Genomic DNA, 112,621 nt, shown 5'->3' on the forward strand with positions numbered 1-112,621 from the left:
TGACGGTGAAGGTGACGTTCGGGTCGGCCTCGATCATCTCCCAGATGGGGTTGGGGCGGGCGAGGTGGACCAGCAGGGTTTGGCCGCCGACGGTGAAGTGGGTGGGCACGACGATCGGCGCCTGGCCGGGCAGGCCGTTGACGCTGAGGAGGCCGAAGTCGTGGCCGTCGGCGATCCAGTTCTGCCATTCGGTGTCGTCCAGGGCGGCGTCCCAGGGCTGGATGAACATACGCGGGGGTCCTTCCGGAGGGGAGCGGGGGTCAGGTGAGGGCGAGGAGGCTGACGGCGACGGCGGCGGTGCCCAGGCCGATGAGCTGGGTGCGATAAATCCGTTCGGCGAGCACGGTGCGGGCGAGCAGGACGGTGCCGGCCGGGTACAGGGCGGTGATCACGGCGACGACGGCCAGGTCGCCGCTGCGGGCCGCGAGCAGGAACAGCAGGTTGGCCACCGAGTCCAGCACGCCTGCCGCCGCCGACATCGTGTAGGCGGGCTTCTCCGAGCCCAGCCTCCGGAACATCAGCCCGGCCGCGGCCAGCGTGACCACGGAAGACACAGCCCGGCCGACAATCAACGGGCCCACCCCGCTGTCGGAGGGGGCCTGGTGCAGGAAGATCAGCTGCAGGGCGATGGCGGCCCCGGCGCCGAAGGCCATCAGCAGCGCGGCGCGCGTCGGGCGCGCACTACCGGCACCGTGTCCGGCGCTGACCAGCACCACCGCTGCCAGCGCCAGGGGCAGGCCGATCAGCCCGGCCAGGCCCAGGTGCTCGCCCTGCAGCAGTCCGACACCGACCGGCAGCATCGCCGAGATGAGCGCGGTTACGGGCGAGAGCACGTTCATCGGGCCGATCGCGAGCGTGCGGTAGAGCAGGGCGAAGGCAGCGGCCGACGCGACACCTGAGGCGGCGCCCCACGCGAGGGTGGCCGGGGCGAAGGAGGCGCCGAGGAAGGGCCACAGCAGCAGCTCCACGGTGAGCGAGGCCGGAGCGGCAATCATCACGGTGCGCAGGACGTGGGCCTTGCGGGCACCGAGGCCGCCAAGGAAGTCGGCACATCCGTAGGCCAGGGAACTGCCCAGGGCCAACAGCAGAGCGATCACGGGTACATCCCTTACTATCAATGGAACGACTACACCGTACAACGCACCGACCGAAGGTCGTCAACCGAACGACCGCGTGGTGCAGTGCAGTGATCCACCTGCCTGGAGGGATGACAGCGATGGCCGAGACCGAAGCGGCACTGCGGACGCTCGCGCACAACGTCCGCGCGGCCCGTACCCGCGCCGGACTGTCCCTGGACGAACTCGGCCGCCGCGCCAAGGTCAGCAAGGGCGCCCTGGTCGCCCTGGAAAAGGCCCAGGGCAATCCCAACTTCGCCACCCTGGTCCGCCTCGCCGACACCCTCGGCGCCTCCGTTTCCGCCCTGATGGAGGGACGGTCCGAGGAACGCGTCCGGGTGGTCAGCGCCGCCACCGTCATGCCCCTGTGGAAGGGCGAGCGCGGCGGCGAAGCTCGCCTCATGCTGACCACCAGCGGCCCGGCAGCCACCGAAGTCTGGCGCTGGACGCTGGAACCCGGCGAGGAATACCCCAGCCACCCCCACCAGGCCGGCGTCGTGGAGACCGTCAACGTCACCGCCGGGCAGATGGTGCTCGTCGTCAACGGCACCGACCACCCCGTCGAGGCGGGGCAGACCGCCACTTTCGACGCTGACGCCCCCCACACCTACCGCGGCTCAGGCACCGAGACCTGCCACCTGATCATGACCGTCCACCTGCCCCCCAGTCCCGCGTAGCCCTGGGTGGGCCAGGTGTCCACACCGGACAATCCCTGTCTGTCGTCAAACGAATCGTTTGCCGAGAGACGGCCGACGCGTCCAATGAACCGTGCAATCAGAGGGTTCGGGGCGGCGCGAATCCAATCAGATCCGATGGTGATCGCTGTCAGGGTTCGACGACAGATAGGGTCCGGTCCTCCGTACGGAAGGGGCCCTTCGGTGGCGAACCTGGTCTACAAGCGGGTCTCGACCGACCGGCAGTCGACGGCCCGGCAGAAGCTCGTCCTGGACGAGGCCGGGGTCGAGGACCCGGTCGTCTTCAAGGAGGACCCGGGCACCTCCAGTCGCCTCCATCCCCTCCAGCGGCCGAAGTTCCGCGAACTGCTCACCTACGCGCGGCCGGGCGACACCGTGCACATCTACGAGATGTTCCGCCTCGTCCGCGGCACCGGGCACATCCTCGACGTGCTCGACGTCCTCCACCGCGACCGTCTCGCCCTGCGCATCCACGACGGCGCGTTCTCCGCGATGGACCTCACCGCCCGCCACCTGCGCACCGGAGAGCTCCTGTCCACCGTCAAGTTCGTGGTGCAGACCCTCACGGCCGCCGGCGAACTCCAGCGCCGCCTCCAGCGGGAGCTGACCTACGACGGACTGCGGGCCGCCGAGACCAAAGGCAGCAAGGGCGGACGCCGCCCCGCCGTGGCGGCCGCGAAGACCGCCGACGTACGCACCGCGTACCTGGAAGGCCGCTCGATCGCCGCTCTCGCCCGCGACCACGGCGTTAGCCGCGGCGCGATGTACGGCCGTCGCCGACCTCCCCGTGCGGCGGACTCGTAGAGCATCTTCCACTGCGTCTTCTCCCGCAGGGCCACGTCAAGCCGCCATAGGGCAGCGATCTGGTTCTCCGCGAGAGCCTTGGTGCGGTCCGGCGGTGCCGGCCGCCGCTCGATGCCGATCGTGGGATCGCCTTCGATCCAGCCCTGGCGCTGCCACCAGCCGATCGCTTTGCGGGCGATGGACAGTTCACGGTTGACGGTGTCGGCGTCCATCTCGTCTGCCCGCGCGGCGGCCAGCTCGGCCAGGACTTCCGGCAGTGCCGGGTCGTCGATCGCGGTGACGGGGAAGACGAGCGGCTTCGCGCCCCGGCGGGCGGGTCCGGTCGGCGCCGGTTCGCCGGCGAGCATCCACCCCCACGTCGTCAGCGAGATCCGGTAGATCCGTGCGGAGAACTTCGCGATGCCCGCGCCGGTGAGGTAGCGCTCGACCGCCGCGGTGTACGACGCGGGCGGGGCGGACAGAGGTACGACCCGAGCGCTCGGCAACCGAAGCGCGCCCCCGCTCCCGAGCTCGGTCACCGTTTCGATCGTCACGCCGTCCCACCACCCTTCCGGTACTGCCGCAGTAAATGCTTACACCTCGCCCCGGTGGCCGGGTAGGCCCGCCGCAGGTCGCGATGATCACGGTAGGGGTCCGCCGCAGTAAATCCGGCATTTACTGCGGTAGTTCTTTCGCTCTCCGCTGGGCGGCTGCGGTGAGCTGGGCGGCCAGATTCTTGAGCGCCTGCCGTAGTTCGTCGGGATGGTGGATGGTGAAGGGCCACTTCAGGGAGGCGAGCATGTGGGCCATGCCGTCCAGCCGTTCTGCCCGTGCGTGCATCAGGACGCCGGTGGGCTGGGCGGTGAGGGTCACCGCTGAGCGGGGCAGCCGGCGGGTGATCTCATGGAGGGGGCCATGGACCGTCACCTCGACCTGCCAGCGGTAGGGCCCCTGAGCGAGGGTCGAGGTCAGGTGGGCGACGCGGTCGAAGCCGTCGGATGCGGTGAAGCTGTCGGCTCGGGAGGTGACGGAGGTGATGCGGTCGATGCGGAAGGTTCGCAGGCTGTCGCGGAGGTGGTCGTGGCCGACGACGTACCAGCTGCCGGTGTGGACGACCACGCCGTATGGGTCGATGTCGCGTTCGGTGTGTTCCTGGCGCCAGGACTGGTGGCTGATACCGACGGTCGTGTGGGCGCGGGAGGCCTGGCCCAGTGCCAGCAGAACGCCGGTTCCGGGTGCCTGACCGATCACGGCGTTGGCGGTGAAGGACAGGGTTTCCCGCATGGCGGCGAGCGGTTCGCGCAGGGCGTGCGGAAGCACCCGCTCGATCTTGGCCAAGGCACCGGCACTGGCTGGCGCGGCAGTGCCCATGCCCAGACGTTCTGCCGCGAGCAGGCCAAGAACGACGGCGAGGGCCTCGTCATTGGTGACTGAGACGTCCGGCTGCCCCGGTCACCGGAGCAGCCGCGTAGCTGTGGGCGACCAGCGTGACGTCGCGCAGATCGTTCCGCTCGACGAAGCCATTGATGTCCGCGATGTGCGTGTCCAGATCTGTCTCGGGTCCGCCCTGGTTTGCGTGCTTGGCCAGGCCCGCCAGTGTCAGCTGCAGCGCCGTGTGACCACGCTCCCGCAGAGCGCGAGCGGTGTCTTCCCAGGCCCACGACCCGAGCCAAGCGCCGGGAACGAGTACGAAGGTGGCCATGTGATCTCCCAGAAGTAGGTGCTGCGGGGAGCGTAAAGTCGATACAGGACAGAATCCGCCCTGAAATGCCGAGTGATCCATGTCGCATCCCCTCACCCGCGTGCTGACCCTGCTCGAACTCCTCCAGTCCAACGCCCGGCTCACCGGGGTGGAGCTGGCCGACCGGCTGGACACCGACGTGCGCACGGTGCGCCGGTACACCGCGCACCTGCGGGAACTGGGCATCCCCGTGGAGGCCGAACGTGGCCGCTACGGCGGCTACCGACTGGCCCGCGGCTCGTATGCCCCGTCTGGTCCTCACCTGGAGCGCGTGGCCTATGTGGACAGTGCCTCATTTGCCGCGGGCAGTGCATGCTCGACCTCATGCCACCGCAGGCAGCGGACCAGCTGCGCCAGCAGGTCGACGCGTCTGGCGACGGGTGGCGGCTGCCGATGCCGCCGTTTGAGGTCCTGGGCTTGTCCAGCAGCCTCGACGGGCTCGATGAGCACCAGCTGGACGCTCTGCGCACGGGTGCCACTCCTCAGCCGTTCGGTACCTTCACCCAGCGTCTCGCCGGCCCGGCCGAGCCCGGTCCCGGCATGGACCATGTCCTGGTGGCGTGCCATGACTTCACGGGGCTGCTGGATGCCGGGGTGCCGATGCTGGCCTACCTGAACCAGCCGCCGTGGCGGCGCTTCGACCTGCCCACCGGGCACTGGCCGATGCTTTCCGCGCCCGCCGAACTCGCCGACATCCTCGACAAGGCCGTCTCCTGACCGCGCTGACTGAGAGGCACAGCCCGATGCTTGACCACGAGAGCGTCCGCCGGCTGCGGGCCTATGCGCAGGCCCTGGCCGGCGGAGCACGGGAGGACTCTGCCGAGGCGGTCGTCCGACGGGTATTCGCTATCCAGGCCCAAGACGCCACGGCCGCCGACCTGGGCGTCCGGGTACGCGGCCGGGACATCACCGCCCAGGCCATCCGCACGGCATACGAGAAAAGAGCGGAGCATCGTCCGCGGCTGGTACATGCGCGGCACCCTGCACACGATTCCCAGCGACGACGCCCGCTGGGTGTTGCGGTTGCTGTCCCCGCGGATTCTTGCCGCAACCAGCCGCCGCTACCAGCAGCTGGGCCTGGACGATGATCTGCGCCAGCGCGCCGACTATCTCATCCGGCGCGTTCTCACCGCGCACGGCCCGCTTACCCGGGCCGAGTTGACCGAGCACCTCACCACCCTCGGTATCTCGCCGGACGGGCAGGCGCCTTTCCACCTGATCCGCCACGCGGCACTCACTGGCGTCCTCTGTCACGGTCCGCAGCGCGCCGGTGAGGCCGCGTATGTACTGCTCGACGACTGGCTGCCCACCACCGGGGGCGCCCGGCGGGAGGAAGGCGCTGCTCTCGCCGAGCTGGCCCGTCGCTACCTGGCCGCGCACGCCCCCGCCACCTGGGAGGACTTCGCCGCCTGGTCCGGGCTGCCGGTCACCTGGGCCCGCAGGGCCTGGAAACTGCTGGCGGAATCCTGCGTGATCACCGAGTACGGCGGCTTGACCATGCTCGCCGGACGGGTGGAGGAACTCCCGGGCGCGTTTGACACTCCAGACGTTCGCATGCTGCCCGCCTACGACAACTACCTGATCGGCTACCGCACTCGCGAGATGTCCGTCCCCGCTCTCCACCAGGCCCGCGTCTGGCCAGGAGGCGGCCTCATCCGGCCGACCGTCATCGCCGACGGCCTGGCCATCGCCACCTGGAGCCGTGGCTCCGGCGCGCGCTCCATCAAGGTGGATGCGTTCGAACCTGTCCCCCCTCAGATCCAGCGGGAAGTCGACATGGAGAAAGACGCCGTCGTCCGCTTCCTGCGGCCCACCACATAGCCGACCCGCATCCCGATCCAAAAAATAGGGCGGCCGCGTAGGCGAGAACGTTGGGTCAAGCGGCCTGACCGAGGCCGGCGGCGATCAGGCTCTGCTCACGGAGCGGGGTGAAGTCGACGTCAAGCTTCGGGTCGTACGCTTCCGGCTGGATACCGAGTTCGTGCGTGCTGTATTCGCCGAACCGGTTGACGTGCTCGGTCAGGTACGGCGAGATGTGGGCCAGGTCCTCGGGGTCGATCTCCCATCCTTTTTCCAGCAGCTGGCGGATGATCTCGGCGAGCACCTTTACCCCACTGCCGTGGGGAAGGTCGATCTCGGCTACCTGTTCCTGCCGCGGGCGTGGGGATTCGGGTACGCCGCCGAGGCGTGCGCGGCGGCACTGGACTGGCTCGAAGACGTCCTTCCGGGTGAGCCGGTGGTGCTCGCCACCCAGACCGCCAACGTCCGTTCGATGCGCCTCGCGTGTATGTCCGTCCACGGAGATGGTGAACTCGGAGCTGCTGCCGGTGCCGCTGTCGTCGGAAATGCCGATGCCGGCCACCAGATTCCTGTACGCACGGTCCAGCTGCCACGTCGCGACCGTCTCGCAGAGGGCAGAGGAATCGCGCAGGGCGACGGGATACTCGCGCAGGTTCACCTTCTGGGCGCCTGCCTGGTAGCCGTCGCCCTCGAACGCCGGCAGGTCGTTGACGAGGGGGACGTGCCCGAGGCCGGCGACGACTCGTCTACAGAGGGCGCCGAGGTGTCCCCGGTCGGCTCCTGGTCCGTACCCGGTTCCGCGCTGGACGGCGCCAACGCCGACGGGTTCCAGCGAACCATCGAGGTGGGGGAGAGCGCCTAGACGGCGATCGCCGACATCAGGGGAGCCCTCCGCGTCAGCCTGACTATCGAGGGTTGCGGCGCCATGGCCGCCTGGCTCGACCCCGTCATCACCAAAGGCCCTTTACGCGGTGATCGGGCAGGCATACGTACACGGCGTCTCCAGTCGCCGGGCTGCGGGCCGTAGGCGTAGAGGCTGGGGGAATCCCGGTAAGTCCTCCACGTCGGAGCCGGTGTAGGCGGGCGCGTCGGCAAGCATTCCGGCGATCTCGGGGTTGAGCTCGTTGCGGCGTCGGTGCAGCTCCTTGATTTTCTCGTGCAGTTCGGGATCGTCGTCATCGCGGACGTCGAAGCTGTCCAGGCGCTCCTCCACCTCGAACGGAGCTGGACCTTTCCTCTCGCTCGCTCTCACCCGGTACCCGGCCAGGGTTGACACTGTCGGCTATTGGTATTAGCTTTTAGCTAGTCACATTAGCTCATAGCTATTGCACTTAACGAGCAGGGAGATGTCATGGCTGAGCTTGTCTCCGTCCCGGGCGGCACCATCGCCTACGAGGCCGCTGGGGAAGGCCCGCTGGTCGTCCTGGCCCACGGCATGGGGGACAGTCGCGCGGCGTACAGGTTCGTCCTGCCGCGTCTGGTGGCGGCGGGGTATCGAGTGGCCGCGGTCGACCTGCGGGGCTGTGGTGAATCGAGCGCGCAATGGCCTTCCTACTCGCGCACTGACATCGCGGGCGATGTGCTCGCGGTGATCCGTCACATCGACAGCGGTCCGGCCGTCCTGGTGGGCCACTCGATCTCCGGCGGCGCTGCCACCATCGCGGCCGCCCAGGATCCCGATCTGGTCAGGGGCATCATCGAGCTGGGCCCCTTCACTCGCGCGCAGTCGATCAAGCTCGGTGACTTCCGCTCGAAGAGCTACCGCAAGGGTGCCTTCCGGCTGCTCGGCGCCAGCCTGTTCGGAAGGGTGGGGCTGTGGTCTCGCTATCTCGACCACGCCTACCCGGGCCGCAAGCCGGCCGACTGGACCGACCGGCTGGCCCGCATCGAGGCGATGCTGGGCGAACCTGGCCGGATGCGGGCGCTGCAGAAGATGGGGCAGTCGGCGCCGACTGACGCTGGCGCGCAGTTGGGCAACGTACGGTGCCCCGCCCTGATCGTGCAGGGCTCGCTGGACCCCGACTGGGTCGATCCGCGCGCCGAGGGCGAGGCGATCGTGGCTGCGATGCCGGCCGGTGTCGGAGAGCTCGCGGTGGTCGAGGGAGCTGGCCACTACCCGCACGACCAGTACCCCGAGGAGACGGTGTCCCTGATGCTGGCCTTCCTGGAAGCACACGCCCGTGCCTAGGGCGGGCCTCGATACGAGCGCCGTCGTCGCGGCGGGAGCAGCCCTCGCCGACGAGGTCGGTCTGTCGGGTCTGACCATGGGGCTGGTGGCCGACAGGCTCGGCGTACGGCCGCCGTCGCTGTACAAGCACGTCGGCTCCCTGCACGAGCTGCGGCACGGCATCTCCATCCTGGCCAAGCGTGAGTTCGCCCATCAGCTGGCCCGGGAGTCCGTCGGCCGTTCCGGCCCGGACGCGGTCCGGGCGTTCGCCGACAGCTACCGCCACTGGGCCCTGGAGCATCCCGGCCGCTACGCCGCCACCGTCCCCGCTCCGGCGGCCGGTGACGAGGAGGACCGCCGCGTCAGCGAAGAGGCGTTGCAGGTTCTGCTCGACGTCCTCGCCGGTTTCGGCCTGCCCGACGCGCGCGTGGTCGACTCCGCACGCGCCATACGATCAGCACTCCACGGGTTCGTCACCCTTGAGGCCGCCGCCGGCTTCCAGATGCCCCGCGATGTCACGCGGAGTTTCCACTTTCTCATCGACACCCTGATCGCCGGCTTCCAGGCCGACCCTCCTGACCGCGCCTCCGAAGGATGACATGGCCGCCACCGATCCCTCCCCATCCCCTCCACAGGCATCAAGCACCGTGAGGACCAGGACGCAACGGCCGGGGCACGACTATGTCCGAGGCGGCGTGCGCGTGGCCGCTGAGGTAATTGCCTGGGTGTGCACCCCCTGGGCCCTGTGGCCGCACTCCGTCCCGCTGGCGATCGGCGCCGTCCTGCTGCTGATCGGGCTGCCTGCCGTCTTCAGCACCCCGGGTGACCGGCCCGGCGCAGACGCGCCCGTTGCGGTGCCGGGCATCGTCACCATCTTGCTGGTCGTGCTCCATCTGGTGGCGGCGGCAGCGTCTGCGTGGGCGCTGTGGGGGACGTGGATCGCCGCAACGGTGACCGTCCTGTGCCTGGTCGTGCCGTTCACCGAGCTACCGTGCTGGCGAGCTCTGCTGAGCGCGACCCGCGATCAAACTGAGCGCCCAGCGCGCCGGTGACCGCGCAGACCTGGGCTCTGTTCTGCGCTACGGGCGTGACCTGTGCCCTGCTTTGCACTGTGGGGACGATTTGGGCCCCAGCCGGGCCATCGTCCCCCAGCAAGTCTGGCACCGCTGGTAGGGCGCCACGCTTTCCGCGGGGCCGGGCCGCAGGGGTAGGGGGACCTGAGTAGAGCCCGTGTGGAGGCCGCTGATCACCTTCCTCTGGCGATGTCCTCGTCTGGTTCCCCGTCCGCGTTGACCTTGGGGTCAGGGTCCTCAGGCAGGAACTCGGGATCCGGTTCCCAGTTCGCGTAGAAGTCTTCCGGGGGGTCGTCGAGGACGACCTCGTTACTGAGGTCACCCACTTCCCAGGACTCGTCGTTCTTCACCTCGAGGTCGCATGCGGAGCAGGCGAAGATGCAGGGCGTGAAGACCACGACGGGCTCGTTCGTCTCGTCGATGTGGGTGTCGCCTCTGAGCCAGTCGTTCGAGCCGCAGGCAGGACAGGGCCTGTACTCGCTGTGGTCCATGTAGATGTTCGCGTGCTGCGTGACAGTGGCGAGCACGACCTCGCGCTCCTTCGGCGCCAGGTGACCGTAGCGCTGCTGGAAGACCCCGCGCGCCTTGGCAAGCTTGCTCTCCAGCTGGATGCGGGCAGCCCGGACGCGCTCCTCGATCAACCGGTTGTGCAGGGAAAGGTAGCTGCCCCAGTAGACGTCGGGAGCGATGTTCAGCTCTGTGAGCAGCGGGTCGATCAGTCGGAGGCATGTGGTGAAGACCGTCTGCACCTCGGCGACGTCATGGACACCGCTGTGAGCGACGCCGTTGCGCGTTCGCGACCGGCTCGAGCGCCTGCTTGTTGATCGGTATCTTCTTGCGAAGGATCTGGTGCACCCGGGCATGGCATCCACCAGCCCGATGGTCTTTGCCTGGCTCGCGGGGACGGAGGCATGTGCGCCGTGGCCTGTGGCGTGAAGGAGCGAGTCGAAGTGCCGGGCCTCCGCTATCAGGGCCGGGTGCAGCGTCGCGAGGTAGGTCTTGAGGAGGTGCTCGGCGGCGACCCCTGCGTGGTGAACCGCAAAGTCGTATGACTCCGGGCCCTGCGAGAACGCCACGAGCGCTGCAGTCATCCACTTCTGTGACGAGGCCTTGAGCTGGTCGGCATGCATGGGGTGGACCATAAGCCCGTCCGGCCCCCGGTCGGACGTGGTTTTCGTTGACTGTCGGGTGCCGGGTTCACGACGTCTCCTCCGGCCTGCGTATCGGGAGCACACGCGCCCCGGCATCGCGGCCGCTCAGGGCGGCATTCTCCAGCGCGAGGAGGTTGATCGCGGCGGCGTAGACCCGAAGTTGTTCTTCCAAGTCGGCGCAGTTCTGACGGAGTTCGGCGTACTTCTTCTTGAGTTTCGCGTGCTCGCTGAGCTCGTGGGCGAACGCCTCGGGTGTGCTGTTTCGGGCTTGCAGTCGGGCTTGGAAGAGCTCTTTGAGGTCGATGTGCTGGTGGGTGAGGTGCCAGAGCTTGACATCGGCTTCAACTGCGAGTTGGGCGACGCTGAGACGTCCGGTGGAGCGCAGGGGGGTGCCAGCGAGGAGGCGGTCCATGGCCGCGGAGATCGCGGAGTGGACGGGATCTCCAACGTCAGGACGGGTTGCCATCACGGGTTCTTCCCTTCCGTCTCGTGGCTGTCGAGGATTTTCTGCAGGCGCTCCAGTTCGTGGAGTTCGCGCTCGTTCCTGATGGGCGGAGCAAGCGGGTCGTCCACGATGGCGGCGAGTTCCCGGTGGCGCTGGCGGATGTGCTGGATGTCGCGGTCGGTGCGGGCGATGTTGCGGCACTGGGGCCGGCAGTCGTCGGTGTCCGGGGTGACGAGCGGGTCGTCGACGGTCCCGCGTAGCCGGCAAAGTGCCTGGGCGGGGTTGAGGACGCAGGTCATCCCGGAACCATGGTGGATCTGCAGGAGTGGGTTGCCCAGCAGGTCGCGGGCCTGGCAGTCGCTGGTGAGGACGTGCCCGGAGAGCTGGCGGGTGGCGGAGGTGACGCGGTGGCGGTAGGCGTCGGCGGCGGGGCCGCTGACGTGCTCGCCGTCCTCAATGGCTTGGGCGTCCTCGGCGAGGATCTCCAGACGGTAGAGCCAGTCCTCGAAGGCGTATTCGTCGGGGAATCCGGATTCGTAGGAACCGGCGTACCCCTGGAGCATTCGAGTGTGGAGATGGCCGTACTGAGAAGCCATCTCATTTGGACGACTCGGTATTCTGTGAGTCATGGTGGGGATCGTTGAGCGGCTGGTGCCGGATGAGTTGTGGGAGTTGTTCCAGCGGGTGGTGCCTGAGGCGCCGTCGCGGCCTCAGGGCGGTGGTCGGCGTCGGCACGGCGACCGGGAAGTGCTGGCGGCGATCGTCTTCGTGGCCACGTCGGGTTGTACCTGGCAGCAGCTGCCTTCAGCGTCGTTCGGCCCGTCCGGAGCGACCGCCCACCGGCGGTTCTCGGAGTGGTCGAAGGCCAGGGTGTGGGCCAAGCTCCACCGTCTGGTCCTCGACGAGCTCGGTGCCCGCGGAGAGTTGGACTGGTCGCGTTGCGCGATCGACTCGGTGAACATGCGGGCCCTGAAAAGGGGGACCTGACAGGTCCGAATCCTGTCGACCGGGGCAAGTACGGCTCGAAGATCCACCTGATCACGGAACGGTCGGGTCTGCCCATATCCGTCGGCATTTCAGGGGCGAACCTGCACGGCAGCCAGGCCCTGATCCCGCTCGTGAAGGGCATCCCGCCCATCCGCTCGCGCCGCGGCCGGCGACGGCGCAAGCCCGGCAAACTCCACGCCGACAAGGGCTACGACTACCCCCACCTGCGGCGATGGTTACGCGAACGCGGCATCGCCCACCGCATCGCCCGCAAGGGCGCAACGGCTGGGCCGCCACCGCTGGACCGTGGAACGCACCATGGCCTGGCTCGCCGGCTGCCGCCGCCTTTCCCGACGCTACGAACGCAAGGCCGACCACTTCCTCGCCTTCACCAGCATCGCCTGCACCCTCATCTGCTACCGAAGGCTCACCCAATGAGAAGACTCCTCATGGCCGACTATGGGGGTGACCTGGGCGCTCAGGACCCGGGCGGAGTTCGTCCGGACGTCCCTCGTGCACTCCGATCCCCGCTATAGCCCCGCAGTTCTGGCGGATGCGGCAAGGGCGTGGCGATCTTCCTGTCAGTGGGGACCGCGCCGGGGTGGACGCAGCAAGGCCCAGATGGCGAGTGTTTGGGCAGAGTATTTGAATCGTTCGGCGAGTCTCTGAGCAGTGGAGCGGCGCAGGGTACACAGCCATACGTAGCTACTCAGGGAGACGCAGAGACATCCCGAGGTCCGCCACCACAAGGCCCGCTCTTGACCCGCGCACAGATATAGCGTCCATACGGCAGCCGTGGCTAGTCCCAGCGCGACCAAGCCAGCCCTTACTACCTGGCCTCGGACTGCCCAGCGGGAGGCAAGAAGGCCCGCAGGAATCTGGATAGCGACGTGGATCATCAGGATCCAGATCCCCAGCCCGAACACTTGGCCGTAGGTTGCCGTGGTCACGGCTGGAACCCAGCACAAGCTGATGAGCAGCAGAACACCACTCACGTGCATGGCGGCAACGTTCAACGGAACGTGCCACGCGTTAATCCAGTGGCGCTCGCTGCCCCTTGCCTGCACGACGCCCCCCCCGGAGCTTGATCTCCGCTGGCGAGCAGTGTACGTGCAGGGGCGGCGTGCAATGCGTTCCAGCCGCTCAACGCTCCCCACCACGAACAACAGCCTGCCAACTTGCCAAATGAGATGACTTCTAAGAGACCCCAAGGGCACTGAGGACATCAGCGAAGAGCCAATGGCGAACGACGGAAAGGAGGAAGCCGGCGGGGAGTGAAGACGAAGTGAGACGGAAGGGGAGAGGAGCAGGACGGGAGGAGCGAGGGAGAGAGGAGCAGCGAACGGGGAGAGCACGAGCACCGACAACAGCAAGCGAGACGAAGAGCCCGAAAAGCGCAAGAGCCGAAGGGACAGAGGAACAGCCGAAGCAGACAACGACAGATGAGGCACAGACAGGACCACGAAGCACGGAGATAGGCAGGGAGAACGGAAGCGGGAAGGCCAAGGGATCGTGAGCACGAGCAAGGCAGAGCCGAGAGGGGAACGAGAGGGCCGGGGAGCGGGCCGCCCTACGCGCTGGGCTGCCAGGCCTCCGACCGGACGCGCCCGCCCAAGCGCACCGAGCTGCTGTCGCTGACCTAGCTGCGCAAGCGGTGGCGCACCCCAGCGATCCGGGCCTTCGGCGCTGACGTCGTCGACCGGCTGGCACAGCGGGCGAGGGCGGCGGCCGCGGCGGTGCGGGCGCGGGTGCGGCCGGTGGTCGACATCGTCCTGGCGGCCGTCGCCGTGGTGTATGTGGTGCGCGGTGCGTTCAAGAGACACCATCTGCTCGCCGAAGCCCGCCGCTACCTCTCCTACGTCCTGCGCGGCCGGCCCCACCAGGCGGGCCTGGACGAACAGATTGTGCAGAGGGTCATCGACCACTACACGCGGCCCGTCGGGCGAGGCCGGATGATGACCGCCGACCTGTCCGCCCGCGCGACACCGACGACCAGCACCGGGCGCGAGCCGTCCGGTGCGGGATGCGCCTCAAGGGCCTGGCCCACCCCGACGGCCTCCAGCTCGCGCAGGACGTCGGAGACGTCCTCACGGTCCTCCTGGGTGAGGATGTGCGCGACGAAGCCGATGACTGCGCGGGCGATGCCTTCTGTGGTGCCCGGCCCGGCCACCACCGACCAGTTGCGCAGGGTGGCCACGAGGACCCGCCCGACGGCCTCCAGGGCGACGGAGTCGTCGCATGGGTCCGGGTCGAGACCGCACAGGGCGGTGACGGGGACGATGATCCGCTCGGTGACGTCGACGAGCAGCGCGGGCATTTGCGGATCGGCGTCGGCGAACCCGGCAGCCGCTTCGGTGTCGCCGGCCTGAACGGCCCGGAGGTAGCCGAAGGCCTTGATTGCCGCACCCGGCGTCAAAGGGACGAGCGGTACGCCGGGAACCTGGGGCTGTTCACGAGTACCCCTGACCAGGCATTCCAGAGGCGTACGAAGATCGCTTCCCGGATCGGCGGAGAGCGTTTCCCACCCGCCTGCGGCCGGGTCCTCCGCTGTCAGACGCAGGGGCAAGGATGGGTGGCATGACGAAGACCGGAGCGGACTACGCGTGGTTCGAGAACGACTTTCCAGACATCGCCGAGGCGTACTGCTTCACCCTCGTGCGGGGCCTGTCCCCTGCTGAGCTGATATCCCGGCTGGAAGGACGACCGGAGGCTCCCTTGCAGGGCATAGCCGAAGTCGTCGACGCCGCCTTCGCCCAGTACGACCTTGAGGATGGCGCCCGCCAGCTGATCGGCATGACGACTGTCGGCGCCTGGACGCTGCTGATCGAGCCAAACGGCTACCTCGGGGTCACCGAAGAACGAGTCCTGCCGGCCTCCGCCGGGGCGAGCTGGGTCTCCCACTTCGTCAATGTCAACGCCGTCGGCACGTTCCTCTGGGCCGAGGACCAGGTCCTGCGGCTGTGCTTCGACCCCATGTTCCCGGAGGACCGCTGGGGCACCGCACCCGACGTACTCCTCGACGTCATGGAGCGGATCGGCTTCCATCTCGAGGAGGAGGCTCCGGAAACAGATCTCTCCTCACCGGCAGCGTTCGCTCTGGCAGAGCAGCTGACCGGCGTCGCCATCACTCCGGCCCTGCTCCAGGACACGACGTTCAGCTGCGCCACCGTCCAGATCCGGTGAGATCTCCCACGCCCAGGCCCGTGAAGGCGGCGCGGATGATGGCGCGGTGACGAACATCAGTGACAACCACGTGAAGGTCCACTTCCGGATGGACATAGACGAGGATGGCTGGCCGCCAGAGAGCGTCGAGAGCCTGTGGGCGGTGGACCTCGGCGACGGAACGGTGCAGTTGGACAACACACCCTGGTTCGTACGCGGAGTCGCCAGCGGGGACATCATCAAGGTGGAGCTCGATGGCGACGGTGTTTTCTGGGCCGGGGAGACGGTCCGGCCGTCTCAGAACTGCACCATCCGGCTGATCGTGCTAAAGGACGACGGCTCAGCCGCTGCCCGGCAGAGCGTGCTAGAGATTTTCCACAGCCTCGGCACGACCGGCGAGGGGATCGAGCGGTACCGAATGGTGGCCTTGGATGTCCCGCCGGAGGCGGATCTCCCCAGATCCGCAAGCTCTTGAAACACGGTGAAACCAAGGGATGGTGGCACTGGGAGGAAGGGTGTGTGACCGCTGCCTGGGAGGCCACAGCTCTAGCTTGAGGGCGGCCACGGAGTGGCCTGACGCCTCATATGGAGTGGGCCGGGTGAGGTGGCAGTGCTGTTCGATTGCGGCTCGAGGAATAGCTGTCCCTTCGGCGGGAGTACCAGGCGTGAACGAGTGGGCTATCAGGCTTAACGAGCTCGCACAGGAGCTGCGACCGATACCAGACGGCATCGAGTGGTTCGAGGGTCTCTCGCCGGAGGAGCAGTTCGACGTGTTGCGGCTCTTGTGCCAGTACTGCGTACAGGCCCGTGCCAACACCGAGGACGGACCGGAGAGCATCAGCCGTGCCTGGCTTCGCCCCACCCATACGCCCGCGGTCCTGATCGCACGCGGCCGGATCAACGAACAGCTGGGAAAGATCGCCGGTCTCGCTCCCCTCAACGAACGGCGGAAGGCATTCCGACTGCTGGTCTCGGTACTCGCGATAGCCGACGGCCGACGCCGCGAGCGCTTCTGCTCCAACGGATGCGGCCACGAGGGGCAGAGGCTGTCGGCCACTGGCCCGGAAGGACCCGGCGTGTCGTGGGCCCCGGGGTCACCTCCGTCAGTAAAGAGGGCCGAGCACGCGGTCGCGGAACTGCTGGAAGGCGTGCCAGACCGACGTCTTTCGTGGAGTGACGAGATCTCCTTCTGTGCAGTCGAGGACCTTGCAGCGCAGGGCTTCGGCAAGGCGGAAGTGCTGTGAGCACGACGTCGCCGGAGCCACGGATGTGGAGCATGATCGAGCCCACGGGGTCCTCGGAGCCGATGTTGAGTTCCATGGACCAGGCGGAGCCGCGGAGTTCTCCCCAGGTGGGGCCCGAGAGATCGACGTCAGGGGCGGTCTGAGTGACGGCCGCTAGGGCCAATACCGGTGATGACTACCGGCGCGCTTCTCTTTCCAGGGTGCGACTCCACGCCGGTCACAGCCTGCCCAGCGCGCAATGCTCAACCACGGCAAGGGCATGCATATGGGTGGCAAGCTGCCCCTCTCGCACGTAAGGAGCGGCGCAATGGCTGAGAACTCCGGCGCAGGCCGACGGTCTGAACAGGTCGGTCGACGGGCCCCCTGCACCACTGCGCCGACCTGCCGCCTGGGTACGGAGGGGTTCGCCGACGGTGCCCTTGAGAGTCTCTTGGGAGGTCTACCGCCCCCGCGCACCAAGCCGCTTGACGACAACAACGGCGAGAGCTGCGATGGCAACCATCGTGACAGCTATGCCGATCATGGCTCCCGTGCCCATCATTGAAAGCATCCAGTCCCCCTGCTCAAGTAGCCGCAGCTAGCGACCCACGGTCCCGCGTAGGTATCAACATGACAGCCAGCCTCCGCGCGTGGAAGTCATAGCCGGAAGTCTTGAGCACCATCTGAGCTTGGCATACAGGTACCGGACCGCGCCCATGCTGCTCTACCAACGAGCAGCTCGCGGCGCGCCCGATCCCGCGTATTGCCCACGCACGTGTCATAGCTGTGGCGGGCGGACACGGCGGGTGGTTCAAGCGGCCACATCAGTGGCGCTCTCGGTAGGCCAGGAGAATCCGGACCTGCGTCGTTGGTGGTGGTGCTGACGTCATCTGGGGCATGGGGTGGGTTGTGACGTCGATCGAGAGGACCGCGTATCCGCGGTTCAAGCGGCTGATCACCGCGCACGAGCTGCATCCCAGCGGGAGCGTCACACGACCCATCGGACACGGCCTGGCCCCACCGCCCGGTGTGCCGGCGGCTCCACCTGGACAGTGGTCGTAGCCGGCCCGGCTCCCGCCTCGGATACCGTGTTCCTCTTCGGGGTGCCATAACGGATGTGACGCCCCCCCCCGCCTGAGGTAGTGAGCGTATGAGTTCAAAGCGCAGCAAAAATCCAGCCCTGCCCGTACTTGACGACGCATTCCGACTCGCGTCGGTCAAGGACGCCGAAGAGTCCACCCGTGACTTGGCCGCGCGGCTGGCCACCACCGAGCTGCGCCGCGTTTCCCACCCGGGCCGGGTCACCTGGGAGCCCACCGATCAGGCCGAGCCCGTACCGGTCCCGCCGACTGTGGTCGACGGTGACGGGGACCTGTGGCTGCGGGACCGGGGCACTGGCACCTGGACCATGCCCGAGTTCAACCCGAAGGAGTTCCCGGCCCGCTGTGGCGAGGTTCTGACGTGGAACCAGCTTGCCTGCGAGTTCGGCCCGCTGACCGGACTGGCCGACGACCGCCGCATCGGCGGTAGCCGGCGCTGACCGCGCAGCCTTCTGGGATGACCGCGCCCCTGAAGCGCCCGTTACGGGTAGCTGGGAGCTCCAGCTCACCGCCGAGCTCGCCGATGATGGCGAGCAGGTGAGCGTGGTGGTCGGTCACGATGTCTCCATGTTGCAGCCGGATACGTCGTCGCTGTCCGTGGGGTCGGGGTGGAAGAAGCGGGTGTAGCGGAGTCCGGTCTCCGGAGTGATGTTGGACACCGCGCATAGGTGCTGCGGGTCAGCGCCGGTGGCGGCGGCCTCTTCTAGGATTCGGTCCTCGGGAAGTTGCTGGGCGGTGACCGGGAGGCCGCGCAGCAGAGGCTGCATCCAGCCGGTTGTGACCGGGCCCCGGGTGTGCGCGGTCTGCGAGCTGATGAACATGTGAGGGTTGCGGGTATGTGGCCAGCGCTGGTGCCGGAGGTGGATGTAGTCGACGGTGGCCTGCTGGGTGAAGGCGTCGAGGGGGTGATTGATGTCGCCGAGCGTGAGCCGGCCGCGGGTGAAGTCGATGGCAGTCAGGGGCAGCGCTCGGGCCTTGTGCGGGTAGAGCGCATGGATGCCGACGAGGGCGATCAGCAGCTTCAGGGCGGGGTTGGTCTCGGTGGCTGCGGTCAGACGCTGGATCGTTTCGGAGCTCAGCGGCATGGGCGCCGAGTTGGGCCGGGGTCCCAGGCTCATAGGCCCTCAGCGGGACATCCCTGGTCCGTGCGAGGCGCACGACCAAGCTGACACCCCTTGGCGGCTAAGCCGCAGTTCACAGTCGGATTGTCTGGCCAGGCCGGTCAAGGTTCAGTGGCACAAACCGGCGTCCGTCAATCTTCAGTGGCAAACGGTCAAGGTTCAGTGGCAGAGGTCACGCCACCGCCCCACGGAGACCGCAATGCGCTGTGCAACACCGCTCTGCAACGCGAACCTGCAACAGGCACCGTTGCGCCCCTGACCTGCTGGAAAGCCCGCCAGGAGCAGGGGCAGGGCATGCGTGTTGCACTCCGTGTTGCAAGGTGGTGCCGAGGTCTGGCCGGTGACAGCGCGAGACCCCGGCCTCAAGAGGTCCCGGGGTCTGGTCGGGTGCGGGGGGCCGGTCAGTAGTCGTCGCGTTCGGTGGGAGGTCCGTACTGCTCGATGAGGTCGCAGGTACACGTACCGCCCTCGTAGAGCGCCTTGTCGCATTCCTCGTGGTGCTTCCGCCGCGCCGGCGCGGGCTGCACCGGCGCGGGCTGCGGGGCAGCTGGCTCCGGGGCGGCCTCGGCGCCCCGGAGCGGTCCCACCCAGTTCATGCCGAGCGCGGCGAGGGCGGCGCGCTGCCCGGAGGTGAGCTTGTCGCGTCTCGATTTGGTGTCGGAGATCCATACGCACAGCTTGACGGTCACCGGTTCCGCCTCGCCGTCTATCGCGATCGTCTCGCTGTGTCCGCGCGGTACCGCCCGCTGCCCTTCCCGTTCGACCCACTGCGTGAGGGATGCCAGACCCCGCTGGAACGCCTGCTGCGCCTTCCCCTGACCCTTCGCCGCAGGCGTTGCCGCCGGGGCGGGGGCCGGGGCCTGAGCGGGTTGCACGCCCAGCTTCGACAGCCGTTCCTGCTGCTCGGGCGATAGCTGCGACCACGTGCCTGGGTTCTTCTGCCGTTCCAGCCACCGTCCGATGTCGTCGCCCTCGAACAGCACGCCGGGCTGGATCTCGGGCAGGCTGCCGTCGGCGTCAACGAGGTCGGCGAGGACGCGGTAGTGCCGTTGCCAGTCCAGCGGCCACGGGCAGTCCCAGTCCGGGTCGATCTCCGTCAGCTGCTGCGCGCGCTTCGCTGCCCGTTCCGGGTCCTTCCCGAGGCCGCCCTTGCGGCGGAGGTTGGCGAGGTGCTGGCCATCATCGCTTCGCCTTCCCCCCAGACTGCGTCCTGCCGGGGCGCGAGGTGTCCGGTGGCCCGCCGGTAGGACCGGAGTGCGGCGAGCTTGTTCTCCCACGCTTCCTCGCCCGGTTCCCAGACCATGCCGGCTTCCGGTGCGACCAGCAGGGTCTTGCGCCGCTCCTCCAGCTCCCCGGCCCGTAGCGCCTTCCGCTGCTGCTGGACCCAGCGGCCAAGCGGGAAGTCCTTGGTGACGCCGACCTCGACCTCGATTCGTAGGGCACGGCGTAGAGGCCGGTGATCTCGTTCTCCTTCCGCCACCGGAGCACGGCCTGGTAGCCCTCGAGCCACACCAGGGACTCCGGCCGGTACACCCGCGTCCGGAGGAACGCCGCGATCGTCGCCGCGTCACGGGGAGAGGAGAAGTGCAGCAGCGCGGCTTCGGCGGCGGCCTGGGCGTCGTCCTGCTCCTAGTCCTCGCCCTCACCCGGCGCCCGGAGCTGTCGACGAAGACGGGACCTTCCTGCAGCTTCGGCCGGGTGGGGCCGGCGTGTCGGCGCCGTCGGCCCTGTGACGGCGGGGCGGTCTCGGTAGTGGTGTCCGATTGCATCTGTGCATGGTCGCGGAAGGTGATGTGCGAATCGTGGCCGCTTCCTGGGACACCGCTGTGAAAATGGCCGCCCGCTGTGGGCCGGCTGAGGATTCCGGGGCCTGAGCCGGGGGCCGCCCCGCCCGCGCGGCCTGCGAATCCCGTGCTCGACAAGGCCATTCGGGAAAACGAACGACCGTGTGAGGGTGTCACCTGTGAGGTGCGTATGTTCCCCGGCGACGGCTCGCCATGAGAGGTTCGGAGTGGCCCGGCACCCTCTTCCACGTCGCCCGGGGCACTTCACACGAGAGCAGGTGCACATCATCTTGCGCGGATCACCGAAAGGGGCCGTGGCGGCCGGGGCCGGGCTGTTCGCCCTGGCGCTAGCCTGCGGTGCGTGCGCCACGGACACCGCCGCCGACCAGGCAGGCGCGGCGGGGCCCCGCCCGAGCGGGTCACGGCCGGTCGAGGCGGCCGACACCGCCTACACCCCGTACACGCCGTACGTCAGCGCCACCACCGCGTCCGACCTGGACGCGTCCGGCTCGCCCACCACGTACAACCTCGCGTTCGTCGTCTCCGGCGACGGCGGTTGCACCCCGGGCTGGGGCGGCAGCGCGGAGGCCGACGACGCGACGGTGCTGGCCCGCGCCCAGAAGCTGACCTCGTCCGGTTCCGACGTACGCGTCTCTTTCGGCGGCGCGGCGGGCACGGAGCTCGCGCTCGCCTGTGACAGTGCCCAGGAACTGGCGGACGCCTACGCGGCGGTGCTCGACGCGGTAGGCGCCGACAAGGCGGACTTCGACATCGAGGGGGCCGCGCTGACCGACGAGGCCTCTGTCGTCCGACGCGACCGGGCGATCGAGCTGCTGCAGGAGGAGCGTGACCTCGACGTCACCTACACGCTGCCCGTGATGCCGGACGGCCTGGAGGACAGCGGGGTAGCCGTGCTGACCGACGCGATGGACCGGGACGTCGAGCTGTCCGCCGTGAACATTATGGCGATGAACTACAGCTCTTCCCTGACCGGCGACATGGGCGACTACGCCGAAGAGGCGGCGCGCGCCGCCCACGACCAGATCTCCGACGTCCTGGACGTCTCCGACGGCGACGCCTGGGCCGCCCTGCACGTCATGGCGATGATCGGGGTCAACGACGTCGCGGGGGAGACCTTCACCCTGGAGGACGCCGCGTCACTGCGCGCCTTCGCGGAGGAGAACGGGGTCGGCGCGGTCTCGATGTGGGCCACCTTCCGGGACCGGGCGTGCGCGGAGGGGAAGACCACCACCGCCGACGACACGTGCAGCGGGGTGGAGCAAGAGGCCGGCGCGTTCGGCGAGGCGCTGGGCAGCTGACCGGACCGACTAGGCCGTGCGGCGGGGGACGACGGAACCGCCGTCCCCCGCGCGGTGCGGTGGACGGCGTTTCGGAGCAGGCGTGCCGGGGGCGGGGCCCGCTCAGACGGCCTGGGCTGCGCGGCGACGGCCGCGGCGAGCTGGGAGACGATCGCGGTGATCTGCAGTGGGATCTCCTCGTCGTCTACCGGGTGGGTCGAGGCGAAACGGGTCAGCGAACCGGCGATAGAGAGCTTGGACTCGTCCAGCACGTTGCCGCCGGCGACGCCTGCGGCCTTGCGGGCCTCGCCCGCCCGCTCCTGCAGCGCCTGGGGACAACCGCCATTGGGAGGCGCTGCGCCACGAGAGTGTGCAACATCCTGCAAGTTCGCCGTGCCCCTCGGTTCCTCGGCATGGAGCCTGACCAGGCACCTCGTCGCCCTCGACCTGTGCGGCCGTGTAGGGATCATGATGGTTCTTCATCCCGGAGGCCCATCATGATCTATACGGATCCATGACTCCCGTCTGCCGGGCTGACCTGCGGCAACGGCAAATGAAAGCCAGGACGAACCCGCTGGATGTTCTTGCCCACGCCCGAGACACCTCATGACGACGACCACGGAGAAGACCCCTGCGCCCACGATCCGTGAGTGGCCCGGATGGTGGCAAACCTGCGCGTCGGAGGAGGCCCCCGCCCTGCTAGCGTGCACGGCCACGGTCGGCCTGAGCGAGGCCGAGCGAAGCGCAGTCGTGTCGAGGAGAGGAGCAACATGCGTAATATGCACGAACGTTGGTGGCCGGTGGACCCTGAGAAGGTCGGCCCACTGCTCGACTCGCTCGCCTCCGAGGACGACCGGCTGTGGCCGGTGGACGACTGGCCCCCGATGACGTTCGACGGGCCCCTCGCGGTGGGCGCGACCGGAGGCCACGGCAGCATGACCTACACCGTCGTGGGCTACACGCCGGGGCGGATGGTCACCTTCGAGCTCGGCCCTGGACTGGGCCTGCGCGGCCACCACCGCTTCGTCGTCGAGCCGCAGCTGCGTGGGGAGCACTCCGGGACGGTGGTGCGGCACGAAGCATCCGCCCGCGTCTACGGGCGGATGCTGTGGATGTGGCCGTTGATCACCCGTTGGGTGCACGACGCCGTGGTCGAGGACGCGCTGGACCGCTGCCACCGGGAGTTGATGGGCAAGTGCCCGGCGCGGCCCGCACGTTGGAGTCCGTGGGTGCGCTGGCTGCGCGCCAAGCGGGGCATGCCCACCGAGCGCAGCACTTCCCGCGAAGCCTGATCGGTCACGCGCCCCAACAGGCCGCCATGAGCACCCCGTTCAACGGGCGCGACCACGCGACGCCGAGGTGCACTGTCCCGACGCGACGGGACCGGGGGAGAAGGCGCACAGCCGGACTCGTCCTTGCCCCCAACGACCACGAGCGCAGGCGTCGTCATCCGGGAGCAGTCCGCGGTGGCGACCGGGCTACCTGGTGCCGCCCGATCAGAGGTCACCCAACAAGCTCTCAGCTTGACTTTTATCCTTCGGCGGTGGCTCTCCGTGGTTTCGTGCCGACCTTGTGGTGGGCGGGACGTTGGTAACGCTCGCCGGTGGCGAGGATCCTTCCCACGTCATGGCGGGTGGCAGGCCGTTGGCTTCTCAATCCAACTGGTAGCCCTGGGACGGGCGTTGAGGGGTTCGGCGCACGGGCTGGTGTAGCGGCTGTCGGGCGCAGGTTTCTGAACCCCCGCCGGACCCGGGCTGGGGTGAGCCGTTGCGGCGGGGCGGGCTTCTCCCAGGGGTGGCGGATCAACCTTCACTGCGACAGGTCACGACTGATAAGTGATCTCACCTTCGAGAGCGGACTCCAGGAGCCGCTTGGTCAGCTGCTGAAGCAGCCCGCCCTCGCCGGTCAGCTGCAGACCCTCGGCCTAGGCCTGGCCCACGAGCTCGTCGATCAGCCGGTCGTCCATGGACTTCGACGTCACCGCCAGCGGCGGTGGCGTTCTGAGGCCTGTAGCCGCATGGTCGTGGGCGTCACTGCAGGCGACGGTGTTCATCGCCGGGTTGCCACGGTGTCGCGGGTTCCGGGCCGGGTCCCGGCCAGCAGGCGCCGAGAGGAGGTGCTGTGGGTGGCTGTGGCTGCCCACAGCGCGATGGCGATGAACAGCAGCTGCTCGGGAACCCTGAACCACAACGGCGTGGCCGGGTTGCCGTCGAGCGGGATGTCCTCGATGGCGGCGTAGATGTTGGCTGGGAGCATCAGCACGAAGAGTGCGGCCAAGCCGATCCCGGCCGCCGAGCGTGTCGTGGCCCGGACGAGCCCTGCGGCGCCGAGGAGTTCCAGCACGCCGGTCACGTAGACCATTGCGCGGGGAAACGGCACGAACGGCGGGACCATGGCTGCCAGGTCGTCGTGGCTGGGCATCACGGTGACGCTTGACGGGACGAAGTGCGCGGCCGCGGTGGCCACGAGCATGATCGCCAGACCGTGGATGGCGCTCGCTCTCCAGCTCGCGAACCGGCTGATCCCCAGTGCACCGAGCAGGCGAAATCCCAGCGCCGGGCCGAGGAGAAGCAGGATGGTTGTGAACATAGGGGGTCCTCCGATAGGGAGCGAAAACGTGCAGACGAGCGGGCAACGGCTTCCTTCATGGGGCGTCCGGTCGTCGGGCTGCCGCTCGAACCAGCTGCGGATGCACGAGGGGCGTTGCACGGACGCGGGGTGCTCTGCAAGCGACCTGACGTTCATGTGACGGAATCTTCAAGAGGTGGTCAGGACCGTCGCGGTGTTCAGCCAGCGGCGAAGAACAGGCCGGCTCCGTACGCGTGGCGCGCGGAGACGAAGAACCCGTCACCGGTCGATCGGGTCGCGGTGCCCCCACTCTCGACGATCTTGCGGGCGTCGTCGACGTCGTGGACCAGGACGGTCATAGCGGCCAGGTACGACGAGGCCGAAACCGGTTCGCCGGGCAGCACCTTTTCGGCGTCCGAGGCGCGGACGATCTCCAACCGCGCGGCCGTCGCTTCCAGCGCGGCGATCGGGCCGTCGTGCTCGGCAGTTGTCTGCAGCATGCGGATGTACCGGTTCGTGATCGCGTCGAACTCGACGTCGTCGGCCACTATCAGCACGGCGCCGAGTCCGCGCGCGCCGTTGGGGTGGCTGAGATAGCGCGGCTGGTGCACGTACTGGCGGGTGAGGTGTTGGGCGATCCCCACGTAGCCCTCCGGGGTTGAGCGCGGATCGATGTGCACGGCGCGGGCCCGGACCGTGCGCGTCCCCTCCTCGGTGTCAACGTCTCGCTCCAGTTCCAGCACGCCCGAAGTGCGCAGCCCGGCGTCGGCCAGTCGGCGGTTGGCGGATTCGGCGTCGTCGGTGTCAAGATTGAGCAGTCTGAAGCCCTCGTACTCGTCGGCCATTGCCTTGGTGTGCCAGGGGTCGGGCGCGGACTCGTCCACGATCCCGAGCAGCTCGATGTACGACCCGCCAAACAACGCGCAGCGGTTGGCCGTGCAACCGGGCACCGGCGCCTGGCCGGGCCGCCCGCCCAGCAGGTGCCGTGAGCGCGGGCTGAGGGTGAACCCGAACGAGGCGTAGGCCCGCTCCAGTCCGTCGAGGTCGCGGGTCAGGATCCCGGTGTGATGGATGCCGTGGATGTCGCGTGTCATAGGACTCATGATTCGTCGACCGCCCGCGCCTGAACTCCAACTGCCGCCGCCACGCCGCTATCCGACACCGGCCTACACTGACCAGATGGATTCGGTCACGCTGGACTTACTCGACCTCCGGCTGCTGCACGCGCTCCAGCTCGACGGGCGCGCATCCTTCAGCAAGATCGCCGATGTTCTCGGCGTCTCCGACCGCACCGTGGCCCGCCGTTTCGGCAGACTCCGCACCACAGGGACCGCCCGAGTGGTCGGCGTGCCCGACAGCCGCCGCACCGGCCACGCCGAATGGCTGGTACGCCTGCGGGGCCTGCCGTCCGCCACCGCACCGCTCGCCCGCGCGTTGGCCCGCCGCCCAGACACCGCCTGGGTGACCGTTGTCTCCAGCGGCACCGAGATCGTCTGCATCTTCCGCGTCGCCGAGGAGGGCGCGGCGCCCTTGGAAGCGCTGGGCCGCCTGCCCCAGATCACACAGGTCGACGCACAACGGTTGCTACACCCCGTGATGAACCACCGCTGGACCGGCCGGACCTCAGCGCTCACCGCAGATCAGATCGCCGCACTGCGGCCACCGGCCACGGCGGACACCGGGCCCGTCGACCTGACCGACCTCGACCACCGGCTGCTCCCCGTCCTCGCCGCGGACGGCCGCGCCCCCTACCCGCACCTCGCCCGCCAGGTCGGCTGGTCGGAATCCGCCGTCCGCCGCCGTATGGAAGACCTCCGCCGCATCGGCGTACTCCAACTCGACGTCGAGGTTGCCCCGGCCCTGTTCGGTTTCTCCGCCCAGTGCCTGCTCTGGCTGACCGTCACGCCCGCCCGGCTCGGCAGCGTCGCCAGGGCCCTGGCCGCCGACCCCGAAGCGGCCTTCGTCGGCACCACGACCGGCACCTACCACCTGATCGCCATCGCCGTCTGCCGGGACGCCAACGCCCTTCACATCTACCTCACCGAACGCATCGGCTCTCTCAACGGCATCGACCACATGGAAACAGCCCTGATCGCCTCTTACACCAAACGAGCTGCCCCGACGCCATAACGGGCGCATGGATCCGCACGCCGACCATCCGTATGGGGAAGCGGGCCGTACACCTGCTGGTTCGACGCCGACACCACCGACGTGGAGGTTTTCACCGAGACCGGCGACTGGGTCGGCACCGCACCCGAGCCGAACGACCTGGGCGAACTGCTAGCCTCGCCGTTTCGGTTGGGCTGAGGCGGCGTCGCTGATCACCAACCGGAAACGATCAGTAAGCGGTCCTATCAGAAGTCGCTGATGATGTGACTGGCAGCTTGGATGCTCGTTGGGCTGTTCGTGGGGAAGAGACAGTCGCGTCCATGGATCGTCTCGGATGAACTGTGGTCGCTGGTCGAGCCGTTGTTGCCTGAGCCGGGGCCGAAACTGGTGGCCGGTCGGCCGAGGGTGCCTGACCGCCAGGCGCTGTGCGGAATCCTGTTTGTGCTGCATACCGGGATCCAGCGGGAGTACCTGCCGCAGGAACTGGGCTTCGGTTCGGGCATGACGTGCTGGCGCCGGCTTGCGGCCTGGAACGAGGTCGGCGTCTGGGACCGGCTCCACCTCGTGCTGCTGGCGAAGCTGCGAGCGGCGAAACAGCTCGACTGGTCTCGGGCGGTGATCGACTCCTCCCACGTCCGGGCCGCTCGGCGAGGCCCAAAAGCGGTCCCAGCCCGGTCGACCGCGCGCGGCCGGGCAGCAAGCACCACGTCCTCGTCGACGGGCAGGGCATCCCGCTCGCGGTGTCTCCGACCGGCGGAAACCGCAACGACGTCACCCAGCTGATGCCCCTCCTGGCGAAGATTCCCTCCGTCCCCGGACTCGTCGGACGACCACGCCGGCGGCCTGACATCCTCCTCGGCGACCGCGGCTACGACCACGACAAGTACCGCCGCCTGGTCCGGGCGCACGGCATCAAACCGGTCATCGCCCGCCGCGGAGTACCGCACGGCTCCGGCCTCGGTGTTCACCGCTGGGTCGTCGAGCGCACCATCGCCTGGATCCACGGCTTCCGACGCCTCCGCGTCCGCCGGGAGAGACGCGACGACATCCACGAAGCCTTCCTCGGACTCGCCACCTGCCTCATCACCCACCGCCACGTCCAACGCCTTTGTCAGGACCTCTTATAGGTGGGCGCGGCCGCCTACTTCTCGGAGTGGCAAGTGATCAGCGTGGCGTCGAGGTCCAAGACCAGGCCGGGAAGTTCTCGTGCGCCGGCCCGGACAGCGGGTATGCCCTCGCCGGTCTCGGCGGCCTGCAGCCAGGCGACTTGCCGGGCTGTGGCGCGGGCCGCTCGCAGCGACGCGAGTGCAGCCTCGTCGATGTCGGCGAGCAACCGCCAAGCCGTAGGCGTGGAGGCGACCGGACCGAACACCCCTGCCTGGTCCCGTAGCACGGCCAGATCCGCGATCGCCTCACCGCCATCGGCGAGCAACACCGCGAGATCGGTGGCGGTCCGGCCGGGATCGTGCCCGGTGCCGCGCGGTCGCAGCGGCCTGAGTGCAGTGGAGTACGCGTTTGTCGGACCGGTGGCCTCGGCGAGATCCGCCAGCAACCGTGCCCCGGCGTGCCCGACCACGTCCGAACGGTCAGCGGAGACATGGAGCTTGGGACGAGAACCGATACCCTGCACACAGGAAGTGCCTTCCGCTTGGACCGACGGGACCCCTCGACAAGGTTCATCGTCGCAGCTCAAGAGACGCTTTCGTGTTTCCTCCCTCCGGCCTCATCCGAACCGAGACGGCGGGGCTAGGGCGTGTGTCGGAAGTGCTTTAGGTTGGCTGACGTGAGTGCGCGGGGGCAGAGTTACCGATATGTCGGACCGGTTGAGCTGAAGGCTGCGGTCCGGCCTGGCAGCGGCGGGTGCCGGATAGGCTCGGCGGCTGACTTCGACGGCTGGATCGCTGGGCGATCGGCGGCAGAACTGACCGAACCGTTCACCTTCGTGGTCGGCATGGATGGTGTCCTTCGGCTGGCGCCGCGGCGGAGCGAGCACGTGGCCTGCGCCGGCGGGGACATGGTTCTGAGTGCCGGCGAGATCGGCTTCGTGCGTGAGGCGGACCGGTGGACCGTGGACGAGGTCAGCAACCAGTCCACCGGTTACTGCCCGGACGTGACCTCCTGGTCGGCAGTCGCCCGTGCTCTGGACCGTGTAGAGCTTGGGCGGCCCTCCGGCTTCACCCACGAGGTGGTGTTCCGGCGGTGCCCTGACTGCCAGGAGCACAACATCGTGCGCGAGGACGACTTCGTCTGCGTCTTCTGCGGCAGCGATCTGCCGGAGAGGTGGAACGTGGATCCCACCGCGTAACGGTCGAGGGTCACAGCCACTCGTTGATGGCAGCGACAAGCACAGTAGCCTCGTAGCGGACCGCGAGCTTGTCGTATCGCGTGGCAACAGCGCGGTGCCTCTTGAGCCGGTTGATCCCGCACTCGACCGCGTGACGTTCGCGGTAGTCGACCGGGTCGAAGTGCGGCGGCCGGCCGCCGCGAGAGCCGAGCTTCTGGCGATTGCGCGCCTGGTCGGCCTTGTCTGGGATGGTGCAGCGGATTCCGCGGCGGCGCAGGTAGGCACGGTTCCTGCGGGAGGCGTACGCCTTGTCCGCCCGCACCCGGTCGGGGCGGACGCGTGGCCGGCCCGGCCCGAGGCGGGGCACGCGGACCTTCTCCAGCACCGGTTCGAACTGCGGCGAGTCCCCGCGCTGCCCTGCCGTGATCACGATCGACATGGGCTTCTGGCCCTGTTCGACGGCCAGGTGCAGCTTGGTGGTGAACCCGCCGCGCGAGCGTCCCAGCCCGTGATCACGTGGCTCGGTGAAGACACCGCCCGGTGGTTCCTTTTGCAGATCGCCCTGCTTGCGGGCCCCGGCCGCATGCTGATGGGCACGGCATACCGTGGAATCGACGCTCAAGTCCCACGTGATCGCCCCCTTCGCGTCGGCCAGGGCCTGGAGCCGGCTGAGGATCCGCTGCCAGGTGCCGTCCCGCTGCCACCGGCGGAACAGGTCGTAGACCCGGCCCCACGGCCCGTACTCGACGGGCACGTCCCGCCACGGCACACCGGTCCGGACCCGGAACCGTATGCCGTCGATCAGCAGCCGCCGGGGCCAGACGGGCGGTCGCCCCGACTTCTTCCCCTTCGGTAACAACGGCTCCAGCACCGCCCACTGCTCGTCCGTGAGATTTCCCCGACCCATGACCTGTGATCATTCACAGCCCAAGATCCACTTTCGACACACGGCCTAGAGCGTGTCTCTTTGGTCGGTTGGCCAGTTGATCGGATGTGTCCGTCCGATTAGTGATCACTGATGCGATGTGGGATCGGATCGAGCCGCTGATGCCGGCCGATCCGGTCCGTGGTCGGCGGTGGGCCGATCACCGCCGAACCCTGGAGGCCATCGCATGGAAGTACCGCACGTGCTCGCCCTGGCGGGACCTGCCGGACGAGCTCGGCTCGTTCCAGACCGCTCACAAACGGCTGATCAGGTGGGCCGTGGACGGCACCTGGGAACGCATCCTTGCCGCGGTCCTGGCAGCGGCCGAGGGCGCTGACGACATCGGCTGGACCGTGTCGGTGGACTCCACCGTCTGCCGGGCCCACCAGCACGCCGCCGGAGCCAGGAAAAAGGGGCTCCAGGCCGGGCCGAACCCGACGATCACGCGCTCGGACGCTCCCGTGGCGGCCTGAGCACGAAGGTCCATCTCGCCAGCGACGACCATGCACGGCCCCTGGCCCTTCGCGTCACCGCAGGGCAGGCGGGCGACGCCCCGGCCTTCGAGACCGTCATGGCCGCCATCCGTGTTCCGCGGAGCGGACCCGGTAGACCGAGGACCCGCCCGGACGTCGTCCTGGCGGACCGCGCCTACTCATCCCGGGCGATCCGGAACCACCTCCGCCGACGTGGAATCCGCGCTGTCATCCCTCAGCCCTCCGACCAGATCAACCACCGTCTGCGGCGAGGCCGCGTCGGCGGCCGACCGCCAGCCTTCGACGCCGAGGCCTACAAGCAGTGCAACACGGTCGAGCGATGCATCAACCGGCTCAAGCAGTGGCGTGGCCTGGCCATGCGAACGGACAAGCTCGCCATCGCCTACCAGGCCGCACTCCACCTCGCCGCCATCCTCATCTGGGCCCGGAGATAGCCCGCTCAGCGATCGACCACCCAGCGCGCGTCCGTCGGCCAGGACCCTGTGCCGATGATCTGCTCCACGAGCCTGAACGCCTCACCGATGGGGACGGTGTCCTCATCCGGATACTCGTCCTCCTGCCCGTTGCAGAGGACAAACCCGTCGCTCACCCCCTGAGCCCCGGGGTCTACGGCATGCTCGCCGGGATCGCCCTCTTCTTCGAGCAGCATCACCATCGCACGCTCGGTATTCGTCATGAAGGCCAGCGATCGGCCGGACGAACTCGTCAGCCATGTCTCAAGCTGCCCGCTGTCAACCCTCAGCCGAAGAGCCTCCAGCACCACCTCGGACGACACAGGGACAGGGCTGTCGTCATTGATCACCCAGGACTCGATCACGAGCACGACGATCTCACGGGCGGTTCAAGGAGACAGTCCCTAGATGAAGCACCCCAGCTTCGTCCAGTGCTTCCAGCCCATCGCCGCGCGCCTGCGCGCAGCACTGGCCGCACGTCCCGCCGGCAGGAACTGACCTGGGAGGGGCTGGCCCGCACCGCGCCCCGTGGGCCAGCCCTCCAGCTTCGCGGTCCTCTTGACCGGCTCTCCGCGCTGCGGGACGGTCGGTGCGCGCAACTATGCGCAACCACGTCGCAGGGGAGTGCCATGACGTTACGGTTCGTCGGGATCGACCCGAACACCGGAGGTGAGGGATCGCCCACGGTGTGGGTGGAAGAGGGAAGCGCGGACCTGGTCCTCCAGGGCCAGGGCGAGGAAGCCGATGAGCTCCTGAAAGCCGTGGTCGGCTCCACCGAGTGGGTGTCCGGTCACAGGGCCGGGTTCTCCCGCACGAGCGGGTGATCCGGATTCCGGCTCGCATGGTGTCGATTCTGAGGGAGGCGTGCGATGCCGCTGAACGCGCAGCAGCTGAACACCGTGACGTTCGCTGAGCTGCTCGCCGACACCCATCACACGGCGGTCCACCTGGAGATGCGCGACGTCTACGCGGTGGGCGACGAGACGGATAACTACGCCGCCTTGCTGCGGACCGGCGTCCCGAACCTCGATCCGGCCCGCTCGTTCTGGCCCCAGTGGATGCCGCTCGTCAAGGACGCGGTCGCCCGCGGCGTGGTGATGCGCCGCGCGCGGATCGTGTCCGAGCCGGTCACCGACTACATCCGCTACGAGCACGCCATCACCCCGCTCAACCTCCAGGCCGGGGAAGACGTGCGCTGGCTGCCCCGCCCCCGTGCCTCCGACATCCCGCTTCCCGGCAACGACTTCTGGCTCCTGGACGAACGGCTCGTGCAGTTTCACCACTTCACCGGCACCGGCGACTGGGCACCGGACGGGAAGGAGCGCACCACCGACCCGGCCGCGGCCGCGCTGTGCGCCACCGCGTTCGAGGCGGTGTGGGAGCGCGGCATCCCGCACGAGAAGTACACCGTCCAGGCACCCTGAGCTGCTCATGCCCGTCTCTCCAACGTCCAGCGCCCAAGCAGCCCGTGAGGCGCTCGCCGTGCGGCTCACGCACCTGCGCAAGGACGCCGGCCTCACCGGGAAGGAACTCTCCGCCCGGTGCGGCTGGCATCCGGCGAAGACCACCCGCATCCAGAAGGGCGACGCCGCGCCCTCGGACACCGACATCCGCACCTGGCTCCGCGGTCCGTGACCACGACGCCGACTCCCATCCGACGAAACCGTCAATCGCTCGAGACAACTCCTGACATCAGCATTGGGCAGGACGGCCCGGTGCAGATTCCGGGCCGCACTGGCCCGCAAGCTCATCAGGAGCGTGCCGAGCCCTCCACCCGCCTCGAACATGGACGACGCCGCGATGGCCCTGAGTTCAGTCGCGGATGCACGGCCCGTTGGGGCGTGCGGCACTGCACCGTGGTTCGGCGACGCCCGCTTCCTCGACGTGGTGAGTGTGGAGGCGCATGGCGAGGTTGTTGCCGGTGGGAAGGGTGTTGGGGTGGTCGGTGCCGAGGATGCGTTCGAAGTCGGGGAGGACGGCTTCTTAAAGAGTGATGGCTTCGGCGGTGCGTCCGGCCTGTCGGTAGGCGGTGACGAGGTTGTTGCGGGCGGTGAGGGTGTCCGGGTGGTCGGTGCGGCGAGGGCCGGCGATCTCGCTCGAACACGGCTCCTCGCCCGCCGCGCGGCTTCCGGGCCGGGGCTGCTGGCCGGGGTGCGGGCTTCACTCACGGACCCGCCCAGGGACAATTCCTGTCTGTCGCAGGCGAGAGCACGGAAGGTGTGAGGCGGGGGACGTTCTCGTCTCCCGAGCCGTACCGGGGCGCCACATCCGCTGACAGCCGGCGCCGCACGAGGCACAATCTGCTGTACGGCAGACCGGTGGGGAGGCGGGTTTGCCGTGCCAACCCTGTCTCCCCGACGGAGGCCCCATGCGACGCGCATTCCTTACCGCAGCCACTCTCGTGACCCTCGCGCTCGGGACAGCGCCCGCATCCGCGTCGTCCGGGACCGACGGGTGGGAACCGGCCCCGACCCCCCCGTACGACCTGCCGGCCGGAGCCCGTTGCGACGTCCCGGTCCATACCGAGCCCGTGGTGGACGAGGTAGTACAGCGGGTCCTGGACCGGCGGCCGGACGGCTCCCCCTCCCGGGTCGCCTACCGCGGGGACCTCGTCGTCCGGGTCACCAACACGGACACCGGCGCCTTCTACGACGCCGATGTCAGCGGCAGCACGATCGTCAACTACCACGCGGACGGTTCGCAGAAGTGGTACGTCGTCGGCCCCGTGCTCGCGGGCGTCGGCGAGAACGCCGGGAACCTGGCACGGGGCCTGTACGTGCTCGACGGCGTGTACACCATGGACATCAGCGCCACCGGCTACAAGTCGGTGCACCTGGTCCGCGGGTCCGCCGACGACGTGTGCGTGCGGATCGGCTGAGTCCGGACCACCGGTTGGTGGGCAGTGTGGGGGTGGTCGAGGTCTGGGTATCTCGGTGTCGGCCTCAGGATCCCGCCCGCGCCCTGTGAGCTCTGCCCCGTCAGCACTCCTGCAGCCCGTGGTGTGCAACCGGGGCCTCGGAGTCAGACGGAGCGTTCCGAAGGCGCGAACGCCGTGAAGCTCGCGCTGGAGGCCCCGCTCAAGCAGATCGCTGTCAACGGTGGTCTCGAGGGTGGCGTCATTGTCGAGAAGGTACGCAACCTGTTTCGATTCCCCGCCAGCGGCCGGCCGACCACGACCACCAGCCGAGTGTCGGCGTCGATGACCACCTGATGGTTGGTGGAGTAGCGGTAATTCTTCGACGGCTCGGCCATTTTGTGGTCCCTGGTCGGGATCAGGGTGCCGTCCACGATCAGCACCGCGTCCTTCGCGCACCGCTTGCGTGCCTGGAACGCGAGCCTCGGACCGAGGTGGTCGATGACGCGGTCGGCTGCAGACTTCGTACACCCCGAACAGCAACGCCAGCTGTCGCAGCGTCAGGTTTGGTCGCCAGTACGCCGTCACCAGCAGCACTCGGTCCTCCAGCGACAGCTTCCACGGTCGTCCACGGCCGGACGTGTCGGCGCCCTCGCGTTGCAGCTGCGCCACCAGCTTGCCGAAAGCCGACGGGCTCAGCCCAGTGAACGGAGCTATCCAGGACGGTTCCGACGTCGTCATCCCACTACTCACGTAGTGATCATTCCACTGAGACTACGCATGACCGCTGTCGTCTCTGACTTGAAGGTCCCATTCCCTACAGGGAATTGTCGGTCTCCACCGCGCCCCGCAGGATTTGGTCCCAATGGACCTGTCCGGGCAAGGAGACGAAGATGATCGAGATCGACCCGCAGCGGCTGGCCGACCGCTACATGGCTCAATGGAACGTGCCCGATGCCACAGAGCGCCGCGCGGCCATCGAGCAACTCTGGGCTGAGGACGGCACCCACCTCCTTCACCCGCCTGCGGAGATACGGGAGACCGCCGCGGAACTCGGCTTCGACCACCCGACTCTGGAGGCACAGGGATACGACGCCATCGAGACCCGAGTGGCGCGAAGTTACGAGCGGTTCGTCGAGAAACAGGGCTTCGCGTTCCGGGCGCGCCCCGGTGCGATACGTCTCAATGGTGTGGTCAGGATCGGCTGGGAGACGGTGTCCACCGCAACCGGTGACGTGGTGGGTGGTGGTTCGGACATCCTCGTGCTCGACGACCACGGCCGCATCAAGGCCGATTACATGTTCCCGGGCTCCTGAGTGGCGGCAGCACAAGCCATTGCCCCGGCGGCTGCTGAGAGAGCCTCGGCCGTCGCCGGGTCGGCCGGCAGGAACGCCTCCAGCTTCAGCTCGGCAAGCGTCACGTCGACGGCAGTCGCGAAGGTTGTCACGGTTGTCATCAGGCGGAGCTCCCCGTACGAGGACCGCAGGCGGAGTGGTACCGCGAAACCGAGTTGCGCGGCGGACGGCTCCAGCTCGGGGACGTACCCGGTGAGCTCGGTGCGCAACTCCTCCAGATGGCCAAGGCGCACCAGGATGTGGCGCGCCCACTCGGCGAGGTTGAGGATGCGGGGAGCCAGTCCGTCGGGATGCAGCGCCAGGCGGTAGATATTCGTTCCCGGACCCACCAGTTCGTCAGCCGCGCCCTCGGTGATGAGGTCAAATGCGGTGTTCGCGGCTATGAGGTCACCGTCTCGGTCCACGACCAGCGCCGGATACGGCAGATGCCCGCGGAGGATGTGGTCGATCGCCGTTCGTACGGGGGCCATCACCGGATCGTCCAGTGAACTCTCCGGGTAGGCGGGCGCGTACCCGGCGGCCAGCAGCAGCTCGTTGCGCTCCCGCAGCGGCAGCTCCAGCGACTCGGCCAGGCGTACGACCATGTTCCGGCCGGGGACAGATCTGCCCGATTCAATGAAGCTGAGGTGGCGCTGGGTGGTGCCCGCTCGCAGCGCCAGATCGAGCTGGCTGACATGACGGCGGGTACGGCGTTCACGAAGCGTACGAGGGAAGTCCACGGGCCTGTTGTAACGCTGGCGGAGGGTCCCAGGCCATTCCCCGCAGGGAATTGTCGCCAGTCGTACCGGTCGTGAACATTGTCGATATGGACATCGGTGTACTTCTTCCGACCGGAACCGCCCAGTGGGGCCCTGCCGACGACCCTCGCGAGCTGGTGGCCTTCGGCCGCTACGCCGAACGCTCGGGTTTCACCTCGCTCTTCGTCAACGATTCTCTGATCAGCCCGCGCATCGAGGCTCTGACGATGCTGGCCGCACTCGCCCCGGTGACCGAGACTGTGACACTGGGCACAGCCGCGCTGATGCCGTTCCTCCGTCGGCCGATCCAGGCCGCGCAGGCACTTGCGTCGATCGACCTGCTGTCCGGTGGCCGGCTCACCGTGACCGTCGGCGCCGGTTTCCCTGGCCGCTTCGGGCGGCCCCTCTACACACTTTCCGAGCTGCCGTGGGAAAGGCGCTTCGCCCGCCTGGACGAGACTGTTGCTCTGTGGCGGGCCCTGTGGGGCGGCGCCGACACCTTCCACGGCGAGATCCTCCGGTTCGATGACATCCCGCCCACGACCAGGCCGCCCCGAGCCGGCGGCCCGCCCATCTGGCTCGGCGCCGCGACCCCCGCAGCGCTGGCCCGCACTGGCCGACAGTACGACGGATGGCTGCCCTACCCGCCTGACCCCGCTGACTACGCATCCGGCCTCCGCAACGTCCACAAAGCGGCGACCGAAGCGGGACGCGAGACCGAGGACATCACTCCCGCACTATTCGTCTCGGTATGGATCGACAACGACATCGAGAGCGGCCGTCGGGCACTGGACGACTACGCGCGGGCCACATACGGCATGCCACTGGAGGAGCTGGAAAGGATCCAGGCAGTTGTCACCGGCTCCGCGGACCAGGTGCTTGAGCACCTAGGGCGATACGTCGCCGCCGGTGCTCGGCATATCGTCGCCCGCCTCGGTGCCCTGGACCTGCACTCCCAGCACGACCAGCTCGAACGGATCGCAGACCTGATCCCCGCCGTCCAAGCGGCAGCGGATCACGCCTCCACCTCGGAAAGCTCCTGAGCCTGGCCCAGTCGACACGAAGCGACGATTACGGGACAGCTCTTACTACTCCAGTGAGATTTCGTGTCCTGAGCTGCGGGTCTGTGTAGTAAACGGTGGGACTCGGTTGGTTTTGTTCAGCGACGTCCGGCGGTGAGCCGGCCGTCGAAGGTGATGTCGAAAGCTTGCAGCGCGGCCTTCCAGCGCATGGTGCAGCGTTTGCGTCCGGTGCCGGTCGGGTCCGTGCTTATGACGGCCAGGTAGACGCATTTGAGGGCTGCCTGCTCGGTGGGGGAGTGCACCCTGGCCCGGACGGCCTTGCGGAGCCGCGCGTTGATGCTTTCGATCGCGTTGGTGGTGCAGATGATCTTCCGGATCTCCACGTCGAACCGGAGGAAGGGCACAAACTCTGCCCAGGCCGCCTCCCAGAGCCTCACGATCGCCGGATACTTCCCGCCCCAGGCATCGGTGAACTCCACGAACCGCTCCAGCGCGGCTTCCTCGGTCGGCGCGGTGTAGACGGGCCTGAGCGCCTTCGCGATCTTCTCCCAGTCCTGCCGGGCTGCGTATCGGAAGCTGTTCCTCAGCAGGTGAACGACGCAGGTCTGGACGATCGTCGCAGGCCAGACGGTATTCACGGCGTCCGGAAGACCGGTCAGGCTGTCACAGACCAGCATCAGGACGTCGGCCGCGCCGCGGTTCTTGATCTCGGTCAGGACCTGGAGCCAGCACTTCGCACCCTCCCCACCGTCGCCGATCCACAGGCCCAGGATGTCCCGGTGCCCCTCGGCGGTGACCGCCACCGCCCTATAAACGGGCCGGTTGGCGACCTGCCCGTCCCTGACCTTCACGTTCACACAGTCGATGAAGACGAGCGGGTACACGCTGTCCAGTGGCCGGTTCTGCCATTCGGTCATGCCGGCCATCACGCTGTCGGTGATCGTGGAGATCGTGGACTTGGAGATCTCCGCGCCGTACACCTCGGCGAGATGCGCGGAGATCTCCTGTCCTCTGACATCGAATCTTGCTCGTCTGCCATCGAAGCCTGATGACTGCCAGTCCGGTGACAGCGAAGTTTGATCACCCAGGTCAGGCCCTGTGCTGGGGCCTGAGGGCGGACCGCTCATGATGACCTCATGGAGAACGCGGTCGAAAAGATCAAGGTCTGGTTCCGGTTCGTCCCACGTGAGGGCTGGTTCCCGCAGGACACCGAGGGGCTGTGGGCGACGAGGCTTGGAGAAGACACGGCCCGCGTGCAGAACGCTCCGTTTCTTCAGGATGGTGTGGCGGAGGGCGACATCGTGCGGTTCGAGACGGGCTCCGACGGGCTCCACTGGGCTGCCGGGCGGGTCAGTTCCTCAGGTAACTGCACAATTCGGGTAGTGCCCGTTCCGTCTGGTCCACTGGGCCGCAGCGCGCAGGCCGTGCACGAACGCCTGTCGGTATTCGGTCTCGGCGGTGAGGTCTTCAGCACGGAGTTCCCCATGGCGGCCTTCACGGCACCGGCTGGCGCCGACTTCGCCGGGATCAAGAGGTTGCTAGAGCAGGGGGAGGAAAAAGGATGGTGGCACTACGAAATCGGCTGCGGCACGGAGGAGTGGTGGAGTGCCTAAGCTCCGCGGGGTGCTCTCCTGCAACGAATCTTGTTCGATTGCCACCGAAGTCTGACGAACCGTACTTTTCTGTCATTGAAGCTTGAGCACTCGGGGCGGTCGTTGGTCTGGGGGCGTGGTGGGGGCACCTGCGCGTGCGTACGGGGAGGCAGTGTTATCGGCCTTTGAGCTGGACTCTTCCGTGTTGGGTGAGCGGGTGCGGGTGCCGCTGGCCGAGGGGTGGAGTTCGCGGTTCGAGGAGGCCGAGCCGGTTCGTGGCTTCCGGTGGGACAAGGGGGCCCGGGGCTTCGCGGGTTGGTACTACGCGGTCACCGCCGGGGACTTGATCGGGTTCGAGTCCTGGCTGGAGCGGGATCGGCTGATCCTGCTGGACCGGGATCCGGATGTCGTGGGGGTGGCCTCGCAGCCGTTCTGGTTGCACTGGCATGACGGAAAGCGTCCGCGCCGGCACGCGCCGGACTACTTCGTACGGCTCGCGGACGGACGGGCACGCGTGGTCGACGTCCGGGCCGGTGACCAGATCGACGAGGCGTCCGCGGAGGCTTTCGCGGCGACCGAGCGGGCCTGCCGGGCAGTGGGCTGGGAGTTCGTACGGGTGGGGGTGCCCGATCCGGTGCTGATGGCGAACGTGCGGTGGCTGGTCCGCTACCGCCGGGCTCGATCCGCCCGCCGGGCGGACGTCGTGGACGGTCTGCTGGAGCTGTTCGCCGAGCCGGGCCCGCTGCGGGCCGGGGCGGTGCGGGTGGGCGATCCGCTGCTGGTGCTGCCGCACCTGTTTCATCTGCTGTGGTCCGGGGCCCTGGTGGCCGACCTGGAGGGGGAACCGCTGCACAGCGGGACCGTGGTCTGGACGAGGGGGAAGAGCCGGTGACGTTCTTGCAGCGGCTGGCCGCGATCGAGGCCGGCGCCTGGGTGCGGGCCGCGGGGCAAGTCCGGGCGGTGGTGGCGGTCTCGGCGACGTCGGTGACACTGACCGGCGACGGGGAAACGGAGCGGCTGGTGGTCGGGACGGGCGAGTTGCTGGCCGTGGAGGACTTCGCGGTGATCGGCAGCCCGGTGCGGATGCCGCTGCCGGCCGCCTCCCTGCTTGAGACGCTGCCGCAGGAGGCGAGGCAGAAGGCCCTGTGGTGGGAGGGGCACATCCTCGAGGTGCTGCATGGCTTGGCGCCGGGCGCGGGTCCGGGCGCCAAGCCCCGGCCCGAGTACGGTCCGGGCCGGTCGTTGACGGTCCGCGAGCGGGCGAAGGCCGCCGAGCTGACCGCGGCGGGCCACCCGGCCGCGGCGAGTACGGTCGCCCTCAAGCGGCGCCGTTACCAGGCCCAGGTCGTGACGGGGCTGGCCGATCACCGGCCGGTCCGCAAGAAGCCGGCCTTCGGGGCCGTCGACGACAAGATCGTGGCGGCGAAGCGGCAGGCGGTCGCCGAGGCCGTCGACGCCTCCACCCGCCGGGGCACGTTCATCATCTGGCGGACGGGCGAACTGCTGCGGCACACGCCCGAGGGCCGGGCGGTGACGCTGCCCTCGGAACGGACGCTCTACCGGCTGCTGGCCAAGCTCACCGACGGCACCCACACGTTCGGCTCGGCCGTCAACCGGCGTTCGCGCGCCCACGGGGCGAGTGGCCCGTTCGGCGAGCGGACGGTCTTCGCGCCGGGCGACGATCATGCAGATCGACTCCACCCCGCTCGACGTCCTGGTCCTCCTGGACAGCGGGGTGACCGGGAAGGTCGATCTCACCGGCATGATCGACGTCGCGACGAGGACGCTGACCGCGGCGGTGCTGCGGCCGACCACGAAGTCGGTCGACGCGAGCGTGCTGCTGGCCCGCACGGTCACCCCCGAACCCATGCGGCCGGGCTGGGCGGACGCGCTGGCGATGTCCCGCTCAGTGCTGCCGCACCGCCAGCTCCTCCAGCTCGACGAACGCCTGGCCCACGCCGCCGCCCGGCCGGTGATCGTGCCGGAGACGATCGTCTGCGACCACGGGGGCGAGCCGGGCCCCAGGCCGAGTCGGCGCGAGCGGCGGGTGGCGGCCCGCACCAAGAACACCGGCCCCTCCATCCCCACCCTCGAGTCCGCCGAACCGGCCGAACCAGAGGCCGAGCCAGACGGGGAGTCCCTGGCCGAAGTGATCCCGCTGGGCCTGTTCGACCCGCTCGAAGACCCCTGGAGGAGGCCGTGAGCGAGCCGGAGGAGCCGGGACAGCACCTGACCACCCTCGACGGCTGGATCCGGTTCGTCAACCGCCCGCCCGAGGCGCCGCCGCGGCTCTCCCCGGACGAGTACGCCGCCCTGCCCGCAGCAAAGCGGACGGCTTACGACGAGGACCGGCTCGACTACCACACCCGCCTGCTGGTGGTCCGCACCTCCACCGTCCAGCACACCGTCGCCACCGGCCGCCGCCTGGTCCTGCTCAACCGGCACGCGATCAGCGCCCGCCGTCAGCCATCAACTGTCGCTTTCAGTGCGGGAGTTACACCACTCACCGTACAGACCCTTTGACAGACCCGGCTCCAGCGGCGCACCCCGCTCATCGAGCCCTTCGATGGCCGGCTGACCGCACGAGGTCCTGTGGTCCGGATCACCGGACGGCGGCGAGAAGGGCTGGAACAACTCCGGCCTGTTGTCAGTTCAACTGGTTGTGGGTACGGAGGGGACAGTGTCCCCGGGCCTCACCTATAGCCCATGGGGAAGATCGTTCGGCTGAAGCCCCATGGAGCCCTCCGCCGAGAGGCGACCGCCCTCCGCGCCCACACCCCATCGGCCCCGGCTGCCCTTCCCCGACCAACCGGGGCTTTCCGGTGCCTGCGCACCACCGTCACCAACGGCACCGCAACGTCCGCGGCTCTGCTCTGCTCGGTCACGCGGTCCGTGAGAGGCGTGGGCAACGGGGAGCACCGCCCACACCACGGTGAACGTCGCCAGCATCGCGACCTAGGAGTTGTCGTCGAAGTGTCACGGCCACATCGGGAGCGATGCGAGGGTGACGGCTGCCTGGTAGGACTCGGCGGTTTTGTCGTATCGGGTGGCGATGCCGCGCTATTGCTTCAAGCGGTTGAAGCAGCGTTCCACGACGTTTCGGTGTTTGTGGATCCGTTTGTCGAAGGTCGGTGGGCGGCCGCCGCGGCTGGCGCGACGGGCACGGTTGCGGACCTGGTCGGCCCTCTCCGGGATGGTGTGGGGGATGGTGCGACGCCGCAGCCAGGTGCGGATCGCCTTGGAGCTGTAACCCTTGTCGCCGATGACGTGAGCGGGCCGCACCCTCGGCCGGCCCGGGCCAAGACGGGGCACCCGTATTTCGTCCATCACCGCGGTGAACTGGGTGCAGTCGTTGGTGTTGCCACCCGTGACCACCAGGGCGAGCGGGTGGCCCAGGCCGTCGCATGCCAGGTGAATCTTGCTGGTCAGCCCGCCTCTGGAGCGTCCCGGGGCCGGGCTGCGGCGCCTCCTTTTCGGGCACCGGCCGCGTGCTGGTGGGCGCGGACGATGCTGGAGTCGACCGACACCAGCCAGTCGATGTCCCCGGCCGCGTCCGCCCGGGCCTGCGCGGCCCGCAGCATCCGGTCGAACGTGCCGTCGGCGGCCCAGCGGCGAAACCGGGTGTGCAGGCTCGCCCAGGATCCGTACCGCTCGGGTACATCCCGCCAGGCCACCCCGGCACGGAACTTCCACACGATCCCGTTGAGCATCGTCCGGTCATCCAGCCGAGGCCGCCCCATGGAGGTCCGGGGCAACAGCGGCCGCACGAAGTCCCACTCTGCATCGGACAGTTCATGGCGACGTATCACCCGACCATGATCCACCAATCAAGATCACATTGACGACAGACCCTAGGACTCACCACGAGATCCACGCTTTCTGCGCCAGCACGATGTCCCAGCCATGCTCTGCGCGGGCTGCGGTGCGTGCACCCATCACCGACCGATGTCCGCGGTGGGCCGGCGTCTGGGTCACTCCCGAGGGTGAGTTCGGCCCGTTGTGTGACAACCCCGATGCTCATCCTATGGCTGCGAGGGTCTCTGCTCGGGACGCTCACCGACCTTGAGTTCGGCACCCCGCATCGTCCCGATTGAGCTATGGGGGTGGCGGGGTGCCGTGTCCACGGCCAGGATGGCACCCGCAATCGCGTCATTCCGCTCAGCCTGCACGCACATCTTGCGGAGGGCAATATTCCGAATTGGTGGGTGGTTCCTGCGGAGTTACGCTCCCTCCTTACTTGATCCAAACATGAGGAGGATTCGTGAAACCTGCTGGTCGAACGGGTAGATCAGGAAGAAGACCGGGCGCGACGGGATCATCGTGGTGGGCAGTTGCTGCTGTCCTGACCGCCCTGTTGGCGAGCTCCTCCCCTCTGTTGGCCGCCGTAGCCACAGCAGAGCCCACGGGGGACGCCGCGGACTCCGCCACTAAGCGGCAGGAGGAATCCCCGGCCCGTGTCGAGTTGGTCGCGGAACGCACTGAGTCGACCACCACCTGGGCGAATCCCGACGGAACCCTCACCGTGGAGTCCTATACCGGCCCGATCCGCGTGAAGCAGTCCGACGGCGGCTGGAAGCCCGTCGACACCACGCTCGTCACCGACGGTGGCGCGATCCGCCCGAAGTCCGCTGCAGCCGACATCACCCTTTCCGGGGGCGGCGACAGCCGGCCGCTGGCGGAAGTCTCCCGGGGCGGCAGGTCCCTCGGGCTCGAGTGGAAGGGGACATTGCCCGCTCCCGAGTTGAAGGGTTCCACCGCGACCTACCGTGACGCCGTCGAGGGCGGTGACCTCGTGGTGACCGCCCTCAAGGAGGGGATATCCCACTCGGTCATCCTCAACGAGCGCCCGGACAGCCCCGTCACTTACGAACTCTCTGTGCAAACGGACGGGTTGACGCTGCAGGAGACCTCCGAGAAGCGGCTTCAGTGGCAGGACGACAAGGGGAGGACGGTCGCCACCGCGCCGGTCCCGGTGATGTGGGGATCCGGCGAGCGGGGCAGCACCGGAGAGCCTCAGCACCTCGCCGCCATCGACGTCACCGTGAAGCAGGAGGCCGACGGAGACGGGCAGGTACTGGTACTGAAGCCGGACCCGGCTTTCCTCTCCGACCCGGACCTGGCATACCCGGTCACCATCGATCCGACCGATTCCCTCCTCGGCCCGGTCACCGACACCTGGATCCAGTACGACGACTACCTCACTTCGCAGAGAGGTTCGACGGAGCTTAAGTCCGGTACCTACAACGGAACGGAGAAGGCGCGCTCCTTCCTCAAGTTCGACGTCGCCAAGTACGCTGACAAGCACATCCTCGATACCGACCTGCGGCTGTACTCGTACTACTCCTCCACCTGCAACACCGCCAACTCCGGTAACCAGGTGCGCCGGATCACCACCGCCTGGGACCCGTCTGCAGTGTCCTGGTCGGCCCAGCCGACGACCACCGCGACTGGCGCCGTCACCTCCACTGCGGCCAAGGGCTACAGCAGCAGCAGCTGCCCGGCCGGACACGTCTCCTGGGACGTGGACTCCATAGTCCAGGCCTGGGCGGGCGGTGAGCCCAACTACGGAGTGCGGGTCGCTGCTGTCGATGAGACGGACCCGCTGACCTGGCGCCGCTACCATTCCTCGAACCAGACCGACGGATCCCACAACGCGGCCTACGAGCCGTCCCTGACGGTCACCTACAACAGCCTGCCGGGCACGGCAGCTGCCGTCTCACCTGCCTCCGGAAGCCTCACCTCCGACACCACGCCCACCCTGTCCGCCAAGGCTACCGACGCCGACGGCCAGCAGCTCACCCACACCTTCGAGGTGTGGACCCCCACCGGTACCTCCGCCCTGCGCACGGGCACCTCGGTGGCCGTGGCCTCCGGCGCCGCCGCGACCCACACGGTTGCCGCGCTGCCCGCGGGATCGTACAAGTGGCGGGCCAAGGCGTCCGACGGCACCGACACGGGTGCGTGGTCGGGCTGGCAGACCTTCACCGTAGACACCACCGTGCCCACGACCCCCACTCTCACCTCCAGCAGTCACCCCGTGGGCGGGAACTGGTACGGCACGTCCTCCTTCGCCGGCTCGCTCGCCTCCACCGACGCGTCGGGCATCGCGGGCTACGCGGTGAAGATTGACCAGGATGCCGCCACCAGCCCGGGCACAGCGGTCACGCAGACCACCACCGCCGTCACCCGGACCGGCCTCGCCGACGGCATCTGGTACGTCCACGCGGCCGCCATCGACAAGGCGGGCCTCTGGTCCGCCGCCCGGCACTCCGCCTTCCAGGTGGACGTCACCGCGCCCGGCGCCGCCGGCAGCCTGGCCTCCTCCACCCATCCCGTGACCACCAGCGCCTACGCGAATCGAACCGCCTCATTCACCTGGTCCGCCCCCGCCGACCGGTCCGGCATCGCGGGCTACGCGGTCACGGCGGACCGGACGGCCGACTCCCTGCCCCCGACCACCGGCACCCCGCAAACGGCCATGTCGTACACCGCGACCACCGATGCCGACGGCACCTGGTACGTCCATGTTCGGGCGAAGGACAAGGCAGGCAACTGGTCCTCGAGCGCGGCTCACCTGCCGTTCAAGGTGGACATGAACCTGCCGGCCAGCCCGCTGATCAGCTCCTCCTCGCACCCCGACCAGGCGCGGGCCTACCACAGCGGTGACCTGGCCGCCACCTGGACGGCGCCCTCTGGCTCCTCCGCCGGTTACAGCTTGGTCGTGGACAAGGTCTCCAACACCGTCCCGGACACCCAACCGGACACCACCGGCACGACCCACCGGGCACAGCTCGCCGAAGGCACCTGGTACCTGCATGTCCGGGGCGTCGACAGCAACGGGACCGGTGGCGCGAGCTCGCACTTCCGTGTCGCCGTGGACACCACCGCCCCCGGCGCCCCCGGTGTGACTTCGACGGACTTCCCCGTCGACACCTGGGCCGGAGCCGCCGGCACCCCGGGCGCCTTCCAGGTGACGCCGTCCGGATCCGACACCGCGAGCCTCGCCTACCGCGTGGACGACGGAACGCCCACCACCGTTCCGGTGACCGGCAGTCCGGTCGAACTACGGATCACCCCGGCCTCGGCCGGCCGCCATGTGCTGACCGTCACCGTCACCGACCGGGCGGGCAACGTCTCCGCAGAGACCAGCAGGGCCTTCCATGTCGGGCGTGCGGCGATCACGGCCCCGGCCAATGGCGAGGTACTCGTCGGCTCGGTGGACCTCGCGGTCAGCAGTCCCGCCGGGCTCACCGAAGTCACCTTCCTGCAGCGGAAGTCACCGACCGCCGAATGGGTGGCCATCCCGGCCGCCCAGGTGACCCACCCCTCCGACGGCGCCGCCGTAACCTGGCCCGTCCCGCTCACCAACGGCGTCTCGCCGAAGCTGGTGTGGGACACCTCCTCCCTGTCGGGCAGCAGCAGCCTGCAGATCGGAGCCAGCTTCGGTGGCCCGGCATCCCTTCCGCTCGCCGAGCCCGTCTCGGTGGCCGTGGACCGCATCGAGATCATCGACGGCGGCTCCGAGCCGGACGCCGGAGAGGCCGAGCCCGCCAAGGCGTACGCCTTGGAGAAGGCCACCGCCCGGGCCGCCGCGGCTCCCGACGAGTTCGCACCTCCCTACATCGACCAGGCAGAGCGGACCGTGGTGGCTCCTGTCGTGGATGCCACCGCGCTCAGCAGGGCCAGGGAGCCGATCCAGGTGGTGCAGGCACCGGCCGACGAAGGCACGGGAATCCCGGTGGACGACGCCGAAGGGGAGGCCAAGCCCGAGGGTTCGCCCGGCGAGCCCGAAGCGCTTCCCGATCCCCCCGCGGACGATTCCGTCGAGACCACCGGAGAGGAGAACTACGTTCTGGAGGAGCCGAGCGGACAGGAGGACGCCGACCAGCCCGCCCCGGGCACCCCGACCGTCACCGTGCAGGTCACGCCGGAGACCGAGGTCGTTGCCCACAGCCTCACCGCGCTGGAGTCCGTGCGTGACGAGGTGCTCCAGCTGCCGGAAAGCGAACTGCCCGGCAGCTCCGCCCTCCGGCTGGCCTACGTCGACGCCGAGAACAACCGGGTCGTCGTCAAGACCGAGGCCGTGAACAGTCCGCTGGCCACCTCCCTAGGCGAGCGGTACGGATCCGACGCCGTCGCCGCCGAACTCGTGCCCGCCACCCCCCTCGAGACGTTGGACCGCCGCGACGACACCTCGCCGTACTACGGCGGCGCGCGGATCAGGTCGTACCTGACGACCAGTTCCGTCACCTGGTGCACCGCGGGCTTCCCCTGGCGGCACTCGGGCAAGTGGTACATGCTCACCGCAGGTCACTGCACCACCGGAAACGGAGTGATCGTGAACACCAAGGACACCGACTTCATCGGTGCGGTGGTCCGGGACAACTGGGCCAACAAGTCCGGCTCGGTCCGCCTCAAGGGACAGAGCTACTACTCCGGCGACCTCTCGCTCTTCCAGGTGCAGTCACCCAAGTCTGCCTCCGCGAGGATCTACAAGGGCGGACAGCACTCCACCTCGTCCCGGGTGGTGCACGACTACTGGCGGCGCTGGGCGCAGAACGGCGACAAGGTGTGCACCGGCGGCATGCAGACCGGTGAGCAGTGTGGGTGGAAGGTGAAGGCCACCCAGGCCACCGTGAAGTACTCCGGGGGGACCACCGCAAGGAACATGGTTGTCGCCAGGAAGACCTCGGGCGCCTGCTCCATCCCGGGTGACTCCGGCGGCCCGGTCTACACTGTGGACGGCTCCGGGCGCGCTTACGCCAAGGGCATCATTTCCGGCGGCGGCGGGGGCGGCGGTGATAAGAGCGGCGGCCTGCTCGACCCCTGCGAGCTGGTCTTCACCGACATTGGCCTGGCCAACAGCGCCCTCCCCGGCCTGGTAGCGAGGTACTGAGATGCAGCGCTTCATCGTGCCCACCCTGCTTGCGGCATCGCTCCTGACCGGCTGCTCCGGAACAGGGGAGTCCTCGTGCACCCTAGTCGGTATGGACTCCGAGGTGTCGCTCGTCTGGCACCCTTCGGACTTCGGCACGGCGGACGCGGCCACGTTCCGCTTCTGCGCCGGTGAGGTCTGCGAGCAGCAAAAATCCGGTGACCCGGACGATCCGTTCAACCGGCTGTCGATCCCGATCCCCCAGGCCGACGGCCCCGGCCCCGTCCCCGTCCGTCTGACCGTGACGGCCACCGCCGGCGGGAAGAAGATTGTCAGCGACCAGGCCGAAGCCACCCTCGAGGAGCAGCACCCCAACGGCAAGGACTGCGAGCCCACGGCCTGGACCGCCTCGTTCCGCGCCGAACCCGTCGGACTCACGGACCCGAAGGGCCTTCCTACCCAGTAGAAGCGGAACGTCCTCGGCCACGTCACATCAAGTGGGGTCCCTCCGGTACCTGCCGGAGGGACCCCTCGCTGAGTCGCCACCGCGACCGAACCCACCGTGCCGGGATCGGTCACCCGCTCGGTTTCCAGACCGAGATCGGCCACCGGCTCGGCAACGGCTTCGTGTAGCGGGCGGACCTGATGGGGTGGGCGCCGGAGGCCAGGGTGCTGTTGCTGGAGATCGACCGCCGCACCGAGGACGCGCACGACCTCGTCGCCAAGCTGCGCGGGTACTGGGAGTGGGGCCGGCGGCTGGCACCGGATGCGGACAAGTACACCGTGGACCTGGTCCGCTCCCGGCCGGACGCGATCGACCAGGTCGTCGGCCACGTGAAGCGGTTGTGGCGCCGGGTCTATCCGCCGACCGGCCGGGAGGGCCTGGTGCCGGTGGCGTTCGTGTACGCGGACACCACCGAGGCGAAGGTCGCCAACACGGTCGCCGTGTTGGAGGAGTCCGGCCGCCGCTACTGGGCGCCGCGCCGGTACCGGAGCATCTACCGGGAGGCGATCACGGCGAAGGACTACGGCCAGGCGGCGCCCGTCGACGTCACCACCCTGGAACAGCTCCAGGAGCACGGCTCGGGCGCGGCGGTGTGGCGGCGGCTGGGACGGGAGGGCGAGCAGACGCTGACGGCCGCGCTCGACAACCCCGACGGCGACGTTCTCTACCGCGACCAGGCCGCCCGCGCCGACGCGGAGGAGGAGCGGCGTCGTGCCGCTGAGCGGGAGGAGCGGCGCCCCGTGTGCACGCGGTGCGGGGCGAAGTAGACCGACCAGCGCTGGGAGGAGATCACCGTGCACCGGACTGCCTGGAAGGCCGGGGACCGGTCCGTGTGCGGCACCTGCCACGCCGACGACGTCGCCCGCTAGGAAGCCGCCGCCGAGGCCGTCCGCCTCCAGGCCGCCGCGCCACCGGAGCCGGAGGCTATCCGGCGAGAGCGAGGTTGTGCATCCGTGCGATGCCGAGCATGGCGTGGTGGACGCCGTCGCCTTTGAGGCGGCAGTCGCGGAGGATCTTCCAGGTCTTCATGCGGGCGAAGGCATGCTCAACGCGGGCGCGAACCTGCTTGTGGGACTTGTTGTGAGCCTGCTTCCAGCCGGGCAGCTCCTCGCCCTGGCGGCGCCGGTGGGGGTGGGGGATCACGAGCCCGGTGCCCATATAGCCGCCGGTCGGCGATGGTCATGGTCCTGCCGACGGCGGCCTGCGCGCCGGACTCCTCCCACGCCTTGCAGTCGTTGCGGTTGCCGGGCAGAGGCCGGCCGACCACCACGACGAGACGAGTGTCGGCGTCGATGACGACTTGGTGGTTGGTAGAGTACCGGCAGTTCTTCGACCGCTCGGCGACGCTGTGATCGCGGGTCGGCACCAGGGTGCCGTCCACGATCAGCACGGTGTCCTTCGCGAACCGCTTGCGGGGCTGGAGGGCGAGCATCGGCCCGAGGTGATCGATGATCCGGTCCGCCGTCGACTTCGACACCCCGAACAACGGAGCCAGTTGGCGCATGGTCAGGTTCGTCCGCCAGTAGGCCGCGACCAGCAGTGCCCGGTCCTCCAGCGGCAGACTCCATGGCCGGCCCTTGCGGACCGCGTCCGCACCCTCGCGCCGCAGAACCGTCACCAGTTTCCCGAACTGGCGCGGGCTCAGCCCGGTGAACGGGGCTATCCAGGACGGCTCCGACGCCGTGATCACACCAGCCACGGACATGATCATCTCACTGTGACCGGTCTGCTCAGACGCCTCAGAGTCATCCTTCGTTGATCCATCTCGTGATCAAGCCGTACCATCCCCGCCATGACAAACGAAGTCCTCGCCGAGGACCTCCAGCCCGGCGACCTCCTGGAGCTCTCGACCGAGTTGGGCACTCAAATCCTCCGGTTGACTGACGTGGAGCGGCGTACCCAAGGCATCAAGTTCATGGGTCGCAATCACCAAGGGGTCCTCTACTCCAGCGGTATGAAGTACGGGGAGCTGGCGCGGTGCGTCCGGCGGTAGGCCGTCGCGTGGACTGCCGATGGCAGTTACGGGACAGCCCTTAGGACCTGAAGCGCTTCGCCGCGTCCGGGGCCTGATCGGTTACGTCAAGGCGCTGAGCGACGACCAGATCACCGAGCTGGTCGGAGTTTATGCCGCGGCGTACCGCGAGCGCATCTACGCGCTGGCGACGGACGCCAAGAACGACGAGGTGCCATCCTTCAACCTGGGCACCGCCGACGGCCGCTGCTTGGCGCCCTGCGCGAGGCCCGGGCGCTGACCCGGTTTGGGCTGTTGGACTCGATGGCGGCAATCTGGGCATTTGAGCGAATTGTCGTGTCTGCCGGGTCAGTTGGTTGGTCCCGGCTGCTCCAGGCCGCCCTCTATTCCAGGACGCGGGCGGCGCGGGCGGCGGTCAGCCATTGGGGGAACTCGTGCAGAAGCTGGTCGAAGAGCCGGTGGTCGTTGGTAGCGCGTGGGGTGCGGCCGGCATGGAAGAAGCCGGCATTGTCGACGACACGAGTGGCCGGGACGGCGAGAGTGTCGAGTTTGCGCAGGAATGCGAACTCGTTGTCGTCGGGGTCGCCGAAGCCGATGAACTGCCAGAACAAAGGGAGGCGGGCTGCTTTGCAGAGGTAGCGTTCGGCGGCGAGTTTGCTGGTGGGCCCGCCGTCGGTTTGGAAGATGACCAGAGCGGGGGCATCGCTGCCGGAGGCCATGTAGTGGTCGATGACCTCGTCCATGGCCCAGTGGTAGTTCGTGCGCCCCATATGACCGAGGTTTTCGTGGAGTTTGTTGATGCGGCCGTGGTGTCGGCCGAGCGCCAGGTCGGTGGACCCGTCGACGTCTGTGGAGAAGAACACCACCGGCACGACGCCGTCGTCATCCAGGTGCGCCGATAGCGACAGCACTTGCTCGGCCAGGTGCTGCATGGTGCCGTCCCGGTAGTAGGGCCGCATGGACCCGGAGCGATCCAGCACGAGGTAGACCGCCGCCCGCACACCCTCCAGCCCATGCCGGCGAATACGGTCACCCGCCGCCTTGTACAGGCTCACCAGATCAGGCGCACGCTCCAGCACCTTGGACAGACTGATACCCGGGGCACGCTCATCACTGTTCGACGCAATCACCCCCTCATAGTGAGCCTTCGTACCTGTCCCCGAAGGGCGTTTCGAACGAGACCGTCGTCAACGCCGGCTGCACATGGGCATTGAGTGCAAGTGCTCTTTCCGGCCTGCATCCGGTTCTGGCACGGGGGCGCGGTAACAACTGCTGTGCATGGTGTTGAAGAGAGACAAGAAGAAGCGAAAGGTCTACAGGGGGCGCAGGCGCTGTATACGGTGCATGCAGCGGTTTGGGAACGGGTGGGGATCGTGGGTGGAACAGCGTTAACGCTGGCGGCGGCTGTGATCGGTAGTGCTGTGTCGTTGGTGTCGGTTCTGGTGACGCAGGGGCCTTGACCCCTGATGTTGAACACACGAGACACTGGATCCTGCGGATCTGAGAACGGACATCTCGTGGTCATGAAGAACTACCCGCCGCAGTTCAAGGCGGACGCGGTCGCGCTGTACGAGTCGCGGCCCGATGCGACGATCAGGTCGGTCGCCGCCGATCTGGGGATCAATCCGGAGACCCTGCGGAACTGGGTCCGGGCTGCCGGAGTGAGTCGTCCCCGGGGACGCCGGACGCAGGAAGCGGCCCAGCCGCCAGCCCCGCTGGAGGCGGAGAACGCGGCTCTGCGGAAGAAGGTCCGTGAGCTGGAGGAGGAACGCGAGATCCTGCGCAAAGCGGCGAAGTATTTCGCCGGGGAGACGGGCTGGTGAACCGCTTCCAGTGTGTCGCCGACCTCCAGCGCCGCTACGGCGTGAAGCGGCTGTGCAGCATCCTCGGCGTCAGCCGCTCGAGCTTTTACTACTGGAGTCGGACAGCCGCGGACCGGGCCGCCCGGCAGGCGGCCGACGCGAGGCTGGCCGCCCGGATACGGGCGGTGCACCAGGAATCGGACGGCACTTACGGAGCCCCCCGGATCACCGCCGAACTCCGCGAGACGAGTGGTGAGGCGGTCAACCACAAACGCGTCGCCAGGATCATGCGGGCGTCCGGGATCGAAGGGGTCCGGTTGCGGCGCCGGCACCGCACCACCGTCCCCGACCCAGCAGCGGCCAAGGCTCCGGATCTGATCGGCCGCGACTTCACGGCGGGCGAGCCGAACACGAAGTACGTCGGCGACATCACCTACCTGCCCCTCGAGGGCGGGAAGTTCTGCTACCTGGCGACCGTCATCGACCTCGCCTCGCGCCGTCTCGCCGGCTGGGCGATCGCCGACCACATGCGCACGGAGCTCGTGACCGATGCCCTGGCCGCGGCGATCCGCACGCGCGGCAGCCTGGCCGGATCGATCATGCACACCGACCACGGAGCCCAGTACACGAGCCGGGCATTCGCAGAAGCCTGCAGGTCAGCAGGGGTGCGGCGAAGCATGAGCGCGGTCGGGTCCAGCGCGGACAACGCACTCGCCGAGTCCTTCAACGCGACCTTCAAACGCGAGACACTCCAGGGCCGGAAAGGGTGGCCCGACGAGCGCGAGGCCCGACTCGACGCCTTCCGATGGCTCCACCGTTACAACACCCGACGCCGACACTCCCGGCTCGGACAACGGTCACCGATCGCCTTCGAGAACGCCCTCCACCTCACACCAACTACGCTGAAACCAGCCGCATAACCCGTGTTCAGGATTCGGGGTCAAGGCCCGTTGGGGGTTGTACCCGGGGTTGGCCCCACCGTTGGCTGCACGGGGGGATCCGGGGTTGTACCGGGGGTGTGACCGGAGGTGGGACCCCCGGTTTCCTCGGTCGGCCCGTTTATGCAGGTCAGACCCCGTAGGCAAGCCGGTCCAGGACGCCGACACCTCTTTCCACGCGATAGCCGTGGCAGAGGTTGTCAGTGGAGGCCCGGGGTGCGCCCCGCCCGTTCGTCCGGCCGCGTGGCTGCGCCGGGGCGGGCGCGTCCGGTTGCCTGCCCGTGTGTCCGTGTGTGTCCGTGTGTGTCCGTGTGCGGCCGTACGGGAGGCGTGGGGAGCCCGGCGGCCCCGTCTTTCCGGGGAGGGTGTCCGGGGTCTCAGAGGGCTGCCGGACGGCTTGGTGGGGGCGTGCGCGTTTGGCGTGCACGCGTGCACGAGCACATGTGTGCACGGGAGAGAGAACCGCCGGGCTCGAACGCCTGGGGGTACGGGTCGGCGATCCGGGCCGGCACAGTCGCCGTGTCACCGTTGCGGTCGCAGCCGCTGTCACCGTCGGGTGGTGGGTCCGGTGCCCAGGGCGCGGCGTCCGGCGGGGCGGGTGGGTACCAGGTCGTCGTCGGTGGCCGGGGTGGTCGGTAGGCGTTGTGCGGCGAGGCCGGCGCGCGGCGACACGTGCGGGCCGGTCGGCAACCCGGGGTGGTCGGCGGGGTCGGGTCGGGTGCCCAGTGGGCGGCGGTGGGTGGTCACCGGGCCGATTCTCCGCCGGTGCGGTGGCCACCGCCAGGAGCTGGGGCCCGTGAAGCCGACACCGAAAGGTTTTTCTTCACCGCCCCGGCCGGGGGACCCGGGGTGGTTCCGGGGCGCGCGCGTGTCGTGCACGCGCGAGGCGGCGGGCAGCGGCGCGAGTGCCCCGGGGCGGGCGCTCCGTCACCGGCACCAAAGGCGCCGGCCGCCCACCCCGGGCCCGCGCAGTCTCCCACGCCGACCACATTCGCCGTGGATCGGGCCTCGAGCTCCTGGTGGAGGTGGAGGCCCGATCCTGCCGGAAGCCGCCAGGGGCCGGCGGGCCCTCCGCCTACGCCCGGCCCGATCGCGGTCGCCGCGTTATGGGCGGCAGGGCTGTGTGCGGGACTCCGGGCGTGGGCGGACCTTCTTCCCTCTCTCCAGACACCAAAGGGGTCTCTCAGAGAAGTAGTCGGCGCGCCAGTGACCCCTTGACCATCGGCCTTGACCTGCGGTTTCAGCTGTCCGGCCCGGTCGGCTGAGGCAAGTTGTAAGGCAAGTTGTAAGGCAAGTTGCAGGGCAAGTTGCAGGGCAAGTTGTGGGGCAAGTTGTGGGGCAAGCAAGTCCACGTGGTCGTGCCTAACCGCTTAGGCCAGTGCCTGTTTCTGAAGTGTCCGGCCTGAAAGTGCAGGTCAGGTGGATCGCTTTGCTGCACCTGGCTGGTGTGCGGTGTGGGTTGGGGGGTATTCGACGGGTCTTAACCGTGTTGCTCAGGACGAGGGTGGCGGTGTGCTCGCAGTGGTGCCCGAATACGAAGATCTTCACTGGTCGGCCGCCCGATGCTGTCGGCTCTGGCATTCGCCGGGGACGAGCCGGTGGCCGAGGCCCGGCATGCGGCCCGTGCCTTTTTGACCGAGGTGCAGGCCGTGCACGGAATCCCGGTGTCGGACCGTTCGATGGGTATGGTGCAGCTGGTGGTCAGTGAGCTGGTGACCAACGCGCAGAAGTACGCGCCCGGCCCTTGTCTGCTGGATCTGGAGATCAGCGACGGCGCGGTGGAGATCAGCCTGTGGGACACCGATCCGACACTGCCGGTGGCCCAGGCCGCTGATCCGGGACGGGTCGGGCAGCACGGGCTGGAGATCGTGATCGGCGTGTGCCGCAGCTTCGAGATGCGCCGCGAGCCGGTGGGCAAGCGCATCAAAGCCGCCGTCGTGCTGGCCGACGACCCTGGCGGAAACCCGGCGGGCCGTCTGATATGACCGCCTGCTCGGTGCCTGCTTTCGGTCTCTCCCCGTAGAACGCCCGGCGGTCCCGCGGTGAGGCGAATGACAAGGCCACAGTCCGTTTTGGCAGCCGCGAACACGACGGCATGGCGCAGGAACAACAGCCCATGTCCATGGCAGTCTGCGGATCAGCACGATGGCTTGAGGCCCGGAGGTACACCGCTCGTGGCCGCGAACAGCAACCCCACCGTCAGGAGACGCCGTCTGGGAGCCGAGCTGCGCCAGCTGCGCCTGGCCAGCGGGCTGAAGAGCACCGAAGTGGCCGAACGGCTCATGGTCTCCCAGCCCAAGATCAGTCACCTGGAGAACGGCCGCCGCACCATCAGCCCCCGCGATGTGCGCGACTTGTGCGCGATCTACGGAGTGACGGACCCGCAGGTCATCGACTCGCTCATGGGGATGGCCAAGGAATCCGGGCAACCGGGCTGGTGGCACGCCTACGGCGACATCCCGCACAGCGTCTACATCGCCCTGGAGACGGACGCCACCTCCCTCCACACCTACGAGTCCATGGTGATCCCCGCTCTGCTGCAGACCCCGCCTACGCCCACGCCGTCATCGAGGAATCGATCCCCCTGCTCACTACCGAACAGGTCGGCATGCAACTGAAGGCGCGGCTGCGCCGTCAGCACCGGATCTACGACCCAGCCGGTCCGCTGCGCCTGTGGGCCGTCCTGGACGAATCGGCCCTGCGACGGGTTGTCGGCAGTGCCGACGTCATGCGTGAACAACTGGAGCACCTGAACGCACTCGGCACCGAACCGCACATCACGGTGCAGGTCCTCCCGCACACCGTGGGCGCCCACCCGGGCCTGCTGGGACAGTTCTCCATCCTGAAATCCGCCGAGAGCCCCGACACAGTGGTTCATCTGCAACAGTGCACCAGCGATCTCTACCTGGAGAAACCGTCCGACGTGCAGCACTACAGCGAGGTGCACGACCGCCTCCAGGCCCTGGCCCTCAGCCCCGACAGCAGCCACGACTTCATCACCGACGTCGCCAAGACGTACATCGACACGACGAGCCACCTCTGAGCGCGGTGTGCGAAATTCTGGGCTCCCCGCCGGTCACAGCATGCCGGGCGATCCCTGGAGTCGCGTCCCACGCCGGGGCGTCGTACACAGGGAGCATGAGCGAGGAACAGACGTCGTGGCATCCGGGCGAGGTCGTACCGGAGAGCGGGATCTACGAGTGCGACTGCGGGGCCGGCCATCACTGGAGTACCGACGTGAAGGGGCACCGCTTCCCGCCCCTCCCGGCAGGCTGCCCGGGGGCCGCGTGGACGCTCCGGACGGACGCACACCCCGACTCCTGACACCAGGCACCTGACCCGTCCCGGAGGGAGCCTCGCGTGGTTCTGAGGCCGCCTGTGGAGCCGATGCTCGCGCAGGCCCGCGAGACCCTCCCACCCCTCGGCGCCGGCGGGATGGCGGTGCAGCCCAAGTTCGACGGCTTCCGGGCCCTGCTCTACACCCCTCTCCGCGAGGGTGACCCGGTGCTCTTGCAGACCCGGCGCGGCGCGCTGGTCCAGGACCGCTTCCCCGACCTGACCGCCGCCGCACGCAGCCTCCCGAACGGGCTCGTCCTGGACGGCGAGCTCGCCGTCCTCGACCCTCACGGCCAGCTCAGCTTCACTGCCCTGCAACGCCGCGCGACCGCCGGCCGCAACGCTCCAGTTCTGGCGGCTGAGATGCCCGCGCACTTCATCGCGTTCGACGTCCTGCAAAGCGACGGCCAGGAGCTCCTGGCCGAGCCGTTCGCGCGCCGCCGCGAGGTCCTGGAGGCACTGTTCGCCGGTCACTGGCTGGGACCGCCGTGGACGCTGTGCCCCTCGACCACTGACCCCGTGATTGCAGGGGAGTGGCTGTATGAGTGGACCGACGTCCCCGGCCTCGAAGGCGTCGTGGCCAAGAGCCTGACGGGCCGCTACCGGCCGGGCGTGCGCGGCTGGACCAAGGTCCGCCGCAGGAACTCCACCGAAGCCCTCATCGGCGGTGTAACCGGCTCCCTACACCGCCCCCACGTTCTGCTCCTCGGTCGCCACGACACCACCGGCCGCCTACGACTGGTGGGGAAGACCGCCCCGCTGAAACCCGGCCCGGCACGGGACCTCGCCGACCACCTCACCGCGGCCGACCCCGACCACCCATGGACCGGCGTCCGCTTCACCGCATCCTGGAACAGCCGCACCCCACTGGAACCGGTCCTTGTCGCCCCCGTCCTCGTCGCTGAGATCAGCGCCGACGTCTCACAGGACCACGGAGTATGGCGCCACCCGCTGCGCTACGAACGACTTCGCCTGGACGCCTCCGAAGCCGATGTTCCGCAGTTCGGCGAGACGAGCCCCTGAGTCCGCTAGTCTTGGCGCCCCGAGCAGTGCTCGGAGCGTGCGCAGGCACGCAGTGCAGGATCCTGGAGCCCAGTGGCCCGGGAGGTTCAAAAAAACCTCGACACGGTCTAAACCATCGCGGCCAGGCCCCGGTCGCCCGCTCGGCTCGAAGAACAAGCAGTCCGCCACCCGCTACGACGTGGGCAAGACCGTCAGACGTCCGGGCACCCTGATCGAACGTGATCAAGCCCGGCCGTGAGGCCATGATCTGGGTCTGTCGGTGGCGCCGGGCAGAATGCACTCCCGTGAGCCTCCACTACGAAGTTGTCTTCACGTGCTTCCTCCGGGACGACACGCCCGACACGGTCCTGGCAGCCCTGCGATGGCACCTCGGCCTGGCCCTCGAGCGTCCAGCAGAGCTCGACGCGGAGGAGCACTCGTATCCACTGCTCTCCCCGGATCCGGACAGTCGCCTGCCAGGAGGCGATTTCGTGTCCCTACGACGCCAGTCCCGAGGCTTCACGCCCGGTGGTGAGCTCCACGCATGGGGACTGTTCAGCCGCAACCTCTGGCTCGACGACATGATGGGTGACCTCTACAGCGTCCTGGACCTGCTCGCACCCCACGTCGAAGAACCTGGCTATAGCGGGTACTTCCGGGAGGAGTTCGACACCGAGCCGACCGTCTTCACGTTCCGAGATGGCACCTTCGGGCCACTGAAACTCTGAGTCCAGTTCAGTCTCTGAACGCCGAAAGGGTTAAAGAACAAGCTTAGAAGCCATCTCATTTGGACGACTCGGTATTCTGTGCGTCATGGTGGGGATCGTTGAGCGGCTGGTGCCGGATGAGTTGTGGGAGTTGTTCCAGCGGGTGGTGCCTGAGGCGCCGTCGCGGCCTCAGGGCGGTGGTCGGCGTCGGCACGGCGACCGGGAAGTGCTGGCGGCGATCGTCTTCGTGGCCACGTCGGGTTGTACCTGGCAGCAGCTGCCTTCAGCGTCGTTCGGCCCGTCCGGAGCGACCGCCCACCGGCGGTTCTCGGAGTGGTCGAAGGCCAGGGTGTGGGCCAAGCTCCACCGCCTGGTCCTCGACGAACTCGGTGCCCGCGGAGAGCTGGACTGGTCGCGGTGCGCGATCGACTCGGTGAACATGCGGGCCCTGAAAAGGGGGACCTGACAGGTCCGAATCCTGTCGACCGAGGCAAGTACGGCTCGAAGATCCACCTGATCACAGAAAGGTCAGGTCTGCCCATATCCGTCGGCATTTCCGGGGCGAACCTGCACGACAGCCAGGCCCTGATCCCGCTCGTGAAGGGCATCCCGCCCATCCGCTCGCGCCGCGGCCGGCGACGGCGCAAGCCCGGCAAACTCCACGCCGACAAGGGCTACGACTACCCCCACCTGCGGCGATGGTTACGCGAACGCGGCATCGCCCACCGCATCGCCCGCAAGGGAGTCGAGTCCTCGCAACGGCTGGGCCGCCACCGCTGGACCGTGGAACGCACCATGGCCTGGCTCGCCGGCTGCCGCCGCCTCCACCGACGCTACGAACGCAAAGCCGACCACTTCCTCGCCTTCACCAGCATCGCCTGCACCCTCATCTGCTACCGAAGGCTCACCAAATGAGATGACTTCGAAGTCGGGATCGTGCTCGCGTGTCAGGTCGCACACCGCGACCAGCATGTCGTTTGATTGACGAAGGCGGTGACTTGCGGATTGGCGCTCACGGCCTTCGATAGGCCCTCACTGTCGAGCAGGAGGATGCCTTGGTTCAACCAGCCCCGCGGTGGCATTCGGCTGAAGATCGGCTATTCGGGTTTGGGAATCGACTGATGAACGGTAAAACCACCATGCGTTTCATCGGTTCAGCGTTCCCACTCGACGACTCTATTGAGGAGAATAGAAATGGCCCGCTCTCTGTCTGAAATTCTTTCCGGTATCGACACCGACAAGGTCAGCATTGATCAGGATGGTCACATTGCAAGTGATGATCCGGATATCGAAGCCCGGCTGGTCGAACTCAGGGAAGCTCTCGACGTAAACAGTCTCGCGACTATGGACGACAATAACGGAAGTATGTGTAAATGCACCACCCGTCCCACGCCGATTCAGTCGGGATGTGCGCAGAAGTGACCAATGGTGCCGTAATCCCTCGCGTAGCAGATGATCAGATCGTTACTGCCTTCAGTAACGAGATCCTGCATCTCATCATCCTCCCCACCGAGCAGTGCAATTTTCGTTGTGTCTACTGCTACGAGGACTTCAGCGTCGGAACCATGAAGGCCCCCGTGATTGCGGGAGTGAAACGGCTGTTGGCACGCCGCATCCCGACCCTGAGGCAGCTGCACATCGGATGGTTCGGAGGTGAACCGCTCATTGCACTCAATGTGATTGAGGATATCTCCAAGTCGGTGAAGTCGCTCACATGTGAACGGTCTGAACTAACGTACACGAGTGAGGTCACGACCAACGCCTACAGGCTTGACTTGGCGACTGCGGAGCGCTTGAGCGAGATGAATGTTCGGCATTACCAAATTACGCTGGATGGGCCTCCAGAATTTCACGATCAGACGCGCATCCAGAGAAATGGGCAAGGTTCGTTCGAGCGAGTATGGGGCAATCTGCTCGCACTCAGGTCAAGTTCTCTCGACCTGAGTATCTCCCTGCGGGTGCACGTCACGCCGGCCAATCTCATTGCGATGCCAGAGTTCCTGCTCCGGATCCGTAAGGCATTTTTGGATGACCCGAGATTCGTAGTCCTTATCAAGGCTGTGGGTCACTGGGGAGGGCCAAACGACGACAAGTTCGACGTCCTTGATGCTACTAAGGGTGCCGACGAGATCAAGGCGCTCGAGGAGCTTGTATCTCGGGAGGCCGGAACGCAATCCGTGTATCACCCGGGAAACGTTTGTTATGCTTCTCGCCCCAACTCGCTGCTAATTAGAGCTTCGGGGGATGTCGGCAAATGCACAGTAGCATTGTCCGACCCCGCAAACAGTATCGGTCGTCTGCTCGAGGACGGGAATCTGGAGCTACGGAGCGATAGCCTCAAGCCGTGGCTCCGGGGCTGGAATAGTGCCGACGCCGACGTTCTCGAGTGCCCACTCGTAGGCCTGCCGAGATCTTCGGGAGAACCAGTGCTTATGCAAATCGGAGCTGGGCCTGGCGCCCCGAAGGGCGGCCATGGTGAAGCCAGCGAATGATTTTGCGTATCACTATCCACGCATCCAACGCTTCCCCTTGACTTACTGGTCCGAAGGCCTGATCGATTTCTTGCAGAGAAGAACCACTTCGGATTTCGATGAACAGGCAAAGACCCTGTCATCCCTGAGTAATGCCGCGTTGGTATTCGCCTATCTTGGCCAGCTGGATAAAGCAAAGGAAATCTGCGAGGCGCAGCTTTACTGGCTCGCGAATAACGCTAGCGGCTCCGGGGAGTCGTCCCTTTTAAACCGACTGGCTTTGGACCCCTGGGTGAACATGGGGCGATTGCTGGGATACCAAGGAGAAACAAAGAAGGCTTTGACCCATTTTGCTAATGTACACTCCCTCGCCTCACGCGGCGAGGTTTCTTTTGGGCCGTGTCAAATTACCTCACAGGCTTGGAAAGAAATCGTTGACAGACACCCGCACATGAAGGGAGTGCCTCAGGCTGTCTATGTGATCGATTCCCTGAAGGCGCTCCTTCAGGCAGGTGACCATCAAGGTGCACTGAACTTCATTGATTCGTTGAGCTGTATCGAGCATGCAGGCATCCGCTCTCTGGTGAACGAGAGGAGGTTGATCCGCACGCCGCGTCAGGGGTTGCATTACCTAGTGAACGAGGGGATGCTAATTGCTAAATCTCGCCTGGGTCGGCACGAAGAGGTAATCGCAAACACTGACGATCGGTTGAGCGGCGCCGACATTTATTACGAGGCGGTCCTCATGCTTTATAATATCGAAAGCCGTCATGTGGCAGGTGTGCCGAGCGCTGCTGGGCGCATCCAGAAATTGTCCATTCTTCTGGCGTGCGGCGCTTTCGACTCCGTTCCCCCGACGACGCTGCTCCGATTTGTCGAGAAGCTCGGTGATCTGCTTGAGCGGACCGAGAAGGGGAGGCTTGCGCTTGGCGTTTACACAAAAGGCCTCGCACTGGCCCGGCAACTTAATGACCAACTTGCTGAGTGGACCTTCCTCAAGTCTCTGATGCGGCTCGATGTCTCATCCGAAGGGCAACGGCGTGAATGGAAATCGGCACATCGTCAACTCAGTGCCGTGTGCGAATACAGCGCTGTGCGCCGGGTAGAGGAAACGGCCAACCTTTCAAGCATGCCGGGAAACGTGCACGAAAAGCTACTGGGCGTTGTCCGGCATGTCACCGGTACCAATTACTGAGCTCTTCGAGTTGCCACCGATCGGGTGATGGGCCGCGAAGCGCAACGAACGAGGCCCCCAGGCTGTTGATCGAGGTGTCTGACGTCTCAATCACGTTGCTCGGAGGCCCCATTGGTCATCCATCCTGCCGCACTCGACCTGCCGCATGCGCTCGTGGAGTGGGTCACCATGGTGATCGTCACCCGTGAGGGCGACCGACGCTGCAAGCTCCGTCCGTCCCAACGCGCGATCGTGGCCCTGGTGTACCTTCGCGAACACACCACTCTGGCGAAGATCGCCGCCGGGTTCGGGATCAGCGAGTCCACCGCCCACGCCTACACCAGCGCCGTCATCCACCTGCTCGCCGACCGTGCACCGGGTCTGCTGAAGACGCTGCGCGAGCACGATCCCGACTTCGTCCTGCTCGACGGGATCCTCGCCGAGTGCGACCGGATCGGCGACGGCCGGGCCGACTACTCCCACAAACACCGGCGACATGGCGTGAACGTGCGGGTCGTCACCGACCCCGGCGGCCGGCTGCTGTGGCTCTCGCCCGCCCTGCCGGGCCGCACTCACGACCTGACCGCCGCCCGCACCCACCGGATCATCCGGATCTGCGAACGCCAGGGCGTTCCCATCGTGGCCGATCTCGCCTACCAGGGCGCCGGCCCGTGGCTGACCACCGGCATCAAACGCAGGCCCCTGCAGGAACTCACCCCCACCGAGAGGCCCCTCAACCAGGCACTGGCCGCAGCGAGGGCACCCGTCGAACGCGGGTTGCGAGGCTGAAGTCCTGGCGAATCTTCCGCAGGTCCCGATGCAGCCCCAACCGCATGACGTCAATCGCCAAGGCCATCCTCACTCTGGAGCGGCAACGCTGAAGAGGCTCACTGATCAGAAAACTTCTCGTGGCGGATGGGCCTGGTGCTGGCCTGGTTGACAAGCCCGTGCGGCTGAAGGACCTGGTCTCGTCCGTGGTGAGAAGCGCACGCTGGGCGAGAAGGATGTGCACAAACTCGCTCGGCCTGCTGGTGGAGCACGCGCCGCCGACGACCAGTGGGCGGATGTCATCCGTATGGCGGTGGCACAGGGCCGGCCGCGTGAGCGGGCCGAGTTACTCAATCTACTGACGGCCTCCTCTGACAAGCGTGTCCATCTGCTGGCCATGGCGTGCCTGGAACACGCCACAGAACTCGATCCGGTCGTGCGGCGCAGGGTCCAGGAGGCGGCGGCGACGCTGCTGCCTCCCCGCGGGGATGCCGAGGTCAAGGAACTGGCACAGATCGGGCCGCTGATCCTGGAATTGCTACCAGGCCCGCAGGCACTGTCCGACGACGAAGCCGAGGCGGTGACGGCGACGGCGGCGCTGGTCGGCACAGACGCGGCGGTGCCGGTGCTGGCGCGATACCGGAACCATTCCGCGCCGGGGGTCCGGATCAATCTGATGCGGGTGTGGAATCTCTTCGATGCAGAGGTGTACGCCGACGAGGTAATGGCCCACGTCGACACTCATGACCTGTTCTTCTTCGCCACCTCGCCCTCACAGGTGCGCGCCCTGCCACGCCTCGGCAGTCGGACACGAATCGGCGTTACTGGCGACCACGTTCCTGCAGACATCCTGAGAGCACTGCCCCAGCGGGTGGAATACCTCGGCTTCTACGAAAACACTCTACTGACCGACCTGCGGCCATTCGCCTCTCTACCCTCAGTCCGGAACATGAATCTAAGGGCTTGCAGATCATCAAGGTGTTGCTTCCCGCCCCATGGCTCGTTGATGTGGTATGCGCATCCCAGATGAGATCCGTACCCAACTCGCCGTGAAGTTCGTGGTGTTGTTCCCGCATCTCAACGAGCGGCAACGACGGCTGCTGATGGCTGCAGAGGCCCGAGGGCTCGGGCACGGTGGTGTACGGGCCGTCGCGCGGGCAGCCTCGGTGAGTGAGACCACGGTGCGCAAGGGGGTGTTCGAGTTGGAGGCCGGTGAGGAGCCTCTGGGGCGGGTGCGGAGGCCGGGCGGAGGCCGCAGGAGAGTCGCAGACCTTGATCCGGGGCTGCGGCCGGCACTGCTGGCGCTGGTCGAACCGGACGAGCGCGGTGATCCGATGTCACCGCTTCGGTGGACGGTGAGATCGACCCGAATGCTCGCGCGGGAGCTCAACCGGGCCGGGCACCGGGTCAGTGCCGACACCGTGGGCGACCTGCTGCGGGAGGAAGGCTTCAGCCTGCAGGCCAACGCAAAGACGATCGAGGGGACCCAGCATCCGGACCGCGATGCCCAGTTCCACCATCTCAACGAGCAGGCCCGCGATCACCGGGACACCGGCCAGCCGGTGATCAGCGTGGACACCAAGAAGAAGGAGCTTGTCGGCGAGTTCAGGAACAGCGGCCGCCAGTGGCGTCCCGCAGGTGACCCGGTGCCCGTCAGGGTCCACGACTTCACCGACCCGCAGCTGGGCAAGGCGGTCCCGTACGGAATCTACGACCTCGCGGCGAACACCGGCTGGGTCAACGTCGGCACCGATCACGACACCGCCGCGTTCGCCGTGGAATCGATCCGCCGCTGGTGGCAAGCCAGGGACACACCGCCTACCCGCAGGCGACACGACTGCTCATCACCGCGGACGCGGGCGGCTCGAACGGCTACCGCACCCGGGCTTGGAAACTCGAACTCGCCCAGCTCGCCGCCGAAACTGGGCTGGTCATCACTGTCTGCCATCTGCCGCCCGGCACATCGAAGTGGAACAAGATCGAGCACCGACTCTTCTCCCACATCACGATGAACTGGCGCGGCCGGCCGCTGGCCAGTCACGAAGTCATCCTCCAGTCCATCGCCGCAACCACCACCCGAACCGGACTACGCGTCACGGCCCAGCTCGACACCAACACCTACCCGACCGGAGTCCACATTCGTGACGGAGAGATGGCCGCCCTGCCTCTGACCAGGCACTCTTTCCACGGCGACTGGAACTACGCCCTCCATCCCCAGCCAGACCCCTCCATCCCGGCGCCCCGAGTACCGCAGACACCGGCCCCGACGTGGAACCAGGCACTACTGTCCGATCCGGCACTGACCGGGATGTCCCCACAGCAGCTGGATACCCTCACACAGGCCCTGGCCCCGGAAGGCGATAGCCAGCGGGGCCGCCCGCCCCGGCTCACCTTCCCCGACCAGGTCCTGGCCACCGTGCTCCACCTGCGGATCGCCCTGGCAGCGGAACCTCTCGCGATGCTGTTTGGCAGCAGCCGGACCGGCATACACCGCACCCTCCTGAAAATCAGGAGACTGCTGGCGGCACACAACATCACCATCCCGCCGGCGACCACCCCGCCTACCGCCCTGGCGACTCTCCAAGCGCGGGTCCAGGACCGAAGCAGCTACCCCGACAAGAAGATCAAGACGACGCGTTAATGATCTGCAAGCCCTTAGAGGCAATACCGGTGCTTTAGGTGGTTTTCTGGCGTCTGCTGGTTGCCTTGGTGGGTGGGGCGAGTGTGATTGCTCTGGTGGGCGGTTGGGGTGGGTTGCGGTGGTGGGTGTGCTTGAGGTGCCAGTTATCACGGACCTGCTTGGTACCCCTACCCAACTCGCCGACGAGGAGGGAACTGTCTCCTGGCACAGCCGCGCCACGATCTGGGGCTCAACTACCTGGACGAAGAAAAGCACCGCCCACACACCGCTCCGCTTCCCAGGCCAATATTGCGACCCCGAAACCGGACTTTATTACAATTTCCACTGGCATTACGAACCAGATACAGGGCGATACACCTCACCCGACTCTCTCGGCTTGAGCGCCGCCCCAAATCCCTTGGCATATGTCGTCAATCCCCACACCACCTGCGACCCTCTGGGTTTGATGCCCTCGGAGTGCAAAAAAGTCGCCTACGGCAAGACAAAGGGTGAAGGTCAGGACCTCAAGCGTTCAGCCACAGTGGGCAACGATCAGTGGCAGTTCAACACCGGCCATGGATTTGATCGCCCCCACGCAGGCCCCAATGGAGTGCCGAACGACCTGCGAACCACTGGTCTTACGCCCGACCAGATCGAGCAGGGAATCGTTGACTCCGTGTACTCGCACATAAAAGATGGGGGAACCGTACCCCGCGTCGGCCCTGGGTTCACAGGACCGCTGGACGGGGCAATGACGATGGACGGACACAGCATTGGGTATCGCGTTTCCCAGACGTCCGATAATGTGTACCGTGTGGCTACGTATTGGCTCAACCCCTAAGGAAATAGGCCCATGCCCGACCTGACTCGATTGACTCGTGAATTGATTGAATCGACGCACGAGGAAAATTCTCCAAAAATCCCTGATTCAGTGCGATATTTCGTCGAAAAAATTACATTCGCCAAACCGGAGGATATTCTCTCCGCTGTGCGTGAGGTCCTGGCGGAGGATTGGATGGCGATGCCGGTGTGGGCCCGCAATCTCGCCTACCGACTTGTCTGCCTGCAGCGCCCAGACGATGCCGGCCTGCTACGCGAAGCGGCAGCCGACCTGTTCTCCTTCGGTCCCGACTGGGACGAATTCGCAGAAGAGCTGCGAGCTCGAGCAACCCAACTGGAAAGCTGACTCGATACGAGGAGTCCTGGTCGACATCACACCGGTAACTGAGCGGTGCCAATTAGGCTTTTGCAACCTCAGCTCGACGTGGCCAGGTGGAGGGCGAGGACGGCCTTGACCAGGTCTGGGGTTCATCCTCGACTTCTACGGAGCCCCGACCAAGCGGATGGACCTGCCCGAGCTGATCCACCAGGTCGCCGCCTCCCTGTCGGACCATGGCACGAAGGTGCTAATCCTCGATGACATCACCCGGCTGCGCATGCACCGCGCCGACGACCAAGACACCCTGGACCTAATCCGCGCGTTCATGAGCATGCACGTCACTCTCGTCCTGGTCGGGGTGGGCATCCCCGGCTCCGGCCTCTTGCGTGAAGGCCGCGGACCGGCGGCTGCGAAGAGTGTGAACGGGTGGGAGCCCACCCAAACCGAGCGCCGCTTCGACCTCCTTGAACTCGACCGGTTCCGCTACGACACAGCCGAGCAGATCACCGCTTGGACCTCCCACCTCGCCGGCGTCGAGCATCACCTGCGCCTGCTCAAGGCCCGCCCCGGCATGCTCACCGACAACACCATGCCCGAGTACCTCTACGAGCGGACCAACGGCGTCGTGGGCCCGCTGGAGCGCCCCATCGAGGACGGCTGCTCGCAGGCCATCGCCAGCGGCTCCGAACGCCTGACCGAGCCCCTCTTCGACGCCCTCCCCCTGACCCTGGCAAGAACCGGCCGCGACGCCGAAGCAGGGGAGATCCCTGCCGTCCCCGCACGGTCCGGCCGCCGACCGCCCGCCGGCCGACGCCGCAACACCGTCTTCGACGACCTCGGCCCTGCCGCCGCGGACACAGCATGAACACACCGCTGCCCCAGAAGCCTGGACCCGGCACCCGGCGAACTCCTGCCGGGCTACCTCCTGCGCCTCTCCCACCGAATCGGCATTTCGCCAGGCGACCTCGCGCATCGGTGCGGCCTCATCCAGGGGAACAGGCTGCCCACGCAGCCCCTGGTCCGCCTCGACGCCGACCAGGCCCAGCAGATCGCCACCGTCTGCCGACTCGAAACGACCGAGGTTCACGGCCTCACCCTGACCAGCCAGGCCCCCGGCTACTCCCCGCTCGGCGCCATCTACCTCGGGCAGCGCCAAAGCCCTATGGACATGGCCAACAGCGGATGGGTGTTCACCACCTTCAGCCGCTACTGCCCCGACTGCCTCACCGACACCGCCGATCTTCCGGGCGGCCCGGTCTGGCAGGGCTCCTGGCGGCTCCCTCACATTTTCATCTGCCCGCGCCACAACCGTCACCTCTCCTGGCGGTGTCCAGCTTGTGGGGCACCCGCCTTGTCCAACGGGTACCAGGCTGACGGAAGGTGGCGTCCGTCCCAACTGGCCCCGGGACTCCGCCTCCGCCTGCATCCGGCGCAATGCCGTCACCGCCCGGCAGGCGGATGGGACGCCGCTTGCGGCGCCCGCCTCGACTGCACACCTGCTGCCTTCACCCCGCCCACCACAGCCGCAGCACAAGCCCAGCAGCGGCTGGCCACAGCCGCCGCTACCGGCCCCGAAGGCGATATCAAGAGCCTCGGGCAGCCGGCCTCCCCCGAACAGTTCTTCAACGACGTCCGCACTACCGTCCTGGCGATCTGCTCCACCTGGCCTGCCGCCGCCGACGTCTTCCCCTCCTTCGAGTACCTGGGCTCGATCGCTGCCCACGCCCAAGCCCTGCGTAGAAGCCCCGTCGAACGCCTCAGACCGCAGAGCGATGGGTGGCTGGCCCGATCCATCGACCATCCGCCTGCTGATTCACGGCAATGCGCCGCCCTGATGAGCCTCGTCGTCCAAGTCCTCGACGACCCGGACGGTTCCGCCGCACTCACTCGTCTACTGTCCCGACTCCCGCCAGGCAGGTCCGGGCGCCTGAGAACCCTCACCCCGCACTGCTTACCCACCATGAACGCTGTGATCGCGGAAGCAACGCGCCTCCAGCAGGAAGCCTGCGGACCGCAGCCCCTCTTCCCCCAACCCCCCTCCCACAGAGGCTGCCTCGACCCCCGCACCATTTCAGATCCCCTCCCCAACGCCTGGGCAGCCCCGTTGGACGGGCTGGACGGACCTGCGAGGCTTCTGCGGCGCGACGCCGCGATTCGTCTGGTCCAGATGGCCCGCGGCGGATCACGTACGAGCGCGGGCCGCTACCTCGGCATCCCGCCCGGGACCCTGCAGTCCACCACTCTGCGAGTGTGCAGCTGGCAGAAGCTGCCGGGCAACGCCGAGGCATACCAGGCCGCCCTGCAACACGTGGCAGAGATCATCATGGCTGCTCCCGAACACGGGTGAAGCCCCATGCCACCTGCGAGCGCGGGAAATGGAGATGCTTTCCCTTGACCGGCACAGGCAGGATCGCTCCATGTCGACCGATGTCAGCGGAATGATCGAATGCCGGCCCGGGGCCCGTCTATGGGGCCCCGACGACGAAGACTCCGTGTGGGAGGTCGCCATCGATCTCTTCCTCCTCAACAGGGGCAACGCCTACGACGGCCTGGCCTGCCTCTTCGGGATCCGCAACTCCTACGGCTTCCGTCCCCTGGCGGAAGATCGTGGCTTCCCGGTCGACGCCTCGGATGGGCTGCGAGGTGAGTTCGCAGGCTACGGCGGCCCCCACGATGTGCATGGGACTACCTGGCTGACCTGGGCCGAGCTGGACACCACGGACTGGCAGGAGACCAACTCCTCAGGCACACGAACGCGCGCCTCAGCCGCAGGGGACGACACCGACTGGGGCCGCGTCTGGAGCGTCATGCGCATCCTCAGCGAAGTCCACGGAGCCGAGAACGTACGCCTTGTCGTCTGGTTCCACTGACACGCGGCTGAGCGCCTGATGGCACTGCTCTGCGGCTCGAACTGTCAGCTCGATGCAGATGCCCCCTGTTGTGACTGAGCAGGGACGGTTGGCCCTGGAATGGCCTGCGTGGGGCCCGTCTGAGGCTGGGGCGAAACCGGCCACTAGGCTCCGGCCCTATGACCAGTGATCTCGGGTTCACATGCGCGTGCTGCGGGACCCACCACCCTGAGCTGCCGATGAACTACACGGCCGAGGCCCCGGCTGTGTGGGAGTCGGCCTTTGCCGACGCCGACGACTGCCTGCTCTCGTCGGACCAGTGCGTGATCCGCGCGCAGCACTACTTCGTCAAGGGCCTGATCGAGATACCGGTCATCGACAGCGACGAGGTGTTTTCCTGGGGCGTGTGGGTCTCGCTGAGCCGAGAGAATTTCTCCCGGGCCGCGGACCTGTGGGAAAGCCCCAGTCGAGAGTCCGAGAAGCCGTACTTCGGCTGGCTCACCACCGACCTGCCGGTCTACCCGGCCACGACCCTCAACCTGAAGACCTACGTCCACACCCGCCCGGTCGGTGAGCGCCCCTTCGTCGAGCTTGAGCCTACCGACCACCCTCTCGCCGTCGAGCAGCGCACAGGAATCACCCTGGACCGCGTGCGGGAGATCGCGGCGGCCGTGCTCCACGCAGGCGACGACGCGCAGCGATGACGGCCGGCAGCCCGGTATCGCCCATCCCGGTCGGGCCCACCGGCTTGAGCTCCAGGGCCCGACGGTTCGTCGAGGTGGCGGGCATCCGCGTCCCGCGGCAGGACATCCGGCGACACCGCGACGCGATGATCAGGCACGGGATCCCCGCTGCGGAAGCCGAGCGGGCCACCGCCTTCCAGGACCGCTGGGGCGGCCTCGCCCTGCCGCCGGCCCCGTTCTACGAGGGCGGCCCCCGCACCCTGGACGCCAGCTGCCCCGAGCGGCTGGCCGGGCAGGGCTGGTCCTTCGAGGCGGGCCAGTGTCGGGTCTCCATGGCCTACGGATTCAAGATCGGCCCCGACGGGGCGTTCGGCATCGACGCCTATCAGTGGACACCCCGACACGGACGGCTGGGTGGAATCCCTGGCGCTCGCCGACCACGCCCGCCGCTGGGCCAGAACCGTCACAAGGATCAAGGGCAAGGCGGTCGAGGCCCTGGACCTCGGCGGCTTCGAGCCTGTACCCGAAGTGCGGGGAGTGACCGACAACTGGTGGCGGGGCGAGGACTCCCTCATCGCCGTGTACCGGGGTGAGGCCGTTGGCCTTGACGCCCCGCAATGCCTCGAAGCCCACATCTACGGCGGCCTCGACGAGTGGGCGAGTGGGGCCTCCACGGCGGCTGACTCGTAGGGCTGGATCTGAGCACCATGGTTGGCCTTTGAGCGCGATGGTTGGCAGCTGGAGCACCCTGAGTGGGGTGTGTCGGGCAGTCTGGGCCCCGCCGGGGAGGCCCTTCACGCCGGGTGCGACTGTAGGCGGATGTACCAGCTGCAGCTCTGGCGACCGCTCGGTGGCCCCTCACCGCGGGCCGGGAAGCTGACTGGTTGCGGGACTTGACCTCCGATGACGGACTGACGGGGTTCATGCCGCCAGCACTGCCCGACGCGGTCTGGGTGCTTCACTCCATGTACGAGCACGAGTTCGGACCGACAGGCATGTCCTACGTCGAGTACGAGCGGCGCGTGCTACTGGGCGGCGGGCCCGAGATCGTCCCAGGTCTGGACCCGGCGGACCTGATGGACGCGGTCCCCGGTGAGCACCCCGGGCCACATTGGCGCCGATTGCGATGGACGGTGCTCGCGCGCCGGATCGGTGACCTGACCGTGCCTGAGGGACGCCTGCCGTGCCATAGCTCTTTCCCTTCGATCGCGCCGCGCCCCTGGCCGGTCGGAATTCAGGTCCCGCGCGAAGGCAGCATGGACCGGGCCGCCTGGAACCGCCTGATCACGATCCTCACCGAGCACAGCCCGCAGGGCCCCGACACCCCCTGCCTGACCTACTACAGCCCGCTGCTGCACGGAGCCGAGGACTTCGACAACCTGCACATCCGAACCGGCACGCTCGCGGATGCCCACGTGCTGTACGACCACCCTAAGGAGGACGGCTGGAGCCCGTCCAATCTCTGGCCGCGGGACCAGTCCTGGGTCTTGTGCACGGACTACGACCTCTGGGCGACCAAGGTGGCCGGCACGGCCGCGCTGATCGAAGTTCTCCTCAACGACGGGGACCTCGAAGCCGTACGGCTTCCATGGGCTACCTGACCGGCCGGGGGCGGAGCTGTGCATCGAAGTTGTCCGTCCGCGCCATCTATCGTGCTCAGTCACAGGTGCAGACGCAGCACGCCTTCAACGCCACCTACGCCGCGCTCACAGCGCCCCACCACCGTGACACCACCGCCCTGCGCCGCCGCCTGCTGCGCCTGTCCGTACGGCTGGCGTGGCACCCGTACTGGAACACCGCCCCTTCGGCGCCGGCGGCGCGCACCGAGCTGCGGCAGCTGGCCCGAACCCGGGGAACAATACGCACCGCATGAGGCACCGCCCTGGAGCCGCACACCGCCCAGGAGCCGGGTTGCGCTAGGGGTTGCGCTTGGCGTTGCACGAAGCGTTGCGCTAGGTGTTGCGCAGGCCGTCACAGCGTCCTGGAGTCCGCCCAGGTCACCATGGGTGTACGGCGTGGTCGGGCCGCTGACATCCCCGTTGCGACCCTTTCGCCCATGCCTTGGCTGGAGTTGAGAGTGAGGGAGGGCGGGATGGGCGGCGCGGACGCGGCCGGGGATCGGGGCGCGCTCACCGGTGTTGCGCGTCAACGGGGCCTCCGTCCGTGCCGCCGTCAGTGCGGCGGCGACGTCCAGCGGGGGACGTCGGCGGGGGAGAGGTCGGGGGTGGGCACGGTGCAGACGTGCGGGGTGGCGCCACCGGCCGGAGGCGCCACGGGCGACATCGACGCCGACTTCCACCACCAGCTCGGATTCCACCAGCCTGACGTTCAGTGTCTCGCGGCTGCCCCACGCGGCGGAGAACGACCAGCCCGTCCAGAGATGACCGCGCCGCGCCACGGTGAGCAGTCCGGTGACCACAGTGCTGGCCGTCCGGTCCAGGGTGGTGGTGCAGCCGGTGTACTGAAGGCGCCCATCGGCGTCGAACCTGCCGAGCAGCAGACTGCTGGGCGCGACCAGGGAGCCGGTGACCGCGCCGGCGATCGCCTCGGTCGTCAGCGTGTCCCGCACGATGTCGTCGCCCGCGCAGGCGTCAGCTGGGTCAGGCGTCGACGAGGGTCCAGATCGCCAGGGCGGCGTCTGGCTCGCTTTGTCGCCTGTGACAAGGGCCGCCAGGGCGACACCACCGCACAGCCCGCAACCGGCTGCGGGCCTCAGCCCGCGATTTTCGGGCCGCGGCGTCACCCCGTTGCTCACGATCGACTCGGGGTCAGCCGGAGTTGGTGCTCCTGCCGGGGGCTGATCTCGTGGGTCGGCTCAGTTCAGCGCGTCGAGGGCGGCGAGGATGCCGGCCGGTTCGGCTCGGGTGGTGTAGTCGGTGTTGACGTAGGCCCAACGGATCGTGCCGTCGCGGTCGATGACGTAGGTGGCGGGCAGCGGGAGGGTGCGCGGGTGGCCGTCGTTGACGCGCTGGAGGTCGAAGCCGAGCTTGTCGTAGACGGCGGCGAGGTCGTCGGGGAGGTCGAAGGCGAGGCCGTACTGCTTGGCGGTGTCGGAGCCGATGTCGCTGAGGATGTCGAAGGCCAGCTCGTGCTTCTCGGTCAGGGTGAGGGACTCGTCGGGGATCTGCGGGGAGACGGCCACCAGACGGGCGCCGCGGGCGCTGATCGCCTCGTGGTGCTGTTGGAGAGAGCGCAGGGCGATGTTGCAGTACGGGCACCAGGCGCCGCGGTAGAAGGTCAGCACGACCGGTCCGCCGGCGAGCAGGTCGTCCAGGGCCAGGGTCTGACCGGCCGCGGTGGGGAGGCGGAAGCGCGGGGCCTGGGCGCCGACGGTCAGGGCGCGGGCGGCCTGGCCGGAGTCGGCGAGTTCCTGGCCGGCCCGCTGCATGATCTGTCGGATCTCGGCGGGGATCTGCTGCTGGCGGGCTTCGTAGAAGGTGCGCAGTTCGGCGTTGAGGGTGGTCATGGTGCTCGTTCCTCCTGGTTGGCGACTGAAGCGGGACCCATCAATCTTGAAATGGCTGTTCCAAGATAAGGGCGTGCGTGTTCCCGCGCCAGTCATGCGGAGGTACCGGCGGGTCAGAGGCTGGTGAAGGGGTGGTGATCGACCAGGGCGAGCGCCTTGATGAACGCGGCGAGGTGGATGGCGCGGCGGGCGAGGTAGCGGCGGAGGCCGGGGGTCTGTGACCCGTATGCGGCCGCCCAGAGGGCTGGTATGCGATTCATGGGGGCATGGTCGCGGCGCGCGGCACTCCTGGGGCGGATCGTGGACGAAACTGGACGCCTTCGCGCTGGTGGGGGGCCTGTCCCGCTCTGTGCCTGTCGGTACCTTTGCGGTGTGCTGAACTGGGAGTATCTTGGAATCCTCATTTCAGGATGGTGGAGTGAAACATGCCGGACATCAAGCACTTCGATCCGGACGCCGCCCTGGAGGCCGTGGTGCGGCTGTTCTGGCGGCAGGGCGTGGCCTCGACCGGGATCCAGGACGTGGTGACCGCGACCGGGCTCAACCGCTCCAGCCTGTACGCCACGTTCGGCGGCAAGCAGGAGCTCTACCTCGCCGCACTGCGCCACTACCGGCAGCAGCGCTCGCAGCCGATGTTCCGGCGCCTGGCCGAGGGCGAGCGGGGCCTGCCGGCCGTCTTCGAGTTCTTCGGCGGCCTGATCGAGGCCCGCTGCTCGGGCGAGTACGCCCGCTGGGGTTGCATGGTCTCCAACGCGCAGGCCGGGGCGGAGAACAGCGACCCAGAGGTGCGCGCCGTTCTGGACCAGCACCACCAGGAGCTGCGTGACGCGCTGTATGCCGCCCTCGTCACCGCCGAAGCCCAGGGGCAGCTGTCCGCCGGTGCCGATCCGGGTGCGTCCGCGGATCTGCTGGCGCTGCTCGCCTACGGCGTCAACCTGCGCTCCCGCGCTGGTGCGGATGCCGCGACCCTACGCAAGACGGTGACCGCCGCCCTGGACTCGATCGGAGCCCGGGCGGCGGCCTAGACGTGCAGGGATCCGGTTCTCAACTGGGATTGGGCGCAGGTGACGTGCTCGGACGCAGGGTGGGGGCCGCCGTCGCTTCCGCTTCTGCCGCATCCGCCGTGTAGTCCCCGGGCGATGTGACGTCGATGCCCTCGGGGGCCTTTGCCGCCTTCAGGGCGAAGGTCAGGACCACGGTCACCGCCACGTTGAGTACAAAGGCGGTGAGGCCGATGTAGCCGATCTCGCCGATGCCGGGGATCTCTTTCGCCGAGCCGCCGAAGTGCTGCTGGGTCGGCGAGGCGACGCCGTACGCGGCGAGGGTGCCGTAGATCATGCCGACCGCCCAGCCGGCCAGCAGGGCCCAGCGGTGGAACCAGCGGGTGAACAGGCCGCCGACCAGGGCCGGGAAGGTCTGCAGGATCCAGATGCCGCCCAGGAGCTGGAAGTTGATGGCCACCGTCTTGTCCATCGTCAGGACGAAGACCAGCGCGCCCACCTTCACCAGCAGGGATACCAGCTTGGAGACCTTCGTCTCCTGGGCCGGGGTGGCGTCCGGCTTGATGAAGTCCTTGTAGATGTTGCGGGTGAAGAGGTTCGCGGCCGCGATCGACATGATGGCCGCCGGGACGAGGGCGCCGATGCCGATCGCCGCGAACGCCACGCCCGCGAACCAGTCCGGGAACATGTCCTCGAAGAGCTGCGGGATCGCCAACTGCCCGTTGGAGACATTGACCTCGGCCGCGATCGCCATGAAGCCGAGCAGGGCCAGCAGGCCCAGCATCAGGGTGTAGAGGGGCATCACCGTCGTGCTGCGCCGGATCACGTCACGGCTGCGGGAGGACAGCGTCGCCGTGATCGAGTGCGGGTACATGAACATGGCCATCGCGGAGCCGAGCGCCAAGGTCGCGTACGTCCATTGCGCGTTGGGGGCGCTGACCAGCGTGCCGCGTGGTTTGCCGGTGGCGGGGTTGGTCTGGCTGTACGCCTCGCCGGCCTTGGCGAAGATGTCGTCGAAGCCTCCCAGTTTGATCGGGATGTAGATGATCGCGACGAGGATGACCAGGTAGATCAGGGTGTCCTTGACGAAGGCGATCATGGCGGGGGCGCGCAGGCCGGAGGAGTAGGTGTACGCGGCCAGCACGCCGAAGGCGATGAGCAGCGGCAGGTCCTTGATGAACCAGTTGGTGTTCTCGCCGCCACCGACGCCCAGCACGTCCAGCACGGCCTGGATGCCGACGAGTTGGAGCGCGATGTAGGGCATCGTGGCCAGGATGCCGGTGAAGGCCACGGCGAGCGACAGGCCCTTGGAGCCGAAGCGGCCGCGGACGAAGTCGGCGGTGGTGACGTAGCCGTGGCGGTGGCACACGGACCACAGGCGGGGCAGGAAGGTGAAGATCAGCGGGTAGACGAGGATCGTGTACGGCACCGCGAAGAAGCCGGCCGCCCCCGCCGCGTAGATCGCCGCGGGTACGGCGACGAATGTGTACGCGGTGTAGACGTCGCCGCCGAGCAGGAACCAGGTGATCCAGGTGCCGAACGAGCGGCCGCCCAGGCCCCATTCGTCGAGGGTGTGCTCGTTGTCGGCCTTGCGCCAGCGCGCGGCGAGGAAGCCTATGACGGTGACGGCCAGGAAGAAGAGGGCGAAGACGGCGAGTGCGACGCCGTTGACGCCGCCGGTCATGTCGTCGCACCTTCCTTGCCCGGCAGGTGCGTTGTCGCCGTGGCTTGGGCGGCAACGGCCTCGCTGCTGACCAGTTCGTCGAGTTCGGCGTCCAGCGGGGTGCCCTCGGGGGTATGGGCTGCGGCTTGCGGGTTGCTGCCGCGGACGGCGACGGCGAGTCCTGCCAGGGCCATGGGGAGCGCGACGAACATCGCGGCGGTGCGGATGCCTCCCGGTGCGGAGAGGATCAGTGCGATCAGGGGTGGGCCGAAGGCTCCGCCGGACTTGCCGATCGCCGCGGCCCATCCGCCGGCGGTGCCCCGGATGGCCGTGGGGTAGATCTCGGCCGTGTAGGGGCCGATGAGCGCGATCACACCGGCGGTGCCGGCGAACAGCAGCATCACGGTGGCCAGCAGGATGGGCCGGCTGCCGTCCAGGCCGACGGCTGCCAGCGTCAGGAGGGCCGCGACGGTGAGGGCCGCGTAGACGACCATGGTGCCCCTGGCCGACCAGCGCATGTACAGCCATGCGCCGACCGCGCAGGTGGGGATGGCGAGCAGCGACGAGATGAACAGCAATGTGGCGGCGGACATGCCGTGCTGGCCTGCGGACTCCAGTTGGCTGGGCAGGAAGGTGATGAAGCCCCAGTAGACCAGGCCCCAGGCCAGCGCGTAGGCGCTGACCACCAGCGTCTTGGCCGTCTGCGGGGGCTTGAACAGATCAGAGGCGGGGACTTTCGCGGTTCGCGTCTGGCGGGCGGTGAAGGCGGCCGATTCGGGAATCCAGCGGTTCATCGCGATCAGGATCAGCACCAGCGGGAGCTGGGCGAACCAGGTCACGCGCCATCCGGCCAGCGGAATGAGGACGGCGGCCAGACCGGAGGCGGCCATGTAGCCGCCGGTGGTGGTGAGGCCGGCCTGGAGGACCATGATGGCCGCGCGCCGTCCGGGCGGCAGGCTCTCGGTCATCAGGGCGTAGACGACGGGCAGCATGCCGCCGGCTGCCATGCCCATCAGGGCGCACATGACGAGGGTGCCGCTGAACGTCGGCATGGCACCGCACACCGTGGTGCCAAGGAAGAGCAGGGAGGCGAGGAGGATGGTGGCCCGGCGGCCGATGCGGTCCGCCGCGCGTCCCCACACGAGCGATCCGAGCACGGTGCCGCTCAGCGCCACCGTGGGCAGCCACGAAACCTCGGCGGCGCTGAGGTGGTACTCGGCCCGCAGGCCGGGCGAGATGAACGCCAAAGTGGCGGGCTTCATCTGGTCAACCAGGAGGGCGAAGGTCAGGATGGCGATGAGGCGGCGCCGACTCACCGTCGTGCTGTGCGCCGGAGCGGCAGCGGGACCGGCTGTCCGCGGCGGCAGGACGGCGAAGCCGGAGAGCACCACGCCGACCACGATGGCGACCATGGCCGCCCACATCACCGGCGACATTCCCATCATGGCCATGTGGAAATGCATGGACGCGGAGTCGATGAACATCCACAGGTGCTCGGCGACGCCGGCGCAGGTGAGAGCGACTCCGGTCCAGAACAGTAACGGCCGGGGAATCAACGAAGCTGGTGGCGCGGACAAGGTCAACTCCTCGCGGAAAGCTGGGCATCGGGATCTTCAAAGGCGCGGACGGAGGCGGCGGCATGCCGCTCGGCCGAGGGCCGGTCCTTAAGGTCGAGTGCGGTGGGCCAGCGCGGGTCGTCGGGGGCGACGACGAGGTGGCGGGCGTAGAAGCTGTCGAAGAAGGACAGGACGAACATCGGCAGCAAGGTCCAGATCGCCACCTGCTCCAGCGGCTGGTTGCCGGTAAGCGCGGCGATGATGACCACCACGAACACGTTCGGGTAGGTCATGGCGGTGTAGTCGTCGAGCGTCTGGACGTGGCGTCGGCGCTTGAGCAGGGCGGCGACCAGGCGCAGGCCGACGGCGATGCCTATGGCGGTGGGCGCGTAGGTGGTGAAGCCGTTCAGGTCGAGCTTGAGGCAGACCAGCACGATGAATGCGGTCAGCAGGAGCACGGCCACGTATCCGTTGCGCTCGCCGTATTTGGCCGTGCGGATGGGAGAGCGTTCCCGCAGCCGTTTGACCAGGAGGTAGACCGCGGTGACGACGCCGGTGGAGGTGGCGGCGCTGATGGCGACGGCCGGGGCGACGTCCTCGTGCAGGGTCAGGGCGAGGACAGTCGAGAAGGACACGGTCGCGGCCAGTGAGGAGAGCAGGACCTGCGCGAACGTAGGCATGATCATTCCGCCGAGGCAGCGGCTGACGGTCATCGCCACCACGGAGCTGGGGGTGGCGATGAACACTGCGGCGATCGCCGCCGTACTCGTACTGCCCGCGTCCGACCAGCGCACCAGGGCCGCGAAGGCGATCGGCAGGGCGAGGTAGCGCAGGGCGACCGACCGGAGCGTGCCGCGGTCGGTGACGAATGTGCGCGCGTTCTCCAGCTCGATGCGGCACATGGTGATGACGCTGGCCAGCACCAGGAGCATCAGCAGCACGTACGGCGATGCGGACAGGTGCAGCCCCGCCAGGTTGGCCAGCAGACCGGCGGTCAGGCCGGCGCAGAAGACCACGGGATGGTTGACGACGATCCAGTCGTAGACCATGTTCATGGTCTTGTTCTCGTTCTTGACGTAGCTGTGGATCCGGTCGCCCTGCAGCATCTGGGAGTTGGGCAGGCGCAGGTCGTAGGACTCGTCGGCGGGTCGGGCCAGGATGAACCGGCAGATCAGCTCGACGACGTACTTGTGGGAGACCACGCAGACCACTTCGCCGCGGCGCAGCGCCGGCAGCAGCTCCTCCTCGTAAAAGGCGTGCACGCGGTCCTTGAACTGCTGGAACGTCTCGCCGCCGTGCATGGTGGGGCTGTCGGCGTTCATGGCCCGCTCATACTCGGCGATGCCGTGGCGGCGCTGGAGGATGGACTTGCTCTCCAGCGTGTAGCTGCCAAAGTCGCGCTCCATCAGGCGCTCGTCGACCACGACCTCAGGAGAGTCCGCGTCGGGGGCATCGATATCGAAAATGGTGTTGGCGGTCTCGTAGGCGCGGGTCAGCGGGGAGACGTAGACGCGGTCGAAGTGCTGACCGCGGTGGCCCTTGGCGACCTTCTCGGCCTGGATCCGGCCGAGAAAGGTCAGGGGGGCGTCGCGCTGCCCGGCGATGCGGTGGACGGAATTGCAGGTCGATTCGCCGTGCCGGACCATGAACAGCCGGCTCAGCAGCTCCTGCTCGGTGTGCTCTGCCATCACGCGCCCTTCGTCGGGGCGTGCTTGACGTGCTCGGCGTACTGGGAGTCCCAGCCCGCCAGCTTGGTGATGTCGCACAGGCTGTGGACCACGTGCTTCTGCACGAGCGTGGCCAGCAGGGAGACGGTCCGCCGGGCCTGCTGGGCGGTGAGGCCGAACTCGCGGGCCAGGGCGGTGCCGAAGTCCGTCAGGTCGTCGTCCAGGATGGCGTGGTACTTGCGGCGCTCGGTGCGGTCCTGGGCCTGCAGGTAGTTGACGGCGTTGGGGTAGGCGCTGTCGCGGGCGTACTCCTGCAGGCGCTTGCGCAGGCGGGTGGCCTGCGGTTCCTCGGTGGCGAGGTCGGCGGCGATCCAGTCGCTGCTGCGGATCAGGCAGTGGTGGATGCCGTCGGGAATGTCCATCTGCTCCTCGTCGCTGGCGGATTCGAGGCGGCGCAGCACCTCCATTGCCGTGTCGAAGCACTGGTTGCGCAGGGTGCCGATGCTGAACACGAACGCGCCGAGCCGGCCGCGTCGGGTGGTCTCGTCGCCCTGGCGCATCGGGCCGACGCCGAACAGGCCCGCTGCCACCTCGCCGTCGGCGGCGATGAGCTGGCCGTGGGTGCCGACCTCGATGCCCCGGTGGGTCTTGGTCTGCGGCTGCGCGTAGCCGTGGGAGTTGACCAGGCCGTGCCACAGGGGGTGGTCGGAGCGCTCGTAGTCGGTGTTGTTGCCCAGGCAGTTGACGACCCGGTCGACGACGATGTCCGGCTGGTCGGCGAAGACCACCCGGATCTTCGCGCCGTCCTCGACGGGGCGCATGTCCTGGATACCGGCGGACATCACGTCGACGGTCTTCGGGGCGCCGTTGTATCCGCGCATCCGGCTGCGCACGACGCCGCCGATCTCCCGCACGGTGCTGGTGCGGTTGGTCACGATCAGGCTCTTGTACTTGTCGAGCAGCATCCGCACGTCGCGGGCGTCCATGCGGGAGACCAGCTCGATGACGTACGGCTCCCACGCCTTCATGACCCGCTCGGGGAAGACGGCCTCGAGCGCGCTGCCCGGCTCCACGCCGTGCTTGTCGCGCAGGTGCGCGTACTCCGCCTTGATCCCCTCCACCACCGCCTCGGGGGTGAGCTCCTTGGCGTCGAGGAAGGGCGGGCGGCGGGACTGCCAGATGTCGTGTTCGTGGTCGACCGGGTAGGTGCCGTGCATGTGGCCGCCGCGCGAGCAGATCAGGATCTGTCCCCGGTGGCCGGCGTGGATGAGGGAGATCACCGTGTCGAAGGCCGACAGTGCGGAGCCCGTGACGAGGACGCTCTCCTCGGCGCCGACCTCCTGGAACCAGTCCTGCGCGCCGGGGGCGTAGGGGTCGGCGAGGAAGCGGTCGCAGTCCTTGATGCGGTGGTAGAAGGGCGCCTGCACCGGCGAGAGGTGGCCGGTCGCCAGGATCACCTGGTCCGACGGCAGGTCGTGCACACCGCCCTGCTCTGAGGCGTCGGCGTACTTGACGATATAGCCGTCGCCTCGCCGGTGTACGTCGATGACCTCACCGGAAAGCTCCCGCAGGGTCACCTCGGCGGGGGCGTCGGCGGCCGCATCGCGCAGCCGCTCGGCCAGGTACTGCCGGAAGATCCGCCGCGGCACAACGCAGGCCACACCGAAGCTGTGGTACGCCCACTTCTGCGGCCAATCGGAGCGGTCCGCCTCCTCATTGGCCCACTCCAGGAAGTCCTCCGGGCGCTCGCGGCGCAGGGTGATGCGGCCGGCCTGGATGTTGAGCATGTGCTCCCAGTTGGTCGATGCCTGGCCGAAGGCGATACCGCCGTAGCGGTAGCCCTCCTCCCGCTCTATCAGGCATATCTCCAACGGCGCATCGGCGAAGTGGAGCAGCCGGATGGCGGTGAGCGTGCCCGAGAAGCCCGCGCCGACGATCGTGACGCGCCGCGTGCCGGGAGCCGCACTGCCCATGGGGTCCTGCCGCATGCTGCTCGCCTGCGTCGCCGTGTCCGCCATGCCGCGGTCCTGGCTCGGGCTGTCCTGCATCGTGGTGTGCTGCATTTCCACGGTCTTGTCTCCTTCGGTGGGGGGGAAGCGTCAGCGCCACTCGTGGGTGAAGCGGACCGTGATGGCGTCACGGATCGAGTTGTGGATGATGCAGCCCCGCTCGGCCTTTAGCAGGGGCTTGGAGATCGGGCCGTGGAGGGCGGCCGGCGCCGACACCTGCACGGTGATCTCGGAGAAGCGGGTCGGCGCGCTCACGAGGCTTCCGCCGACCTGGAATCTGATCTCGGAGGCGTCGGCCTGCTGGTCCTCGGCCCGCAGGGCGGCGAGGAAGGTGCTCACGTAGCAGCCGCCGAGCGCCAGTAACAGCAGTTCCCCGCCCATGGGTCCGGCGTCGGTGCCCTCCTTCTCCTTGGGCCGGTCGATGGTGAGCGTGTGGTCTCTGGCCTGGCCCACGACGACGCTGCCGCCGACGGGGCGTAGGAACACACCGATTTCGGGCATGGCGAGGCACGCACTCCTGTCCTGGAAGGGGGCACGCGGGGCTCGCCGTCAGTGGCGAGTGGGATTCCCGGGGTGCCGGTGAGCGGGGATGGGCCTCAGCATCAGGACGGAATGCAGGCTTCCGGAGTGATCGTGGATGATCCTGGATGCGCTCCGTGGCCGGAGGTCAACCCTCGCATACCGCTTGACAGTCGAGACCCCATGTCGTCTAACTTGAAACGAGTGTTCCAAGTTGTTGGTGGCCCAGGTGTCCCAGGGGGAGGATGTTCGTGCCGCAGGTACTGGATCCGGTAAAGGCCCGCACGATCGACGAGTTCATCGCGGAGCTGCGGTTGCTCAAGGCGTGGGCGGGCAATCCGTCGATCACCGAGATAACGCGGCGTATCCACCGGGACTGGCAGCGGGCAGGACGCCCGCGCGGCGAATGGCCGGCCCGCTCGACGGTGGGCAACTGCTTCCAGCTGGGCCGCCGCCGCCCTAACCCCGACCTGCTGTTGGCCGTGGTCCAGGCGCTCGTGGGTGCCGACGAAGCGATCCTCTCCGTCTGGCGGCAGTCGCTTCGTGCGGTGCTCGGCGAGGCCGAGACCGCCGCACGGGTCAGTGCCTACGACCGGCTGCCCGCAGGACCTTCCGCGTTCGTAGGCAGGGCTGATCTGGTGGCCCAGGCAGAGGCCTTACTGGCCTGCGACCAGGACGTGACGGCGCTGGCCCTGGAGGGCATGGCGGGCGTGGGCAAGACGTCGCTGGCCCTGCACATCGCCCACCGGCTGCTCGCTGAGGACCGCACCGACGCACCCGTCCTGGTCGCGAACCTGCGCGGCTCCGCGCCTGAGGGCCCGCCCGCCGACCCGTCCGCCGTCCTGGAGACGTTCCTTCGCCTGCTCGGCACCACCGGCGACCGCATCCCGTACGATCTCGACGCACGGTCAGCTCTCTACCGGCAGCTGCTGGCGGGTACCGGCGCGCTGATTGTCCTGGACGACGCGGCAGACGCGGAACAGCTGCGGCCCCTGCTTCCCGGGGTCCGAGGATGCCACACGGTGATCACCAGTCGGCTTGCCCTGACCGGCCTCGGTGGCACCACTCGCCTGTCGGTGCAACCGCTCGACCCGGACGACTCTGTCGAGCTGCTGCGGGCGACAGCGGGAACCGACCGCATCGCCCCGGATATCCCGGCCGTCCAGCAGATCGCCACCCTGCTGGGCCACCTCCCGCTGGCGCTGTCGGTCATCGGCCGCCACATGCGCGATCACCCCGCATGGGCGCTCATTGACTACTACCGCGAGCCCCTGATCACTCTGGCGCTGGAGGACGGCGTACGGACCGCGCTATCCGCGTCCGACGCGCGACTGCCGAAGGGCGCGCGACGGCTGCTGCGCCTGCTCGCCCTCCATCCGGTGCAGGAGATCGACGCCGCCACGGCCGCCGCGCTCCTGGGCGAACCGCCCGCCGCGACCGAGCATCACCTCGCCAACCTCACGGCAGCGCACCTGATCGAGCGCACCACGCCCGGCCGCTTCCGACTCCACCCCCTCGTCCACGCCTACGCGGAGGAACGTATCTGCATCGACGAACCGGCCACCCGCATCCGCCAGGCCCTGGGCCGCCTGCTGGAACACGGCCGCAGCCGCGAGGCCGCCGTACGACTGGAAACCCGCACCCTGCACACACTCCGCCTGCCCATACCGCAGCAGCACGCCGAAGCAGACGAAGAGTCCACGTTGCTGCAGCAGCTGCACGCAGGGCGGGTACTCGCAGCCTGATGGGCCGCGCACCAATTCGCCCTACGGACGCCAAGAGGAGGAGGACATGCCCGCCGACCAGCTCCCGGTCCTCGTCTTCGACGTCAACGAGACACTCAGCGACCTCACGCCGCTTCGCGGCTGCTTCGAGGACATCTGTGCGCCCGGGCATCTGCTGGCGACCTTGTTCGCCGGGGTCCTGCGGGACGGCTTCGCCCTGACCGCAGCCGGCGCGTACGTGGACTTTACGGACGTCGCACGCGACGGAGTACGGGCAGTGCTGTCAGGGCTGGAGGGCTGGGCGGGCGACGGCGAGGCCGCAGCGCGACACATCCTGGACGGCTTTGCCGATCTGGACGTACACCCCGATGTGCCGGACGGCATCAGGAGGTTGAGCGAGGCGGGGTACCGGCTGACGGCGATGACCAACGGCAGCGTCGCCCTGACCGAGCGGCTGCTGGACAAGGCTGGCGTGCTGGACCGCTTCGAGTCCCTCTCCGACGTGAGCGGCCCACGCTGCTGGAAACCGGCCCAGGCCGCCTACCAGTACGCCGTCGAGCGGGTCGGCGTACGGCCAGACCAGGCACTGATGGTCGCCGTGCATCCCTGGGACATCGACGGGGCACAGCGAGCCGGACTGGAAGGCGCGTGGCTGCGGCGCGGGGCCTCCGCGTACCCGCAGACGATGACCCCTCCCAGGCACGTTGCGCGAGAGCTGCAGGAGCTTGCAGATGTGCTGGCCTCCGGTCGACGGGCCGCCGCACCAACCAAGTAAAGCCAGCTGGTGCCGAAGGATCGGTTCAAGCTCATTTGCGGATGGACAACGGACAGCCCACAAACCCTGTCCATAACTTGGGCTCGCTGGCCCGCCCGGGCGCAGAGCAGGATCAGGCTCGGGGGATGGCCAGCATCGGCTCCGGCAGCGTCCACGTCACGCGCCATGCCTTCCCCCCAGGTCATCGGCCGCCCGGGTGACTTGCATGGCCGGACCGGCCTTGGTCGGCAGCATGGTCGGGCGCGAGGGGAACTCCCGACCATGCTGCCGCTGACGGCATTCACGGCTGGTCAGTCGGTCACCGGGTCAGGCTTGCCCTCCGCCTGGTGCTCCGAGTCGGGTCCCTGGCGCAGGTCCAGGAAGCAGCGCAGCCGTACGCCGGGTTCGCCGGGCTCGCGCGTCGTACGGTCCGCCGGCGCGATTCCCCAGCGGGCGGCGAGCAACTCCTGGACCGCGAACGCGGTCTCATCATCGGCGGCCGCGACCTCCACCACGGCCAGACCCGGCCTTGCCACATGCGCGTCATTGATCTGCCTCATGCCTGGCACTACGCGACAGCGAGCCCGAAGGATCTGCGATCCGGCGGGCTTCACCCGACCGAGAAGGCCACAGGGCTGCGTTGCTCGAGCCTTGACAGCATCCTGGAATTCGCCCAGGTCACCACGGGCGTACGAGCGTGGTCGGGGTGCTGACATTGCGGCCGCTTTTGCCCATGTCCCTGTCCCTGGCTGGAGTTGAGGAGAGGGAGGGCGGGATGGGCGGCGCGGACGCAGCCGGGGATCGGGGCGCGCTCAGCCGGGTTGCGCGTCGGCCGGGCCGCCGCGCCGCGCCGCCGTCAGTGCGGCGGCGACGTCAGGCGGGCGACGTCGGCGGGGTTCCTCGTTCTGCCGTACGGCGCACATGAGCGGTGCTCGTTGAACGGGCATGACCACCACGCTCTTGGCGCCCCTCTGCCGCCACGCCCCTGAACGAGGCCAGAGCTGCCAGCCGTACTGCGGCTTCGACGACGGCCGTGCGTCTCGCCAGGAGCGGGCAAGTCGCGGCGCCGCCGTACGGGAGGGAACACCCCGACCCCGGCTGTACGCCGGTGCCAGGCCATAGACAGATCTCATGAAACGCAGCAGAGAAGAGACCGCACCCCAGGATCTGCCGGGCGACCTGTGGCACGCCCTGGCCGAACTCCAGCACACCCACCCCGACCCCGTAGGCCGCGTCGGGCCGCTCGCCCGCCCGGCCGGGCTGCTGACCTTCACCGCGGCCGCCGACACCATCCTCGCGGCCCGCATACAGCTGACCGGCGCGGAGACGATGCACCAAGTGAACGAGACGCTCCGTGCGATGACCGGCAACCTCCCCCAAGCCCACTTCACCGGCCCCGGCGTCGCCCTGGAGGTCACGCTCAGCAGACGGCAGGAGCTCCCGATCCACGCGGCACACACCGCCGGACTCACCCAGCTCTTCCGGGACGCCACCTACACCATCGGCGACCGCAGTACGCCCGGAGGCGGCTACTGCTTCCACTGCGACGGGAGCGGGCACGCCCGCTCCCTGTGGGAGCCGGTGCCAGGGCAAGCCTGAGCGGCTGGGCAAGCCCAAGGGGAGCCTGGGCAAGCCGCCCCGAACGGCGGCTTGCCCACCCCACCCCCGGCGCGCTGAGGTGGTGGCCGCGTGGCCGGACGTTCCGGCCGGGCGCGCGAGGGAGGCACCGGTGAGTGCCTGTTTCTGAACCCAGAAGCCGCAGGCCAACCCGCCAGTGTCCGAAACGCGAAGTTCGCCGAAGCGTTCGCAGAGCGGTCACCGTGACCGTTCGGCGAACGGAACTGCTGGGGCGAGTAGGACGGGCGGGGTGTTGTCCATGAAGAACAAGCCCCCGGGGCCGGCGAGGTGGTCGGCGGACCGACCTGCCTTGATCGTTCTCAAGGTGGTGGCCACCACCTTGACCCAGAACCCACCTTGGAATCAGGCTACCGAAGCCGCCCACTCCGGGGTGTCGGCGGTCAGTAGGAATTCCCCAGCGGCGGCCACTTGGCGGGGAGCTTTCTGGCCGCCGGTGGTCACTCTGCGTTCTCGGATGGTTCGTCGTTCTTGATCGGTCCCGGCGGCAGCTAGGGCCTGGCTCCGGTGGCACCTGGATGGGGTTGTTGCACATGCCGTAGCGGCATGTGGTGGGGTCGGGGCACCACAGCACGAAAGGCTCTGTCTGCGATGTACCCCTCCCTCACGCCTCCCCGGCAGGTCAAGATCGGTGATGCCGCTGCGTTCGCCGGGATCACCCCACGCGCCATCCGCCACTACCACGAGATCGGTCTGCTGCCGGAGCCCGAGCGCGGCGGGGACGGCCGCCGCCGCTACGGCTATGACGACATGACCCGCCTGCTGTGGATCCGCAAGATGGCTGATGCCGGTATCAGCCTGGACGACATGCGGGCCGCCTTCGGCGAAGCCCGGGACGAAGCTGGAGACGAAGCCCTGGACCAAGCCCCGGATATCGAGTCGGTCCTGAGCAAGCTGGAAAAAACCTTGGCGGCGCAGGAGGCCGCCATCAAACGTCGGCGCGCGGCTGTCCAGCGCCTGCAGGTGGTGGGCAGCCCGCTGGGGCTGCTCTCCGAACTGGTCACGGACCGGCTCAGCCACCTGCCCCCGGGCGCGTTGCGCCCCTCCGATCTGGACGCCCTGCTGGTCACGGAACGGATCTTCGGGCCGCTGGGCGCCGCCATCCAGGCCAGCGCGTTCATCGTGCTGGCCACCCAACCCGACCTGCGGGCCGAGGATGACCGTCTTGAGGCGGCCGAGGCCGCCCTCGACGACGGCGTCGAACCCGACGACCCGCGCGTCGAAGAGCTCGCCGTACAGCGATGCACTCAACAAATGGCCCTGAATCAGGCCATCGAGGCAGCTGGTCTCGACGCGGCCGAGGAGAAGATCTTCGAGACCTACGACGCCGACCTGAAAGGGGAGGAGGGCACAGAGATGAGTGCCGCCACAGCGATCACCAAGATGTCATACGACTTCTCTCCTGCCCGGATGCGCTGCATGGAACTCGCCGGACGGCTCTTCGGCGAGGCCCTTGCCAACGCCCACTCCGCGGACAGCTGATCGCCTGTGCCTGGCACTGACGTGGCCCGACAACCGGTCGCGTCAGACGTCGGGCCGGGCCGTAACCAAGAGTGACATCACAACTGGCCGTACGTGGGGATTCCGAACTGGCCGCTGACCCGGGGTTCAGAAGCAGGCACTGAGAGGTCGTTTTCGTCCGATGTTTCATCCCGGGATGGCCTGTTCTGTGGTTTTCTTCGGGTCGCGCCAGGAGATGGTGTTCTCGCTGGTGAGGCGGCGGGCCATGAGGTCGGTCATAGCGATATGGATGACGGCTTCGGAGCGGGTGGGCAGGGTTTCGTAGTCGCGGGCCAGGCGGCGGTGGAGCATGAGCCAGCCGTAGGTCCTCTCGACTGCCCAGCGTTTCGGGATCGGGGCGAATCCTCTGGTCCCGGGCTTGCGGGCGGTGATCTCCATGTCGATGCCGAGGGCGGCGGCATGCTCGGCGAGGTGCTGGCGGTAGCCGCCGTCGACCCAGGCCTTGCGGATTCCGGGGTGGTCGGCGGCGACCTGGTCGATGAGCCGGGTGGCGGCGACGGAGTCCTGCACGCTGGCCGCAGTGACCAGCACCGCCAGGAGAAGACCGAGTGTGTCGGTGATGATGCTCCGCTTCCGGCCGACGATCTTCTTGCTGGCGTCGATGCCCTGACCCGAGGCGTGAACGCTGGTGGAGCTCTTGACGCTCTGGGCGTCGATCACGCAGGCCGAAGGCTCGGCATCGCGTCCCTCCTTCTCCCGCAGGAGCTGCCTGAGCAGACCGTTGAGCTGGGCGAACACGCCCTCGTCGGCCCATTTGGCGAAGTAGCCGTAGACGGTGTTCCAGTGCGGGAAGTCGTGCGGGAGGTACCGCCACTGAACCCCGGTCCGGTCCACATACAAGATCGCGTCCATGATGTCGCGCAGGTCATGCTCGGGCGGCCGGCCGAAGTCCAGAGCCCGGCTCCGGCGCTCGAGACGCCAGGCCGCAAGGACCGGCTCGATCAACTCCCAGCGGGCATCGGACAGATCACTCGGATACCGACGTCGCTTAGCCATGCTTCCGGCGTACCGCGCTGAACCGAGTGCGCCCAGGCGCACAACGATGACGGCAGAAGCACACGACCGCAAAGACCGAACATCCTGGGATGAGACAGGCACGAGCAACTTCTCGCCTCATGCGTCACCCCTCAGGCACCATCGATCGCTGCCACACCTGCCGCCCCTCCAGCACCACGACCCGACCATCCATGAATCCACTAATAAGCATGCAGTGCAGATGAAAACGACCTCTGAAAGAGCGTTTTATCCCGCCCAGGGTGCTTCATTACAGTTCAGGTGGCGGACCGGTTCGGGTCTACTGGGGCAGTAGACGTCTCTTGTGGCGGGTGAGGCAGATGACGGCCTTCGGGGGTCTGTTCGGTCCCTTCGCTCCTGTCTGATCCCAACACGCCCCCGGTCACGCCGGTTTGCGCCCTGTAGCGGGACGGCGGCCATCGGTATTACAGAAACATGTCTCGTCGACAGCGACCGTATCCGAGCGACCTGTCCGATGCCCGTTGGGAACTGCTGGAACCAACTCTGACGGCCTGGCGAGCCGAACGGAGAGGGAAGGGCCTGGACATTGGCCGGCCGCCTGAACACGATCTGCGCCGGATCATGGATGCCATCCTCTACGTCGAGCGGACCGGGATCCCCTGGCGGTATCTGCCGCACGACTTCGCTCCGTGGGAAACCGTCTACGGGTACTTCGCCGCCTGGCAGAAGGACGAGGTCTTCGACCAGCTCAATGGTCTCCTGCGGCGCCTGGTCCGAAAGGCCGAAGGCCGCGATGTCGAGCCCAGCGCCTGCGTCCTCGACGCCCAGAGCATCAAAACCTCGGCCAATGTGCCCGCGGCCGGCCAGGGCATCGACGCGGGCAAGAAGATCGCAGGCCGCAAACGCCACATCGGCGTCGACACACTTGGCCTCCTCCTGGCCGTGCTGGTCACCGCCGCCAGCGTCTCCGACAACGCCGGCGGCATCCATCTGCTCTCGGACATTGCCGCAGGCCACCCCCGCGTCACGAAGGCATGGGCCGACACCGGCTACCGCACCAAAGTCATCGACCACGGCGCCCGCTTGGGCATCGATGTCGAAGTCACTCGTCGCGATCCGGGCCAGAAGGGCTTCAAGGTGATTCCGCGGCGCTGGGTGGTCGAGCGGACCTTCGGCTGGCTCATGCATCACCGCCGCCTGGCCCGCGACTACGAAACTCACCCCCATCGCTCCGAAGCGATGATCCGCCTCGCGATGATCGACCTGATGAGCCGCAGGCTCACCCGAGAGTCGACTCCGAACTGGAAGGACTCATAGCCGCCGGGCCACGCTGACCCGTGCATCCTCACTCCTCATCGACCGCGGCCAGCGGCCGTCGACAACACTCGCCGCTTCCCGGCAGGCGCCGCAGGCATCTTCCCGTTCCGGCAGCCACCAGTAGTCGGACGGTGACATGCCGGCCTCCTGAATGCCGCACAGCGTCTTGTCGAAGATGCCGAACGCGTGGGAGACACCAGGGGCAAAGCCATCCGCGACGGCCTTCTCCCAGCGCATCCCCATGGGCAGATACGGCGGTCGCGAAATCTCGAACCACTCGCCGCCCACATGGGTGGCCGCATGGCACCAGGAACAGGACCAAATCTCCTCTTCCCAAGCCGTCGGTGGCAGCGGCCACCGCCACATCGCCCGCCCACACACATCACACTCCACAGGCGGATCCTCACACGCCAGCAAGGGCCGCCCCAAGCGGCCGGCATCACGCCAGTTATCAAACGCCCCGGCCAGGACAAAACGCTCTTTAAGAATCCTGGCGATGGGGCCGGGATCGGGGCCACCATCACCGAAGAGCAGCAGCCTCCCTGGTCTGCGCGGGGGTGGTTACGGCCCAACCGGCGTCCAGGCATGTTGAGGGCCAAGAGCGCAGCCCGCCAGCCGGCCCCATCACCGGCCCACACCGCGTAGGGCGCTGGCCGCCTCGACGGGCCTGGCGAGTATCGGCCGAAGCGGTCCCCAGGCGAGAGGGCCGCCCTAGGATGGGTGTCTCCGTTCCCGCCGGGAGGCTGCTGTGTCGCCACACCGTCCCGACTACCCGCCGAAGACCCCGCCGCCGCCTAAGCGGCCCGTCCAGCCTCTACCGCCGGAGCAGCAGACTGCCCCTGCGCCCGCTCCGGTCACGATCCGCGGCCGGTCTGTACGAAACTGGGCTGTCACCCCGAGCAGTGGTGCGGCCTCCCGAGTGGGCCAGGAGGTTGCCACAACACTGCACCAGTGGGGCTACCGGCCGAAGGACGATCAGGCACAGCAGGTCGTCGAGCTCCTGCTGCGCTCGGCGGCGCAGGACGGCGGTCGGCGCGTCTCGCTGCACCTGGCCGACGACGAGGACCGGAACCAGGTGATGCTCCTGGCGCTCAGTCACCGGCAGGACATGCCGCCGAGCGACGACGGCCAAGCGCTCCGGGATGCAGAGCACATGCGTGCCTTGGCCGGGCTCGGGATTCGCGATGTCGGTATGGAAACCGCTCCGAGCGGGCGCCGCTGGTGGGCAGGGCTCGACCTTCCCCGCCCCAGCCAAACCCTTGAGCTGAGCGAACAGCGGCCGCGTGCGCTTTCTCGCGGACCCAGGAAGCTGGAAGGCCCTCCGAGCCCGGTGTAGCTCTCCCGCACCGTCCGGCGCCCTACTCCCTCTGCGCCGTACGGTGGGACCTCTCTCAAGCCGTGAGGCATTGCAGGTCAGAGGGTTGCTCAAGGATCTTTAGCCTGCAATCCAACTGAGGCGGCACAGCCCACCGGCCCAGACGCACCACAGTCGGGCTCCCTACGTGCGGCCAGCCTCGCTGTGCACCGCAGTAGCGAGGCACGTGGCGGCCAGTACCTCAGCGTTCCTCGGCACCGGACTACGGGGTGTGCGTGAACTCCGCCCACTCGGGGAGCTGCGTGGGTGCACCGAGGGCGGCCTCGGCAAGGACCCGGAGCGCGCGGCGACGCGTGCGGCCCAGCTGACCGCGATCGATCCGGACTGGGACTGCCCGTGGCCGCTCGACTGGCAGCGCCACTACCGCGTCCTCGCCGACCTGGTCGACGCCGACGGCATCCTGCCCTACATCGCGCCGGGCGTCATCTTCGAAGGCGACGACATCGGCAGATGGCTCCAGCGGCAGAAGAACCCGGGCACCTGGACACAGCTCCTACCCGAACAACAGCAGCGGCTGTCGAAGCCGGGCGTACACCCCGCTCGGGCATCCTCTCCCGCCCCGGCGACCGCGCGTGCGACCAAGGGCCCGAGCAAGGCGCAGCAGGCGTTCCAGCGCGGCCTGGCGGCCCTGGCGCAGTGGGTGGAGCGGGAAGGCGCGGACCGGCCCGTGCCGAGGGGGCACGGCGAAGAGATCGCGGTCGACGGCGAGGCGGAGCCGGTGACTGTGAAGCTGGGCGTATGGATTTCGCAGGCCAGCCGCCCGGCAGCGGTCCGGATCCGCAGTCCAAGAGCGCGGAATGTACAGCTCACGGTCCACCGCCGCGTGCCCGCGGCGGCCTGCATAGACAAGGTAGACCGCGGCCTGCGCGTTTTCGATCCTGCCGGCAGTGCCGGTGTACTGGCGCTGGACACCGACGGTGTGCACGCCCTTCTTCACGTCCCCGGTCTCGTCGACCACCAGCACCGCATCCTCATCGTGCAGATGTTGCAGCACGTACTCACGCACGTCATCACGCACACGATCGGCATCCCACCTGGCCCGGCCGAGCAAGTGCTGCATGCCGTCCGGACTCGCCTCCCCGGCCCACTCGGCGATCGACCAGCAGTTCTTGCGCGGCAGGCCCGACAGCAGTCCCAGCACCAAGTCCTGTACGCGGCGCCGGGGTTCAACCCGCGCGAACCGGCCCGCTATCTGGCCCATCAGGGCCTCGAACGCCTCCTGCCAGCAGGCAGGGTCCACGCTGCAGCTCGCGGCCACCGCATTACCTTGAAGAGTCCACACACCTCATCAAGGTCACGCGGTGGCTGTCCTGTTCCCGCGGCGAATGACGAGATTACGGAGTCCTGCTGGCACTGAGGCCCTGGAGTCCATGGATCCCGAGCCGAAGATCGCCGGACACAGGCAATGCGCAGAGGCCCGCCGCGCATGCATGCTGATGTCTGCCAACAGAAACGGGGGGCGTCAGTGGAAGCAACCACAACCCGCAGCGTGGCGCGTGCACGCATGGGATCGGGCCTGGCGGTGACAGTCCTCTTGCTGCCCTTCGGCGGCTACGGGCTGGCCAGGGCGGGGATTGTCCCCGAAGGCACACCGATCGTGCTCGGCCTGCTGTCCGCGATCGTCAGCTTCGTCCTCCTCACCGCGCTGTGCGAGGAGAAGGCACCGTTCCGGCACTCATCGTCGCACCTGACTGCGCACACCCTGACCGGCGAGCGGTCCGTCGACCTCAACCGGATCACCACCGTTCGGCTACTGACGACCTTCTCGTACGGCGGCGCGTACCGGACCCTGGTGGTGCGCGACGCCCACGGCGTGCGCCTGGGTATCACGACCGAAAGAAGCCTCAGGAAGCTGCGCCGAGCGATCGAGAAGGTGGACGCGAACGCCGCGCGAGGTGTCCCCAGGCCCCGGGTGAGTCGTGCGGCCCGGGCACATCTAGGCCTTGCCCCAGGGCGGGGGCTCGTCGTCCACACGGTTCTTGCCTTTCTGCTTTTGACGGTGTCCGGGAGCCTGTACGTGGTTGCCGTACTCCGACTCGGCGGGCAGTAAGCCTTCCCCGTAATGTCCGATGAGCCCGCCACAGTCCACTACCGCGACGGCTCAACTTGTGACCACGATCTACGGCTGGAGTACTAATACTCCAGCCGGACTTCGGTGTATGTCCTGGTCAACGGCTTGAGCGTGGGGATTGTAGTGGGACGATGCCGGGTGAGGGGCGAGTTCGTCCGGCCTGTCCCGCGAACGAATGACCGCGCCGTGTGTAGTGACAGCGGCGGGGACAGCCATCGCACGTGATCGATGACGCACCTGCCTCCGAGTGGGAACACGGGCTGGAAGAACTCTTCTTGCGGATCGGACACCGCTTCCCCCGCGTCGAGCCCAGACGCCGGATGCGGGACTACGTGCGAGGACTGCTCGGGCCCGTGGGCCGCAAGAACTCCTGGCAACTGGCCGAGTTCGCCGGGCACCGCACGCCTGATGGGCTGCAGCATCTCCTGGCGAAGAGCCGCTGGGAAGCCGACGAGATACGCGACGACCTGCAGGGATACATCGCCGAACACCTCGGCACCGACGACGGCATTCTGATCATCGACGACACAGGCTTCGTCAAGAAGGGCACCACCTCAGCCGGGGTGCAACGGCAGTACTCCGGAACCGCCGGCCGCACCGAGACCTGCCAGATCGGCGTCTTCGCCGCCTACGCCACCACCCGCGGTCACGCTCTCGTCGACCGCGAGCTCTACCTCCCCAAGTCCTGGACCGACGACCCCGAACGCTGCCGCACAGCCCGCATCCCCGAACACCGCCCGTTCGCGACCAAGAACCAGCTGGCCCGCACGATGGTCCTGCGAGCGCAGGCCGGCCCGCTGCCCGTCGCCTGGGTAGCGGCCGATGCCGCCTACGGACAGGACTCCCGCTTCCGACGCTTCCTGGAAGACGCCGGCCTGTCCTATGTCGTGGCCGTGCCGAAGTCCCAGCAGGTCCACGGACCCCGCATCGAGCACCTCATCGGCCAGGCCCCCGACGAGGCATGGCAGCGGCTCTCCTGCGGTGACGGTGCCAAAGGGCCTCGGCTTTACGACTGGGCTGCCGCACGACTGCCGGCGGTCTGGGAGTTCGACGGCGATGAGCCCACCCGGCAACGCTGGATGCTCGCCCGCCGCAGCATCACCAAGCCCGACGAACTGGCCTACTTCCTCGCATCCGCCTCCTTGGACGCCACCGTCGCCGATCTTGCACGGATCGCCGGATGCCGCTGGAGAATTGAGGAGTGCTTCCAGAGCGCGAAGAACGAATGCGGCTTGGACCAGTACGAAGTCCGCCGTTACGTCGGCTGGCACCGGCACATCACCCTCGCCATGCTCGCCCACGCGTTCCTGGCCGTCACCGCCGCCCAGGAACGGCAAAAGGGGGAGCCGACCATGACACGCCCGACCTCGTGGACCTCACCCCGGCCGAGATCCGCCGTCTACTGGCAGCTACCAGCCGGCGTCCTGCTCGACAGGGCAACCATGCGATGAGCTGGTCGAGATGGCGCCGCCGTCACCAGGCGCGGGCCCGCCGCTGTCACTACACACGGCGTGGTCATCCGTTCGCGGGACAGGCCGGGCGAACCCGCCTCTCACCCGGCACCATCCAGCTACAATCCCCACCCTCAAGCCGTTGACCAGGACATACACCGAAGTCCGGCTGGAGTACTAACCTCGCCGTTTCACTCGGGTACGGCTGGCTTTGGGGCGGAAACGCGAAAGTGCCTTCCTGACCTGGAACGATGAACCTTGCTGAGGGGTTCTGTCGGTCCAGGCGGAGGGCACTTTCTACGTGCAGGCTATCGGGTTGCGTTCCAAGGTCCATGTCAGTGCCGATGGTTCGGGGGTGGTCGGGCATGCCGGGGCACGGTTGCTGGCGGACCTCGCTGACGCCACCGGGCTGACCGCCGCGTACTCCGCCGCTCTCAGGCCACTTCGGCCGCGCGGGACCGGACATGATCCGGGCCGGGTCGCCACCGATCTCGCTGTGATGCTCGCCGACGGCGGTGAGGCGATCGCGGATCTGGCCGTGCTGCGCGACCAGGGCGAGGTGTTCGGCCCGGTCGCCTCCACACCCACGGCCTGGCGATTGCTCGCCGACACCGACGAGGCCGCACTCGCCTCACTGCGAGCGGCCCGCGCCACGGCCCGGGAAGTCGCCTGGATGCAGGCCGCCGAGACCAGCGAAGGCATACCTGCCGTTCGGGCCGGCGGACGAGAGCTTCCCGGCCTGGTTCTGGACCTCGACGCCACGCTGGTCGCCTGCCACTCGGAAAAGGAACAGGCCGCCCCGACCTACAAGGGCGGCTTCGGCTTCCATCCGCTGCTGTGTTTCCTCGCGAACACCGGCGAGGCCGTGTCGGGACAGCTACGGCCCGGCAACTCCGGAGCCAACACTGCCGCCGATCACATCGCGGTGCTCGACCAGGCGCTCGCTCAGATCCCCGACGCTCACCGGCACGGCACCGACATCCTCATCCGCGCCGACAGTGCCGGATCCGCGAAAGCCTTCCTCGCCCACGTCCGCAACACACGGAAACGAGGAGTCCGTACCTTCTTCTCGGTTGGATACGCCATCACCGAGCCGGTCCGCCGCGCTGTCCGGGCGATGCCCGACCGACTCTGGCATCCCGCCCTTAACCAGGACGGCACCCTGCGTGATGGCGCCGAGGTCGCCGAGCTGACCGGCATGGTCGATCTGGCCGGCTACCCGGCCGGCACCCGCATCATCGTGCGCCGCGAGCGGCCGCACCCCGGAGCCCAACTGTCCCTGTTCGACCAGGACGAGGGCCTGCGTCACCAGGTGTTCCTCACCGACACCCCTTACTCCGGTGGTGGTTCCGCCCAGTTCCTGGAGGTCCGCCACCGCGGGCATGCCACCGTCGAGGACCACATCCGGTGCGGCAAAACCACTGGATTCGGCCGCTTCCCCTCCCGCGACTTCGGTGTCAACACCGTCTGGCTCGAACTCAGCCTCACGGCGGTCGACCTGCTGGCCTGGGCCCGCGTCCTGCTGCTGGACGGCGAACTGGCCGCCGCCGAGCCGAAGAAGCTCCGCTACCGGCTGCTGCACGTCGCCGCACGCCTCACCCGCGGCGGCCGCCGCCCGCGCTTGCGAATATCGGCGACCTGGCCCTGGAGACACGAACTGACCACGGCCTTCCCTCGCCTCGCCACGTTGCCCCGTCCCGCAAGCTGACCGGCGAACCCTGGCCCATCACGACCCGAAGGACCTTGGAGAACCCGACCACCGCGCCGGGACTCCGCAATGTCCGAGCACCGAAATCACGTCGACCACCCGACAGTGGCCCCTCAGCGAAGCCTCATCGCCTCAACCGAAACGGCGAGGCTAATGGGCCTGGCATGGCCGGATAGTGGCAGGCGCCACTGACAACGCCGCCCATGCACGTCTGCGGGTCGATGCTGGCGAAGCTTTTCCGGCTGCCGTACCCGCCCGCCTACGATGCGCTCGTGCGGAATACCCAGGCGTGTGTAGCCGAGCAGGACGATCCACAGTTCCACGTGTTGGCGGAGCCCTCGTTCCAGCGGTCGTCCAAGTACTACTTGTAGTAGTCAAGGACCGAGGACGGGTTCTGCCACTGTCGGGTTGACAGGTCCTTTTGCCTCGCGACGTCGGCTTACGTGCCACTGGCTCAGGGTTTGGCATCTATGGTTCCGCGCCGGCATCACCAACTTCCGGCCGCCTCACCTCCAGTGCGGCAAGGGTCAGCGGGCGCAGCACGGCCTGGTCGTCGGTGTCGCGCGGGTACAGGGCGCGCAGGTCTGCGGTCATCATCCGGCCCCGGCTGGCGGGGCGGGTGTAGTCGTCGATGACGGTCTGCACGATCTGTTCGTCCAGGCCCGGCTCGTGGGGTCGGCCGCGCAGGACGTAGGAGAGGTGCCGGCGGGCTTCGCCGAGCAGGTGATGGTGCTTGAACGCGCCGCGCATCACGTAGACCACGGCGACGACGTCGACGGCGATCAGGGCGACGTCGACCACCGGTCGCACCCGTGGCCACACCGCCGTGGCTGCCGCCCCGCGTCCGCTCCGCCAGCCGGGAGACGACGTCGGCGCCGAACGCGGCGATCGCCGACTCCTGCCATCTCCCATCCGCAGTTCGGACAGCGAGCGCAGCTCCTTGCGCTTGGGCGGGCGGGTCCGGTCGGCGGCCTTGCAGCCCAGCGCGTAGCCGGCCCGCTCCCCCGGCAGGTGACCATGCTTCCCTTCGTAGTCGGCCACCAGGACGGACAGGGCGTCCTCGATCTGCTGGCGGCCGGTCGACTGCCAGCCGATGAGCCGCTGGTCGATGCCCGCGACCTCCATGACGGCCGGCAGCCAGGCGTCACCTCGCGCGGTCCCCAGGGAAGGGCCCGGCAAGGTGGTGTGGGCGGAGGTCTCGTGGGCCGGGACTACAACGAGGTCGGGGCGGACGTCTCCCAGGCGGCCATCTGCTCCCGGAACTTGGTGCAACTGACGATGTCCTCCTCGCCGCACTGCAGGGCGTGGACCAGGAGCTGGTGGGCGTGGTCGAGGTCGATCCTCCGCTGCTCGACCTCGGCGATCTTGGCGCGGATCATCGCCTGCCTGCGCGGTTGGTCCTCCTGGAACTCGCCGATCTCCGCCAGGGTCAGCCCCGCCCGCTGACACTTGCGCAGCACCACGATCCGCTGCGCGGCCCCCGGCGGGTAACGCCGCTGCCCACTCTGGCGCTCGGGCGCGGGCAGCAGGCCGTGGCGTTCCCAGAACCGGATGGCCGACGCCGGTACTCCGGTGATCTCCGCGAGCTGTCCGATGGTCATGCGCACGTAGCCGCTCCTGCCGTTCCCGCTCGGTCCGGCCGTCGGCCGCTTGACTTGAACCCGAGTTTAAGTTGAAGAGTGGGACGTGCGAGCACGGCGGCGATCGAGAGCCGCCGGCAGCGGACTTCGGAGGTGCCGGATGGCAACCACACGAGCGGCGAACGAGCGGGCGCACGAGCTGGTCGCGGCGGCGGAGGCGCTCTTCACGGCGGGGGTGATGTCCCACTCGGGGCATGCCAACCTAAGCGCCCGGCTCGACGCCGAAAGCTTCCTGCTGACGCCGGGATTCGTTCGCGGGCTCCGCCCCGGCGACCTCGCGACCGTCAGCCTCGACGGGCGGGTCCTGGAAGGGGAGCTACGGTCGGTCAGCGCCGAGATCATCGCCATGCACAGCGCCGTCTACCGCGCCCGCCCGCACGTGGGCGCCGTCATCCACACCCACTCGCCCTGCGCGACGGCCTTCGCCGTCGCGCACCGGCCACTGCCGTGCCGGACCGAGCCGATGCTGCGCTTCGGACAGCCCGAGGAGGTCCCGGTGGTGCCGTGGGGGCCGCGCGGGTCCGACGTGTCCGTCCGGGGCATCGTCCACGTCCTGGAGCGGCGCCCCACGACCTCGGCGGCCCTGCTGGCCAACCACGGACTGATCGTGTTCGGCCCGGACCCGGCTGCGACCGCCCATCTGGTGGTGGCCGTCGAGGAGAGCGCCGAGGCGGAGATCGCGGCGGCGGCGATCGGCGGGGCCGTGGATTTCCCCGAGGGTGCCCTGGCCGCCGTACGCGCCTCGATCGCCCGGGTCGCGTCATGACCGACGACGCGATGACGGCCGACGACACGACGACCGATGGCACCTTCGCCCGGCGCACCGAGGCCGTGCGAGCCCGCTACCACTCCACCCTCGGAGTCGTTCCGGGCGGCGTGAAGGAGCGACTGCGCCTGGCGCGGGACTTCGACCGGCTCCCCACCGAAGAGGCACTCGCGGCGCTGCGGCACATCGTGCTGACCGACAATCCGCTGGGCGCTCGCGTGCAGCAGCTCGTCCACTACGGGCAACTCCTGTCCCTCGGCCGGGAACACCCAGCCAGGATTCACGCCCGGGGCGCGCTCCACGCGGGCGCCACCGCCGCCGAGCTCATCGGGGTCGCCGAGACCGCCCTCATCACCTCGGGCGTCCCGGCGTACGCCTTGGGAACGGAGATCGTCATCGACATCCTGGCGACCCCCACCCTCTGACATCCCCCGTGCCGGCGCGGCCGGTCAGTGCGGGTCCCGGATACCGTCGATGACGACCAGTTCTCACCGCCGTGTCCGTCCTCGATCGCGCGCCGGTAGTGGGACCGCACGGCCAGCGGGAGCGCGAGATCGAGGCCGAGCGAGGCGCTGGTCTCGACGATGTGGTCGGCCATCCCCCCATAGGCCGGCGTCTGGCCTCGCTTGCACGAGCTCCTTCTCGCTGACCTGCGAGCGGCGGGTCTCATGGAGCTGGACGACTCGGCGATCGACGGCTCGCACGTCCGGGCGCTCAAAGGGGGGCTCACACCGGGCCTTCGCCGGTCGACCGGGGCCGGCCGGGCAGCAAGCACCACCTGATCGTAGACCGGCACGGAACCCCACTCGCCGTCACGCTCACCGGCGGATACCGCCACGACGTCACACAGCTCCTGCCGCTTCTAAACGCGATCCCACCGATCCGGGGCCGGCGCGGACGTCCGCGCACACGGCCACGCAGACTGTTCGCTGACCGGGGCTATGACTTCGACAAGTACCGCCGCCTGCTGTGGAAGCGGGGATCAAGCCGCTCATCGCCCGTCGTGGCGTCGCACACGGCGGCGTAGGCGCGGGCGTCGTGTCGGGCTTCCTCGGCTGAGGCTGTACCCACCGCTTGACCGCCGCCCGCACACAAAATCGTCCGAATTTGAAAGTGACAAGGGGTCCCAAATCCCAGGAGCGACTGCGCATGGTCGGAGACGACGAGGCGCCCGCAGACACCGACGTCGTCGCCTCCCTCCCGGCCCTGCGGAAAGTGGCAGCCGCCGGCGGGCCGGGGAGCCGATCAGAGCGAGACGGAGGGCCCGGACCTGGGTGACATCGAAGGGGCGGACGAGAACGCAGCTTCTCCGTAGCGAGGTCAGTGCTCACTGGGGCGTCCGTAGCCCGGCCTACGGTGCCTCCTTTCACACGTGCTCGTCAGTACCCCCGGGGACACTCGATGTGTTTATCGGGCCCGAGCACTTCGCCGGCCGATCCACCATGCCTCTTGAGCATTCCCGTGGGGGCACCCCGGGGCCCGGTTCGTCGCACAGCAGCCACTGCTCGTCCTGAAAGACCTGCGGTCTGGTCGGCGAGGCCCCGACGGTGGACGCCGAACGGACTTGGTCGAGTCGGCCTGGCGACGAGGCGCTGGTTACACGTCTGTGCCGTCCGAGCGGAAGTGCGTCGTTCTCGACCGTGGTCAGAGCTCCGGCATCCGGGTGGGGTCGGGGCTGATGCGTTCGCCGCGTGCATCGAAGAACAGCATGTTGCGTACGTCGATGAGGAGGGGGATGTGATGACCCCTGCGATGGCGGGCGCCCGGTTCATCGCGTATGACGAGCTCTCCGATGCCGTTGCGGGCAGGGGACTGCGCCGGACGCTGTGTGTCGCTTGGAAGTGTGGGGCGGCGGTCGATGAGTCCGGTGCGGCGGCGGAGCTGCCGCAGGAAGTCGGCGGCGCTTTTGCGGGCCGGGGTGTGGGGTGCGTGGTCAGGGAGTTGGGCCGGTACGTCTGCTTGTTGTCCGCCGACTGAGAGGTGGAGCAGTGCTTCGTGGCCTTGGAATTCGGTGTGCTCGACGACCCCGGTCATGGCTCGCTCGAAGGCGGTGGCGTGTGTCTGGTCGGCGATGCGGATGGCTTCGGGGCGCAGGCCGATGAGAAGGGGTTGTCCCTGGACGACACGGAGCATCTGGTGGTCACGGGTGAGCGGGTAGGCCAGGGTGATTTTCTGGGCTCCGACGTTGACCGCCATGACCCCGTCGACGGGGGCGTACACCGTGCCGTGCAGCAGGTTGATCCTCGGTGTGCCGACGAAGGAGGCGACGAAGGCATTGGCGGGCAGTGCGTAGAGGTTGCGGGGGGTGTCGATCTGTTGGACAATCCCGTCACGCATGACTGCCACCCGGTCGCCGAGCGCCATGGCCTCGGCCTGGTCGTGGGTGACGTAGATGGTCGTCGCACCGGTGCTCCGGGTGACCGCGAGCATTTCGGTGCGCAGGCGGGCACGCAGCCGGGCGTCGAGGCTGGAGAGCGGTTCGTCCATCAGGAAGACCGAGGGGCGACGGACCACGGCGCGGCCCATGGCGACGCGTTGGCGCTCGCCGCCGGAGAGCCGGCCGGGGATCTGGTCCAGGAGGTGGTCGATGCCCAGGGTCTGGGTGACGGACTGCACCCGGGCCGTCACCTGGTCGGGGTCTTGTTTCTGGACTGCCAGGGGGAAGCCGATGTTCTGTGCGGTGGTCATGTTGGGGTAGAGCGCGAAGCTCTGGAAGATCATCGCGACGTCTCGATCGCTGGGCTGGAGATCATTGGCGATCTCTCCGTCAAGGTGCAGTTCGCCCTCGCTGATCGTCTCCAGGCCGGCGATCATGCGTAGCAGGGTGGACTTTCCGCATCCGGAGGGTCCGAGCAGGACGAGGAACTCTCCGTCCTCGACGGTCAGGGAGAGCTGGCGCACGGCCCTCTGGCCGTTGGGGTAGGTCTTGGCGAGGTCGTGAAGGGTGATGGTGCTGCCCACGGGTGCTCCTGGTACGAGTCGCGCTTGGCGGGAGAAGGACGGACTGGTCAGGGGGTGAGTTCGTCGGCGGTGATGTGGAGGCAGGCGGCGACCAGGACGATGTTCTTGATGACGTACTGGCCTTCGAGGGTCGGGACAGCCGCGGTGTGCCAGGCGGCGTCGGGCAGCACGAGGAGGGAGAGGAAGACTCCGGCCATGTGGAGGAAGAACGCTGCCAGAGCCCAGCGGAGCAGGAAGCCGGTCAGGAGCGCGAGTCCGATGCTCGTCTCCAGGATGGCGAGGAGGAGCAGGCAGATGGGGGCGGGGATGAGTCCCAGGGTCAGTTCGGTCATGGCCCTGATGGTGAAGTCCTCGGCCGCGCTCGCGCCGGGGAAGAACTTCAGGACGCCGAACCAGCAGAAGACCACGCCGATGCAGACGCGCAGGACGGTCGGGCTGATCCGTGTGTAGCGGTGTGCGTGGGATGCGAGGCGGTTTCCCAGGGAAGGCCGCGGGCCCGGCGGCGAGGCGGAGGCCCGGTCGGCTGGGGCAGGGGTCTCGCTGGGGTAGCGGCGGTGGGAGGTGCTGGTCATCGTCAATCCTCCGCTGAGACGATCTCGGACACAGGTTGCTCGGTGCCTCGCGGCGGCGGCTGGTCACCGGCCGGGGCCTTGAAGAGCCGGAAGGGGAGGGCCCCGCAGGAGGCGTTGCTCCTGCGGGGCCCCCGTCAGCCGGCTGTGGTCAGCTGAAGTTGACGTCGCTGCACAGGAAGTACTTCTGGTCCATGTGCGATGCCTTCCAGACGGTCACCACGACGTGGCGTCCGCTGTAGCCGGAGGTGCTGACGTCCGTGACGTAGTGCGCCTGGTAGGGGTAGCGGCCGGTCTTCTTCACCAATTCAAGGTCGTCCCACCCGATCAGCTGGTACTCGGGGTTGAAGCCCTGCTTGGTGACGTAGACCTCGAGCCAGTCCGCGCCGTGTCGGGCCTCGTCGTAGAGGTCGACGGTGAAGTTGGAGCCGATGTCGGTCATCTTCCACGGTCCGGGGCGGTCGAGGGGCCGGTAGTTCGTCTCGCCCTGGCCGCCGGCGCTGCAGATCTCGCCGTTGGGAATGACCTGCTTGTAGTTGTCGCCGGTGTTGTTGGCGTAGACGGCCTTCCACGCGCCGATGGCGTTCGGGTTCTCGTGGTAGGTGCGGTAGCACATGGGGTCCTGGGACTCGTTGGGCTCGCTGTAGCCCCAGCGCTGCAGGCAGCCGTAGTTGCGGGTCTCGGGGGTGATGACGGTGCCGTGTGCGGAGGCCGCCGGGGCCTGGATGACGCCGAGGAGGGCGGTGGCCAGTACGGCGGAGCCCAGCGCGACGGCGCGGGACAGCGTTGCGGGTATGCGGTGCATGGGGTTCTTCCTCCGTGTCTTGGGGGATCACAGACCAACTGCGGCCCGTGGCTTACGTGCTCATGACAGTCGGGGGTTCAGGTGTTGCTGAAGTCGTTGTTCACCTCCTCTCGCCGGCGCACGGGCAGGTTCAGCTGGGCGGTCAGGGACCACCGGCCAGGGCCGAGGGCGGCGATGAGTAGGAAGGCCCAGCAGAACAGGGCGGCGCTCTCCCCGCCGTTCTGCAGGGGGAACAGTCCGTCGCTTTGGTGGTGGACGAAGTAGGCGTAGGCCATGGAGCCTGAGCACAGGAGGGCTGCCGGGCGGGTTCCCAGCCCGATCAGGACGAGTGCTCCGCCGGCCAGCTGGATCACCGCAGCCCACCAGCCGGGCCACTGCCCGGCAGTGGGTACCTGCCCGTGCGGGCCGCCCAGGACGTCGAAGAGGGTGGCGGCACCGTGGCAGGCGAAGAGAAGTCCGGTCACGACGCGGAAGAGGCTCAGGACGGGTTGTTCGAACCTGGTTGGTGGCATGTGCGGCATGCCTTTCTGCGGGGAGGCGCTGTCGGGGTCGGTCGCCGGTGGGCGCAGCGGGGCGGTCACCGGCGACCGGGCTGGTTAGGCGGTGAGGTTGAACTTCTGGCTGGCCCAGGTGCCGCAGTCCCACAGGTGGAGGCGGGCTCCGTCAGCGCTGCTCTGGCCTTCGACGTCGAGGCAGCGGCCGGACTTGACGTTCTTCAGCGTGCCGTTGGCCTGGAAGGCCCACTTCTGGCTGTCCCAGGTACCGCAGTCCCACAGGTGGGCCTTGGTGCCGTTGGCGGTGTAGCCGCCTTCGACGTCCAGGCACTTGCCGCCGGACTTGAGCTGCTGGCCGTCCAGCGTCCATGTCATCGAGGCTGTGTTCGCGCAGGTCCACTGCTGGATCGCGGTCCCGTTGGCCGTGCCGGCTCCGGCGCGTTCGATGCACTTGTTGTTGCCGCCGTTGACGATCCGGCCGGAACCCGTCCCCGGGTCGGGATCGGGGTCGGGGTCGGGGTCGGGGTTACCCCCGGGGCCCCAGGCGTTCCAGTTGTCCCAGTTCTCGGCGTCGAAGCCGAGCCGGCCGGGCTTGTCGGCGCCCCAGTTGGTGCCGGCCTTGTTGATGACGGTGCCGCCGACGGTGTAGTTCTCGAGCTTGAGGCCCTTGCCCTGGGTCGTCTCGTTGCCCAGGGTGACCTTCTGGCCGGCGGTGTTGGTGTGGCGCTTGAGGAGGCTGACCTGGCTGCTCGGGTCGAGGCCGTTCCAGCTGTCGATCTTGAGGTTCTTGACGTGGATGTTCTCGGTGCTGGAGAGGGCGAAGACGCGGATCGCGCAGTTGGTCTGGCCTTCGACGGTGATGTTCTCGAAGGTCATGTTCTTGACCCAGGTGTTGGGATCGGCCTTGGTGGTGGATCCCATGTCCTCCCAGTGGGAGGAGGAGTTGAGGATGCAGGTGTTGTACTTGACGTCCTTCCAGTACATCCGGTTGTGGATGACGTGGGTGTTGGTCACCCGGACGTTGTCGATGTTGCGGGGGGTCCAGCCCCACTGGATGACGGGGCCGTTCTCGTTCTTCCAGATGACGGTGTTATCGATGGTGACGTCGCTGTGGTACATCTTCAGCACGTCGTCGTTGGCGTTGAAGAACGTGTTCTTCATGGTGCTGCCGCGGTAGAGCTCGATGCCGTCGGTCTGCCAGTACCAGGAGCCGACCTGCTTGTAGTTGTCGACCCGCATCTGGAAGGTCTGCTCGTTGCCGTAGACGACGAACGAGTGGTAGGGCGGTTCGTTGATCGTCACGCCCTGCAGGTCGAGGTACTGCTGGGCGTCCGCGGACTGGAACTGGAGCATCTTCACGCAGGAGGCGTGACAGTTCGACGCCCCGCTGAGGTGGTCGTAGTTGTTGTTGGTGTCCGCCTCGTAGACGTACTGCTCACCGGAGAGGACTCCGTACCCGGTCACCTTGTACAGGCCCTGGGTGTCGTGGAAGAAGCGGAAGGCGCCCTTCACGTACGCGCCGGGTGCCAGGTAGACCCACTTGACGTTGGCCGGGAGCACCGCGTGGTACTTCGAGCCCATGGTGTAGGTACCCGGGCGGAAGTAGATGATGTCCTGGCTGATGTTGTTCAGGTTCGTGACCTGGCCGGGCTCGGGGTAGTGGATGCTCCCCGACGCGGCGGTGGGGATCAGCCGCTCCTTCTCCGCGCCGGTCGGCGTCGGCTCGGCAAAGACCATCATCGAGTTACGGGGCTCGGTGTGGATGGCCCGGTTGTTGCCGCCGCCGGTGGTGGTCAGCTTCCCGGCGTCATTGGCCGGGCCGGACATGTCGTTGTAGGCCGTGTACAGCTGCGGGTCGAACTCGACCGAGAATCGGTAGCCCTTCGAGCTGTAGGGCACCTTGACCCGGACGGTCTTGCTGTTGACCAGCTCCTTGTCGAAGTTCAAGCTGCTCGGCTTGATCTTGACCTGGTCGGCCGAGGAGATGCTCTGGTCGGTGCGCAGTGACACGTCGATCCACACGTCGGCCGTGTACTGGAACGACGACCAGCTCATGGTGAGGTTCGCCGAGGCGGAGAACTCCGCGCCGTCCTCCTTGGTGTAGCCGATCTTTCCCTTGCCGCTGCGGGGGATGCTCATGTAAGCGAACGAGTCGTACTTCGTAGTCGGCGCCGCGGCCGTGGCGACCTTCACGTCGTAGAAGGAGGACCGCCGCACCTTGTCACCGCCCACCGGGCTGCTCGTGTTGAACTCGTGGTTGTCGTGCCACCAGGTCTGCAGCTGCTCGCTGTTCGCGGTCTCTCCCGCCGCTCCTGCCGCGGGTGCCGAGGCCGCGGCGGCAAGGGCTGCCGCGGGGACGAGCCGGCCCGAAGGCAGGGGGGTGACCGAAGCCAGAGCGCTGGCCGGCATGACGGCTCCGGCGAGCGCCAAGGCCAGGCCGGCGGCGATGGCCGCCAGCGGGTTGAGCCGTCGCAGTCTTCCTGCGGGCATGATGATGTCCTCTCCATGATGGATCGGGGCATGGCCCCAAAGGCGCCCGCCTGGGGCGGGCACGAACACCGCTGGGGCAGCTGGGGCAGCTGCGTGGCGGAGTCATCGGTGTGTGCGGTCGCCCGTTTCCGGGTTGACCGGGGTGCGGAGTGCGGCACTCGTCTTGGTCGGCGGTTCGTCTCTCTTCGAGGGAGCTGGCTGAGGGAGTCCACGCGGGGATCATTCGCAGGGCCAGGAGCACAGGACACCGGTCCTGCGAGCGGAACGAACCGGTCCTGCCCGCCCCGAGGGGTGAGGGGCTGCAGATGTGGCGGCGACCTGTGACCCAACAGGCCCTGGCTCCGCCCCGGTTGCCGGTTAACTTCCCGTCATTTCTTCCTCGTGTCAATGAAATGAACAGGATTCTTCGACCTGCGGGGCCAGCGTGTGCATAACAAGATGCACAAAAGACGCAAAGCGACTACGAGCGTCCGGTTGGGGTGGGCCATCACGGTTGCGTAACACGCTGTTTTCTTCCTTGACGCACTTAAAGGCTGCGGGACACACTCCCGTCATAAGTAGCGACGCCGACTTCCACAGGTCGATGGCGTCCCAGCCGCAGGAGGCGCGATGACGATCTCTGCAACGCTTGGCAGTACCGGCCCCGCGCATACGGGAAGCCCTCGCCACCCGCATCGGGTTCGATGGCGCTGAACTTGATGCAACGGCCCTGACAGACCACTACCTGGAGGCACCGCGTGATGAGCCCGTCCAAGATCCGGTTCTCGGAGCTTGTCAGTGAGCAGACCAGGGCGGAGATCTTCGCGACCGTGCTCACCGCAGGACCCATCTCGCGCACCCAGCTCGCCCAGCGCCTGGGCCTGGTGCCCTCCTCTGTCACCCGCATGCTGCCGCCGCTGCTCGAGCATGACTACCTGCGTGAGAGCGACCCGGTTGCCCAGGGGCGGGGCAGGCCGCAGAAGATGCTGCACGTCAATCCCGACAAGCACGTGGTCGTCGGCATGAAGATCGCCCCCGGACGGGTCTTTGGCGTCGTCACCGACATGGCGGCCAACGTCCTGGCCCGGGACGAGGAGCCCCTGGCCGACTGCACCCCCCAGACCGCCCTGTCCGCCGCCGCCTCCCTGACCGGCAGGCTCCTCGCAGAGGCGCCCGAAGCGGCGGACAGGGTGCTCGGCCTCGGCGTCGGGGTCAGCGGCCACGTCGATTCGGCAGCCGGGATCTGCCGCTACTCGTCCCTGCTCGACTGGAACAAGGTCGACGTGGCCGGGCCGCTGCGGGAGGCGACCGGGCTGTCGGTGGTCGTCAACAACGACGTCAACACCCTGGTCGTCGCCGAGCGCTGGTTCGGTGAAGGCCGCGACATCGACTCCTTCGCCGTGGTCACCGTCGGCCCCGGCATCGGCTGCGGCCTGCTCCTGGACGGCGCCCTGTTCTCCGGCGCCACCGGACTCGCGGGCGAACTCGGCCACCTGCCCCTGGACCCCTCCGGACCCATGTGCAGCTGCGGCCGACGCGGTTGCCTCGAAGCCCTGGCGGGCGACCGCGCCATCCTGCGCCACCTCGCAGACGGCGGATTTCCCTGCGACACGATCGCCGACGCCATCGAGCTCGCGCGAGGCGAAGCCGGGGCGGCCCGCACCGTGGCCCGATCCGCCTTCGCCGAAGCCGGCACCGCCCTCGGCAGAGGCGTGGCCGGCATGTGCAACCTGCTCAACCTGCAGAAAATCATCATCGCCGGCGAAGGCGCGGTCGCCTACGACCTGTTCGGCCCACACATGAGCGAGGCGATGCAAGCCCAGGCGTTCTCCACCGCGGCCACCGACTGCGACATCCACGTCGACCCCGCCCGCCACGACCTCTGGGCCCGGGGCGCCGCCTGCCTCGTCATCCGCGATGCCGTAGGCGCAGCCATCTCCTGACCCGCAGTGCCTGTGGGGGCGGCAACAACCCGCCACCTCCAGCAAAGTAACTGAAAGCAACCAAGCGATCACGATGAGGTTTGACGTGCCCGAAATCGAAGCCACTCCCGCCGACGCGTGGTGGAGCGAAGCGGTGGTGTACCAGATCTACCCCCGCAGCTTCGCCGACTCGAACGCGGACGGCATCGGCGACCTGCAAGGCATCATCGAACGGCTGGACTACCTTGCCCAGCTCGGCGTCGACGTCCTGTGGCTATCCCCCGTCTACCCCTCCCCGCACGACGACAACGGGTACGACATCAGCGACTACCAGGACATCGACCCGCTCTTCGGCACCCTCGCCGACTTCGATCGGCTCCTGGCCGCCGTCCACGAGCGCGGCATGAAGCTCGTCATGGACCTGGTCGTCAACCACACCTCAGACGAACATCCTTGGTTCACCGCCTCGCGCGACGAAGGTCCCGAGGGCAGCAAGCGGGACTGGTACATCTGGCGCCCCGCCCGCGAGGGCATGGAGCCGGGCACCCCGGGTGCGGAACCCAACAACTGGGGCTCCTTCTTCTCCGGCCCCACCTGGACCTACGACGAGAAGAGCGGCGAGTACTACCTGCACCTCTTCTCCCGCAAGCAGCCCGACCTCAACTGGGAGAACCCCACCGTGCGCCAGGCGGTCTACGCCATGATGCGCTGGTGGCTGGACCGAGGCGTCGACGGCTTCCGCATGGACGTCATCAACCTTATCTCCAAGACCCCCGGCCTTCCCGACGGCATCGTCCACGAGGGCGCGCGGCACGGGGACGGCAGCCCCCACTACATCTGCGGCCCCCGCATCCACGAGTACCTGGCGGAAATGCACCGCGAGGTCTTCGAAAACCACCCGCGCCGCCTGCTCACCGTCGGCGAGATGCCCGGCGTCACCGTCGAGGACGCCAAGCTTTTCACCGATCCCGCGCGTCGCGAGATCGACATGGTGTTCCAGTTCGAGCACGTGGGGCTCGACCAGGGGCCCGGCGGGAAGTTCGACGTCCGACCGCTGAAGCTGACCGACCTCAAGGCCAGCCTCGGCCGCTGGCAGACCGGCCTGGGCGAGACAGGCTGGAACAGCCTGTACTGGAACAACCACGACCAGCCCCGCATCGTCTCCCGCTTCGGCGACGACAGCCCCGCCTACCGCGACCGCTCCGCCAAACTCCTCGCCACCGTGCTCCACCTGCACCGCGGCACCCCGTACATCTACCAGGGCGAGGAACTCGCCATGGCCAACGCACCCTTCGCCTCCATCGACGACTTCAGGGACATCGAATCCCTCAACCACCACCGCGAGCAGACCGCTCTCGGAGTCGACGAGGAACAGATCCTGGCGGGGCTACGCCACCGCAGCCGGGACAACGCCCGCACTCCCATGCAGTGGGACACCACCCAGAACGCCGGCTTCACCACCGGCGTCCCCTGGATCGCGGTGAACCCCGACCACACCCGCGTCAACGCCAAGGCTCAGGTCGCCGACCCGGACTCCGTCTTCCACTACTACCGCCGCCTCATCTCCCTGAGGCACACCGAACCCGCCCTCACCCATGGCGACTTCCACATGGTCCAGCCCGACCACGAGCAGCTCTACGCCTTCACGCGCCACGACGCGGCATCCGGCACCGAACTTCTGGTCCTCGCCAACTTCAGCGGAGCCGACCTCACCGTCGACCTGCCCGATGGCTGGGAACACAGCGAGATCCTCATCGCCAACGTTGCCGCCACCGCACCTCTCACGGCCCCGCACACCCTGCAGCCCTGGGAAGCCCGCGTCCACCGCCGCAACGTCTGACCAGCCCCACCTGAACACCCGTACCGCCTCCCCCCGCACCGCCCTGACCCTGCACACCCAAGGAAACCTCATGACGAACATGCGCTTCCGTGCTCCACGCCGCACCACCCGACGAGCCCTGCTCGCCGTGTCCGCTCTGGCACTCGTGGCACCGCTGACCGCCTGCGGCGGCGGATCGGACACCGCGGCCGGGGACGGCAAGACTCTGCGCCTGTGGCACTACGAGCAGGAGGACGGCGCCCTGAGCAACGCCTGGGACGCGGCCATCGCCGAGTTCAAGAAGACCCACCCCGACGTGAAGGTCGTCTTCGAACGCAAGACGTTCGAGCAGATACAGCAGAACGCCGGCATGATCCTCAACTCCGACAAGGCGCCCGACGTCATGGAGTACAACAAGGGCAATGCCACCACCGGACTGCTCGCCAAGCAGGGCCTGCTCACCGACCTGACCTCCGTCGCGAAGGAACGCGGCTGGGACAAGAAGATCAGCGAGAGCGCATCCGTCACCGCCCGCTACGACGCCAACGGCGAAATGGGCGGCGACAAGTGGTACGGCATCCCGAACTACGGCGAGTTCGTCCTCTCCTACTACAACGACGACCTTTTCAAGAAGTACAACGTGGCCAAGCCCACCGACTTCAAGAGCTTCGAAGCGGCGCTCGCCAAGTTCAAGGCAGCCGGCATCACACCCCTGGCCAACGCCGCCAACGACCACCCCGCCGGGCACTGGCTCTACCTGCTCGCACTCTCACAGGCCGATGACACCTGGGTCGACAACTACCAGCTGTACAAGGGCAAGGTCGACTTCCACGGCCCCGAGTTGACCTACGCCGTCAACAAGTACAAGGAGTGGCTCGACAAGGGCTACTTCGAAAAGAAGGACGTCGGCCTCAAGGGCGCCGACATGACCGAGCAATTCGTCTCCCAGAAGCGGCCGATCATGGTCGGCGGAAACTGGTGGTTCGGCGGCCTGACCACCGACATCAAGAACTTCGAATGGTCCACCGCACCCTACCCGGGCAGCGAGAAGACCCTCGGCTCCGGCGGCAACCACTGGGTCGTCCCCACCAAGGCGAAGAACAAGAAGCTCGCCGAGGACTTCATCGACATCACCATGTCCGACAAGATCCAGAAGCGGATCGGCGAAGAGGGCAACGTGCCCCTCGCAGCCAAGGCAGACAGCATCACCAACCCCAAGGCACGCGAGCTCATCACCGCATTCAACACCCACCAGGCCAGCAACGGCCTCGCCTTCTACCCCGACTGGCCCGTCGCCGGCTACTACGACACGTGGATGGCTGCCACCCAGAACCTCATGAACGGCAGTAAGCCCGACAAGGTTCTCGACGAGCTCGCAGCCCCCTACGAGAAGTACGCCGCCTCGCGGCGCTGAGGCTGACACACCTCCTCGCCCACGCGTCAGCCCCTTCACTTCCGGGGACGGCGGCTGCCCCCACCGGGCCGCCGTCCCGCCCATCCAGGAGCCACAGTGAAAACCACACGACGTACGCGGCCCACGGGGTACGCCGTCTTCCTCGCACCGGGCCTGCTACTGAGCCTGCTCTTCCTCGTCGTTCCGCTCGTGATGACCTTCTACTACAGCCTCACCCAGTGGCAGGGCATCGGAGACCCCACCTGGATCGGCTTCGACAACTACACCCGACTCTTCAGCGACTCCGACTTCTGGGCCTCGTTCCGCAACATCGCCTTCGTCATCGTCGGCATCGCGGTCGTCCCGACCGTGCTCGGCCTGTTCCTCGCAGCCCTCTTGTTCGACTACATCGGCAAGAAGCACGGCGACGGCGTCGTCAGCCTCTTCCGCTCCGGGCTCTACCTTCCCCAAGTCATCCCGGTCGCCGTCACCGGCCTGATGTGGGGATGGATCCTCGCCCCGGAAGGCGCCGTCAACAGCGTCCTCGAAAAGGCCGGCCTCGCCTCTCTGGCCGAAAACTGGCTCGGCGACCCCGACCTCGCACTCTGGGTCGTCCTCGCCGTCCTGGTCTGGATGCAGCTCGGCTACCCGCTGGTGCTGTTCCTGTCCGGGCTCCAGCGCATCGACCCCGAACTCTACGAGGCAGCCTCCCTCGACGGCGCGACCTGGTGGCAGCGCTTCACCCGCATCACCGTGCCCATCCTGCGCCCCGAGGTCTACGTCGTCCTGGTCACCACCACCATCGCCGGCCTGAAGGTCTTTGCCCAGATCTTCGTCCTCACCGGCGGCGGCCCCGGCAACTCAACCCTGGTCCCCTCCTACTTCGCGTACCAGAACTTCTTCGAGCGCGCCGACGTCGGCTACGGATCAGCCATCTCCAGCACCATCACGCTGCTCGTGCTGATCATCGCCGGAACGATGCTCACCCGCCAGGCCCGCGAGGACGGATGACCATGACCATGACCACCGACCCCACCACGCCCACAACGTCACGCACCCCCACACCAGGACCCCGCGGCCGGGGCGTCCGGCGCAAGACCCGCAAAGCCACCGGAAACCGCCGCTCCCGAGGTTCCTACGCGGTCCTGGCCGCCGTCGCCGTCTTCGTCCTCGCCTTCCTCGCACCCTTCGCCGTCATCCTGCTCAACTCATTCAAGACCAGCGCCGACTTCCGGGCCCACGGCTCCCTGTCCTGGCCCACCGAGTGGAACTGGAGCATCATCGCCGACGTCTGGGACCGCGTCGGCTTCACCCAGAAACTCCTCAACAGCGTCCAGATCAGCCTCGGCGTCGTCCTCATCGCCGTCCTGTTCGCACTCTTCAACGCCTACGCCATCGGCATCGGCCGCGTCCGCTGGCGCACCGCCTTCCTCGTCTTCTTCCTCGGCGTCAACGTCCTGCCGCAGGAAGGACTCGTCTACCCCATCTACTACCTCTTCAAGGAGATGGGCCTCTACGACGGGAAACTCGGCTACACCATCCTGGTCGGCATCACCTACAGCGCGTTTGGCACCTACCTGCTCTCCTCCGTCTTCTCCAGCTTCCCCCGCGAACTCATCGAAGCCGCCTCCATGGACGGCGCCGGCCGCTGGACGATCCTGTGGCGCATCGTGCTGCCCATGAGCTGGCCCACCCTGTCGGTGATGTGCGTCTTCTTCTTCGTCTGGAGCTGGAACGAGTTCCTCTACCCCCTCGTGCTGCTCATTTCCAACGACAACCAGACCGTCCCCCTCGGCCTGTCCGTCATGCAGGGCCAATACACCAGCGACCCCACTGCCATGAGCGCAGCCGCCCTCCTCGGCGTCATCCCCATGGTCGTGTTCTTCCTCATCTTCCAGCGCTCCCTCACCCGCGGCATGACCGCCGGCGCCGTGAAGTAACCCCGCCCCGCACAAGGGCTCAGCGCGCGCTGCCCTGGATCCGGCCAACCCACCCCGCCGCCGGATCCGGGGCACACCTCTTGCCTCCGCAACCCGGCGGCCGGCTCCTCAGCCAGAGCATGATGCGTTGCTAAGTGGTCGGCTCCGGAAGTCCTTCGGGGGTTGATCAGGCTGCCAGGGCGACGGAGGATTCTTCTTGTCGGTCGGCGGGTGTGTGTCGGTCGAGCCGGGCCAGCAGATCGTCCAGGTCGGAGGTGGTGAACCTCCAGTGGAATGGCTGTGCCGTGGCGTTGTAGCGGTCTTCGAATGCTCGGAGCCGGTCCCGGACCTGGGTCAGGTCCGTGAAGTCGTTGGGTGAGACGACCTTGCGCTGGACGATAGAGAAGACGATCTCGATCTGGTTGGTCCAGGAGGCGTGGACGGGGGTGTGGACCATGACCGCGTTCGGAAACGCCTTGGTGAGACGGTGAGCGTTTTCAGCTTCGCCACTCCAGGGTGACGCCGTGGCCCTCGCTGGAGTCCTGGAGGCTCCT

103 protein-coding genes and 24 pseudogenes (1 of these 127 only partly in view) are annotated in these 112,621 nt (G+C 67.9%); 81 read left to right on the forward strand and 46 right to left on the reverse strand.

All coding sequences use genetic code 11. From position 1 onward, the window contains the following. On the reverse strand, nucleotides 1–229 hold the start of the coding sequence (locus QFZ58_RS33665; protein ID WP_307128635.1) for an FMN-binding negative transcriptional regulator. 419 nt of this gene lie to the left of the window's left edge; only the first 229 of its 648 coding nucleotides appear in the window; the start codon lies at nucleotides 227–229; its stop codon lies beyond the left edge, outside the window. A gap of 31 nt (nucleotides 230–260) precedes the next feature. Further along, the gene (locus QFZ58_RS33670; protein WP_307128636.1) at nucleotides 261–1,097 is read right to left on the reverse strand and encodes a DMT family transporter; all 837 of its coding nucleotides are present in this window, start codon (nucleotides 1,095–1,097) and stop codon (nucleotides 261–263) included. 119 nt (nucleotides 1,098–1,216) lie between these two features. Here QFZ58_RS33670 and QFZ58_RS33675 point away from each other — a divergent pair, with 119 nt between their 5' ends. Then, on the forward strand, nucleotides 1,217–1,792 hold the full coding sequence (locus QFZ58_RS33675; protein WP_307128637.1) for an XRE family transcriptional regulator: 576 nt from the start codon (nucleotides 1,217–1,219) through the stop codon (nucleotides 1,790–1,792). Nucleotides 1,793–1,993: 201 nt separating this feature from the next. Further along, the gene (locus QFZ58_RS33680; RefSeq protein ID WP_307128638.1) at nucleotides 1,994–2,614 is read left to right on the forward strand and encodes a recombinase family protein; all 621 of its coding nucleotides are present in this window, start codon (nucleotides 1,994–1,996) and stop codon (nucleotides 2,612–2,614) included. A 654-nt stretch (nucleotides 2,615–3,268) separates the two neighbouring features. Here QFZ58_RS33680 and QFZ58_RS33685 read toward each other — a convergent pair. Both QFZ58_RS33685 and QFZ58_RS33690 read right to left on the reverse strand, forming a co-directional pair. Beyond that, nucleotides 3,269–3,964, reverse strand: coding sequence for a YafY family protein (locus QFZ58_RS33685; protein WP_307128639.1), 696 nt, complete (start codon nucleotides 3,962–3,964; stop codon nucleotides 3,269–3,271). A gap of 49 nt (nucleotides 3,965–4,013) precedes the next feature. Continuing rightward, a complete protein-coding gene (locus QFZ58_RS33690; RefSeq protein ID WP_307128640.1) occupies nucleotides 4,014–4,295 on the reverse strand; it encodes an alpha/beta fold hydrolase in 282 nt (93 codons plus the stop codon). Nucleotides 4,296–4,374: 79 nt separating this feature from the next. Here QFZ58_RS33690 and QFZ58_RS33695 point away from each other — a divergent pair. The 3 genes and pseudogenes from QFZ58_RS33695 to QFZ58_RS33705 form a co-directional block, all read left to right on the forward strand. Then, nucleotides 4,375–4,509 (forward strand): annotated as a pseudogene (locus QFZ58_RS33695) (winged helix-turn-helix transcriptional regulator); the annotation flags it as partial. A gap of 137 nt (nucleotides 4,510–4,646) precedes the next feature. Further along, nucleotides 4,647–5,051, forward strand: coding sequence for a hypothetical protein (locus QFZ58_RS33700; RefSeq protein ID WP_307129109.1), 405 nt, complete (start codon nucleotides 4,647–4,649; stop codon nucleotides 5,049–5,051). Between the two features lie 252 nt (nucleotides 5,052–5,303). Next, nucleotides 5,304–6,155 (forward strand): winged helix DNA-binding domain-containing protein, encoded by an 852-nt coding sequence (locus QFZ58_RS33705; RefSeq protein ID WP_307128641.1) that lies wholly within the window; start codon nucleotides 5,304–5,306, stop codon nucleotides 6,153–6,155. Nucleotides 6,156–6,210: 55 nt separating this feature from the next. Here QFZ58_RS33705 and QFZ58_RS34620 read toward each other — a convergent pair whose 3' ends face one another. Continuing rightward, a complete protein-coding gene (locus QFZ58_RS34620; RefSeq protein ID WP_373428639.1) occupies nucleotides 6,211–6,438 on the reverse strand; it encodes a Tn3 family transposase in 228 nt (75 codons plus the stop codon). On the opposite strand from QFZ58_RS34620, the pseudogene QFZ58_RS33710 reads away from it, so the two are divergent. Continuing rightward, nucleotides 6,433–6,618, forward strand: a pseudogene (locus QFZ58_RS33710) (GNAT family N-acetyltransferase); the annotation flags it as partial. The gene QFZ58_RS34620 and the pseudogene QFZ58_RS33710 sit on opposite strands and share 6 nt — an antisense overlap. Before the next feature lie 237 nt (nucleotides 6,619–6,855). Next, a complete protein-coding gene (locus QFZ58_RS33715) occupies nucleotides 6,856–6,996 on the forward strand; it encodes a hypothetical protein (RefSeq protein ID WP_307129110.1) in 141 nt (46 codons plus the stop codon). 102 nt (nucleotides 6,997–7,098) lie between these two features. Here the strand turns inward: QFZ58_RS33715 and QFZ58_RS33720 are convergent, their stop codons facing one another. Further along, entirely contained in the window at nucleotides 7,099–7,347 is a 249-nt protein-coding gene (locus tag QFZ58_RS33720) for a hypothetical protein (RefSeq protein ID WP_307128642.1), read from the reverse strand. A 138-nt stretch (nucleotides 7,348–7,485) separates the two neighbouring features. Here QFZ58_RS33720 and QFZ58_RS33725 point away from each other — a divergent pair, with 138 nt between their 5' ends. The 3 genes from QFZ58_RS33725 to QFZ58_RS33735 are packed head-to-tail and all read left to right on the forward strand — an operon-like array spanning nucleotide 7,486 to nucleotide 9,353. Beyond that, a complete protein-coding gene (locus tag QFZ58_RS33725) occupies nucleotides 7,486–8,322 on the forward strand; it encodes an alpha/beta fold hydrolase (RefSeq protein WP_307128643.1) in 837 nt (278 codons plus the stop codon). Next, on the forward strand, nucleotides 8,315–8,899 hold the full coding sequence (locus tag QFZ58_RS33730) for a TetR/AcrR family transcriptional regulator (protein WP_307128644.1): 585 nt from the start codon (nucleotides 8,315–8,317) through the stop codon (nucleotides 8,897–8,899). Before QFZ58_RS33725 ends, QFZ58_RS33730 begins: the two co-directional genes overlap by 8 nt. 1 nt (nucleotide 8,900) lies before the next feature. Continuing rightward, nucleotides 8,901–9,353: a hypothetical protein gene (locus tag QFZ58_RS33735; protein ID WP_373428640.1), complete on the forward strand. Its 453-nt coding sequence runs from the start codon at nucleotides 8,901–8,903 to the stop codon at nucleotides 9,351–9,353. A gap of 194 nt (nucleotides 9,354–9,547) precedes the next feature. Here QFZ58_RS33735 and QFZ58_RS33740 read toward each other — a convergent pair whose 3' ends face one another. From QFZ58_RS33740 to QFZ58_RS33750, 3 genes are all read right to left on the reverse strand, one after another. Beyond that, entirely contained in the window at nucleotides 9,548–10,504 is a 957-nt protein-coding gene (locus tag QFZ58_RS33740; protein WP_307128646.1) for a hypothetical protein, read from the reverse strand. Nucleotides 10,505–10,571: 67 nt separating this feature from the next. Then, complete coding sequence (locus QFZ58_RS33745; RefSeq protein ID WP_307128647.1) at nucleotides 10,572–10,991, reverse strand: hypothetical protein; 420 nt, start codon at nucleotides 10,989–10,991, stop codon at nucleotides 10,572–10,574. Beyond that, entirely contained in the window at nucleotides 10,991–11,566 is a 576-nt protein-coding gene (locus QFZ58_RS33750) for a hypothetical protein (RefSeq protein ID WP_307128648.1), read from the reverse strand. Before QFZ58_RS33750 ends, QFZ58_RS33745 begins: the two co-directional genes overlap by 1 nt. Before the next feature lie 31 nt (nucleotides 11,567–11,597). Here QFZ58_RS33750 and QFZ58_RS33755 point away from each other — a divergent pair, with 31 nt between their 5' ends. Together QFZ58_RS33755 and QFZ58_RS34625 are read left to right on the forward strand one after the other, a co-directional pair. Further along, a complete protein-coding gene (locus QFZ58_RS33755; RefSeq protein WP_015607616.1) occupies nucleotides 11,598–11,957 on the forward strand; it encodes an IS5/IS1182 family transposase in 360 nt (119 codons plus the stop codon). Continuing rightward, nucleotides 11,843–12,395 (forward strand): annotated as a pseudogene (locus tag QFZ58_RS34625) (IS5 family transposase). The gene QFZ58_RS33755 and the pseudogene QFZ58_RS34625 overlap by 115 nt, the downstream one beginning before the upstream one ends. A gap of 1,486 nt (nucleotides 12,396–13,881) precedes the next feature. Here QFZ58_RS34625 and QFZ58_RS33770 read toward each other — a convergent pair. Next, a complete protein-coding gene (locus QFZ58_RS33770; RefSeq protein WP_307128649.1) occupies nucleotides 13,882–14,373 on the reverse strand; it encodes a hypothetical protein in 492 nt (163 codons plus the stop codon). A 161-nt stretch (nucleotides 14,374–14,534) separates the two neighbouring features. Between QFZ58_RS33770 and QFZ58_RS33775 the strand changes: the two genes are divergently transcribed. From QFZ58_RS33775 to QFZ58_RS33790, 4 genes are all read left to right on the forward strand, one after another. Then, the gene (locus QFZ58_RS33775) at nucleotides 14,535–15,140 is read left to right on the forward strand and encodes a DUF6461 domain-containing protein (protein WP_307128650.1); all 606 of its coding nucleotides are present in this window, start codon (nucleotides 14,535–14,537) and stop codon (nucleotides 15,138–15,140) included. 46 nt (nucleotides 15,141–15,186) lie between these two features. Beyond that, nucleotides 15,187–15,594 (forward strand): DUF4265 domain-containing protein, encoded by a 408-nt coding sequence (locus QFZ58_RS33780; RefSeq protein ID WP_307128651.1) that lies wholly within the window; start codon nucleotides 15,187–15,189, stop codon nucleotides 15,592–15,594. Between the two features lie 190 nt (nucleotides 15,595–15,784). Then, a complete protein-coding gene (locus QFZ58_RS33785) occupies nucleotides 15,785–16,363 on the forward strand; it encodes a DUF5958 family protein (protein WP_307128652.1) in 579 nt (192 codons plus the stop codon). Between the two features lie 1,129 nt (nucleotides 16,364–17,492). After that, nucleotides 17,493–17,882, forward strand: a complete 390-nt coding sequence (locus QFZ58_RS33790; protein ID WP_307128653.1) for a hypothetical protein — start codon at nucleotides 17,493–17,495, stop codon at nucleotides 17,880–17,882. 114 nt (nucleotides 17,883–17,996) lie between these two features. Here the strand turns inward: QFZ58_RS33790 and QFZ58_RS33795 are convergent, their stop codons facing one another. Both QFZ58_RS33795 and QFZ58_RS33800 read right to left on the reverse strand, forming a co-directional pair. Continuing rightward, a complete protein-coding gene (locus tag QFZ58_RS33795; protein WP_307128654.1) occupies nucleotides 17,997–18,560 on the reverse strand; it encodes a hypothetical protein in 564 nt (187 codons plus the stop codon). Nucleotides 18,561–18,964: 404 nt separating this feature from the next. Beyond that, a pseudogene (locus QFZ58_RS33800) lies at nucleotides 18,965–20,192 on the reverse strand (helicase associated domain-containing protein); the annotation flags it as partial. Between the two features lie 445 nt (nucleotides 20,193–20,637). Here QFZ58_RS33800 and QFZ58_RS33805 point away from each other — a divergent pair. Continuing rightward, entirely contained in the window at nucleotides 20,638–21,666 is a 1,029-nt protein-coding gene (locus QFZ58_RS33805; protein ID WP_307128655.1) for a chitinase, read from the forward strand. Between the two features lie 749 nt (nucleotides 21,667–22,415). Further along, entirely contained in the window at nucleotides 22,416–22,937 is a 522-nt protein-coding gene (locus QFZ58_RS33815) for an SRPBCC family protein (protein WP_307128656.1), read from the forward strand. Between the two features lie 238 nt (nucleotides 22,938–23,175). Here the strand turns inward: QFZ58_RS33815 and QFZ58_RS33820 are convergent. The 4 genes and pseudogenes from QFZ58_RS33820 to QFZ58_RS33835 form a co-directional block, all read right to left on the reverse strand. Continuing rightward, nucleotides 23,176–23,448 (reverse strand): annotated as a pseudogene (locus QFZ58_RS33820) (transposase); the annotation flags it as partial. Nucleotides 23,449–23,479: 31 nt separating this feature from the next. Beyond that, a pseudogene (locus tag QFZ58_RS33825) lies at nucleotides 23,480–23,611 on the reverse strand (IS256 family transposase); the annotation flags it as partial. A gap of 83 nt (nucleotides 23,612–23,694) precedes the next feature. Further along, complete coding sequence (locus tag QFZ58_RS33830) at nucleotides 23,695–24,234, reverse strand: hypothetical protein (protein ID WP_307128657.1); 540 nt, start codon at nucleotides 24,232–24,234, stop codon at nucleotides 23,695–23,697. Between the two features lie 197 nt (nucleotides 24,235–24,431). Beyond that, on the reverse strand, nucleotides 24,432–25,307 hold the full coding sequence (locus QFZ58_RS33835; protein WP_307128658.1) for a VOC family protein: 876 nt from the start codon (nucleotides 25,305–25,307) through the stop codon (nucleotides 24,432–24,434). Nucleotides 25,308–25,392: 85 nt separating this feature from the next. On the opposite strand from QFZ58_RS33835, the gene QFZ58_RS33840 reads away from it, so the two are divergent. Beyond that, nucleotides 25,393–26,343, forward strand: coding sequence for an Lrp/AsnC family transcriptional regulator (locus tag QFZ58_RS33840; protein ID WP_307128659.1), 951 nt, complete (start codon nucleotides 25,393–25,395; stop codon nucleotides 26,341–26,343). Between the two features lie 258 nt (nucleotides 26,344–26,601). Continuing rightward, nucleotides 26,602–27,449, forward strand: a protein-coding gene (locus QFZ58_RS33845; protein ID WP_307128660.1) for an IS5 family transposase whose coding sequence is annotated in 2 segments (ribosomal slippage) — nucleotides 26,602–26,977 and nucleotides 26,977–27,449 — 849 coding nt in all. Because the reading frame shifts where the segments join, the coding sequence is not laid out codon by codon here. Between the two features lie 17 nt (nucleotides 27,450–27,466). Here the strand turns inward: QFZ58_RS33845 and QFZ58_RS33850 are convergent. Then, nucleotides 27,467–28,015: pseudogene (locus QFZ58_RS33850) on the reverse strand (transposase); the annotation flags it as partial. Nucleotides 28,016–28,105: 90 nt separating this feature from the next. Between QFZ58_RS33850 and QFZ58_RS33855 the strand changes: the two are divergent. Further along, nucleotides 28,106–28,627: a hypothetical protein gene (locus QFZ58_RS33855; RefSeq protein WP_307123694.1), complete on the forward strand. Its 522-nt coding sequence runs from the start codon at nucleotides 28,106–28,108 to the stop codon at nucleotides 28,625–28,627. 10 nt (nucleotides 28,628–28,637) lie between these two features. Here the strand turns inward: QFZ58_RS33855 and QFZ58_RS33860 are convergent, their stop codons facing one another. Beyond that, the gene (locus QFZ58_RS33860; protein WP_307123695.1) at nucleotides 28,638–29,513 is read right to left on the reverse strand and encodes an IS5 family transposase; all 876 of its coding nucleotides are present in this window, start codon (nucleotides 29,511–29,513) and stop codon (nucleotides 28,638–28,640) included. Nucleotides 29,514–29,629: 116 nt separating this feature from the next. On the opposite strand from QFZ58_RS33860, the gene QFZ58_RS33865 reads away from it, so the two are divergent. Further along, a protein-coding gene (locus tag QFZ58_RS33865) for an IS5 family transposase (protein WP_373428641.1) occupies nucleotides 29,630–30,459 on the forward strand; the annotation gives its coding sequence in 2 pieces (ribosomal slippage) (nucleotides 29,630–29,956 and nucleotides 29,959–30,459; 828 coding nt in all). A gap of 5 nt (nucleotides 30,460–30,464) precedes the next feature. Here the strand turns inward: QFZ58_RS33865 and QFZ58_RS33870 are convergent. Then, the gene (locus QFZ58_RS33870) at nucleotides 30,465–30,842 is read right to left on the reverse strand and encodes a hypothetical protein (RefSeq protein WP_307128662.1); all 378 of its coding nucleotides are present in this window, start codon (nucleotides 30,840–30,842) and stop codon (nucleotides 30,465–30,467) included. Between the two features lie 264 nt (nucleotides 30,843–31,106). Here QFZ58_RS33870 and QFZ58_RS33875 point away from each other — a divergent pair. From QFZ58_RS33875 to QFZ58_RS33900, 6 genes and pseudogenes are all read left to right on the forward strand, one after another. Then, nucleotides 31,107–31,390 (forward strand): annotated as a pseudogene (locus QFZ58_RS33875) (hypothetical protein). Beyond that, entirely contained in the window at nucleotides 31,347–31,901 is a 555-nt protein-coding gene (locus QFZ58_RS33880) for a DUF6879 family protein (RefSeq protein WP_307128663.1), read from the forward strand. The pseudogene QFZ58_RS33875 and the gene QFZ58_RS33880 overlap by 44 nt, the downstream one beginning before the upstream one ends. 7 nt (nucleotides 31,902–31,908) lie before the next feature. Further along, nucleotides 31,909–32,097 (forward strand): annotated as a pseudogene (locus tag QFZ58_RS33885) (helix-turn-helix domain-containing protein); the annotation flags it as partial. 165 nt (nucleotides 32,098–32,262) lie between these two features. Then, a complete protein-coding gene (locus QFZ58_RS33890) occupies nucleotides 32,263–32,700 on the forward strand; it encodes a hypothetical protein (RefSeq protein WP_307128664.1) in 438 nt (145 codons plus the stop codon). A gap of 310 nt (nucleotides 32,701–33,010) precedes the next feature. Beyond that, nucleotides 33,011–33,355, forward strand: coding sequence for a hypothetical protein (locus QFZ58_RS33895; protein ID WP_307128665.1), 345 nt, complete (start codon nucleotides 33,011–33,013; stop codon nucleotides 33,353–33,355). Between the two features lie 174 nt (nucleotides 33,356–33,529). Further along, nucleotides 33,530–33,688, forward strand: coding sequence for a hypothetical protein (locus tag QFZ58_RS33900; protein WP_307129111.1), 159 nt, complete (start codon nucleotides 33,530–33,532; stop codon nucleotides 33,686–33,688). Here QFZ58_RS33900 and QFZ58_RS33905 read toward each other — a convergent pair. Next, a pseudogene (locus QFZ58_RS33905) lies at nucleotides 33,619–34,072 on the reverse strand (transposase family protein); the annotation flags it as partial. The gene QFZ58_RS33900 and the pseudogene QFZ58_RS33905 sit on opposite strands and share 70 nt — an antisense overlap. 152 nt (nucleotides 34,073–34,224) lie before the next feature. Between QFZ58_RS33905 and QFZ58_RS33910 the strand changes: the two are divergent. Beyond that, a complete protein-coding gene (locus QFZ58_RS33910) occupies nucleotides 34,225–34,647 on the forward strand; it encodes a hypothetical protein (protein ID WP_307128666.1) in 423 nt (140 codons plus the stop codon). On the opposite strand, the gene QFZ58_RS33915 is transcribed toward QFZ58_RS33910, so the two are convergent. Further along, on the reverse strand, nucleotides 34,626–35,405 hold the full coding sequence (locus QFZ58_RS33915) for a helix-turn-helix domain-containing protein (RefSeq protein WP_307128667.1): 780 nt from the start codon (nucleotides 35,403–35,405) through the stop codon (nucleotides 34,626–34,628). The two genes, QFZ58_RS33910 and QFZ58_RS33915, sit on opposite strands and share 22 nt — an antisense overlap. 77 nt (nucleotides 35,406–35,482) lie before the next feature. On the opposite strand from QFZ58_RS33915, the gene QFZ58_RS33920 reads away from it, so the two are divergent. Continuing rightward, the gene (locus tag QFZ58_RS33920) at nucleotides 35,483–36,466 is read left to right on the forward strand and encodes an LLM class flavin-dependent oxidoreductase (RefSeq protein WP_307129086.1); all 984 of its coding nucleotides are present in this window, start codon (nucleotides 35,483–35,485) and stop codon (nucleotides 36,464–36,466) included. A 116-nt stretch (nucleotides 36,467–36,582) separates the two neighbouring features. Here the strand turns inward: QFZ58_RS33920 and QFZ58_RS33925 are convergent. After that, a pseudogene (locus QFZ58_RS33925) lies at nucleotides 36,583–37,449 on the reverse strand (IS256 family transposase); the annotation flags it as partial. Between the two features lie 132 nt (nucleotides 37,450–37,581). On the opposite strand from QFZ58_RS33925, the gene QFZ58_RS33930 reads away from it, so the two are divergent. From QFZ58_RS33930 to QFZ58_RS33945, 4 genes are all read left to right on the forward strand, one after another. Further along, nucleotides 37,582–38,058: a DUF4265 domain-containing protein gene (locus QFZ58_RS33930; protein ID WP_307128668.1), complete on the forward strand. Its 477-nt coding sequence runs from the start codon at nucleotides 37,582–37,584 to the stop codon at nucleotides 38,056–38,058. 181 nt (nucleotides 38,059–38,239) lie between these two features. Beyond that, on the forward strand, nucleotides 38,240–38,929 hold the full coding sequence (locus tag QFZ58_RS33935; protein WP_307128669.1) for a TnsA-like heteromeric transposase endonuclease subunit: 690 nt from the start codon (nucleotides 38,240–38,242) through the stop codon (nucleotides 38,927–38,929). A gap of 792 nt (nucleotides 38,930–39,721) precedes the next feature. After that, nucleotides 39,722–40,240 carry a hypothetical protein gene (locus tag QFZ58_RS33940; protein ID WP_307128670.1) on the forward strand — a complete coding sequence of 173 codons (519 nt, stop codon included), beginning with the start codon at nucleotides 39,722–39,724 and terminating at the stop codon, nucleotides 40,238–40,240. Continuing rightward, the gene (locus tag QFZ58_RS33945) at nucleotides 40,237–40,560 is read left to right on the forward strand and encodes a hypothetical protein (RefSeq protein WP_307128671.1); all 324 of its coding nucleotides are present in this window, start codon (nucleotides 40,237–40,239) and stop codon (nucleotides 40,558–40,560) included. Before QFZ58_RS33940 ends, QFZ58_RS33945 begins: the two co-directional genes overlap by 4 nt. 453 nt (nucleotides 40,561–41,013) lie before the next feature. Here the strand turns inward: QFZ58_RS33945 and QFZ58_RS33950 are convergent. Beyond that, nucleotides 41,014–41,843, reverse strand: a pseudogene (locus tag QFZ58_RS33950) (IS5 family transposase). Between the two features lie 716 nt (nucleotides 41,844–42,559). Between QFZ58_RS33950 and QFZ58_RS33955 the strand changes: the two are divergent. The 3 genes from QFZ58_RS33955 to QFZ58_RS33965 all read left to right on the forward strand — a co-directional run bounded on the left by QFZ58_RS33955 (nucleotide 42,560) and on the right by QFZ58_RS33965 (nucleotide 48,184). Next, nucleotides 42,560–46,933 carry a DNRLRE domain-containing protein gene (locus QFZ58_RS33955; protein ID WP_307128672.1) on the forward strand — a complete coding sequence of 1,458 codons (4,374 nt, stop codon included), beginning with the start codon at nucleotides 42,560–42,562 and terminating at the stop codon, nucleotides 46,931–46,933. A 91-nt stretch (nucleotides 46,934–47,024) separates the two neighbouring features. Next, nucleotides 47,025–47,378, forward strand: coding sequence for a hypothetical protein (locus tag QFZ58_RS33960; RefSeq protein WP_307128673.1), 354 nt, complete (start codon nucleotides 47,025–47,027; stop codon nucleotides 47,376–47,378). Between the two features lie 179 nt (nucleotides 47,379–47,557). Beyond that, on the forward strand, nucleotides 47,558–48,184 hold the full coding sequence (locus tag QFZ58_RS33965; protein ID WP_307128674.1) for a hypothetical protein: 627 nt from the start codon (nucleotides 47,558–47,560) through the stop codon (nucleotides 48,182–48,184). A 157-nt stretch (nucleotides 48,185–48,341) separates the two neighbouring features. Here QFZ58_RS33965 and QFZ58_RS33970 read toward each other — a convergent pair. Further along, nucleotides 48,342–49,116 (reverse strand): annotated as a pseudogene (locus tag QFZ58_RS33970) (transposase). A gap of 93 nt (nucleotides 49,117–49,209) precedes the next feature. Here QFZ58_RS33970 and QFZ58_RS33975 point away from each other — a divergent pair. Both QFZ58_RS33975 and QFZ58_RS33980 read left to right on the forward strand, forming a co-directional pair. After that, on the forward strand, nucleotides 49,210–49,410 hold the full coding sequence (locus tag QFZ58_RS33975; RefSeq protein WP_307128675.1) for a hypothetical protein: 201 nt from the start codon (nucleotides 49,210–49,212) through the stop codon (nucleotides 49,408–49,410). A gap of 44 nt (nucleotides 49,411–49,454) precedes the next feature. After that, a pseudogene (locus tag QFZ58_RS33980) lies at nucleotides 49,455–49,737 on the forward strand (DUF2252 family protein); the annotation flags it as partial. 35 nt (nucleotides 49,738–49,772) lie between these two features. Here QFZ58_RS33980 and QFZ58_RS33985 read toward each other — a convergent pair. Further along, nucleotides 49,773–50,519: a VWA domain-containing protein gene (locus QFZ58_RS33985; protein WP_307128676.1), complete on the reverse strand. Its 747-nt coding sequence runs from the start codon at nucleotides 50,517–50,519 to the stop codon at nucleotides 49,773–49,775. 387 nt (nucleotides 50,520–50,906) lie between these two features. Here QFZ58_RS33985 and QFZ58_RS33990 point away from each other — a divergent pair. Then, nucleotides 50,907–52,111 (forward strand): IS3 family transposase gene (locus QFZ58_RS33990; protein WP_307128677.1). Its coding sequence is split into 2 segments (ribosomal slippage): nucleotides 50,907–51,198 and nucleotides 51,198–52,111, totalling 1,206 coding nucleotides; the frame shifts between segments, so codons are not numbered across the junction. Nucleotides 52,112–52,675: 564 nt separating this feature from the next. On the opposite strand, the gene QFZ58_RS33995 is transcribed toward QFZ58_RS33990, so the two are convergent. Further along, nucleotides 52,676–52,876, reverse strand: coding sequence for a hypothetical protein (locus QFZ58_RS33995; RefSeq protein WP_307128678.1), 201 nt, complete (start codon nucleotides 52,874–52,876; stop codon nucleotides 52,676–52,678). A gap of 815 nt (nucleotides 52,877–53,691) precedes the next feature. Here QFZ58_RS33995 and QFZ58_RS34000 point away from each other — a divergent pair. From QFZ58_RS34000 to QFZ58_RS34100, 22 genes and pseudogenes are all read left to right on the forward strand, one after another. Beyond that, nucleotides 53,692–54,114 carry an ATP-binding protein gene (locus QFZ58_RS34000; RefSeq protein ID WP_307128679.1) on the forward strand — a complete coding sequence of 141 codons (423 nt, stop codon included), beginning with the start codon at nucleotides 53,692–53,694 and terminating at the stop codon, nucleotides 54,112–54,114. Nucleotides 54,115–54,303: 189 nt separating this feature from the next. Next, nucleotides 54,304–55,172, forward strand: a pseudogene (locus tag QFZ58_RS34005) (helix-turn-helix domain-containing protein). 95 nt (nucleotides 55,173–55,267) lie between these two features. Further along, nucleotides 55,268–55,453, forward strand: coding sequence for a hypothetical protein (locus tag QFZ58_RS34010; RefSeq protein WP_307128680.1), 186 nt, complete (start codon nucleotides 55,268–55,270; stop codon nucleotides 55,451–55,453). 36 nt (nucleotides 55,454–55,489) lie between these two features. Then, nucleotides 55,490–56,488: an ATP-dependent DNA ligase gene (locus tag QFZ58_RS34015; protein ID WP_307128681.1), complete on the forward strand. Its 999-nt coding sequence runs from the start codon at nucleotides 55,490–55,492 to the stop codon at nucleotides 56,486–56,488. 284 nt (nucleotides 56,489–56,772) lie between these two features. Further along, nucleotides 56,773–57,195: a hypothetical protein gene (locus QFZ58_RS34020; RefSeq protein WP_307128682.1), complete on the forward strand. Its 423-nt coding sequence runs from the start codon at nucleotides 56,773–56,775 to the stop codon at nucleotides 57,193–57,195. An 85-nt stretch (nucleotides 57,196–57,280) separates the two neighbouring features. After that, nucleotides 57,281–58,089 (forward strand): IS5 family transposase gene (locus QFZ58_RS34025; RefSeq protein ID WP_373428638.1). Its coding sequence is split into 2 segments (ribosomal slippage): nucleotides 57,281–57,629 and nucleotides 57,629–58,089, totalling 810 coding nucleotides; the frame shifts between segments, so codons are not numbered across the junction. A gap of 279 nt (nucleotides 58,090–58,368) precedes the next feature. Then, nucleotides 58,369–58,596 (forward strand): hypothetical protein, encoded by a 228-nt coding sequence (locus tag QFZ58_RS34030; protein ID WP_307128683.1) that lies wholly within the window; start codon nucleotides 58,369–58,371, stop codon nucleotides 58,594–58,596. Continuing rightward, nucleotides 58,593–59,666: a radical SAM protein gene (locus tag QFZ58_RS34035; RefSeq protein WP_307128684.1), complete on the forward strand. Its 1,074-nt coding sequence runs from the start codon at nucleotides 58,593–58,595 to the stop codon at nucleotides 59,664–59,666. The genes QFZ58_RS34030 and QFZ58_RS34035 overlap by 4 nt, the downstream gene beginning before the upstream one ends. After that, entirely contained in the window at nucleotides 59,647–60,840 is a 1,194-nt protein-coding gene (locus QFZ58_RS34040) for a hypothetical protein (protein ID WP_307128685.1), read from the forward strand. Before QFZ58_RS34035 ends, QFZ58_RS34040 begins: the two co-directional genes overlap by 20 nt. Nucleotides 60,841–60,951: 111 nt before the next feature. Further along, a pseudogene (locus QFZ58_RS34045) lies at nucleotides 60,952–61,700 on the forward strand (transposase family protein). A 125-nt stretch (nucleotides 61,701–61,825) separates the two neighbouring features. After that, entirely contained in the window at nucleotides 61,826–62,617 is a 792-nt protein-coding gene (locus QFZ58_RS34050) for a hypothetical protein (protein WP_307128686.1), read from the forward strand. Further along, a pseudogene (locus QFZ58_RS34055) lies at nucleotides 62,601–64,228 on the forward strand (ISAzo13 family transposase). The gene QFZ58_RS34050 and the pseudogene QFZ58_RS34055 overlap by 17 nt, the downstream one beginning before the upstream one ends. A 136-nt stretch (nucleotides 64,229–64,364) precedes the next feature. Then, nucleotides 64,365–65,048 (forward strand): RHS repeat-associated core domain-containing protein, encoded by a 684-nt coding sequence (locus QFZ58_RS34630; protein ID WP_373428689.1) that lies wholly within the window; start codon nucleotides 64,365–64,367, stop codon nucleotides 65,046–65,048. A 12-nt stretch (nucleotides 65,049–65,060) separates the two neighbouring features. Then, nucleotides 65,061–65,393 (forward strand): hypothetical protein, encoded by a 333-nt coding sequence (locus QFZ58_RS34065; protein ID WP_307128687.1) that lies wholly within the window; start codon nucleotides 65,061–65,063, stop codon nucleotides 65,391–65,393. 157 nt (nucleotides 65,394–65,550) lie between these two features. Then, nucleotides 65,551–66,231: a hypothetical protein gene (locus tag QFZ58_RS34070; protein ID WP_307128688.1), complete on the forward strand. Its 681-nt coding sequence runs from the start codon at nucleotides 65,551–65,553 to the stop codon at nucleotides 66,229–66,231. 21 nt (nucleotides 66,232–66,252) lie between these two features. After that, nucleotides 66,253–66,672: pseudogene (locus QFZ58_RS34635) on the forward strand (TniQ family protein); the annotation flags it as partial. A gap of 663 nt (nucleotides 66,673–67,335) precedes the next feature. Continuing rightward, nucleotides 67,336–67,713, forward strand: a complete 378-nt coding sequence (locus QFZ58_RS34075) for a hypothetical protein (RefSeq protein ID WP_307128689.1) — start codon at nucleotides 67,336–67,338, stop codon at nucleotides 67,711–67,713. 70 nt (nucleotides 67,714–67,783) lie between these two features. Further along, complete coding sequence (locus QFZ58_RS34080; protein WP_030759349.1) at nucleotides 67,784–68,236, forward strand: hypothetical protein; 453 nt, start codon at nucleotides 67,784–67,786, stop codon at nucleotides 68,234–68,236. 218 nt (nucleotides 68,237–68,454) lie between these two features. Further along, a complete protein-coding gene (locus tag QFZ58_RS34085) occupies nucleotides 68,455–68,919 on the forward strand; it encodes a DUF2199 domain-containing protein (RefSeq protein ID WP_307129087.1) in 465 nt (154 codons plus the stop codon). Next, a pseudogene (locus QFZ58_RS34090) lies at nucleotides 68,916–69,588 on the forward strand (hypothetical protein). The gene QFZ58_RS34085 and the pseudogene QFZ58_RS34090 overlap by 4 nt, the downstream one beginning before the upstream one ends. A gap of 233 nt (nucleotides 69,589–69,821) precedes the next feature. Continuing rightward, entirely contained in the window at nucleotides 69,822–70,499 is a 678-nt protein-coding gene (locus QFZ58_RS34095) for a hypothetical protein (RefSeq protein WP_307128690.1), read from the forward strand. Between the two features lie 65 nt (nucleotides 70,500–70,564). Further along, the gene (locus QFZ58_RS34100) at nucleotides 70,565–70,771 is read left to right on the forward strand and encodes a hypothetical protein (protein WP_307128691.1); all 207 of its coding nucleotides are present in this window, start codon (nucleotides 70,565–70,567) and stop codon (nucleotides 70,769–70,771) included. A 942-nt stretch (nucleotides 70,772–71,713) separates the two neighbouring features. On the opposite strand, the gene QFZ58_RS34105 is transcribed toward QFZ58_RS34100, so the two are convergent. Both QFZ58_RS34105 and QFZ58_RS34110 read right to left on the reverse strand, forming a co-directional pair. Continuing rightward, a complete protein-coding gene (locus QFZ58_RS34105) occupies nucleotides 71,714–72,364 on the reverse strand; it encodes a peroxiredoxin-like family protein (RefSeq protein WP_307128692.1) in 651 nt (216 codons plus the stop codon). 113 nt (nucleotides 72,365–72,477) lie between these two features. Beyond that, the gene (locus tag QFZ58_RS34110) at nucleotides 72,478–72,624 is read right to left on the reverse strand and encodes a hypothetical protein (protein WP_307128693.1); all 147 of its coding nucleotides are present in this window, start codon (nucleotides 72,622–72,624) and stop codon (nucleotides 72,478–72,480) included. A gap of 165 nt (nucleotides 72,625–72,789) precedes the next feature. Between QFZ58_RS34110 and QFZ58_RS34115 the strand changes: the two genes are divergently transcribed. Then, on the forward strand, nucleotides 72,790–73,389 hold the full coding sequence (locus QFZ58_RS34115; protein WP_307128694.1) for a TetR/AcrR family transcriptional regulator: 600 nt from the start codon (nucleotides 72,790–72,792) through the stop codon (nucleotides 73,387–73,389). A gap of 19 nt (nucleotides 73,390–73,408) precedes the next feature. On the opposite strand, the gene mctP is transcribed toward QFZ58_RS34115, so the two are convergent. From mctP to QFZ58_RS34140, 5 genes are read right to left on the reverse strand one after another with little or no spacing between them, the layout of a single operon-like run. Beyond that, a complete protein-coding gene (gene mctP, locus QFZ58_RS34120) occupies nucleotides 73,409–75,049 on the reverse strand; it encodes a monocarboxylate uptake permease MctP (RefSeq protein ID WP_307128695.1) in 1,641 nt (546 codons plus the stop codon). Beyond that, a complete protein-coding gene (locus QFZ58_RS34125) occupies nucleotides 75,046–76,605 on the reverse strand; it encodes an MFS transporter (RefSeq protein ID WP_307128696.1) in 1,560 nt (519 codons plus the stop codon). The genes mctP and QFZ58_RS34125 overlap by 4 nt, the downstream gene beginning before the upstream one ends. A 2-nt stretch (nucleotides 76,606–76,607) precedes the next feature. Next, entirely contained in the window at nucleotides 76,608–78,272 is a 1,665-nt protein-coding gene (locus tag QFZ58_RS34130) for a histidine phosphatase family protein (RefSeq protein ID WP_307128697.1), read from the reverse strand. After that, nucleotides 78,272–80,314: an FAD/NAD(P)-binding protein gene (locus QFZ58_RS34135; RefSeq protein WP_307129088.1), complete on the reverse strand. Its 2,043-nt coding sequence runs from the start codon at nucleotides 80,312–80,314 to the stop codon at nucleotides 78,272–78,274. Before QFZ58_RS34135 ends, QFZ58_RS34130 begins: the two co-directional genes overlap by 1 nt. A gap of 36 nt (nucleotides 80,315–80,350) precedes the next feature. Next, the gene (locus QFZ58_RS34140) at nucleotides 80,351–80,761 is read right to left on the reverse strand and encodes an OsmC family protein (protein WP_307128698.1); all 411 of its coding nucleotides are present in this window, start codon (nucleotides 80,759–80,761) and stop codon (nucleotides 80,351–80,353) included. A gap of 269 nt (nucleotides 80,762–81,030) precedes the next feature. On the opposite strand from QFZ58_RS34140, the gene QFZ58_RS34145 reads away from it, so the two are divergent. Together QFZ58_RS34145 and QFZ58_RS34150 are read left to right on the forward strand one after the other, a co-directional pair. Beyond that, a complete protein-coding gene (locus tag QFZ58_RS34145; protein WP_307128699.1) occupies nucleotides 81,031–82,524 on the forward strand; it encodes an NB-ARC domain-containing protein in 1,494 nt (497 codons plus the stop codon). A gap of 46 nt (nucleotides 82,525–82,570) precedes the next feature. After that, complete coding sequence (locus tag QFZ58_RS34150) at nucleotides 82,571–83,278, forward strand: haloacid dehalogenase type II (RefSeq protein ID WP_307128700.1); 708 nt, start codon at nucleotides 82,571–82,573, stop codon at nucleotides 83,276–83,278. Nucleotides 83,279–83,568: 290 nt separating this feature from the next. Here QFZ58_RS34150 and QFZ58_RS34155 read toward each other — a convergent pair whose 3' ends face one another. Next, nucleotides 83,569–83,817, reverse strand: coding sequence for a DUF6207 family protein (locus QFZ58_RS34155; RefSeq protein WP_307128701.1), 249 nt, complete (start codon nucleotides 83,815–83,817; stop codon nucleotides 83,569–83,571). A 571-nt stretch (nucleotides 83,818–84,388) separates the two neighbouring features. Between QFZ58_RS34155 and QFZ58_RS34160 the strand changes: the two genes are divergently transcribed. Next, nucleotides 84,389–84,856, forward strand: coding sequence for a hypothetical protein (locus tag QFZ58_RS34160; protein WP_307128702.1), 468 nt, complete (start codon nucleotides 84,389–84,391; stop codon nucleotides 84,854–84,856). Between the two features lie 627 nt (nucleotides 84,857–85,483). Then, on the forward strand, nucleotides 85,484–86,374 hold the full coding sequence (locus tag QFZ58_RS34165) for a MerR family transcriptional regulator (protein WP_307128703.1): 891 nt from the start codon (nucleotides 85,484–85,486) through the stop codon (nucleotides 86,372–86,374). 165 nt (nucleotides 86,375–86,539) lie between these two features. On the opposite strand, the gene QFZ58_RS34170 is transcribed toward QFZ58_RS34165, so the two are convergent. Next, nucleotides 86,540–87,409, reverse strand: a complete 870-nt coding sequence (locus QFZ58_RS34170) for an IS5 family transposase (RefSeq protein ID WP_307128705.1) — start codon at nucleotides 87,407–87,409, stop codon at nucleotides 86,540–86,542. A gap of 453 nt (nucleotides 87,410–87,862) precedes the next feature. Between QFZ58_RS34170 and QFZ58_RS34175 the strand changes: the two genes are divergently transcribed. Then, the gene (locus QFZ58_RS34175) at nucleotides 87,863–88,705 is read left to right on the forward strand and encodes an IS5 family transposase (protein ID WP_307128706.1); all 843 of its coding nucleotides are present in this window, start codon (nucleotides 87,863–87,865) and stop codon (nucleotides 88,703–88,705) included. Here the strand turns inward: QFZ58_RS34175 and QFZ58_RS34180 are convergent. Further along, the gene (locus QFZ58_RS34180) at nucleotides 88,700–89,098 is read right to left on the reverse strand and encodes a hypothetical protein (protein WP_307128707.1); all 399 of its coding nucleotides are present in this window, start codon (nucleotides 89,096–89,098) and stop codon (nucleotides 88,700–88,702) included. The two genes, QFZ58_RS34175 and QFZ58_RS34180, sit on opposite strands and share 6 nt — an antisense overlap. Nucleotides 89,099–89,624: 526 nt before the next feature. Between QFZ58_RS34180 and QFZ58_RS34185 the strand changes: the two genes are divergently transcribed. Together QFZ58_RS34185 and QFZ58_RS34190 are read left to right on the forward strand one after the other, a co-directional pair. Next, a complete protein-coding gene (locus tag QFZ58_RS34185; RefSeq protein ID WP_307128708.1) occupies nucleotides 89,625–90,041 on the forward strand; it encodes a hypothetical protein in 417 nt (138 codons plus the stop codon). A gap of 289 nt (nucleotides 90,042–90,330) precedes the next feature. After that, nucleotides 90,331–90,828: pseudogene (locus QFZ58_RS34190) on the forward strand (helicase associated domain-containing protein); the annotation flags it as partial. On the opposite strand, the pseudogene QFZ58_RS34195 reads toward QFZ58_RS34190, so the two are convergent. Further along, a pseudogene (locus QFZ58_RS34195) lies at nucleotides 90,829–91,281 on the reverse strand (IS701 family transposase); the annotation flags it as partial. A 288-nt stretch (nucleotides 91,282–91,569) separates the two neighbouring features. Between QFZ58_RS34195 and QFZ58_RS34200 the strand changes: the two are divergent. From QFZ58_RS34200 to QFZ58_RS34210, 3 genes are all read left to right on the forward strand, one after another. After that, nucleotides 91,570–92,130 carry a hypothetical protein gene (locus QFZ58_RS34200; protein ID WP_307128709.1) on the forward strand — a complete coding sequence of 187 codons (561 nt, stop codon included), beginning with the start codon at nucleotides 91,570–91,572 and terminating at the stop codon, nucleotides 92,128–92,130. A 242-nt stretch (nucleotides 92,131–92,372) separates the two neighbouring features. Then, nucleotides 92,373–93,602, forward strand: a complete 1,230-nt coding sequence (locus tag QFZ58_RS34205; protein ID WP_373428642.1) for an IS701 family transposase — start codon at nucleotides 92,373–92,375, stop codon at nucleotides 93,600–93,602. Between the two features lie 301 nt (nucleotides 93,603–93,903). After that, nucleotides 93,904–95,310, forward strand: a complete 1,407-nt coding sequence (locus QFZ58_RS34210) for an IS1380 family transposase (protein WP_307128710.1) — start codon at nucleotides 93,904–93,906, stop codon at nucleotides 95,308–95,310. 525 nt (nucleotides 95,311–95,835) lie between these two features. Here QFZ58_RS34210 and QFZ58_RS34215 read toward each other — a convergent pair. Both QFZ58_RS34215 and QFZ58_RS34220 read right to left on the reverse strand, forming a co-directional pair. Next, nucleotides 95,836–96,473, reverse strand: a pseudogene (locus QFZ58_RS34215) (relaxase domain-containing protein); the annotation flags it as partial. A 48-nt stretch (nucleotides 96,474–96,521) separates the two neighbouring features. Beyond that, nucleotides 96,522–96,911, reverse strand: a complete 390-nt coding sequence (locus QFZ58_RS34220; protein WP_307128712.1) for a MerR family transcriptional regulator — start codon at nucleotides 96,909–96,911, stop codon at nucleotides 96,522–96,524. A gap of 139 nt (nucleotides 96,912–97,050) precedes the next feature. Between QFZ58_RS34220 and QFZ58_RS34225 the strand changes: the two genes are divergently transcribed. Further along, nucleotides 97,051–97,716, forward strand: a complete 666-nt coding sequence (locus QFZ58_RS34225; protein WP_307128713.1) for a class II aldolase/adducin family protein — start codon at nucleotides 97,051–97,053, stop codon at nucleotides 97,714–97,716. Further along, the gene (locus QFZ58_RS34230) at nucleotides 97,713–98,141 is read left to right on the forward strand and encodes a carboxymuconolactone decarboxylase family protein (RefSeq protein ID WP_307128714.1); all 429 of its coding nucleotides are present in this window, start codon (nucleotides 97,713–97,715) and stop codon (nucleotides 98,139–98,141) included. The genes QFZ58_RS34225 and QFZ58_RS34230 overlap by 4 nt, the downstream gene beginning before the upstream one ends. Nucleotides 98,142–98,200: 59 nt before the next feature. Here the strand turns inward: QFZ58_RS34230 and QFZ58_RS34640 are convergent. After that, nucleotides 98,201–98,386 (reverse strand): annotated as a pseudogene (locus QFZ58_RS34640) (NAD(P)-dependent oxidoreductase); the annotation flags it as partial. On the opposite strand from QFZ58_RS34640, the pseudogene QFZ58_RS34240 reads away from it, so the two are divergent. Then, nucleotides 98,325–98,745, forward strand: a pseudogene (locus QFZ58_RS34240) (transposase); the annotation flags it as partial. The pseudogenes QFZ58_RS34640 and QFZ58_RS34240 sit on opposite strands and share 62 nt — an antisense overlap. A gap of 615 nt (nucleotides 98,746–99,360) precedes the next feature. Here QFZ58_RS34240 and QFZ58_RS34245 read toward each other — a convergent pair. From QFZ58_RS34245 to QFZ58_RS34265, 5 genes are all read right to left on the reverse strand, one after another. Next, on the reverse strand, nucleotides 99,361–100,677 hold the full coding sequence (locus QFZ58_RS34245; RefSeq protein ID WP_307128715.1) for an ABC transporter ATP-binding protein: 1,317 nt from the start codon (nucleotides 100,675–100,677) through the stop codon (nucleotides 99,361–99,363). Nucleotides 100,678–100,724: 47 nt separating this feature from the next. After that, entirely contained in the window at nucleotides 100,725–101,249 is a 525-nt protein-coding gene (locus QFZ58_RS34250) for a DoxX family protein (RefSeq protein ID WP_307128716.1), read from the reverse strand. A gap of 148 nt (nucleotides 101,250–101,397) precedes the next feature. After that, nucleotides 101,398–102,051, reverse strand: coding sequence for a lytic polysaccharide monooxygenase auxiliary activity family 9 protein (locus QFZ58_RS34255; RefSeq protein ID WP_307128717.1), 654 nt, complete (start codon nucleotides 102,049–102,051; stop codon nucleotides 101,398–101,400). A gap of 77 nt (nucleotides 102,052–102,128) precedes the next feature. After that, nucleotides 102,129–102,563: a DoxX family protein gene (locus QFZ58_RS34260; RefSeq protein ID WP_307128718.1), complete on the reverse strand. Its 435-nt coding sequence runs from the start codon at nucleotides 102,561–102,563 to the stop codon at nucleotides 102,129–102,131. A gap of 84 nt (nucleotides 102,564–102,647) precedes the next feature. Beyond that, entirely contained in the window at nucleotides 102,648–105,035 is a 2,388-nt protein-coding gene (locus QFZ58_RS34265; RefSeq protein WP_307128719.1) for a family 49 glycosyl hydrolase, read from the reverse strand. Nucleotides 105,036–105,775: 740 nt separating this feature from the next. Here QFZ58_RS34265 and QFZ58_RS34270 point away from each other — a divergent pair. From QFZ58_RS34270 to QFZ58_RS34290, 5 genes are all read left to right on the forward strand, one after another. Continuing rightward, entirely contained in the window at nucleotides 105,776–106,957 is a 1,182-nt protein-coding gene (locus QFZ58_RS34270) for an ROK family transcriptional regulator (protein ID WP_307128720.1), read from the forward strand. A gap of 85 nt (nucleotides 106,958–107,042) precedes the next feature. After that, nucleotides 107,043–108,776 carry an alpha-glucosidase gene (locus QFZ58_RS34275; RefSeq protein WP_307128721.1) on the forward strand — a complete coding sequence of 578 codons (1,734 nt, stop codon included), beginning with the start codon at nucleotides 107,043–107,045 and terminating at the stop codon, nucleotides 108,774–108,776. Nucleotides 108,777–108,846: 70 nt separating this feature from the next. Then, on the forward strand, nucleotides 108,847–110,169 hold the full coding sequence (locus QFZ58_RS34280) for an ABC transporter substrate-binding protein (RefSeq protein WP_307128722.1): 1,323 nt from the start codon (nucleotides 108,847–108,849) through the stop codon (nucleotides 110,167–110,169). 96 nt (nucleotides 110,170–110,265) lie between these two features. Beyond that, nucleotides 110,266–111,159: a carbohydrate ABC transporter permease gene (locus tag QFZ58_RS34285; protein WP_307128723.1), complete on the forward strand. Its 894-nt coding sequence runs from the start codon at nucleotides 110,266–110,268 to the stop codon at nucleotides 111,157–111,159. Nucleotides 111,160–111,167: 8 nt separating this feature from the next. After that, nucleotides 111,168–112,088, forward strand: a complete 921-nt coding sequence (locus tag QFZ58_RS34290) for a carbohydrate ABC transporter permease (RefSeq protein ID WP_307129090.1) — start codon at nucleotides 111,168–111,170, stop codon at nucleotides 112,086–112,088. A 166-nt stretch (nucleotides 112,089–112,254) separates the two neighbouring features. Here the strand turns inward: QFZ58_RS34290 and QFZ58_RS34295 are convergent, their stop codons facing one another. Further along, on the reverse strand, nucleotides 112,255–112,524 hold the full coding sequence (locus tag QFZ58_RS34295; RefSeq protein WP_307128724.1) for a hypothetical protein: 270 nt from the start codon (nucleotides 112,522–112,524) through the stop codon (nucleotides 112,255–112,257). Nucleotides 112,525–112,621: the final 97 nt, after the last annotated feature.

This window comes from Streptomyces sp. B1I3, from assembly GCF_030816615.1.
Taxonomy (GTDB): Bacteria; Actinomycetota; Actinomycetes; order Streptomycetales; family Streptomycetaceae; genus Streptomyces.

Coding starts and splice junctions, on each gene's coding strand:
- QFZ58_RS34270 (WP_307128720.1), top strand. CDS start 105,776: ATGAGCCCGTCCAAGATCCGGTTCTCGGAGCTTGTCAGTGAGCAGACC.
- QFZ58_RS34225 (WP_307128713.1), top strand. CDS start 97,051: ATGGCAACCACACGAGCGGCGAACGAGCGGGCGCACGAGCTGGTCGCG.
- QFZ58_RS34095 (WP_307128690.1), top strand. CDS start 69,822: ATGCCGCCAGCACTGCCCGACGCGGTCTGGGTGCTTCACTCCATGTAC.
- QFZ58_RS34165 (WP_307128703.1), top strand. CDS start 85,484: ATGTACCCCTCCCTCACGCCTCCCCGGCAGGTCAAGATCGGTGATGCC.
- QFZ58_RS33740 (WP_307128646.1), bottom strand. CDS start 10,504: ATGCATGCCGACCAGCTCAAGGCCTCGTCACAGAAGTGGATGACTGCA.
- QFZ58_RS34230 (WP_307128714.1), top strand. CDS start 97,713: ATGACCGACGACGCGATGACGGCCGACGACACGACGACCGATGGCACC.
- QFZ58_RS33745 (WP_307128647.1), bottom strand. CDS start 10,991: ATGGCAACCCGTCCTGACGTTGGAGATCCCGTCCACTCCGCGATCTCC.
- QFZ58_RS34160 (WP_307128702.1), top strand. CDS start 84,389: ATGAAACGCAGCAGAGAAGAGACCGCACCCCAGGATCTGCCGGGCGAC.
- QFZ58_RS34175 (WP_307128706.1), top strand. CDS start 87,863: ATGTCTCGTCGACAGCGACCGTATCCGAGCGACCTGTCCGATGCCCGT.
- QFZ58_RS33705 (WP_307128641.1), top strand. CDS start 5,304: ATGCGCGGCACCCTGCACACGATTCCCAGCGACGACGCCCGCTGGGTG.
- QFZ58_RS34010 (WP_307128680.1), top strand. CDS start 55,268: ATGAGCGAGGAACAGACGTCGTGGCATCCGGGCGAGGTCGTACCGGAG.
- QFZ58_RS33975 (WP_307128675.1), top strand. CDS start 49,210: ATGACAAACGAAGTCCTCGCCGAGGACCTCCAGCCCGGCGACCTCCTG.
- QFZ58_RS34290 (WP_307129090.1), top strand. CDS start 111,168: ATGACCACCGACCCCACCACGCCCACAACGTCACGCACCCCCACACCA.
- QFZ58_RS33880 (WP_307128663.1), top strand. CDS start 31,347: ATGCCGCTGAACGCGCAGCAGCTGAACACCGTGACGTTCGCTGAGCTG.
- QFZ58_RS34150 (WP_307128700.1), top strand. CDS start 82,571: ATGCCCGCCGACCAGCTCCCGGTCCTCGTCTTCGACGTCAACGAGACA.
- QFZ58_RS34065 (WP_307128687.1), top strand. CDS start 65,061: ATGCCCGACCTGACTCGATTGACTCGTGAATTGATTGAATCGACGCAC.
- QFZ58_RS33790 (WP_307128653.1), top strand. CDS start 17,493: ATGAGTTCAAAGCGCAGCAAAAATCCAGCCCTGCCCGTACTTGACGAC.
- QFZ58_RS33755 (WP_015607616.1), top strand. CDS start 11,598: ATGGTGGGGATCGTTGAGCGGCTGGTGCCGGATGAGTTGTGGGAGTTG.
- QFZ58_RS34135 (WP_307129088.1), bottom strand. CDS start 80,314: ATGCAGCACACCACGATGCAGGACAGCCCGAGCCAGGACCGCGGCATG.
- QFZ58_RS34255 (WP_307128717.1), bottom strand. CDS start 102,051: ATGCACCGCATACCCGCAACGCTGTCCCGCGCCGTCGCGCTGGGCTCC.
- QFZ58_RS34080 (WP_030759349.1), top strand. CDS start 67,784: ATGTCGACCGATGTCAGCGGAATGATCGAATGCCGGCCCGGGGCCCGT.
- QFZ58_RS33750 (WP_307128648.1), bottom strand. CDS start 11,566: ATGGCTTCTCAGTACGGCCATCTCCACACTCGAATGCTCCAGGGGTAC.
- QFZ58_RS33735 (WP_373428640.1), top strand. CDS start 8,901: ATGGCCGCCACCGATCCCTCCCCATCCCCTCCACAGGCATCAAGCACC.
- QFZ58_RS33965 (WP_307128674.1), top strand. CDS start 47,558: ATGGGGTGGGCGCCGGAGGCCAGGGTGCTGTTGCTGGAGATCGACCGC.
- QFZ58_RS34260 (WP_307128718.1), bottom strand. CDS start 102,563: ATGCCACCAACCAGGTTCGAACAACCCGTCCTGAGCCTCTTCCGCGTC.
- QFZ58_RS33685 (WP_307128639.1), bottom strand. CDS start 3,964: ATGGGCACTGCCGCGCCAGCCAGTGCCGGTGCCTTGGCCAAGATCGAG.
- QFZ58_RS34130 (WP_307128697.1), bottom strand. CDS start 78,272: ATGGCAGAGCACACCGAGCAGGAGCTGCTGAGCCGGCTGTTCATGGTC.
- QFZ58_RS33830 (WP_307128657.1), bottom strand. CDS start 24,234: ATGTTCACAACCATCCTGCTTCTCCTCGGCCCGGCGCTGGGATTTCGC.
- QFZ58_RS33775 (WP_307128650.1), top strand. CDS start 14,535: ATGACGAAGACCGGAGCGGACTACGCGTGGTTCGAGAACGACTTTCCA.
- QFZ58_RS34030 (WP_307128683.1), top strand. CDS start 58,369: ATGGCCCGCTCTCTGTCTGAAATTCTTTCCGGTATCGACACCGACAAG.
- QFZ58_RS34265 (WP_307128719.1), bottom strand. CDS start 105,035: ATGCCCGCAGGAAGACTGCGACGGCTCAACCCGCTGGCGGCCATCGCC.
- QFZ58_RS34110 (WP_307128693.1), bottom strand. CDS start 72,624: ATGAATCGCATACCAGCCCTCTGGGCGGCCGCATACGGGTCACAGACC.
- mctP (WP_307128695.1), bottom strand. CDS start 75,049: ATGACCGGCGGCGTCAACGGCGTCGCACTCGCCGTCTTCGCCCTCTTC.
- QFZ58_RS34220 (WP_307128712.1), bottom strand. CDS start 96,911: ATGACCATCGGACAGCTCGCGGAGATCACCGGAGTACCGGCGTCGGCC.
- QFZ58_RS33840 (WP_307128659.1), top strand. CDS start 25,393: ATGGATTCGGTCACGCTGGACTTACTCGACCTCCGGCTGCTGCACGCG.
- QFZ58_RS34115 (WP_307128694.1), top strand. CDS start 72,790: ATGCCGGACATCAAGCACTTCGATCCGGACGCCGCCCTGGAGGCCGTG.
- QFZ58_RS33860 (WP_307123695.1), bottom strand. CDS start 29,513: ATGGGTCGGGGAAATCTCACGGACGAGCAGTGGGCGGTGCTGGAGCCG.
- QFZ58_RS34070 (WP_307128688.1), top strand. CDS start 65,551: ATGGACCTGCCCGAGCTGATCCACCAGGTCGCCGCCTCCCTGTCGGAC.
- QFZ58_RS33910 (WP_307128666.1), top strand. CDS start 34,225: ATGATCGAGATCGACCCGCAGCGGCTGGCCGACCGCTACATGGCTCAA.
- QFZ58_RS33835 (WP_307128658.1), bottom strand. CDS start 25,307: ATGACACGCGACATCCACGGCATCCATCACACCGGGATCCTGACCCGC.
- QFZ58_RS34040 (WP_307128685.1), top strand. CDS start 59,647: ATGGTGAAGCCAGCGAATGATTTTGCGTATCACTATCCACGCATCCAA.
- QFZ58_RS34295 (WP_307128724.1), bottom strand. CDS start 112,524: ATGGTCCACACCCCCGTCCACGCCTCCTGGACCAACCAGATCGAGATC.
- QFZ58_RS33725 (WP_307128643.1), top strand. CDS start 7,486: ATGGCTGAGCTTGTCTCCGTCCCGGGCGGCACCATCGCCTACGAGGCC.
- QFZ58_RS34280 (WP_307128722.1), top strand. CDS start 108,847: ATGACGAACATGCGCTTCCGTGCTCCACGCCGCACCACCCGACGAGCC.
- QFZ58_RS33815 (WP_307128656.1), top strand. CDS start 22,416: ATGCGTAATATGCACGAACGTTGGTGGCCGGTGGACCCTGAGAAGGTC.
- QFZ58_RS33960 (WP_307128673.1), top strand. CDS start 47,025: ATGGACTCCGAGGTGTCGCTCGTCTGGCACCCTTCGGACTTCGGCACG.
- QFZ58_RS33700 (WP_307129109.1), top strand. CDS start 4,647: ATGCTCGACCTCATGCCACCGCAGGCAGCGGACCAGCTGCGCCAGCAG.
- QFZ58_RS34140 (WP_307128698.1), bottom strand. CDS start 80,761: ATGCCCGAAATCGGTGTGTTCCTACGCCCCGTCGGCGGCAGCGTCGTC.
- QFZ58_RS34000 (WP_307128679.1), top strand. CDS start 53,692: ATGCTGTCGGCTCTGGCATTCGCCGGGGACGAGCCGGTGGCCGAGGCC.
- QFZ58_RS33940 (WP_307128670.1), top strand. CDS start 39,722: ATGCAGATCGACTCCACCCCGCTCGACGTCCTGGTCCTCCTGGACAGC.
- QFZ58_RS33690 (WP_307128640.1), bottom strand. CDS start 4,295: ATGGCCACCTTCGTACTCGTTCCCGGCGCTTGGCTCGGGTCGTGGGCC.
- QFZ58_RS34170 (WP_307128705.1), bottom strand. CDS start 87,409: ATGGCTAAGCGACGTCGGTATCCGAGTGATCTGTCCGATGCCCGCTGG.
- QFZ58_RS34105 (WP_307128692.1), bottom strand. CDS start 72,364: ATGACCACCCTCAACGCCGAACTGCGCACCTTCTACGAAGCCCGCCAG.
- QFZ58_RS33795 (WP_307128654.1), bottom strand. CDS start 18,560: ATGAGCCTGGGACCCCGGCCCAACTCGGCGCCCATGCCGCTGAGCTCC.
- QFZ58_RS33890 (WP_307128664.1), top strand. CDS start 32,263: ATGGACGACGCCGCGATGGCCCTGAGTTCAGTCGCGGATGCACGGCCC.
- QFZ58_RS34250 (WP_307128716.1), bottom strand. CDS start 101,249: ATGACCAGCACCTCCCACCGCCGCTACCCCAGCGAGACCCCTGCCCCA.
- QFZ58_RS33675 (WP_307128637.1), top strand. CDS start 1,217: ATGGCCGAGACCGAAGCGGCACTGCGGACGCTCGCGCACAACGTCCGC.
- QFZ58_RS34155 (WP_307128701.1), bottom strand. CDS start 83,817: ATGAGGCAGATCAATGACGCGCATGTGGCAAGGCCGGGTCTGGCCGTG.
- QFZ58_RS34085 (WP_307129087.1), top strand. CDS start 68,455: ATGAACTACACGGCCGAGGCCCCGGCTGTGTGGGAGTCGGCCTTTGCC.
- QFZ58_RS33930 (WP_307128668.1), top strand. CDS start 37,582: ATGGAGAACGCGGTCGAAAAGATCAAGGTCTGGTTCCGGTTCGTCCCA.